We start from the raw sequence: 112152 nt of genomic DNA on the forward strand, positions 1-112152 counted from the left end.
TTGCCTTGCCAAACTTCCATTTCCCCTCCCTCATACAAAAATTCGTCGCGGCCTTGCTGCTGCTCGTCTTCGTTGCCGGCTGCAGCACCACCGCGCCGCCCGACAGCGTGCTGGCGGTGCCGGCGCCGCAGGAGAAATATGCCGCCATCGTAATCGATGCCGGCAGTGGCAAGACGCTGTTCGAGGTCAGTTCGAGGGCGCAACGCTATCCGGCGTCGCTGACCAAGATGATGACGCTCTACCTGCTGTTCGAGGCGCTGGAGTCCGGCCGTGTCTCGAAGGAAACGCAGATCCCGGTCTCCGACAATGCCGCCCGGCAGCCGCCGACCAAATTGCGCTTCAAGCGCGGCGAGAGCATCGATGTCGATTCGGCGATCCGGGCGATCGTTGTCAAGTCGGCCAATGACGTGGCGGTGGCGGTGGGCGAATATCTCGGCGGCTCGGAGAACCAGTTCGCCGCCATGATGACCTCGAAGGCGCGCCAGATCGGCATGAGCAGCACCGTCTTCCGCAATGCCTCCGGCCTGCCCGACGATGGCCAGCACACATCGGCGCGCGACATGGCGACGCTGGGGATGGCGCTGCGCGCCCGCTTCCCGCAGCAGTTCCACTATTTCTCCGAAAGCGACTTCATGTTCCGCGGCCGGCTGGTGCGCGGCCACAACGACATGCTCGGCCGGGTGCGCGGCGTCGACGGCGTCAAGACCGGCTATATCAGGGCATCCGGTTACAATATCGTCACGTCCTACAATGCCGACGGCCGGCATCTGATCGTGGTGGTGATGGGCGCCGACAGCGCTAGGCAGCGCAACGACCATGTCGAAGCGCTGATCCAGCGCAGTCTGTCGCCCGCCATGGCCGATACGAAGACGCGGCTGATGTTTGCGGGAGATCAGCCGGCCGCGTCGCCCGGCCTGCCGCCGCCTGGTTTGCCGGCGCAGGGGTCGCAGTTGCCTGGTTTACCGCCGCAATAGAACCCGTCGTTGGGTGGAGGAACTCTGAAACGCCGGCGGGACAGCACCCCCCTCTGGCCTGCCGGCCATCTCCCCCTCAAGTGGGGAGATTAGCAGCTTCGGCGTCTCGCCTCTTTTTCGTGTTTGGCGAAGCCATGGCGACATCTGATCTCCCCCCTTGAGGGGGAGATGTCCGGCAGGACAGAGGGGGGTCGTGAAGGATCGCTGCCTCATCTTAACTCTGCAGCAGGCGCGACCTCCGTCGGCAACAGCACTTCGGCGGTCTGGTTGCCGAGCAGCAGGCGAGCGAGGCCCCGGGGGGCTGCGCCGCCACAGGCAATTGCAGCAGGCATTCATCACAAGCGCTTGCACAAGCCCCCAATCTTCACCGCCACAGTGGCTATGCCGCCTCGCCTTGGCGTATCGTGGGCGCGACAGCAGGAGCCGGCATCATGAGCCCAAACCCATCCGAACAGGCCGACAATGAAAACGACAGCGGCGGCGAGTATTTCGAGGCGCCGACCGACCACGACGCCGAGCTGGTGGCCGACGAGGCGCTGGAAGCGCCCGATGTGCCGGACTCCGAACCCCATGGCCGCCTGAAGCCGAAGCGGAAACCATCGGCGATATCGGGCCGCAAATTCCGCAAGCGCGACCTGGTGCGCATCGACGACCTGCGGCCAAGCCTGGCCGACCGCATCCGCTCCGACCATCCCGACCTGCCGCGCGGCGCCCGCATCAGCCGCGAAGAGCTCGGCCGCTACCGCATGCGCTACATGGAGGAGTTGCTGCAGCAGGAGCATGGCGAATTCTCCGAGCTCGACCGCCAGGTGGTCGAATCGATCGCCAGGCAGGACACGATTTCGGAAAACTCGGAAGAGGAGTTCGAGGAGCACCGCTCGTTCGCCGACCGCGTCTCCGACAACATGGCGGCTTTCGGCGGCAGCTGGTGGTTCCTGATCTCGTTCGGCAGCGTGCTTGCGGTGTGGATCGGCATCAATTTGATCGCGGGCGTGAGCAGCGCCTTCGACCCCTACCCCTTTATCCTGCTCAACCTGCTGCTCTCCTGCATCGCCGCCATCCAGGCGCCGATCATCATGATGAGCCAGAGACGGACGGAGGCCAAGGATCGCCTGCGCTCGTTCAACGACTACCGGGTCAACCTGAAAGCCGAGCTGGAAGTGCGCCATTTGCACGAAAAGCTCGACTATCTGATCTCGCGCCAATGGACGCGGCTGGCTGAAATGCAGCAGATGCAGCTGGATGCGATGCACGAACTGACCGGCGCGAAGAAGGCGAAGCGGGCGCCGCGCAGGGTGCGCAGGCGGGTGGCGAAGGTGGAGGTGGCGGGGTGAGTCCCGGGCTGAGGCTGCAGGGCGGACGCGAAGTTGCCAAGCCGCGCGACGTGGCTTCGAAAATATCGCCACGCCAATTGCCCGTTGAAGCCCGGCGCGGCTTCCGCTAAGAAGCCGTGGCTGGCCGGCCTATCGGCTGGTTCGTTTTCAGGTTCCTTGAAGGCACCCGTAGCTCAGCTGGATAGAGCGCTGCCCTCCGAAGGCAGAGGTCACAGGTTCGAATCCTGTCGGGTGCGCCAACTTACCGATGCATTACAATAGCTCAGATAACCCTAAAGCGCGTCGCGCTGAAACGGATTCATGCGACGCGCTTTAAAGTCTTTGTTTAATGCATGTCGTTGTCCCACAACCGCGGCACTTCTGGGCGACATGCATGAGTGCCCGGGTCTAGGCACGGGCGATCAGTCGATATTCGGTGTTATTGGCGCGTCGATTACCACTTCCGCCCGTTCAGTCAGACGCTATGCTGCTGACCGTGACACCAAGGCGCGCGTTCCGTTCGTGATGAAGCAAAGTCAACACCGCTTGCATGAGCGGATGACCATTCGCGGCCACCTCGAACCCGCGTCCTTCCTGCCCTGGATCATGCGCCATGCGGCCAAGCTCGGTCTCGCGCACCACATCGCTCATGCAAGCACCGATCGCATCGAACTCGATATTGCCGGTGCGGCGGAACTGATCGACATGATGGAGATGGGATGTTCGCTTGGGCCCATTGAAGTCTGGGTCGAGACGATCGACCGCGCGCCTGTCGAGCAAAAAAACATATAGCTTTGCGTGTGGTTACCCTCCGTTTGCACTTAATTTAATCAATATTGCAATTGCGAAATAATTATGCATACGTCAGCCGCATCGAGCGGTTCGCCAACTCCTTGCGCCGGCATCTCTCTGGTCGGGAAACAGTAGTATCAGTACGGAAAGTAAGGTCATGCTGTCCGACAAGACGGACACCTGGGTGCCGGTCGCCCTTTCCCAGGATCTGCCAACAGGACAGGTAATGCCGGGGCGGACGCCCGCCGGTCCCATTGCCCTCTGGCGAAGCCAATCGGGGCGCTTGGCGGCATCGGCGGATCGCTGTCCGCATCGCGGCATGCGCCTCTCCCATGGCTTCGTGCGCGGCGAGGCGCTCTCCTGCATCTATCACGGCTGGACCTATTCGCAGGCCGGTCAGTGCCTGCGCATTCCTGCCCATCCCAGCCTCACGCCGCCGGAGACGATTCGCGTTGCGACCCGGTTGGTCGAAGAGGCGGGCGGGATCATCTGGGTCGCTGATGGAGAGCCTGACGGCAAGCCACCCCTTTTTGAGGGTTACGTCCCGCTCCGTTCATTGACGGCCCGCGCCGGATGTTCGGCACTCTCGGTCGCTGCCGGTACGAAGGCCACCGTTGAAGGATACGTCTGGCAGGCGCCCGGCGCGCCGGCAATCCGCCTGGTGCCTATCCCGCAGGAAGCCGGCGAGACGCTGATCCACGTCCTTGTTCCAGCCGATTGCGATGCGTCCGAGCGCATCGCCGCCTCGCGAGCCGCCGAGAGCCTTCGGCGCATGGCCGAAGGGATCGAGGCGAAAGGGGCTGTGCCATGATCGACGATGCGATGCGCGACGAATGGTATCCGGTCGGGCTTTTCAGCCGGCTCGACCGCTATGGGCGCGAGACCACCCTGATGGACGAGCCGATCAAGGTTGCGCTCGACGCCGATGGCGCGGCGAAAGTGACAGGCGAAAACGGGCGCGTGCTGCCGGTTTCGGTGCGCTATGGCCATATCTGGTCGTCGCTCGGCGAACCGAAGAAACCGGTCTTCCCAATTCCCGAGGCAGACCAGCCCGGGCGCCGCTTCGTCGATGTCGGCGTGGTGCGGGTGCGCTGCTCGCCGCTCCGCGCCGTCGAGAACTTCCTCGACATCGCACACTTCCCCTTCGTCCATACCGACATCCTCGGCTCGGAGCCGCATACCGAGGTCGAAAACTACAAGGTCGAGATCCGCGAGGAAGAGGACGAGGTCTGGGCGACCCAGGTGAAGTTCTACCAGCCGCAGGCGGCGAAATCCGCGAGCGGAGGTATCACGACGGAATACATGTACCGCGTGCCGGCTCCGACCTGCTCAGTCCTCTACAAGACCTGCCCGCCGCGCCCGGGCGAATGGGATGTCATTACGCTATTCGTCCAACCGCTTGCCGAGGATCTCTGCGACGTCTGGCCGTGGATGGCGCTTTTCGATGACGAGACGCCACAGACCGACCTCATCCATTTCCAGCAGACGATTTTCCTGCAGGACCGCTCGATCCTCGAAAACCAGATCCCGCGTCTTCTGCCGCTCGATCCCGGCATGGAAATCCCGACGCGCGCCGACCTGACCTCGGTCGCCTATCGCCGCTGGCTGAAGCGCCACAATTATACCTACGGCGCGCAATTGGTGGCACAGTGAAGCTTTACGACTACATCCTCTCCCCAAGTTGCTACAAGGTGCGCCTGATGGCGACGCTGTCAGGTGTGAAGCTCGAAATCCGCCCGGTCGACTTCCATCCCGGCGCCGAGCATCGTGGCCCCGAGCTTATGGCGCTTAATCCGGGAGGCTCCATCCCGATCCTTGAAGACGGCGACCTGATCCTGACCGAGTCTTCCGCCATGCTTGGCTATCTCGCCGCGAAGGCAGCACCGGCCTGGCTCGGCAGCGGCGCCCCCGAGGAGACGGCGCGCATCCAGCAATGGCTTTCCTTCTCGCACAGGCTGACCGCCAACCTCGGCGGCGCGCGCCTGCATGAGATGCTGCTGCGCCCCGGTGACATCGGTGCGCTTCAGGCCAATGGCATAGCGGCACTACGTGAGCTGGAAGCCGGCCTCTTCGAACAAAAAATGCGTGGCGACCGGTTTCTCGCTTCCGACCGGCCGACGATTGCCGACATTGCTTGCTTTCCCTATGTCGCGCTCGCGCCCGACGGCGGCGTTTCCCTCGATTCGTATCCCACGATCCGGCTCTGGTCGCGAGCGCTCCGCAGCCTCGACAATTTCATCGAGATGCCCGGTATCCACCGGCTGCACGAGTTGAAGCCCGAACCGCGACCCATGCTGGACGAGGCGTGAGGTGACCGGCTATCTCCTGAAGAATTGCGCAGCGGTCATCACCGACGAGGGCAGGGGTCCGAGCGTCCGGCGCAATGTCGATGTGCTGACGAATGGCCCGCAGATCGAGGCAATCGGGCAAGGCCTGCACAGAAGCGAGTTGCCGGCCGGTACTATCGTGCAGGACGCCGACGGCTGGTTGGTCTATCCCGGCCTCGTCAACACGCACCATCACTTCTTTCAGTGCTTTGTGCGCAACCGTGCCGAACTCGACTGGACGAAGCTGTCGGTCATCGAATGGCTCGACCGGATCTATCCGATCTTCTCCCGGCTCAACGAGGATTGTTTCTACCACGCCTCGATCACGGCGATGGCAGAGATGATAAAGCACGGTTGCACGACGGCCTTCGACCACCAGTACAATTTTCCGCGCCATGCCGGAAAACGGCTCATCGACCGGCAGTTCGAAGCGGCCGATCTTCTCGGCATGCGTTTCCATGCCGGCCGCGGCGGCAACACGCTGCCAAAATCGGAAGGCTCGACCATTCCAGACGAGATGCTGGAGACCACGGACGAATTCATTGCCGACTGCGCACGCCTCATCGACACTTATCACGACACCAGTCCCTTCAGCATGCGTCAGGTCGTGGTCGCTCCCTGCCAGCCGGTCAACTGCTACCGCGAGACCTTCGTGGAATCGGTTTCGCTGGCGCGTGATCGCGGGGTGCGGATGCACACCCATGTCGGCGAGGGCGAAAGCCCGATCATCGAGGCCCGCCATGGCATGCGTACGGTGGACTATCTCGAGGACCTCGGATTTGCCGGCCGAGACACTTTCTATGCCCATTGCTGGGAGCTGACGCATGACGAACTGCGGCTGATGGCGGCGAGCGGCACCGGTGTCTCGCATTGCCCGGAGCCGGTCTATCTGGTGGGTGCGGAGGTGACTGATATTCCCGCCATGTCCGCCTTTGGCCTGCGCGTCGGTCTCGGCTGCGACGGTGCTGCCTCGAACGACAACTCCAACCTCATGCACTGCATCCATTCCGCCTACATGCTGCAATGCCTGGCGGCCTCGACGCGCGCTCATCCCGTGCCTGCGCCGGTCGATTTCCTCGGCTATGCGACAACGGGCGGGGCCGCGCTTCTGGGCCGCAATGACATCGGCCGACTGTCGCCCGGCATGGGCGCCGACCTCTTCGCGATCGACACGCGCCGCATGGATTATGTCGGCACGCGCCACGATCCATTGAGCCTGATCGCCAAGGTCGGTATCGGCATGCCCACCGACATGACCATGATCAACGGCCGCATCGTCTGGGAGAAGGGTGCGTTTACCGGGCTGAACGAGGCCCGGCTTGCTGCGGACGCGGAAGCCGCCTTAGCCGCGGTGGAATTCTAACAACTTAAGACAGGGGAACTGACATGCTGAACTATCTGACCCGCAGAACTCTGATGAAGGGCCTTGCCGCGACAGGGCTTGCCGGCGCGCTTGGCAGCCGTCCCGCCTTTGCGGCCGACGAGCCGCTCGGTATCACGCTCGTGCTCCCGTCGCCGGTCGGCGATGTCGGCTGGGGCCATGCGCTCGCCGCCGGCCTCGAGCCGGTCAAGGCCGCATACGGCGACAAGGTGAAGATCACCGTCATCGAGAACATCGCCGAAGGGCCGGACGCCGACCGGATCATGAACAAGACCGTCGCCGACGGTAACAAGTTCCTGATCGCCGGCTCATTCGGCTACCAGAATGGTGCATTACAGATCGCCCGCCGCGATCCTGCGGTCACCGTGCTGCATGCCTCCGGCTTCCAGACCGCGCCGAATTTCTCGCCCTTCGCGGCGAAGTATTTCCAGGGCACTTACCTGCTCGGCATAGCCGCCGCAGCTCTTTCCAAGACCGGCAAGGTCGGCTCCGTCTCGGCCTTCGCCATTCCGGAGCTGATCACCTCGATCAACGCATTTACGCTCGGCGCACAGACCGTAAATCCCGATATCGAGGTATCGGTCGTCTGGGTGAACTCCTGGTTCGACCCGGCCAAGGAACAGGAAGCCGCCAAGGCGCTGATGGCACAGAACTGCGACGTGATCTTCTCGAACGCGCAGGACACACCCTCCGTGATCTCGGCCTGCGAGGAGGCTGGCGTCTACGCGTTCAACCTCAATTCGTCGATGAAGAAATATGCACCGAAGAAATATCTCGGCTGCATCGCGACAGACTGGTCGCCCTTCTTCAAGGCTTCCGTGGATGCCCATCTCGCCGGAACTTTCAAGGGCGCCAACACCTTCCTCGGCGTCGCCGAAAAGGTGGTGGAGGTCGTGGACTGGAACTCAGATATCCCAGCCGACACGATGACGAAGATCAAGGAAGTGGCGGCGAAGATCGCCGACGGCAGCTTCTCGCCCTTCACAGGTCCAATCACCAAGGCCGACGGCAGCGAAGCCGCCGCCGCCGGTGCGACGATAGCGGATCCCGAGATCGTCGCGATGGACTGGCACGTCAAGGGTGTCACCACACCACTGCCGAAGTAAGTCATGACCCCGCCCCTTCTGTCGCTCCGCGGCATCTCGAAGAGCTACGGCCAGATCCGGGCCAACCAAGCCATCGATCTGGACGTGGCGCCCCAATCGATCCATGCGATCCTCGGGGAGAATGGGGCGGGCAAATCGACGCTGATGAAGCTCATCTATGGCGTTGAACAGCCGGACGAAGGCACCGTCGTCTGGAACGGAGAGCATCTGCGCCTTGCCTCGCCGGCTGAGGCACGGCGCAGGGGCATCGGCATGGTCTTTCAGCATTTCTCGCTGTTCGAGACGCTGACTGTCGTCGAGAACATCCAGCTCGTCGTCCCCGGCGGCAAGGCGGAGCTGGCGGGGCGCATCCGCAGCCTCGGCCAGGATTTCGGCCTTGAAGTGGATCCTCTCGCCGATGTGCACGCGCTCTCGGTCGGCGAACGGCAGCGGGTGGAGATCATCCGCTGCCTGATGACGGACCCGAAGCTGCTCATTCTCGACGAGCCGACCTCGGTCTTGCCGCCGCAGGCGGTGAAGAAGCTGTTCGACACGCTCAGGCGCCTTCGCGACCGCGGCGTGTCCATCCTGTTCATCTCCCACAAACTGGAGGAAATTCGCACGATCTGTGACCAGGCGACGGTCTTGCGTGGAGGGCGCGTTATCGGCACCGTCGACCCGCGCGACTATGATGCGCACGACCTCGCCCGGATGATGATCGGCCGCGACATGCCCGAGGTGATGCCCGCGTTGGCCATGCCCGAGGGGGAGAAGCGGCTGGAAATAATCGACATGGACTACACGCCGGACGACCCCTTTGCCACGCCGCTCTCCGGCATCAGCCTCACGGTACGATCAGGCGAGATCCTTGGCATAGCCGGAATATCGGGCAATGGCCAAGGCGAGCTTGCCGCGCTCATCTCGGGCGAAGCGATGCTGCTGAAGGAACAACGCGACCGAATCTACATGATGGGCCGCGACGTAGGCACACTCGATGCGGCCGCGCGCAGGAGATTTGGCTTCGCCTTCGTGCCCGAAGACCGGCTGGGACGCGGCGCGGTCCCTGAAATGTCGCTCGTGCTCAACACCGTTCTTACCGCCCATTCTTTCGATCTCGTGAGGCGCGGCCTCATCAACAGCGCCGGAGCGACGGCTTTCACCAGCGAATGCATCCGTCGGTACGACGTCCGCGCCTCCGGCCCGGATGCCGAAGCGGGCTCGCTGTCCGGCGGCAACTTGCAGAAATTCATCGTCGGTCGCGAGATGATGCTGTCGCCAAAACTGCTTTTCGTGGCGCAGCCGACCTGGGGTGTAGACATTGGCGCTGCATCCGCCATCAGAAGGCGGCTCATCGCGTTGCGCAACCTGGGCGTGGCGATCCTCGTAATTTCCGAGGAACTCGAGGAACTTTTCGAACTCTGCGATTTCATCCAGGTGCTCCATCATGGAATGCTGAGTCCGCCTCTGGTCACGCGGGACACGCGCCCCGAAGACATCGGCAGATACATGATCGGAGCACATGCCTCGCCAGAGAAGGTTCCTGCATGAGCGTTTGGGCCGCGACGTTCCTCCCCGCGCTCGTCCGCCGGGAGCATGCCTCGCTCGTCGCGGCCATGCTGGCCCCGGCTGTCGCGCTTGGCATGGCGATCATCCTCAATCTGGGCCTTTATGTGCTGATAGGCCGAGATCCGGCGGCCGTCCTGTACGCGATGCTTCTCGAGCCGTTCCTCTCCTGGGCATCGTTTGCGGAGGTGCTGCTGAAGGCGGGGCCCCTTCTCCTCATTGCTCAGGGGCTGGCGATCGGTTTCCGCGCAAAAGTGTTCAACATCGGCGCGGAGGGCCAGTTTATCCTGGGCGCTATTTTCGCCTCGGCGATCCCCGTCTGGTTTCCGCAGGCGACCGGGCAGTGGATCTGGCCGCTGATGCTGCTTCTCGGTGCCCTCGGCGGTGCACTTTGGGCATCTATCACCGCCTTCTGGCGCGTCAGGCTCAATGCGAACGAGATCCTGGTCTCCCTGATGCTGAGCCTCGTTGCGGCGCAAGTCCTCAACTACCTGCTGCTCGGCCCATGGAAGGACCCGGCCGGCTTCAATTTCCCACAATCCGTCATGTTTCAGAACGACGCGATGGTGCCGACCCTGATCACCGGTACCCGCGTCAACGTCTCGCTGCTCATCACACTTGCGCTCTCGCTGGTGGCCTGGGTTTTCATGCAGCGAAGCTTCATGGGGTATAAGCTCAAGGTCGGCGGCCTTGCCCCGCGCGCGGCCGGTTACGCCGGCTTCAGCGAAGGGCGTGCGATTTGGCTATCGCTTCTGATCGGTGGCATGGCGGCGGGACTGGCAGGCGCGGCGGAAGTCGCGGGTCCGCTCGGCCAGCTGCAGCGCTCGATCTCGACCGGCTACGGTTATGCGGCCATCATTGTCGCCTATCTCGGCGGCTTGCATCCAGTCGGCATCATCTTTTCCGCGCTCTTCATGGCTGTCCTCTATATCGGCGGCGACAATGCGATGGTGTCGGCAAACCTGCCGATCGCCGCCGTCCGCGTCTTCCAAGGCAGCTTGCTGCTCGCCTATCTCGGCGCTGTGGCCTTCGTGCGCTACCGCATCGAGTGGCGCCGCCCCCATCACCTGAGCCAGCCATGAACGCCGTCGAGTTCATTATTTCGGGCATGCTCGCAGCGGCAACCCCCTTTCTCCTTGCCGCACTCGGCGAGTTGGTGGTCGAGCGCGCCGGTGTTCTTAACCTCGGCGTAGAGGGCCTGATGGCCCTCGGCGCGGTGCTCGCGTTCATCGTCGTCTACCACGGCGGTGGACACCTGCTGGGGTTCGTTGCCGCCGGCCTCGGTAGCGCCGTCCTGTCCCTCGTCTTTGCAGTGCTGGCACTCGGATTCCGGGCAAACCAGGTCGCGACAGGCCTTGCGATCGGCATTCTCGGCCAAGGCCTTTCGGCGCTGTTCGGCAAAAGCTACGAGAGCTTGACGGTGAAGGGGCTCCCGAAACTTGCCTTTCCCGGCCTCTCGGAAATCCCGGTAGTCGGCAGGCTGTTTGTCCAGGACATCGTCGTATGGCTTTCCCTTGCCGTGACGTTTGCGATCTGGGCGATGTTTGCCTATACGAGAGTCGGCCTTGTCGTGAGGGCAATCGGCGAGAATCCCAAGGCAGCCCATGCCATCGGCTATCCGGTCATCGCTATCCGTATCGCGGCCATAGCTTTTGGTGGCATGATGGCGGGTTTTGCCGGCGCCTATGCGGCGGCGGTGTACACGCCCCTTTGGGCGGACGGTATGATTGCCGGACGTGGCTGGATCGCGATCGCACTCGTTGTCTTTGGTACGTGGCTCGCTGGCCGCATCTTCCTGGGTGCCTGCCTCTTCGGTGCGGTTTCGCTGATGAGCCTCGCCGCCCAGGCGACCGGTCTGGACTTGCCATCGCAACTGCTTTCCAGCCTTCCCTATCTCGTTACGATCGTCGTGCTCGGTGTCATCTCGGCGGACCGCCGCTTGCTCAGGCTGAACGGTGTCGCCTCGCTTGGCGAACCCTTCGAACGTTAGCCGGGATTAAAGTGGATTTGCGAAACTCGGCGTAAGTTGAAGAGATTCGAAACGCCAGCGGACGATCGGCATCCGATCCAAAGGGCAGAAACGCCAAACGGGGCGAAGGTATGCCCGCAAGGGTAGCGCTGACGCCGTCGACTGCGAGCAGCGGAACGATGTGGCGCACAACGCGCCCGACATCGGTGGAGATCGTCGCGGGTTTCTTGGATCGTCCCCTTTTCTGCAGTACGAGCCCCATTCTCGAGGGTCCATTCTCCACCGCAGCCTAGGGAAGCGGCGTCGCAAGATGGCCTGAGGCATGCGCCCGGTAAATTCCCGCATGCGAGCACTCGTCCTGCCTGTCTAAGGTTCCGAGTCTAACCGCAAATCCTCGATTTTTTCCGCCAATTCCAACATATATATTCCGGTCGCCGCAAGAAGCCATAACAACGATTTCCAATACTACCTATTCTTGCAGAAACTAAAAACGCTACACTCGCGTAATCATATTGGTAACGGATGCTGTTCAACCTGCGTCCAGGCAACCAGCACGGGGAGCGGCGTTATGGATTTCTTTAAAAGTTTAACAAAGGTCTTGGCCGGCGGCGCGGTTTCCGTAGCTTTGTGCTTTCCGGCTGGCGCGGGCGGGCTCAGTGTGGGCATCGGCGGCAGCGGTGGGGTGGGTGTTTCGGTCGGCGGCAGTGGCGGCGGGCTTGGCGTCGGTGTCTCGGTCGGCGGGAGCAAGGGCGTCAATGCCGGAGCGACGGTCGGAGGCACCAGCGGCACCACCGCCAGTGTCGGCGCCTCGGTTGGCAGCGGCGTTACCGCCGGCGCCGGCGTATCGGTCGGCACGGGCGTCGGGGTCGGGGTCGGCGCAACCGTCGGCAGCGGTGTCGGGGTCGGCGCCGGGGTCGGGGTGGGCAGTGGAGTGACGGCCGGGGTCGGCGTCGGCATTGGCACACAGACAACGACCACCAGCCCCAGGGATCCCAACACGCCGGCGGTGCCGGCGCGACCGGCGGTGGTTGCCATCAGCGCCATGTCGGCCGGCCAGATCGCCAAGATGAAAAAACGCTGCGCCAGCGTGCTCAGCGGCAAGGGCACCTACGACCGGGACCTGAAGGAGCTCTGCCGGATATTGGCGCGGCGCTGAGTACCGCAACATCGCATCTGCCGTGGGGCGTCAGTCTCTCAGCCAGCCACTGCCGCAAGGTGGCGGGCATTCTTAGGGGGTAGCTTTGCCAAGCGGTTCAGAGTTCGCGGAAAGGCGGAACCGCTCAGGCTGTGCGCTTTCATCGGCGGCATTCCGCATGGCTTGGTCGCCGAGCCGAAGGAAGCGCGCCGCCCGGTAGCGGCCTTGCTCCGACCTCTGCCGTCCGTCCGGTCACCCGTTTGGGCCGGCTCGAAGATTCGCCTCTGGCCTTTTGTATCACCCGCTCTAGCTGCTTTGTGTTAGGCTCGTCATGTTAGCCTTGTCTTGCTGATGGAGGTTTTGATGGATCGGCGATCATTCTTGACAGCATTGTTTGGCGTTGCGGGGGCCGCGGCGCTTGCTACCGCGGTTCGGCCTCTCGAGGCCGTGGCCGGGGTTCCCAATGTCGGTAACGGCATTCTCGATGAACTCGACAAGCAGGATGCCAATTCGTTTGATGACGACGAAGGCGCTGGCGATGTCGAGCAGATCTCGCATCGGCGATGGCACCATCGTCGCCACCACAGGCGGCATGTCTGGAGACGGCACTGCCGCACGTTCTGGCGGCATGGCCGGTTGCGCCGGCGCTGCTATCGCAGGCGCTCCTTCGTCGTCTTGCGGTTCTAACCGCGGCACGTTCCCGGATTGACCCTGCCCTGAGGCGCAAACACCAAACAGACCCATCCCGATTTGCATCGGGATGGGCTGGTTCAGCTTTATCCAGCCACAGCTGCCACCGAATCCCGCTGCACCAGCGGGCATTCCAGCTTGGTGATTGGATAGCGGCCGCGGCCGGGAGGCGGCGGCACTTCGAGCTGTTCGATCGCCCATTGGCCCATCGCCATGTGCGGCAGGATCGATGTTGTCAGCGGCGGGAACAGGTGGCGGGCGATCTCCTCGTCGTCATAGCCGACGACGGAGATGTCCTGCGGGATGTGCAGGCCCGCCTCCTTCAGCGCTTCGTAGCAGCCGATGGCTGTGCGGTCGTTCTGGCAGAAGATGGCGGTCGGGCGCTCCTTGAGCGCCAAAAGCTTAACGGTCGCGGCATAGCCGGCGCTCGCCGACCAGTCGCCCTCGACCACCAGTTCGGGATCGAACGGGATGTCGGCGGTGGCGAGCGCTCTGCGGTAGCCTTTCAGCCGGTCCTGCGCGGCCTGCATCCACGGCTCGCCGGTGATGGTGGCGATGCGGCGGTGGCCGTGGCCGATCAGATGCCGGGTCGAGTTCTGGCCGCCGGCGATCTCGGACGGCACCACGGCCGGGAAGGCATAATCGGCCGTGTAGCAGTTGAGCAGGATGACCGGGATGTCGAGGCCGTAGAGGAAGTCCGGTGCCGTGATCTCGCGGGTGAAGATGGTCATGTAGACCAGCGCCGAGATGCCGCGCCTGGTGAGCGCCGCAATGGCGCGCGGCTCCATGACGGAGTCGCCCATGGTCTGCGCCACGAGCAACACATTGCCGGCGTTCCACGACGCCTGGCGCGCGCCCTCGATGGCGACAACGGCTTCCGGGCTTGTCGCCAGCTGGTCGACGGCGAAACCGATGACACTGTCAAGTCCATCGAAGGCGGGAACAGGTTTGCGCAGCGCCGAGAAGGCGGGTGCTGCGTAGCCGAGCGCACGCGCGGCGTCGATCACCCGCTCGCGCGTCTGCTGCGACAGCCGGATGCCGGGCGAATCGTTGAGCACGAAAGAGACGGTCGCCTGCGAGCACCCGGCTGCCCTGGCGATGTCGGTCATGGTGACGCGGCCGCCCTTGGCGGCTCTCGCCGGCGCCTTGCGCCGCTTCGCCGTGTCGTCGGGATCCCTCGTCTCGCTCATGGCATTGCGTCCCAATCCCCAGCCTGTCTAGTCGCAAGCCTGCCACACCGACAAGATGGTGTCGCGCCGTCGACCGATGGAAATAGTCGAAGGCGTTTATCTTTATTAGCAGCTTTGAAGTTCCCCGCCATGCCGCTGCGGGCCGCGTGAAATTCGAGGACTGCAAGGCATCTGCTTGCGCGAAGCGGTGCTGCACCTGTTCGGGAAAACTAGACCTAGGGCCACCGCCGAGTGTCCGCGCGGGACCTCTGCTAATAGTGTTTACTAATACAAAACGACGCTGTAACGTCAATCCGCCGTGTCCGGTCAGGTGGGACCCGTGCGGCGAGAAGTGCACGTGAATGGCCCGATGGCGAGCGGGGTTTGCCTCCGCAAGCGTGGTCTCGGACATGTGATATGTCAGACAAATCAGACTATTTACGAGCACGGGATGAGTCTCTAATGTCCGTGATCGCGACCGACGACGCCATTCTTCAGCGCCGGGAACCCCTGAGGAGGAGGGCGTCCAAATCGCGAGCGGCAAGTCAGTGAATGCAAGATCGGTTCAGTCCGACGACTGAGCCAAAACGGGAGGTTGAACATGAAATCCTTGATACGACATGCATCCGTGGCCACCGCAGCCCTGCTGCTTGGCCTGACCGCGACAGCCATTGCGCGCGCCGACGACAAGCCGACGCTGGCCTTCGTCGTCAACGGCGCTTCCGATTTCTGGAAGGCCGCCGAAGCCGGCGTCAAGAAGGCGCAGGCCGAATTGCCCGACTACAATCTCGAACTCAAATATCCCGAGCAGTCCTCGGTCGCCATCCAGCAGCGGCTGATGGATGATCTGGTGACCGCCGGCGTCAAGGGCATCATGGTCTCGGCCGTCGATCCCAAGACCTCGACCGACGGTCTGAACAAGATAGCGTCGGAAACGGCGCTGTTCACCACCGACTCCGATGCCCCGCAGACCAAGCGTGTTGCCTATATCGGCTCGTCCAATGTCGACGCCGGCAAGCAGGCGGCCGAGATCGCCAAGAAAGCGATGCCGGACGGCGGCAAGTGCCTCGGCTTCGTCGGCCTGCTCGGCGCCGACAATGCCAAGGAACGCATCCAGGGCATGAAGGACGGCCTCGCCGGCAGCAAGATCGAACTGGTGGACGTGCGCGGCGACGACATCGACCAGGCGCGCGCCAAGAAGAATGTCGAGGACGCGCTGGTCGCCAGCCCCGACATCACCTGCATGGTCGGCTTCTATTCCTACAACACGCCGCGCATCTATGAAGCGCTGCGCGACGCCGGCAAGCTCGGCTCGATCACCGTCGTCGGCTTCGATGACGATCCGATCACGTTGGGCGGCGTCAAGGAAGGCACCGTGGCGGCCACCGTCGTGCAGCAGCCCTTCGAATGGGCCTATCAGGGCATGAAGCTGATGGCCGCCTATCTCAAGGGCGACAAATCAGGCATTCCGGAAGGCGGCCTGATCATCATCCCGACCAAGATCATCGGTAAGGACGATGTCGACACCTATGCCGCCAATCTGAAGGCGATGTCCGGAAACTGAGACCACGAGCAGTTGCGCCGGCTCAGGGTTCGCCTTGAGCCGGCGATCGTGTTGACGGGTCGGCCAAGGCCCGTCAGTCTGTAGCCCACCGGCTGCTGGCAAGCCTGATCAAATATGGCGTGATGAATTATTCCGACCCATCTATCGTCGCAACCACCCCGTTCCTCGGCCTCGAGAACGTGCGCAAGACCTATCCGGGCGTGGTGGCGCTGGACGGCTTTTCCATGGAGGTCAGGCCGGGCGAGGTGATCGGCCTGGTCGGCGAAAACGGCGCCGGCAAATCGACCTTGATGAAGATCCTCGGCGGCGTCACCAGGCCGGACAGCGGCGCCATCACCGTCGACGGCGTTGCGCATGACGGGCTCACCGTCGAAGGCAGCCTGGGGTCGGGCATCGCCTTCGTCCACCAGGAACTCAATCTCTTCGAAAACCTCGATGTTGCCGCCAATATCTTCTTCGGCCGCGAGCCGTTGCGCGGCGGGCCGCTGAGATTGGTCGACCGCGCCAAGCTGCGCGAAATGGTGGCGCCACTGCTGAAGCGCGTCGGCGCCAATTTCTCCGCCGATACGCCGGTTGCCTCGCTGTCGCTGGCGCAGCAGCAGATGGTCGAGATCGCCAAGGCACTGTCGATCAAGGCGCGGCTGGTGATCCTCGACGAGCCGACGTCGAGCCTGCCGCTCGCCGAAACCGACAAGCTGCTCGACGTCATCAAGGCGCTGAAGGCCGATGGCATCAGCGTCATCTTCATTTCGCACCGGCTGCATGAGGTCGAGCGCGTCGCCGACCGCGTCGTGGTGCTGCGCGACGGCATGCTGGCTGGCACCTTGCCGAAGAGCGCCATCAACCACGACCAGATGGTCAAGCTGATGATCGGCCGCATGCTGAAGGAGCGCGAGAAGGCCTCCGAGGCGGCTCGGGCGCCGGGCGCCACTGCGCTCTCGGCCAAAGCCATCCGCACCCCCGCCTACCCTGCCCGGCCGGTCGACCTCGACATCAGGCGCGGTGAAATCCTCGGCCTCGCCGGCCTTGTCGGCTCCGGCCGCACCGAACTGGCGCGGGTGTTCTTCGGCATAGACAGCACGCTTGGCGGTGGGCTCGAACTCGACGGCAAGCCGCTTGTGCTGGGTTCGGCGGCCGATGCGGTCGCGCATGGCATTTTTCTGGTTCCGGAAGACCGCAAGCTGACCGGCATTTTGCTTGACCTGTCGATCGCGCAGAACATCTCGCTGCCCAACCTGCCGGCGCATGCGAAGCGTCGACTGGTGTCGGCAAGCGCCGAGACCGCCACCGCCGAGAAGCAGAAGAGCAATCTCGGCATCAAGGCGCCGTCGGTGCAGACGCGAACCGGCACGCTGTCGGGCGGCAACCAGCAGAAGGTGGTGCTGGGCAAATGGCTGGCGATGAACCCGAAGGTGATGATCCTCGATGAGCCTACGCGCGGCATCGATATCGGCGCCAAGGCCGAGATTTACGGGCTGATGCGAGCCTTGGCCGATGCCGGCGTGGCCGTGCTGATGATCTCCAGCGACATGGAAGAGGTGATCGGCGTGTCCGACCGCATCGCCGTCATGCATGAGGGCCAGATCTCGGGCATTCTCGACAAAGAACAATTCAGCCAGGAAAACGTGCTGTTGCTGGCGGTCGGCAAGCCGGCAAACTAGCGGGCTTCAGGCGATTGCCGGTCCGGCGCATTGGGGAGAAGACGATGAGCAAAAAAGATCTCGGCCTGCTGATCCTGATCCTGGTGGTCGGCGCCGTGGTGACCGCCATCAACCCGCGCTTTCTTTTGCCGATCAACCTCGCCAACACCTCGAACCTGATCGGCCTGTTCGGGATCCTCGCCATCGGCCAGGCCTTCGTCATCATTACCGGCGGCATCGAATTGTCGGTGGGATCGCTGGTGGCGCTGCTCGGCACGCTATTCATCGATTTCATCGCCGTGCGCGACATGCCATGGCCGCTGGCGCTGCCGCTGATCCTGGTGCTGGGCGGCATCATCGGACTGGCGCATGGCTGGCTGATCACAAGGCTGAAATTGCAGCCCTTCGTGGTCACGCTGTGCGGCCTTTTGATCTATCGCGGGGTCGCCCGTTTCTATACCGCCGACGGCACCGCCGGCTTCGCCTTCGGCCAGAATTTTCCCGAGCTCGAATTCCTCACCGCGGGCCGCAGCTATGGCGTGCCCAACAGCTTCATCGCACTGATCGTCATTTCGATCGTCATGTGGGTGGTGCTGCACCGCTCGGTGTTCGGACGCTACCTCTATGCCATCGGCAAGAACGAAGAGGCGGCGAAATATTCGGGAATTCGCACCGGCCGTGTCGTCATGGCCGCCTATGTCATCTGCGGCGTGCTGACGGCGCTGTCGGCGATCTATTTCGCCATGTACACGCGCTCGATCTCGCCGGCCAGCCACGGCCAGTTCTACGAGCTCTACGCCATTGCCGCCGCCGTTCTCGGCGGCTTCTCGCTGCGCGGCGGCGAAGGCTCGCTGGTCGGCGTCATCCTGGGCACCGTGCTGCTGCAGGAGTTGCAGAACCTGGTCAATCTGCTCGGCATCCCGTCCTCGCTCAACTTCGCGGTGATGGGCGGCGTGATCCTGATCGGCGTGCTGGTCGACCAGCAATGGGGCGTGTTCCGCGCAAGGCGGCTGATGCTCGATGCCAGCCGGAAGACTGTCGCGGCGGAGTAGCGCTACATCACGCCGGATATATCCGAGAAGGCCATCGCCTTGCGCAGCACCTCGGCGAAGCGTTCTCCGGCGGCTTCGCGCCGGCCGCCATTGTCGATCGAGGTGACGCCGGAGCCGGACAAAGCGACATTGGCGCCGCGGGCGAGCCGAGCCAGCACTTCGCCGCGCGATTCGCGGCCGCGCTGGGCGAGACGCTCGGCGAGGATTTCCGGCGAGGCGGTGATCTCGACGACAGCCAGATTGGCATAGCGCTCCCGCAGCACCGGGATGACTGCGCGCGAGACATTGGCGACCGCGACATGGCCATTGGCGATGGACCAGTCGACATCGGCCGGAATGCCGTAGCGCAGGCCGTGCGCCTCCCAGGAAATGGCGAAGGCGCCGTCGGCCTCGGCTTCGACAAAGGCCGCGTCGGCCAGCGTGTCGTGATCCTCGCTTGCCGCATCGCTCGGCCTGGTGATGACCCGGCGGACGAACTCCAGCCTCGTCTCGTCGGCAAACAAGGTGCGGGCATAACCGATTACCGTATCCTTGCCGGCGCCACTCGGGCCGACGACGGCGACGAAGACGCCGTTGCGGACCGGAAAGGCCTCGCTGGTCAGTTCGCGCTCGATCGACGCCGAGACCATCAGGCGACCCGCCGCCCTTGGCGCCAGACGGTGCGCACGACCGGCACATGGTCGTCGACGCGCACCCGCACGAGGTCGGCGCGGCGGCCCTGTTCGATGACGCCGCGGTCGTTGAGGCCGATGGCCTCGGCCGGGTTCTTCGACACCATCGCGACCGCCTGCGGCAAGGAGATGCCCTCGACGACGTCGCCGAGGAAGAAGGCCGACTGGATCAGGCTGAAAGGGATATAGTCGGACGACAATATGTCGAGCAGGCCGTCGCCGGCCAGCGTGCGGGCCGAGACATTGCCCGAATGCGAGGAGCCGCGCATGACGTTGGGCGCGCCCATCAGCACGCCGAGCCCGGCATCCTTCGAGGCCTTGGCGGCTTCCAGCGTGGTCGGGAATTCCGCGACGCGCACGCCTTGTTCGATCGCCTCGTCGACATGGCCTGATGTGGCGTCGTCATGGCTCGCCAGCACAATGCCCCGCTCGTTGCAGGCGGCTGATATCGCCACCCGGTTCGGTCCCGAATTCTTCGCTGATTCCGACATCCGCTTTTCGCAGAACAATTGGAAGTCGCGATCGGTCAATTTCAGCTTGCGCTGATAGTAATGGGCGTAGGTCTCGAGATTGACGAACTGACGCTGTCCCGGCGCATGGTCCATCAGCGAGGCCAGCTTGACCCGCCCGTCGCCATCGAAATTGGCGAAAGCCCGCAAGCAATCCGGCGCCGAGACCTCGCAGCGCAGGTGCAGGAAATGGTCGGCCCGCAACCGGTCTTTCGCGACGCTGTCCTCGATCGCGCCGGCGAGCTTGCGGATGTCGTCGGAGGTAATATCCGCGTCCTCGTCCATGCCGACACGCAAAGCGTCGAGCACGGTGGTGATGCCGGCGGTGGCCACCTGCGCGTCATGGGCAAGGACGGCGGCGATCGGGTTCCAGCGCACTTTCGGGCGCGGCGCATAGTGGCCTTCGAGATGGTCAGTGTGCAGCTCGACCAGGCCGGGAATGATGTAGTCGCCGCCCATGTCCTCGCCGCCCATGCTCCCGCCGGTGTGGCCGGTGCCGGCGTCGACGCCGGAGATAAAACCGTCGCGCAGCACGAGCGACCCTTCGACGATCTCGTCGGCAAGCACGATGCGGGCGTTGTGGAGAACAGTTTCGGCGGTCATTCAGGCAGTCCTTGCTTACTCGGACGAATTGCGGTCAGGCGGTTTTTCGGGCAGCGCGGCGGCCGAGCGCATGATGCGAAAGCACCATGAACGGAGCGCCCGGTTCGGTTTCGACGAACAGCGTCAGCGCATCCACCAGCACCGGCTGCTGCAGCACATCGGCGAACAGGCTGTCAATTGCCGCGCGCAGACGTTGGCTTTCCTGCGGCCCGGCCCGGCCGGACAGTGTCATGTGGAAGCGAAAGGTCTCAAACACATAGGGATAGCCCCACTGGCAGAGATTGCGGAACTCGGCCGGCTTCAGCGAATCCGGGCTGCGCCGCTCGATCTCGGCCTCGGTGAGCGGCGCGCGAAAACGGTCGAAGCTAAGCACGACATCATCGGCGAAACGGTTGAGCGGCGGCAGCGGGCCTTCCGGCACCAAAGCGAAGAAACCATCGATCTGGCTGACGACCAGGCGCGGGATGGTGACCGTCGGCGTTGCTTCGGCAAAGGCGTCCAGCGCCGCGCGCAACGAGCTTTCGGTTTCGTTGGCGGCCAACCGGAAGGGCGCTTTCAGCGTCGCATGAAAACCGTAGCGCCGCGCCGATGCGGTGTGAAAGGCGACTTCGGCCGCCGACAGCTCGCCCACCGCCTCGACCGGCCTGGTGGCGGCGCCAAAGGGGTGGCGGCCCAGCCAGTTGGCGGCGATCCGCGCCAACGGCTCGTCCTGCCTTGGGGTGAAATAGATGGCGTAGCGCATCGAAAAAAATCCTCGTCAGCCCGCTGCCATAGGTGATTTCCATGACGGATTGACGAAGCTTATGCGGGTTTTCGAAGGCAAATCGACCCAATGGATCGTTAGCCGACGATTTTTTGCTGCTGGACCAACCGCTTCCGGCGCAAGCGAAGGCCGATCAGGCCTTCGTCAGCCACTCGTGCTCGGGCGCGTTGTGGAACTTCCACGTCCGCTTCGGCCCGGCCATGACGTTGAGGTAATAGAGGTCGTAGCCGTGGCAGGCGGCGCAGGGGTGATAGCCCTTGGGCACCAGCACAACATCGCCGTCCTCGATCGCCATGGCTTCGTCCAGCTCGCGGGCGCCGGTCTTGTCGGCGTCGGTGTAGACGCGCTGGAAGGCAAAACCCTGCGGCGGGTTGAGGCGGTGGTAGTAGGTTTCCTCGAGATAGGATTCGGCAGGCAGATTGTCCTGGTCGTGCTTGTGCGGCGGGTAGCTCGATGTGTGGCCGCCGGGCGTGATGACCTCGACCACCAGCAGCGAGTCGGCGGGCTTGCCCTCGGGCAATATGTTGGTGACGTAGCGCGTGTTGGTGCCTTTGCCCCGAGTCTCCTGGCCGAGGTCGTCGGGTGCGATGACGCGAACGGGCAAGCCGCCGCCCAGGCCCGGCGCCGAGCAGACCGCGAGTTCGAGATCGGTGTCGGCGGTGACCGACCAGTCCGAACCCTCCGGGATATAGACCGACCACGGCTTGCCCTCGAAGGGCGACATGCGCTCGCCGAGCAGGCCGAGTTCCCGGCCGCCGGCCTTTGCCGTGCCCTTGCCGGTGACGAACACCAGGCAGACTTCGCGATCCTGCGTCTTGCCGGATGCGGTCTCGCCCGGCTTCAGCCGGTGCAGGTCGAAGCCGACATAGGTCCATCCGGCGCTGTTGGGCGTGACATGCGCGACGCGGCCATGGCCCTTGTCGGCTTTGACGAGCAGTTTCGACATGTTTTGTCTCCTATCGCAAGTCTTCGAGGTCGGCCTCTCAACTTCGTCATCCTAGGGCGAAGCAGGAGCGAAGCTCCGTCGCGAAGACCCTAGGATGACGAAGCGAGGGACATTCCGGCAATCACCGACGTAGGCGATACGCCAGGTGTCGAGTGTCCGACCCGCAAGCTCTTCCGAGCCGCGGCCGCTTCATTCCTTCGGTTCGGCGTCCGCCTTCGCTTCGCCGGTCTTCGGTCGATCAGGCGCAGCCTTGCTCTCCTCCACCGGCTTGTAAAGATAGAAGAACTGCCACACCGCGTAGGCAGCAAAGCCGAGCGCGATGACACCCCAGAACGGCGTGCCGGAGGCGACTTCTATTCCCGCCCAGATCACGCAGACGGCGACGACGGCAACGCGCCGCCACAGCGGCCGGAAGAACGGGTGCTCGTAATCCTTCATCGGATCGCCTCAGGCATTGGGAAAGCCTTGCGTTTCCACCGTGTAGCCGGCCGCCGTCATCACCCGCATCAGCTCCTTGTAACCCACTTGGGCCATCTTCAGCGGCGGGTTCTTCTTCGGGTCCTGCTCGGCCTCGACGACGAACCAGCCTTCATAGCCATGGTCGGCGAAGCGCTGCACGATGGCGCCGAAATCGAGCGAACCGTCGCCAGGCACCGTGAAGGCACCGAGCGCCACGGCGTCGAGAAAGGACTGCTTCGTGCGGTCGAGCCCGTCGATCACGCCCATGCGCACATCCTTCACATGGACATGGCTGATGCGCTTGTGGTGGTTGTCGATGGCGCGCAGCACATCGCCACCGGCAAAGGCGAGATGCCCTGCATCGAGCAGCAACGGAATGCCTTCGCCGGAATGGCGCATGAAGGCATCGAGCTCCGGCTCGGTCTCGACCACCGCCGCCATGTGATGGTGATAGGACAGCGGCATGCCTTGCTCTGCGCACCATTCGCCGAACTCGGTGAGGCGCCTGGCATAGGCCTTCATTTCGTCGTTCGACAATTTCGGCTTGGTGGCGAGAGGCTTGGAGCGATCACCCTGGATCGAGCGGCCGACCTCGCCATAGACGATGCAAGGCGCATTCACCGCCTTGAACAGGTCGATCATCGGCTGGATGCGATCCCTGTTCTTGCCCATATCCTCATCGACCAGCGTGCCGGAGAACCAGCCGCCGCACAGCGTCACGTCGGCCTTTTTCAGGATCGGCAGCATGATTTCGGGGTCGTTTGGGAAACGCCGGCCCATTTCCATGCCGGTGAAGCCGGCAGAGCGCGACTGGCGCAGGCACTCTTCCAGCGAGACGTCGTCGCTGAGTTCGGCAAGATCATCGTTCCACCACGCAATGGGGGACATGCCCAGTTTGGCTTTCAAGTTTTAGCTCCGGTTTCTTGTTCACCCTCCCGTTGTGGGGAGGGTCGCTGCGAAGCAGCGGGGTGGGGTGCGGCGCCAGACCCCCACCCGGACCTTCGGTCCGACCTCCCCACAAGGGGGAGGTAGGGGGCAGCGCTGACTTAGCATCAATCGCCAATAGTCTGCATCTGCCGCTTTTCGTCATAGGCCTTGCGGGCTGCGTTGACCTGCGGCCGTGCGGAGACTTCCGGCACCGCGACATCCCACCAATGGCCGCCGGCATCGGTGGAAATCAGCGGGTCGGTGTCGATGACCAGCACGGTGGTGCGGTCGTTGGTTTTCGACTTTTGCAGCGCGGTCTCCAGGCCGGTGATCGACGGCACCTTCTCGGCAATAGCGCCCATGCTGGCCGCATGCGCGGCGAAGTCGATGTCGGGCAGGATCTCGTGGCGCGCGTCCTTCAAGAGGTTGTTGAAGTTGGCGCCGCCGGTGGCCATCTGCAGCCGGTTGATGCAGCCATAACCCCTGTTGTCGAGCACCACGATGGTCAGCTTCAGGCCAAGCATCACCGACGTGGCGATTTCGGAATTCATCATGAGGTAAGAGCCGTCCCCGACCATGACGACTATCTCCTGGTCGGGCTTGGCCATCTTGGCGCCGAGCCCGCCGGCAATCTCGTAGCCCATGGTCGAGAAGCCATATTCGCCATGGTACGAGCCGGGCGCGCCTGCCTGCCAGAGCTTGTGCAACTCGCCCGGCAAACCGCCCGACGCATTCAGCAGCGTCACGCCTGAGCCCAGGGCGCGCTGCACGGCGCCGATCACCTGCGCGTCCGAAGGGAAGGCGGCGTTGGTCGACGCCGTCACCTTGCCGGCGTCAACCTGCCAGGCCTTCTTGCCGGCAGCCGAATTGTCCGTCCAAGTCGCCGGTGCTTTCCAGCTCCCCAGCGCCGCACCCAGTTCGACAAGCCCTTCGGCCGCATCGGCGACCAGCGGCAGCGCGCGGTGCTTGCCGGCGTCGAAAGGCTGGACGTTGAGCCCGATAATGGTCTTGCCGGAATTCTTGAACAGCGCCCACGAGCCGGTGGTGAAATCCTGCAGGCGCGTGCCGATGGCGAGCACGACATCGGCTTCCTCGGCCAGCCGGTTGGCGGCCGAGGTGCCGGTAACGCCGACCGCCGCCATGTTGAGCGGATGCGTGTCGGGCAGCGAGGACTTGCCGCCCTGCGTCTCGCAGACCGGAATGCCGGCGCTCTCGGCGAATTTCGCCAGTTCATCCGAAGCCTGCGAATACAGCACGCCGCCGCCGGCGATGATCAGCGGCTTCTTCGCGCCCTTCAGCGCCGCAACCGCAGCGGCAAGCTCGTTCCGGTCCGGACGCGGCCGGCGCTGGTGCCAGACGCGCTCGGCGAAAAAGCTCTCGGGATAGTCATAGGCCTCGGCCTGCACGTCCTGGCAGAGCGACAGCGTCACCGGGCCGCATTCCGCGGGATCGGTCAGCACCTGCATGGTCCGCGCCAATGCCGGGATGATCTGCTCGGGACGGGTGATGCGGTCGAAATAGCGCGACACCGGACGGAAGCAGTCATTGACCGTCGCGGTGCCGTCGGAAAAGTCCTCGGCCTGCTGCAGCACCGGATCGGGGATGCGGTTGGCGAAGACATCGCCCGGCAAAAACAGGACGGGCAACCTGTTTACGTGGGCGAGCGCCGCCGCCGTCACCATGTTGAGCGCACCGGGGCCGATCGAAGAGGTCGCGGCCATGAAGCGGCGGCGGAAATTGGCCTTGCCATAGGCGATCGCCGCATGCGCCATCGCCTGCTCATTGTGGGCGCGGAAGGTCGGCAATTCGTCGCGCAGCTGGTACAGCGCCTCGCCGATGCCGGCGACATTGCCGTGACCGAAGATCGCCCAGACACCGCCGAAGATGGGCACTCGTCTGCCGTCGATCTCGGTCATCTGCTTGCTGAGAAAGCGGGTCAGCGCCTGCGCCATCGTCAGGCGGATTGTCTTGCTCATGGTGTTTTCCTCCGCAGTCCTCTTGCCGCGCCTTTATGCTGCTTTACGGCCACGCGCGGCAAGCCACGCTTCGGTCAACTGTTCGAAGCGCGCGGCCATGTCGGCGATAGCCTCGTCATCCGTCATCTTGCCGGCCAGCCATTGTTCCGCGGCGTGGACGAAGATGGTGCGGCCGACGGCAAAGCCCTTGACGATCGGCGCCTTGGCGGTGGCGGCAAAGGCCGCTTCCAGTTCGTCCTGCGGCGCTTCGAGACCCAGCAGCACGACGCCGCGGCACCACGGATCATGCTTCAGGATCACCGCTTCGATCTTGGCCCAGGCGCCGGCCGACGCCTGCGGTTCGAGCTTCCACCAGTCCGGCTTGATGCCAAGCGCATAGAGTTCTTCCAGGGCGCGCGGGATCGTCGTGTCATCGAGCTTGCCGTGCTTGCCGGCGATGATCTCGACCAGAAGCTCCCGGCCGACCTTCCGCGCGGCTTCGAACAGCGAGCGCAGCTTCTGCTGCTGCTCTTCCTTGAGCGCTGCCGGATCGTCGGGGTGATAGAAGCACAGGCATTTGATGCAGTGGTCGACCGGCCATTCCACCAGTTGCGAGCCGATGTCCTGCGAGAACTCGAAGCGCAGCGGCCGCGAGCCCGGCAGTTCGACGGGACGGCCGAGCCAGGCAAAGGGGTGGCGGGCGAATTCGAACATCGCTTCGCGGCCATGCTTCTCGTCGATCAGCATGCCATAGCCGTCGCGGCCGGCGGCGACTTTCGCCGCGGCCTTGACCGCCAGCACCTTGAAATCGCGGATGCGCGCCGGATCGGCGCCGGTCTTTGCCGCGACGTCCTCAAGCTGCACACGGTGGTCGCAGGCGAGCGCCATCATCGAGGGGATATCGCGGCGGCGGGTCGTCGCCCAATGGATGTGGTTGATCGCCTCGTCCTTGCGCAACGCTAAGTGCTTGCTGCCGTTCTTGAGGAAGAACTGCAATTCCTCGAAGGTCGGATATTCCGGCGCGCAGAGCAGCCGCGACACGGCGAAGGCGCCGCAGGCATTGGCCCAGGTCGCCGCCGTCGCGTGGTCTTCGCCACCCAGCCAGCCGCGCAGGAAACCGGACATGAAGGCATCGCCCGCGCCCAGCACATTATAGATCTCGATCGGAAAGCCCTTGCCGACGACACCGTCTTCCAGATCGTCGCTGATCGGCCCGTCATAGACGATGCAACCCATGGCGCCGCGCTTCAAGACGATGGTCGCCGAGGACAGAGCGCGGATGGTCTTCAACGCACTCAGGCAATCGTCGGCGCCCGAGGCGATCATGATCTCTTCCTCGGTGCCGACGATGAGATCGCAATCGGGCAGCACCGTCTTCAGCTGGGCCGAGACGCGGTCGGATTTGACATAGCGCTCAAAACCTTCGGCATGGCCGGCGAGCCCCCAGAGGTTGGGGCGGTAGTCGATGTCGAACACCACCTTGCCGCCCTTGGCCTTGATGATGCGGATCGCCTTGCGCTGGGCGGCGTCGCTGTTGGGCCGGGAAAAATGCGTGCCGGTGACGACGATCGAGCGGGCCGAGGCGATGAAGGCTTCATTGATATCTTCTTCGGCGAGCGCCATGTCGGCGCAGTCGCTGCGATAAAAGATCATCGGCGAGACGCCTTCGCTCTCGACCGAAAGCAGCACCAGAGCCGTCAGCCGTTCCTTGTCGGTCTTCAGCCCGTCGACATTGACGCCTTCGCGGCTGAGCTGTTCGCGGATGAAGCGGCCCATCTGCTCGTCACCGACGCGGGTGAGCAGCGCCGAGCGCAGGCCGAGCCTGGCCGTACCGACGGAGATATTGGCCGGGCAGCCGCCGACCGATTTGGCAAAGGAGCCGATGTCCTCCAGTCGCGAGCCGATCTGCTGGCCGTAAAGGTCGACGGAAGCGCGACCGATGGTGATGACATCGAGCGTCGCCTGTTTGGCGTCCATGGCTTCGCTCATTGGAACCTCCCGTCGGTCTTGTTGTCTTGAGCAACGTAGTTGGGGGACACGCGCGAGCGGCAGCGTGGCGCCGGGAATATGAAATAATAATTCCAATCTATAGTCAATATGGAATGAGCATTCCTTCCGGGAATTCGAGCGCCCGGCGCCGGCCTAGGCTTTGCGCTTCTTGCCCGTGCTGCGCCGCTTCTCGCCGACGCCGACGGTGAGCGCCATGGCCAGCGCCATGGTGGCCGACAGCGAGCGGAAGCCGGCAAAATCGGCCTCGGCAACCTCGAACCAGACCTTGGCGAACTGCGCTAGTGGCGAAAACGAACTGTCGGTGATGGCGATGATCGGCACGCCCTGTTCGGAAATGGTGCGGGCCTCCTCGATGGTGGCCGGCGCATAGGGCGAGAAACTGATGGCAATGATGGCGTCCGCCGGGGTGGCGAAGGCGACCATCTCGGCATTGAGGCCGGCGGCGGATTCGATCAGCTGGTTGCGGATCTTCAGCTTGCCCAAGGCATAGGCAATGTAGCTCGCCACCGGGTAGGAGCGGCGCTTGGCCAGGACATAGATGGTCTCGGCCTTGGCCAGCAGCGAGATCGCGTCTTCCAGATGCGCCTCGTCCAGCGTTCGCGAAATATCGTTGAGCGAAGTGCTGGCGGCGGCGACGAAGCCGTCGAAGATGGCTCGGTGTCCAGCACCCGCATCGGCCTTGGCGCGCAGCGCCTGCAGGCGTTCGTCATAAGAGGAATTGCGCTCGCGCAGCCGCTCGCGAAACACCTGCTGCAGGCTGGTGAAGCCGTCAAAGCCTAGTTGCTGGGCAAAGCGGATCAAGGTGGACGGCTGCACGCCCGCCGAAGCGGCGATGCTGGCGGCGGTGCCGAAGGCGATGTCATCGGGATTGTCGAGCGCATAGGCGGCGATCTGGGCGATGCGCTTGGGCAAGGTTTCACGGCGATCGAGGATCGTGGCGCGCAGCGTCTCGAAGTCGCGAGGTACCCGTTCGTCCATCGTCGCCCCGTCCAAGCTCACTTAAAGCGCGTCGCGGTGAAACGGATTCGTGCGATGCGCTTTAAGTCTTTGTTTTGATGCATGCCGTTGTCCCAGAACCGCGGCACACTTCTGGGCGACATGCATTAGAGCATGATGCCGAAAAGTGTGCAGCGGTTTTCGGACGACATCATGCTCTCTTTAACTCAAGTGACGTCCTCTCTGCCCCATCATAGCGAGCCTGCGCAAGAAGGCCATAAAAAATGAGGCAGACATTCCATTCGGAGAAGAAATGGACTAATTCATCCATCGATCGCTTCAGTTATTGGGAGAAAGAAATGGTCGGCGTTGGTCTTATCGGCACGGGTTTCATGGGCAAATGCCACGCCATTGCGTGGAGCGCCGTCGGCGCCGTCTTTCCCGATGTCGCCAAGCCGAAGCTGGTCCATCTCGGCGAGGTCAACGAGGAGCTGGCCAAGCGCAAGGCCGGTGAGTTCGGCTTCGCCAAGGCGTCGGGCGACTGGCGTGCCGTCGTCAACGACCCCGAGGTCGATATCGTCTCGCTGACCACGCCCAATCAGTTCCATCCGGAGATGGCCATCGCTATTCTCGAAGCCGGCAAGCATCTGTGGTGCGAGAAGCCGATGGCGCCGAGCTTTGCCGAAGCAGCGGCGATGGCGGCCGCGGCGAAGAAGTCCGGCAAGGTCGCAGCGCTTGGCTACAACTACATACAGAGCCCGGCCATCCGCCACATCGGCGCGCTGCTCGAGGAAAAGATCATCGGCGAGGTCAACCATCTGCGCATCGAGATGGACGAGGACTTCATGGCCGACCCCGAAGCGCTGTTCTTCTGGAAGCATGAGGCCGCATCCGGCTATGGCGCGCTCGACGATTTCGCCGTGCATCCGCTGTCGCTGGTCTCGACACTGTTCGGCCGCGTCGCAAAAGTCATCTGCGACATGGCCAAGCCCTATGCCGACCGCAAGCTGGCCGGCGGCGGCCGCCGTGCGGTGGAGACCTACGACATCGCCAGCGTTTTGATGCATCTGGAAAACGGCATTGCCGGCACGCTGCTGGTCAACCGCTCGGCCTGGGGCCGCAAGGGCCGCATCGCCATACAGATTTTCGGCTCCAAGGGATCGATCCTGTTCGACCAGGAGCGGATGAACGAAATCCAGCTCTACGTCACCGCCGATCGCCCGACCGAACAGGGCTACCGCACCATATTGGTGGCGCCGCACCACAAGCCTTACGACGCCTTCCTCCCGGCGCCGGGCCATGGGCTCGGTTTCAACGACCTCAAGATCATCGAGTGCCACGAATTGCTGACGCGGCTTGCCGGCAAGCCGGCACGGGTCATCGAATTTGCCGAAGGGCTGGAGATCGAGCGCACCGTGCACGCGATGGCGAGGTCGTTCGAGGAAAAGCGCTGGGTGGATGTGCGGTAAACCCGCTCGCTTCAGCCGCCAGCGACAGCGTTCGCCTCCCAGCCACTGACCCAGACCTGGCGCAGGCGATCGCCTTCGCCTTTGAAGCGCAGCCCGGTCGCTCGGCAATCGGCGATGCGGTCGCTGCGGAAATTGCGGATCGCCTGGCGCAATTCGCACCAGGCGACGATGTTGGCGGTTTCTGAATAGTAGATCAGCGCGATTGGACGGATCAGCCGCTCGGAGGCGCGGCCGATTTCGTCGCGATAGGACAGGTCGAGCTTTTCCTCGTCGCGGATGGCGCGGCGCACAAGCGCCAGATCGATGGTGCCGATTGCCGGTGCAGCGAACCCCCAGACATGCAGTGCGTTGGCGTCGAACGCCTGGCGTAGTGGCGGCGGCACGGCGCCGGCGATCTTGGCGCTGACGCGCTTGGCCGCCTGCTTGAGTTCGCTGTCTCCCGTGCGCTCCAGCAGGGCGAGCGACAGGACGATCGCCTCCATCTCCTCGATTGAGAACATCAGCGGTGGCAGGTCGAAGCCGGGCCGCAATATATAGCCGATGCCACGCCCGCCTTCGATCGGCACGCGCATCGCCTGCAGTGCGGCGATGTCGCGATAGATCGAACGCACCGTGACTTCCAGCTGCCCGGCGATCATCGCCGCCGTCACCGGCTGCCGCGCCAGCCGCAGGATCTGGATGATCTCGAACAGGCGCGACGCCTTGCGCATTTCCTCTCCCTGATGAAACGCTACTGACACATCCCCGTCAGTTGGGGTGATTTATTGGACTGCCTATCAGCTTGAAAATCAACAAATTCCTTAACGGCACCCCAGCAGGAAGCGACAAGCAACTGACATGAGTTACGCGGAAAATCTCTGGCTGTTCTTTATCCTGCTGTCCGGCATCATCATCGTGCCCGGCATGGACATGCTGTTCGTGCTGGCCAATGCGCTCACCGGCGGCCGCGACCGGGGCCTCGCCGCCACGGGCGGCATCATGGTCGGCGGCATCGTGCACACGCTGAACGGCGCCATCGGCGTCGGCCTGCTGATGCATTTCGTACCAATCCTGTACAAGCCGCTGCTGATAGCCGGCGCCGCCTACATGGCCTTCATCGGCATCTCGCTGATGCGCAGTTCCATCACCGTCGGCCATGACGGGCCCGCCGGCAGCCGTACGGCCTGGAAGGCCTTTCGCCAGGGACTGGTGACCTGCCTGATCAACCCGAAGGCCTATCTCTTCATATTTGCCGTCTATCCGCAGTTCCTGAAGCCGGATTACGGCCCGATCTGGATGCAGGCGACGGTCATGGGCTTGCTGACGATGCTGACGCAGGCCGCCATCTATGGCGGGCTCGCCATCACCGCCGGCCGCAGCCGCAATCTGCTGGTGGCCAATCCGCGGGCGACCGCTTTTGCGGGCCGGGCGGCCGGACTGCTGCTGTTTGCGGTCTCGGTGTTTACGGCATGGGAAGGGTTGAGGGCAGCGTGATCCCGATCAAGCGATGACGCCGCGTTTCTTCGCCTCGGCGCGGCGCTTGCGGATCACTGTCCCGGTCTTTTCGTCGTCGAGGGCGGCAGCTACCCCGTCCGCGAGACCGATGACGTCATGACCGCCTCACGCCCTCGCCCAAGACGACGAGAAGCTCGTCCAATTGCTCGAACGTCTCGCCCATCGCATCCGCCGCCCCGGTACCGGCCGCGTCGAGAGCCTCCTTCGAGGGATAGAGTTCGTGCATGACCAGCAGCGTCTTGCCACCCTTTTCCTCGAAGGTCAGCGTGGTGACGGGTCCACCGTCACCACCTTCGTCATTGGTCCAGACGAGGCGTGAGTGGGGTGTCACTTCGATATACCTGCCGAAGAATTCGTGAAGGTCCGAGGCGTCGTGGCCGAACACCAGGCGGTACGTGCCTCCGGTACGAGCATCCATCTCGCAGGAACGCAGGAACATGCCCATCGACTTCGGCACCCACCACTGCTTGAACAGCTCGGGCTTGGTCCACGCCTCGAACACGATGCGCGCCGGACCGTTGACTGTTCGCGTGACGACCAGCTCGCGCTCGGACTTCCGTTCGACCGTGGTGCGGCTGTTCGTGGGCTCACTCTCGGTTCTTTGGCGCATCGGCTTTCTCCTTCCGTTTCAATTCCTCGACAACCTTGTCCAACTCGTTGAAGCGTGCGTCCCAGAGCAGGCAGTGCCGCTCGATCCAGGCCGCCTCTTCCTCCAGTCCGCGCAGGCCGAGCTTGCAGGTCCGCACGCGGCCAACCTTCTGCGTGGTGACGAGCCCCGCCTGCTCCAGGACGCCGACGTGCTTCTTCATGCCCGTGAGGGTCATGTGGAACTTTCCGGCAAGCTCGGTGATCGAAGCGTCTGCGCGTCCGAGCTGCTCCAGAACGCCACGCCGGGTGGCGTCCGAGAGCGCGGCGAACGAGGAATCCAAGTCGGTATACTGAACCATATGGTTCAGTATTTAGCAGACCGGTTGCCGGGGTGCAAGGGGAGCCGCAGCGTCCTTCCCGCGCATCGCCTCGTATCAGGCGGCGCCCGGCCGGTTCTCCATCATGGCGCGGCGGGCTGAGCGGCGCCATTCTACGGCGCCGGCGAGGCCGTGCAGCACCGTCTCTGTGGTCGCCCAGTCGATGCAGCCATCCGTGATGCTCTGGCCATAGACGAGCGGCTTGCCTGATACCACGTCCTGCCGGCCGGCGACGAGATTGCTCTCGATCATGACGCCGATGATACGCTCGTCCCCTGCTGCCACCTGGCCGGCGACATCGGCCGCCACCTTCGGCTGGTTCTCCGGCTTCTTGCTCGAGTTGGCGTGGCTGACATCGATCATCAGACGGGGGGCGACGCCGATGCGGGCAAGTTCGACCGAGGCCGCCTCGACGCTCGCCGCATCGTAATTCGGCTGAACGCCGCCGCGCAGGATGACGTGGCAGTCCTCATTGCCGGTAGTAGTCGCAATGCCGCTGCGTCCGCCCTTGGTCACCGCCATGAAATGATGCGGCTGGGCGGCGGATTTCACCGCCTCGGCGGCGATCCTGAGATTGCCGTCGGTGCCGTTCTTGAAGCCGACCGGGCAGGACAGGCCGGAAGCCAGTTCGCGGTGGATCTGGCTCTCGGTGGTGCGCGCGCCGATGGCGCCCCAGGCGACGAGGTCGGCAATGTATTGCGGCGTCGTCATGTCGAGAAATTCGGTGGCCGAGGGCAGGCCGAGATTGTTGACCGCCGACAGCACGTTGCGCGCCATCCGCAGTCCCTTGTCGATGTTGAAGCTGCCGTCGAGATCGGGGTCGTTGATAAGGCCCTTCCAGCCGACAGTCGTGCGCGGCTTTTCGAAATAGACCCGCATGACGATCTCCAACCGGTCGGACAGGGTCTCGCGCAGCGCCACTAGCCGGCTGGCATAGTCAACGGCCGCGACCGGGTCGTGGATCGAACACGGGCCAACGATGACAAGCAGCCGGTCGTCGGTGCCGTTCAAGATGGCATGGGTGGCGTTGCGTGATGCGCTCACGGTGCGCGTTGCCGTCAGCGTGCGCGGGATCTCCCGCATCACCTCGTCCGGCGTACTCAATTCTCGGATTTCCTTGACCCGAAGATCGTCTGTGGTGGTCAACACGGCTTTCTGCTCCTGTTTTTAGGAGACCTGCCGGCTGATACAAAAAAAGCCGCCAGGTCTGGCGGCTGTTCGGACTTGTTGCTGCAATCTTCAGATCGAGCGCAATCCTCCCGCCGCCAGCGAGCTCGTAAAGTACCAATAGGTGGCGGTCAGGTTGATCATGAGGCTCATATAGTCGATGCGGAGGCGCTTGTCACGTGGGGTATGCGGAGACAATTCGGGATGGGCCGAATCCTCGCGATTTCGTCATCCCTGGGCGGAGCAGGAGCGAAGCTCCGTCGCGGAGACCCTGGGATCCATTCCGTGACCTGGGCCGTGGAGTGCGGCGGAGCAGAATTCTGGACCGTAGCAGCGCTCTGAAGTCGCGGCATGGATCCTCGGGTCTGCGCTGCGTCGCCACGCTCCTTGCTCCGCCCGTGGATGACGAAGTGCCGACGGTTCGCCAATCACCAACACGTATAACGCGGAGCGGCTCATGCCGTCCATGGATCGAGGAGTTCAAGCCCTAAGCCTTCGAAATGTTTCGTATTGCGCGTTGCCAAGGTGAGCTCGTGCGCAATCGCAGTGGCTGCGATCAGGCCGTCCATCGACGATAGACCACGACCGCGGCGCTTGCCAAAACCCATCAGGTCGCCCCAGGCCAAGGCAACCGCATCGTTCACCGGCAAAACCCGCTGTTCGAAGCGCTGGGGCAGGTCCCGGGCGAGCCATTCGGCCAGCGCCTCGCGTTTGCGGCCCTCATCCACCAGAGAGACGCCGCGCCGGATCTCGGCGATCGACACTACGCTGATGAAGGAGCGGTCCTCATCAAGCTCGTCCAGCCAGCCCAGGACACGTGCGTCAGGCGCTGGCCTCGTCACCTCGGACAGGACATTCGTGTCGAGCAGCAGTCTCACCGCGGCAGGTCACGCGGTTCGTCGCGCTGACGTTCAAGGTCGAGATCGGCGCCGCGCAGCGGCGAGTCCAGCAGGAACTCGGCAAGCGTACCCTTGCGTGCGATCTTGCGCTGCCATTCCTCGGCCGAGACGACAACCACGCTTGGTTTGCCGTTCTTGGTGATCGTCTGCGGCGAGGACTGCGCGCGCTCGATGACCTCGGAGAGCCGGGCTTTTGCCCCGGCAACCGTCCAGTTGGTGCCTTTGGATGACGTTAGCATCGCATCCCTCGTGACTATCATGACTATCATGACTATCTGGGAATGGCGATGTTGCTGCAACAGGGTTTGAAGCTACTCCGGCGAGGTCCCCGCGACGTTCTGGTCATAGTCGACCAGCGAGCCGGTCATGACGCCGGATTGCGGGCTGGCCATGTAGCTGATCAGCCGCGCCAGTTGGCCGGGCTTCACCAGTTGGCCCATCGGCTGGCCGGCCTCTGCCTTTGCCAGCCAGTCGTCGGAGGCGCCGTGCCATTTCTTCTGCACGATGTCCTCGCCCTCGGTGTCCATCCAGCCCGGCAGCACGGCGTTGCAGCGGACGCGGTTGAAACGATAGGCGTTGGCGACGTTCTTGGTCAGTGTCGCCAGCGCGCCCTTGCTCGATGAATAGGGCGCCAGGAACGACTGGCCGCAATGCGCCGACATAGAGAGCACGTTGACGATCGAGCCCGGCGCCTTCTTGTCCAGCAGATGCGCCACCACGCCCTGCATCAGGAAGAAGGGACCACGCACATTGGTGTGGAAAATCTGGTCGAACACCTCTTCCGAAGTTTCGACAAGTGAACCACGCGCGGACGTGGCGGCGGCGTTGACCAGCGCGTTGATGGTGCCGAAATGCGAGATCGCGGTTGCCACCGCACGCTTGCAGTCCGCCACTTTCGAGACGTCGGCGCTGATGAAGATCGCATCGACGCCGGCCTTCTTGAAGTGGGCGGCCGCCTTGTCGCCCTTCTCCTGCGAGCGGCCGATGAGCGCCAGCGCCTTGCAGCCCTCGTCGGCCAGCGCTTCGGCGACGGCAAAGCCGATGCCTTGCGCACCGCCGGTGACGATGGCGCGCGTGTTCGAATTGCGATCGGCGGATGTGCTCATCGCTCTGCTCCTGTGCCCTGGTTCCGGTTCTTACTTGTCGAGGCGGACGGTCTTGCCCGATGTCGCCGACTTCAGCGCCGCATCGGCCAGTTTTAGCGCAACGAGGCCGTCGGCGCCGCTCGGCGATGCCTTTTTGCCCAACGTCGCGGCAGCGATGAAGGCGGCGATCTCGATGGCGTAGGCGTCGAGATAGCGGGTCATGAAGAAATCGTGCAGCGGCGGGCGGGTATAGCCCTTCTCGTTGGCGACCTCTATCGACACCGGCCGCTGGTTTTCGGCGGCGACCATGCCCTTGGAACCATGCACCTCTATGCGTTGGTCGTAGCCATAGGTGGCGCGGCGCGAATTGGAGATGACGGCCTGCTTGCCGGACGCGGTTTCGAGGATGACGCTGACAGAGTCGAAATCGCCCGCTTCGCCGATCTTCTCGTCGACCAGAACCGAGGCATGGGCGCTGACCGCGACCACCTCTTCGCCGAGCAGGAAGCGCGCCATGTCGAAATCGTGGATTGTCATGTCGCGAAAGATGCCGCCCGAGCGCTTGATGTAGTCGACGGGCGGCGCACCTGGATCGCGCGAGGTGATGGTGACCATCTCGACCTTGCCGATGGCGCCGTCGTCGATCGCCTTGCGCACGGCGGCGAAATGCGGATCGAAGCGGCGGTTGAAACCGACCATCAGCGTCGCCTTGGCCTTGTCGACCACGGCCAGGCATTTCTCGACACGCTTGACGTCGAGGTCGATCGGCTTCTCGCAGAAGATCGCCTTGCCGGCCTTGGCGAAACGCTCGATCAGATCGGCATGGGTGTCGGTCGGCGTGCAGATGACCACGGCGTCGATGTCCTTGGCCTTCTCGATCGCGTCGATGGTGCGCACTTCGGCGCCATAGGCGGTTGCCAACTCGGTCGCCGCCTTTTCAAAAGCGTCGGCAACGGCCACCAGTCTGGCCTGCGGGTTGGAGCCGACGGCGCGGGCATGGACCTTGCCGATGCGGCCGGCACCGAGGAGGGCGAAACGAACAGTCATGGGGTATTTCCTCTAGGGGGATGGGTTCGAGAGAGTTGTGTCTCCACCTTCCTTTTGAGAAAGGTGGCAAGATAATTTTTCGAGCACGCCAGAAAACAGGATGACCATCCTGTTCAGGCCGCGAGTTCCGCCTCCCCGGTCTTGGCGCCGGTGATGTAGGAGACGATGTCGTTGCCGTCGGTGTTTTCCTTGCGCAGGTTGGCGACGATGCGGCCGCGCCGGAAGACGACGATGCGATCGCACAGGTCGAACACCTGGCGCATGTTGTGGCTGATCAGGATCAGCGGCTCGCCATTGTCCTTCAGCGTGCGGATGATGTTTTCGACCTGCGCCGTCTCCTGCACGCCAAGGGCTGCCGTCGGCTCGTCCATGATGATCAGCTTGGAGGCGAAGGTCGCGGTCCGGGCGATCGCAACGCACTGGCGCTGGCCGCCCGACATGTGGCGAATGGTGTTGGACAAATTGGGGATTTTCACTGCCGTGCGGATCAGCGCCGCCTCGGTCGCCTTGCGCATGTATTTGCGGTCGAGGATCGAGAACGGGCCGAGATTGAAAAGCACCTTTTCGCGGCCGAGGAACAGGTTCGACGGCACGTCGAGATCGTCGGCCAGCGCCAGGTTCTGGAACACGGTCTCGATGCCCGCCGTGCGCGCTTCGATCGGCCCGGCAAAATTCACTTCCCTGCCGTCGAACCAGATCTGGCCGCTGGTGCGCTGCTCGACGGCGGTGATCTGGCGCACGAAGGTGGATTTGCCGGCGCCATTGTCGCCCATGATGGCGACATGCTCGCCCTTGCGCAGCTCGAAATTCGCGCCTTCCAGCGCATGGACGCCGCCATAGCGTTTGGTCAGGTTTTCGGTCTTCAGGACGATGTCTGTCGTGGAGATATCTGGCATGGTCAAGCCCTCAATGCCCGCATGCGCTGGCGCCATTGGTCGAGAACGACCGCGCCGACGATGATCACGCCCTTGACCATCTCCTGATAGTAGGCGTCGAGGCGCAGGAAGGTGAAGCCGGAAATGATGACGCCGAAGATCAGCGAGCCGATCACGGTGCCGACGATCGAGCCGCGGCCGCCCGACAAAGAGACGCCGCCGATGACCGCCATGGCGATGGCGTCGAGCTCGTACATGACGCCCATGCCGGACTGTGCTGTCAGGTTCTTGGAGGAGAGCACGACGGCGGCCAGCGCGGCGAGGATGCCGGCAATGACATAGACGAGGATCTTGTGGTTGGCGATCTTGATGCCCGACATGCGCGCGGCATCCTCGTTGGAGCCGATGGCGTAGCAGTGCTTGCCGTAGCGTGTGTAGGTCATGATCAGCTGGAACAGCACCGCCAGCGACAGGAAGATGATGACCGGCATCAGCCCCTTGCCGATACCAGCGAAACTTTCGGTCGGAAACGAGATCGGCTGACCCTTGGACCACCATTTGGCAATGCCGCGCGCGGTCACCATCATGCCGAGCGTGGCAATGAACGGCGGAATGCGCGTGTATGCAATCAAGGAGCCATTGACGAGGCCGGCGAACAGACCGCAGGCGATGGCGACCAGCACCGGCACGATGACCGGCAGGTCGGTCCAGCCCTGCGCCAGGAACATCGCCTTGGGGTTGGGATTGCCGTTGACCGTCGCCACCTGGGCAAAACTCATGGCGATCATGGCGGTGGCGCCGACGATCGAGCCCGAGGACAGGTCGATGCCGCCGCAAATGATCACCTGCGTGACGCCGATGGCGATGATGCCGACGATCGACACCTGCAGGATGATGATCTGCAGGCGGGCCTCATTGAAGATCCCGGCGACGTTGTCGCGCGTGTTGAACAGGAAGCTGTCGCCAAGAAAGATGCGGCCGATCATTTCGAAGATGACGACCAGAATGACCAGCGCCAGGAAGACGTTGAATTCGGCCGGCCATGTCCGCCTCTTCGCGTCATAGCTGACCCCGCCGACGCCATGAGATGTCTGTGACATGCCTTGTCCTCCGTGAGGCCGCATTTGCCCTTCCGCCCCTCAGGGCGGTGGGGGAAACGGGAGCGGCGCGGTTGCGCCGCTCTCTTGTTTGTTTGTCGCAATTCCGGACGGAAAACCGCTTCACACTTTTTCCTGGAATTGCTTACGCGTGGGTTGCCGGCTCAGTTCTTCTTCAGGAACTTGTCGATGTTGGCCGGCGTAACCAGCTGGAAGGGCACGTAGACCTTGTGCTCGACCTTCTCGCCCTTGGCGAGCTTCAGTGCCGCGTCGAGCGCGCCGGCGCCCTGGCCGGCCGCATCCTGGAACACGGTGGCATCGAGGTCGCCGGCCTGCATGGCGGCAAGCGCGTCCTGCGTGGCGTCGACACCGCCGACGACGACCGTCTTCATGTCGATGTTGGCGGCCTTCATCGCCTGGATGGCGCCGATGGCGCTTTCGTCATTGTTGGCTATGACGCCGTCGAACGGCTTGCCGGTCGACAGCCAGTTGGTCATCAGGTTCTGGGCTTCGTCACGGTTCCAGTTCGAAGTCTGCTTGTCGATGATCTTGATGAAGCTGCACTCCGGCGTGGCGATCACCTCTTCGATGTCCTTGGTGCGCTGCACGGCGGCCTGGTTGGAAAGCTCGCCCATGATGACATAGACATTGGCTTCCTTCTTGCCGGCCTCGGTGAACAGGCGGCAGACTTCCTTGGTCTCGAGCGTGCCGGAATCGGCCTCGTTCGACGCGACGAAGGCCTGGTTGTCCGGCAGCGTGTCGACATTGACCGGCTGGCGGTTGACATAGACCAACGGGATCTTGGCGGCTGCGGCGGCGTCCGACATCGCCTGCGTGGCCGAGGTGTCGACCGGGTTGACGATGATGGCGTCGACGCCCGAGGCGGCGAAGTTCTTGATCTGGTCGAGCTGCTTGGCGACGTCGTTCTGCGCGTCCTCGACCTGCAATTCCACGCCGCTCATGCCCTTGGCCTGCTCGATCATGCCGTTGCGCAGCACGGTGAGGAAGTTGTCGTCGAACTTGGCCATCGACACGCCGACCTTGGCGGCAAAAGCGGACGAACTCATCAGCGCCGCAAAGGCGACGCCCAAAATCAGTTTCTTCATTGTGTTTCTCCTCCACATTGGTGTCCGGCTGCACCGATCTACCCGGAATCCCCGATAGCCCGAGGAATCTCTCCCTGATGCCTTCCTGTTCCGTATGGCGTTTTGTCCAAGGGATGGAACGCCAGGCTCCCAGTTTGAAACAGATGTTCCGGAACGAAAGAACCAAAATACCAATCTGATGAAATATTTATTCCATTTTTTCGCAAGACGTCAAGAGCGATTCCTAAGTCGGAAAGCGGATTTTCGGTCGCCGCGCCGCAATTTCGCATCGAATCAAGGCCGACAGCGGCACAGGCCGAGTCTGAAGGCAGAATCTGATAGATTCTATCATCGCCGGAGAGCCCGCGCCGAACGGGTCGGCGCGGCAACGCGTTAGATATTTTCCGGCAGATAGATGTCGAAGGGCAGAAAGGTCTGGCCCGGCGAGATGGCGGCGCCGGCCTCGATGGAATGCGCCATCAGGTCGACAAGCTCGCGGCACAAGGCGGCGAGCGGCGTCGAGATCACCATAGTCAGGATGTTGTCGGCGAGTGCCGCGCGCGATTCGGCGTTGATCTCGTTGCAGACGACCACCGGCATGTTTGCGGGCTTCGCTGCGCGCAGCGCCGAGACCGCGCCTTCCATGCCGCCGCCGGCGACATAGCAGCCGGCAAGATCCGGATACCGCACCAGGAGATCGATCATCGCATCGTGGGTGACCTGGTTGGCTTCCAGATTGACCAGCGTTTCCATCACCGTGAAGTTCGGCGCATGTTCGCGGAAGAAGGAGCGAAATCCGATCTCGCGCAGTTCATGACCGTGGAAGCGATGACTGCCGACGAAAAGGGCGACCTTGCCGGGGTTCTTTGCCGCCCTGGCGATCATCCAGGCCGCGGTGCGACCGACCTTGCGATTGTCGAGGCCGACATATCCCTCACGGATGCCAGCGGCAAAGTCGGACAGCAGCGAGAAGACAGGTTGCCCCCTCGCTTTCAGCGACTCCACGACCGCCGTCAGCGTCGGATGGTCCGGACCGACAACGGCGATTGCTCTGGATTTCGCTGCCAGCTTGCGCATTTGGGCGGCGATCTCGTCGGCGGCTAGCGAGCTGGCGAAATCGATGGTGGCGACGCCGCGGAAGCGCTGCGATTGCGAGACCGCCATTTCTAGCTCCCTCGCGAAATCGCCGTAAAAAACATCATTGCCCCGCAGCAGCAGAAAGCCGAGGCGGTATTCCGGCAATTCCTGGCGCATGCGCCGCTTGATCAGCCCGGCCGCGTGGTAGCCGATGCCGGTCGCCGCCTCATAGACGCGGCGCGCGGTTTCCTCGCGCACCGGCAGCCGGTTGTTCAGCACCCTGTCGACAGTGGCGACGCTAACGCCGGAGATGCGCGCCAGATCGGTGATGGTTGGCCGTTTTGCCATGACTGTCCCGCATGAGTGCCTGCAACTGCTTACATCGTTCTGATGGAAAATGATAGAAACTATCTTTGTGATATTGAGACTATCACCGCATGGCGCTATTTTGCGCTCGGACACAAGCGCCTGTAATGGACATATCCGTCCTGACGGATGCTGTGGCCGACGGAGGCAGCCCCTATGGAAGCGACACTATCCACACCACCGTCCCGGCGCGACTACAGCCTGATGGGCCGCGATTCCAAGCTCGCCGTCGAGACCGGGCTGGCGGCGGCCGAGTGGTATCACACCGATATTCCGCGCAAGCAGATGAAGGAGCTGATGCAGCGCTCCGACGGGCCGGCGATCCGCGACACCGCGATCTGGCTGGCCGCGCTGATCCTGAGCGCCGCCGGCGGCGCCTGGTTCTGGGGCAGCTGGTGGTGCGTGCCGTTCTTCTTCGTCTATGGCGTGCTCTACGGCTCCTCCACCGACTCACGTTGGCACGAATGCGGCCATGGTACCGCCTTCCGCACCCAGTGGATGAACGACGCGGTTTACCAGATCGCCTGCTTCATGATCATGCGCAATCCGGTGACCTGGCGCTGGAGCCACACCCGCCACCACACCGACACCATCATCGTCGGCCGCGACCCGGAAATCTCCGTCATGCGGCCGCCGGACCTGTTGCGCGTCGCGCTTGCTTTCGTCGGCGTGATCGACGCCTGGAAGGCGATGTCGGACATGCTGCGCAACGCCGCCGGCAATATCAGCGCGGCGGAAAAGACTTTTATCCCCGAACAGGAGCAGCCTAAAGCCATTCGCATCGCCCGAATCTGGACGGCGATCTATGCCGTCACCATCGCGATCGCACTGTATTTCGGTTCATGGCTGCCGCTGATGCTGGTCGGGCTGCCCCGGCTCTACGGCGCCTGGCACCATGTCATGGTCGGCCTGCTGCAGCATGGCGGGCTGGCGGAAAATGTCGTCGACCACCGGCTGAACAGCCGCACCGTCTACATGAACCCGGTCAGCCGCTTCATCTACTGGAACATGAACTATCACGTCGAACACCACATGTTCCCGATGGTGCCCTATCATGCGCTGCCGAAACTGCATGCGCTGATCAAGCACGATCTGCCGGCGCCGACGCCGTCGATCCTGGCCGGCTACCGCGAGATGATCCCGGCCTTTTTGCGCCAGCTGCGCAACGAGGACTATTTCCTCAAGCGCGAACTGCCGCCGACGGCGCGGCCCTATCGCGAGGAATTCCACAACGACGCCGTCGCCGCCGCGGCGGAATGACGATCCTGTTAGACTGTTTGTTTTGACGCAATTCCGGACGGAAAACCGCTACGCACTTTTCCTGGAATTGCTTTGGGAGAGAAAAAATGAGCGACTGGGTCGAGGCCTGTGCTGCCGGCGACATCGATGAAGAGGATGTGATGCGCTTCGATCATGGCGGCCGCACCTTCGCCATCTATCGCAGCCCCGATGACGACTACTTCGCCACCGATGGCCTGTGCACGCACGAAAAGGTGCATCTGGCCGACGGGCTGGTGATGGATGACATCATCGAGTGCCCCAAGCACAATGGCCGCTTCAATTACAAGACGGGGGCGGCACGCGGCGCGCCGGTTTGCGTCAATCTCGCCACGCATCCGGTAAAGGTCGAGGCCGGCAAAGTGCTGATCCAGATCGGGTAGGACCATGCAGGCGGGAATGGTCATCATTGGCGCCGGCGAGTGCGGCGGGCGGGCAGCCCTTGCTCTGCGCGAACTGGGCTATGACGGGCCGGTGAGGCTGGTGGGTGACGAACCCCATCTGCCCTATGAGCGGCCGCCCCTGTCCAAGGACGCAATGACGAGCGACGCGCCCGAGATCAAGACGATCGCCAGCGACGAAATCCTGGCCGAGAAATCCATCCGGCATATCCATTCCGTTCAAGCGGTGGCGATCGACCGGCCGGAGCATACGGTGCGGCTGTCGGACGGTTCGGCCCTGCCCTACGACAAGCTGTTGCTGGCGACCGGCTCGACACCGCGCAAGCTGCCGATGCCGGGATTGGGGCCGCGCTGCGTCTACCTCCGCACCTTTGCCGACGCGCTGGCCATTCGCGCCCACCTCAGCCCGGCAAACCGCATCGCCATCATTGGTGGTGGCTTTATCGGCCTGGAGCTCGCCGCTTCGGCGCGCAAGCTCGGGGCCAGCGTCACGGTCATTGAGGCGCAGCCGCGCATCCTCATGCGCGGGGTGCCGGCGGAGATCGCTGAAATCATCCATCAGGCGCATGGGGCCGAAGGCGTGACCGTGCTCACCGGTCAGGGCATCGCTGATATCGCCGACGACGGCGCTGAGGTGCACATCATGCTCGCCGATGGGCAGGACATCGTCGCCGATCTCGCCGTCATCGGCATCGGCGCCGTGCCGGTGACCGGGCTTGCCGCGGAAGCGGGCCTGACCGTCGATAACGGCATCGCCGTCAATGGCGAACTCCAAACAATCGATCCCGACATCTTCGCCGCCGGCGATTGCTGCTCGTTTCCGCTCGCTGTCTATGCTGGCCGGCGGGTGCGGCTGGAAGCCTGGCGCAATGCGCAGGAACAGGGTGCGCTGGCCGCGAAGAACATGCTGGGCGCCCGCGAAGCGCATGCCGCGGTGCCATGGTTCTGGTCGGATCAGTATGGTTTGTCGCTGCAGATCGCCGGCCTTTCGGACGAGGGCCACACCGCGGTGCGTCGCGATCTCGGCGACGGTGCTTTTATTCTGTTTCATCTGGCCGAGGATGGCACGCTGGTGGCGGCGAGCGGCATCGGTACGGGCAATGCCGTGGCGCGTGACATCAGGCTGGCCGAGATGCTGATCGCCAAGCGGGCTAGGCCGGCGCCGGTGGCGTTGAGGTCGCCGGATGTGAAGCTGAGGTCGTTGCTGGCAGCGTGAAGGGCTGACTTACCCTCCCCCTTGTGGGGAGGGTCGCTGCGAAGCAGCGGGGCGGGGGTGCGGCACCGGCCCCCACCCGGACCTGCGGTCCGACCTCCCCACCAAGGGGGAGGTAGACGGCTGAGCTAAGCCCGCTAAAACAGCGCCTTCAGCTCGTCCAGCTTGTCGTTGACCAGCCAGCCGTAATAATTCTCCTCGGGCAGTTTGACCGCCTCACCCGCTGCGCGACGTCTGTCGTTTTCAACCTTCAGCGCATAGGCGCGCTGCTCGGGATTGCCGACATTGTAGAGCGTGGCGGTCAGCCCCGGATTGCCTGAGATGTCAAAGCCGGCAATGTTTTTGTAGGCGTCGATCGATTTTCTGATCGTCGCCGCCACATAGGGCAATGTCAGATCCGGATCCATGATGGTCTTGTAGACCCCATTGGGATCGCCGACATCGAGTTCGGGCAGCCCCGACACCTTGTGCACGAGATCGCTCATCTGCAGCGCGGTCAGCGGGTTGAGCTGGCCGAGGCCAAAGGTCTGGCCGGCATAATAGGGCTGGAAGAAGGTGGCGCCGAAGCGGTCGTTGGGAAAGCTGGTGCCGCCGACGGTCTTGCCGCGGAAGGAGCGGTTCCACACCTGCTCGCGGCATTCCCACAGGTCGTAGCTGTCCGACATTGTGCACTTCTTGAATTCCGGCCGCTGCACGAAATCGGTGATGTCCTCGCCGTCATAGGCGAAGGACAGCTTGCTGGAGAGGTAGGAGATCGCCTTGACGTAGTAGGTCTGCAGCCGGTCGTAGGCATCGACATTGTAGGTGTGCTCGCCGACGATGGCGCCGACGATGTGCAAGGGGTTGATGCCGTAAGCGGCAGCCGCCTTCCTGATCTTGGCGCGCAATTCGGCGTCGTTCTGCAACAGAGCGTAGACCTTGCGGTATTTGGCCTGGAAGGTGGTGTTGGTGGCCTGGGTGCGGCGGCTGGAGGCGCCCGGTATGTCAGGCTGCACGACATTGCGGTTGCCCGCCGGCACCAATGTCGCCGCGTCAGCCGCGAACAGCGTCGCCGCCAGCGTCAAGCCGAGAATGACAAGGATCAGTTTTTTCATGCGCCGCCGCCTAGAGAATTGCCGCGCAAACTAGGTAAAGCTCCCGGTCGAGTCGAGAGCGCCCTTGCAGCCGGCAAGACGAAAGGTGGCCGCATGATACCATCCGGCCACACACGATGATGTTTGCCGGAAACTGTTGCCTAAGCATCGGCCCAAAAATCGAAACCGATTTTTGGAAAGTCCGATGCGTCGATTCAATACTGTTAGAGCGACCTTTGCGCGTCCAAAGGACGCGCGGCGCTCTAATGCCGGCGCCGGATGAACCGGCGCCCTCGTTTAAAGGATGAATCGCGACAAATCTGTGTTTCGCGAGAGGTCGCCGACATGCTTTTCCACATAGGCGGCATCGATGGCGACGCTGGTGCCGTTGCGGTCGGGCGCGTCGTAGGAGATCTCGTCTAGCACGCGCTCCATCACCGTCTGCAGGCGTCTCGCTCCGATGTTTTCGACGCTAGCGTTGAGGTCGACAGCGATGCCGGCCAGCGAATCGATGGCATCGTCGGTGAAGGTGAGGTCGACGCCTTCGGTCTTCATCAGCGCGATATACTGCTTGATGAGGCTGGCCTCGGTCTCGGTTAGGATGCGAATGAAATCGTCCTTCTCCAGCGCCCGCAACTCGACACGGATCGGCAGGCGGCCCTGCAATTCCGGCAACAGGTCGGAGGGCTTCGAGACATGGAAGGCGCCCGAGGCGATGAACAGTATGTGGTCGGTCTTCAACGGTCCGTATTTGGTCGCCACCGTCGTGCCTTCGATCAGCGGCAGCAGGTCGCGCTGCACGCCTTCGCGCGAGACGCCGGCGCCCATGCCGCCTTCGCGCGAGGCGATCTTGTCGATCTCGTCGAGGAAGACGATGCCGTCATTTTCGGTCGCGTCGAGCGCCCGGCGCACCACCTCGTCCTGGTCGAGCAGCTTGTCGGACTCGTCGTTGACCAACAGCGCGTAGGATTCCTTGACCGTCGTCTTGCGCGCCTTGGTCTTCTTGCCACCCATCGCCTTCGACAGCATGTCGTTGATGTTGAGCACGCCGATATTAGCGCCCGGCATGCCGGGGATCTCGAAGCCGGGCATGCCGCCGGTGCCGGTGTCGGCAACCTCGATCTCGATCTCCTTGTCATCGAGCTCGCCGTCGCGCAGCTTCTTGCGGAAGGAATCGCGGGTCGCCGGGCTCGCCGTCTTGCCGACCAGGGCTTCCAGCACGCGCTCCTCGGCATTGAGGTGCGCGCGCGCCTTCACGTCCTCGCGCATCTTCTCGCGCACCAGGCCGATGGCGATCTCGACCAGGTCGCGGATGATCTGCTCGACATCGCGGCCGACATAGCCGACTTCGGTGAACTTGGTGGCCTCGACCTTGACGAAAGGCGCACCGGCGAGCCGCGCCAGGCGGCGCGAGATCTCGGTCTTGCCGACGCCGGTCGGGCCGATCATCAGGATGTTCTTCGGCATCACCTCTTCGCGCATCTGGCCTTCCAGCTGCTGGCGGCGCCAGCGGTTGCGCAAGGCAATGGCCACGGCGCGCTTGGCGTCCTTCTGGCCGATGATGAAGCGGTCGAGTTCCGAAACGATTTCACGGGGAGAGAAGGTGGTCATATCACTGAATTCCACTTTGCCACTGCTTGATGGACTCGAACGGATGCAGCAGCATGATCACGTTGAGCGTCAGATTGTCCCGGATGAGGTAGCCGACACCCAGTTCGAAGATGAGGGCGAGGCCGACGACCACCCATATAGGTAGCTTTCTGGCCATCACAAACCCCAGCACCATGGCCAGCGTGTCGGACACCGAATTGATGATGCTATCGCCATAGTAATCCAGCGAAATGGTGCCGGCGCGGTAGCGCTCGATGATGAACGGGCTGTTTTCCAGGAGTTCCCAGCCGCTCTCGATGACGACGGCGAAAGCCAGGCGCAGACCGATTGGCGAGCGCGGGAACAGGAACCAGGCCAAGGCGTAGAACAGGAAGCCGTGGATGATGTGCGAGAAGGTGTACCAGTCGGAAATATGCTGGGAATTCTCCGAACTGGTCACCACACCGTGCCAGAGTTTGACGTAACCGCAGGTGCAGATCGGCGTGCGGCCCATGCCGTAAAGCGCACCGGCCTGGAAGATGAGCAGAGCGAGCACGAGCAGAAGCCCCATGCGCCAGCTGTCTTCGTAGGCCGAGTAATTTTTGGCAGTGCCCGGTGTCGCCATCAACTCATTCCCCTTCTTCCACGTCGCTCTCTTTGCCATCGACAGCCATCAGCACGGCGTCGCCATATCTAGAGTGCCTGCGATCAATGACGCGGAATCCGGCCTTTTCATAGGCGCGGATGGCACGGCCATTGCCGGGATGCGGATCGATTATGACGCGCGGCGCGCCTTCCTCGAACAGTTGCTCGACGAATTGCCTGACGATCGCCGAGCCATGACCTTTGCCAACCAGGTCAGGCACGCCGATCGACAGGTCGATGCCGAGCGTGCCGAACGGCTGGTCGGCATAGGGATGGTCCTCTTCCAGATGCGGATCGTAGCTCTGCAGATAGGCGATCGGCCTGCCGTCGAGCTCGACGATCAGCGGCTCTACAGAAATAGAGTCAATGTGCTCCCGGATTTCGGCGATTTCCGTCTCCGGATCGTCCCACCATTCGGCGACATGCGGCTCGGCCAGCCAGCCGGCGATCATCGGCAGGTCTTTTTCGGTAACCGGTCGAAAATCATAGAGCACCGGCGGGTTAGCCGGCATCGAGCGTTTCGACAACGAAGTTGTTGTTGGTGTAGACGCAAATGTCGGAGGCGATCTGCATCGCCTTGCGGGCGATCTCCTCGGCATCCTTGTCGCTGTCCATCAGCGCGCGGGCAGCGGCCAGCGCATAATTGCCGCCGGAACCGATGGCCATGACGCCGAATTCGGGCTCCAGCACGTCGCCGGTGCCGGTGAGCGCCAGCGAAACCGACTTGTCGGCCACCAGCATCATTGCTTCCAGCCGGCGCAGATAACGGTCGGTGCGCCAGTCCTTGGCGAGCTCGACGCAGGCGCGCGTCAACTGGTCGGGATATTGTTCGAGCTTGGCTTCCAGCCGCTCCAGAAGGGTGAAAGCATCCGCCGTGGCGCCGGCGAAACCCGCAATGACATTGCCGCCTTTGCCGATGCGGCGCACCTTTTTGGCGTTGCCTTTCATGATGGTCTGGCCAAGGCTGACCTGGCCGTCGCCGGCGATCACCACCTTGTTGCCCTTGCGCACCGTCACGATGGTCGTGGCGTGCATGCTCAGTTCATTCGACATTTTTAGCTCCGATTCGCGCGATCCCGATAAGGCGATTGGCGCGCGGTACGAGTGATTTCGATCGGCCATATGTATGCATGGGGCGGGTGATTGCAAACGGCGTCCGCCATGGCCGGTGGCTGTCCGCATCGCAACTGGCAATCGCCGGATCATGCTGCTAGAAGGCTTTCGCTTTCAAGCAAATGACAGCTTGGAACCCCGTCTTGAGTTTCGAACCCCTCAGCCAAGGACAAGGTCATGGCGTCCCGTTCCGCCGAAGTCAGCCGCAAGACCAAGGAAACCGAGATCAGTGTCTCGGTCCATGTCGACGGCACCGGAAAATCCGACATGTCGAGCGGCGTCGGCTTCTTCGACCATATGCTGGACCAGCTGTCGCGCCACTCGCTGATCGACATGACGGTGAAGGCGAAGGGCGACCTGCACATTGACGACCACCACACGGTCGAGGACACCGGCATTGCGATCGGCCAGGCGCTGGCCAAGGCGCTGGGCGAGCGGCGCGGCATCATGCGCTACGCCTCTGTCGACCTTGCCATGGACGAGACGCTGACGCGGGCCGCGATCGACGTGTCGGGCCGTCCGTTCCTGGTCTGGAATGTCGCCTTCTCGTCGCCCAAGATCGGCACGTTCGACACCGAACTGGTGCGTGAATTCTTCCAGGCGCTGGCGCAGAATGCCGGTATCACGCTGCATGTCACCAATCATTATGGCGCCAACAATCACCATATTGCCGAGACCTGCTTCAAGGCGGTGGCGCGCGCGCTGCGTTTCGCACTGGAGCGCGACCCGCGCCAGCCGGAAGCGGTTCCCTCCACCAAGGGATCTCTGAAAGGGTAGGCTGATGGCCATCTATGTCGTGATGGAACCGCCAGGCCGCACCGAGGCGGCCGACGCAACCGTTTTGGTCCGCGACGGTTTTTCCTGGCTGGCTTTCCTGGTGGCGCCGCTGTGGCTCGCCTGGCACAGGCTGTGGATCGAGGCGGCGCTCGCCTTCCTCGCCATGGGGCTCATCTCGGTGCTCGGCCAATGGCTGGGACTGGACTGGGCCGGCTCCGCACTGTCTTTACTGGTCTCGCTCTATATCGGGCTGGAAGGCCAAGGGCTGCGGATCGCAGCGCTGCGCCGCCGCGGCTGGCATGAATGGGGCGTCGTCGAAGCCGACAATCCTGACGATGCCGACATCCGCCAGACACTGGACGCCCAGGCGCTTGCCGACGAGCCGGCGCCGCTGCCGCGCATCGTGCCGGACGCCAGCCTGGCCCGGCCGACGCAGACCGGGCTGACGCTGGGCCTGAGCCATACGCCGGGAAAAGCCTGAGATGCGGGTTGCCATCATCGATTACGGGTCGGGCAATCTGCGCTCGGCCACCAAGGCCTTCGAGCGCGCCGCGCATGAAGCCGGCATTGCCGCTGCCATTGAGCTAACCGCCGACGCCGAGCGGGTGCGCAGCGCCGACCGAATCGTTTTGCCCGGCGTCGGCGCCTATGCCGATTGCGCGGCGGGCCTGCGCGGCGTCGCCGGCATGTGGGAAGCGGTGGAAGAGGTAGCGATCGCCAAGGCGCGGCCGTTCCTCGGCATCTGCGTCGGCATGCAGCTGATGTCGCAGCGCGGCCTGGAAAAGACCGTGACCAAGGGCTTCGGCTGGATTGCCGGCGACGTCAAGGAGATCACGCCCGCCGATCCGGCACTGAAGATCCCGCAAATCGGCTGGAACACCATCGATCTGGAGCGCAAGCACCCGCTGTTTTCGGGTATTGCGACCGGGCCTAAGGGTCTGCACGCCTATTTCGTTCATTCCTACCATCTCGACGCGACAAGGCCGGACGAAGTGCTGGCCGTCGCCGATTATGGCGGCCCGGTAACGGCGGCGGTCGCGCGCGGTAACCTTGCCGGCACGCAATTCCATCCGGAAAAGAGCCAGGCGCTCGGCCTGGCACTGATCACCAACTTCCTGCGCTGGAGGCCTTGAGATGAGCAAGAAGGGCTACTGGATGGCGATGGTCGATGTGACCGATCCGGAAAACTATCCGAAATACATCGCCGCCAACAAAGCGGCGTTCGACAAATACGGCGCGAAATTCCTGACGCGAGGCGGTCAGTCGTCAAGCCCGGAAGGGCCATCCGGCAATCGCCATGTGATCGTCGAGTTCGAAAGCTACGAGGTCGCGCTGGCTTGCTTCCATTCTCCCGAATACCAGGCAGCGCTGAAATTCCGGCGCGCTTATTCGACCTCGCATTTCGCCATTGTGGAGGGGGTCTGAACGGTGATCCTGTTTCCGGCCATCGACCTCAAGGACGGCAAGTGCGTGCGGCTGAAGCACGGCGATATGGCGACCGCGACCATCTACAATGACGACCCTGCGGCCCAGGCCAAGGCCTTCGAAGAGCAAGGGTTTGAATGGCTGCATGTCGTCGACCTCAACGGCGCCTTCAAGGGCCAGAGCGTCAACAGCGCGGCGGTCGGCGCCATCCTCAAGGCGACGAAAAACCCGGTGCAGCTCGGCGGCGGCATCCGCACGCTGGCGCAGATCGAGGACTGGCTCGACCGCGGGCTGGCCCGCGTCATCCTCGGCACGGTGGCGGTGCGCGATCCCGACCTGGTCCGGGAAGCCTGCAAGGAATTTCCTGGAAAGATCGCCGTGGGCATCGACGCCAAGGACGGCAAGGTGGCGGTCGAAGGCTGGGCCGAGGCCTCCAGCCTCGGCGTCATCGAACTGGCGCGGAAATTCGAAGGCGCCGGCGTTGCCGCCATTATCTACACCGATATCGACCGCGACGGCGTTCTGACCGGCATCAACTGGGATGCCACGATCGATCTCGCCGACGCGGTGTCGATCCCGGTCATCGCCTCGGGCGGGCTGGCCTCGATCGCCGACATCGTGCGCATGACCATGCCCGACGCAAAGAAACTCGAAGGCGCCATCTCCGGCCGCGCGCTCTATGACGGGCGCATCGATCCGGCCGAGGCGCTTGCGGTGCTGCAGGGCAAGGCGATGGAGACCCGGCCGTGAAAATCTCCATCATCCTGGCCTCCTATGACAGCGGCCACTATCACGGCGGCATGGGCCGAGGCCCGGATGCACTCATCGCCGGCGGGCTTGTCGACGCGCTGACGCTCTCCGGGCATGACGTCGTCGTCACCGATATCGGCAGGGTTGGCGACGAACAGCAGCGCGAGATCGCCACCGGCTTTGCCGTGTGCGGTGCCCTCTCCGGCGAGGTCCGCATCGCCATAGACCGCGGCCGGTTTCCCATCGTGCTGGCCGGCAATTGCCTGACATCGGCCGGTGCGGTTGCCGGCGAGGATGCCGATGCGATCATCTGGGCCGACCAGCATGGCGATCTCAACACCCCGGAGACGTCCATCTTCGGCTTTCTCGATGGCATGGCGCTGGCCACGGTTCTCGGCCTGTGCTGGAAGCCGATGGCCTCGGCCATCCCCGGCTTCAGGCCGATCGATCCGGCGCGCTGCGTGCTGGTCAACGCGCGCGATCTCGATCCGGCCGAAACGGAGCTGCTGAAGACGTTGCCGGTCATCCGCACCGAATGCCCGGACTGGGCCACGGCGTGCGGCAGGCTGAAGGCGCCGGATGCGAAGCGGGTGCACCTGCATCTCGATCTCGACGTGCACGACCCCGGGGCGCTGCAGGCCAACCGTTACACCACGCCCGGCGGCCCGGAGCCGAAACAGCTGCGCCAGGCTGTCTGCGGCATGGCCGGCCTGCTGCCGATTTCCGGCATCACCATTTCCGCCTACGATCCGGCGTTCGATGCGCAGGCCGAGGTTCCGCCGCTGGTCGGCGAACTGCTCAGCGAGTTGCTGGCGACGATGGAGAAGGGCTGATGCTGAAGGCCCGAGTCATCCCTTGCCTCGACGTCAAGAACGGCCGCGTCGTCAAGGGCGTCAATTTCGTCGACCTCATCGATGCCGGTGATCCGGTCGAGGCGGCCAAAGCCTATGACGCGGCCGGCGCTGACGAGCTTTGCTTTCTCGATATCACCGCGTCGTCCGACAACCGTGAAACCATCTTCGACGTCGTCGCCCGCACCGCCGAACAATGCTTCATGCCGCTGACCGTCGGCGGCGGCGTGCGCCAGGTGGCCGATATTCGCAAACTGTTGCTGGCCGGCGCCGACAAGGTGTCGATCAACACTGCGGCGGTGAAGAACCCGGATTTCGTCGCCGAAGCCGCCGACAAGTTCGGCAACCAGTGTATTGTCGTCGCCATCGACGCCAAGAGGGTGTCGGCGCCAAATGAGGCCGACCGCTGGGAGATCTTCACCCACGGTGGCCGCGAAAAGACCGGCATCGATGCGGTCGAGTTCGCGCGAAAAATGGTCGATCGCGGCGCTGGCGAGATCCTGCTGACCTCAATGGACCGCGACGGCACCAAGGCCGGTTTCGACATTGCGCTGACCCGCGCGATAGCGGATGCGGTGCGCGCGCCGGTGATCGCGTCGGGCGGAGTCGGCACGCTCGATCATCTGGTCGAGGGCATTCGCGACGGCCATGCCGGCGCCGTGCTCGCCGCCTCGATCTTCCATTTCGGCACTTACACGATTACGGAAGCCAAGGCGCATATGGCCGAGGCCGGGCTGCCGATGCGGCTGGACTATCCGGTTCAATCCACTCCACAAAGGCTGTAGACTGCGCCATGGCTGAATTTTCGCTGTCCGATCTGGAAACGATCATTGGCGAACGCGCCCGTTCCGGCGACCCGGACTCGTGGACGGCAAAACTGTTCGCCAAAGGCATCGACAAGGCGGCGCAGAAGCTTGGTGAAGAGGCAGTCGAGACGGTGATTGCCGCCGTCAAAGGCGACAAAAATGCCCTCGTTTCCGAAAGTGCCGATCTCATATATCATTGGCTCGTCGTGCTTGGCATGGCCGGCGTTTCGCTGGGCGAGGTGCTGAAGGAGCTTGAGGGCCGTACCGGCCGTTCGGGCGTCACTGAAAAGGCATCCCGGCCGAAAGGCTGACCGCGAGAGCCGGATGATTTCGGGCCGAGGCCTTAAATCTGAATCCGTCTCTAAATTGATAGAGGGGAGCATGATGTCGCCCGAAAACCGCTTCACACTTTTCGGCCTCATGCTCTAGAGGGCAGGAAACTCGATGGACCAGCTCGCTCCGACCGAGAAATATTCCCCCTATCGTTTCTTCTCGGCCGAGCAATGGTCGAACTTCCGCGCCGACACGCCGATGACGCTGGGCGAAGACGAGATCAACCGTCTGCGCTCACTGAACGATCCGGTCGACCTGGAAGAAGTCAAGCGCATCTATCTGTCGCTCTCGCGGCTGCTTTCGGCGCATGTCGAGGCCAGCCAGTTGCTGTTTCGCCAGCGCCAGGCCTTCTTCAACGCGCTGGATGTGGTCAAGACACCGTTCATCATCGGCATTGCCGGTTCGGTTGCGGTCGGCAAATCGACCACGGCGCGCGTGCTGAAGGAGCTTCTGGCGCGCTGGCCGTCGAGCCCCAAGGTCGATCTCATCACCACCGACGGGTTCCTGCTGCCCAACAAGGTGTTGCGACGCGACAATCTGATGGAGCGCAAGGGCTTTCCCGACAGCTACGATGTCGGTGCGCTGCTGCGTTTCCTCTCGGGCATCAAGTCGGCCCAGCGCAATGTCCGCGCGCCCGTCTATTCGCATTTGACCTATGACGTCATTCCCGGCGAGTTCGTCACCATCGACCGGCCAGACATTCTGATCTTCGAAGGCATCAACGTTCTGCAACCCGGCAAATTGCCGAAGGACGGCAAGATAGTGCCGTTCCTGTCGGATTTCTTCGATTTCGCCATTTATATCGACGCCGACGAAAAGCTGATCCACCAATGGTACATCGCCCGCTTCATGCGCCTGCGCGAGACGGCCTTCCGCAATCCGGACTCCTTCTTCCACCGCTATTCGCAGCTTTCGGAAGACGCCGCGCGTGCCATTGCGGAAGGCTTGTGGGCCAACATCAACCTGAAAAACCTGCGCGAGAACATCGTGCCGACACGGGCGCGGGCCGACCTCATCCTGCGCAAGGGCGCCAATCATCTGGTCGAGGAAGTGGCGCTCAGGAAACTGTGACCGCCGCCTCCGGGCTGGTCGCGATATCGGCCGATTGCGTATCCTGCGCCGGTCGCCGGACGTAGCGCCGGTCGGCCGGGACGAGTTTGCGCGCCGCGACATAGACAATCACCGAGACAGCAGCTGCGGCATAGCCGTCGATTGCATAGTGCCACGCCAGATAAACCGAGCTGACGGCAACAAAGGCCACATAGACAAACGCTACAGCGCCGAGACGGCGATTGTACTCCCATGCAAAAAGTGCGTTGAGCATCGCCAAGCCGACATGCACGCTGGGAAAGGCCGAAATGCCTGACGCGAAACCGGTCTGCCTGGCCTCATGAAGCCTCCACAAATATTGCTGGTAGGAAACAGCGGAATTGGAGGATTCGGCGCCGCGGGCCAGGAATGCGAGCTGTTCGCCAAACCGCGCCGTGTCGCCCGTGACCATCCCGTAAAACGCCGGACCAGCCGACAGGAACAGTCCAGCCAATATGTTGCCGACGACGATCCAAACCACCATGAAGCAGATGACATAGCGCGTTCGAACCGACGCCGTCCGGGGCGATGTCGCGACGAAGAACAAGGCGCCAAAATTGAGGACAAACCAGAATACGTTGTAATTCCACTCGATGGCAGCCCGCACGAAATCGTTTTTGGCCACCAGATAGAGCCAGCGCCACGGATCGGCGCCGAAATGCAGGAACGCATCGATGTCGGCATGCAGCACGTCAAATGGAAAGCCGTCCTGCCAGACCGGCATTCCGTTCTTCACCGAGGTGAATGTGCCTTGAAAGATCATGAGCGCCATGAGGAGGCATAGACCCGAGAGCGAATATGCCAGCCGCGATGTCGAGAACACATATTTCGCCGCCAGACGGCGCCTGATGTCGGTGCGATGTATAAGCAGGCTTATGTCAACAATAATGGCGAAGGTCGGCAGCATCAGGCCGTTCAACAATATCCACCGCCCGAAATATATCGAATACGCGCTGCGGTCGGCCGCGCCTATTGCATACAGAAAAACCAGTCCGGCCAATGTGTAGACGACGATGAACAGATAAACGCCTGAATCCCGGCGAATCAGCGGGATCGCTTGTTTGATGACTGCCCACAACTGACGGAAAACCACACTGCTCTTTGTCATTGTCCCGAGCCGACGTTGCAATGCCCGGGCACTTTATAAGGAAAATCTGTAGAATCGGTTAGTGCTGTGCGAGGACGCGCTCGCTCAAGAACGTGTCGTCATTCGCCAGCCCCAATTTGCCACAGCCCCACCAGATGGCGAGCGCCGCGGCAATGCCGACAATTCCGTCCACGGCATAGTGCCACCCGAGGTGAATCGAGCCGAAGAACAACAAGACGCCAAAGGCCAGCATGGCGTGACCGAACCTGCGATCAATTGAGTACGCGACAGCCACAAACAGCGCCGCCTGCGCGTTGTGCATGCTGGGCATGGCCGAAATGCCACCGGGCAAATCGACACGGCCAGTATAGACCTCCCAAAGAAAATCCTGTGTCAAGGATGACGACAGCGGATAGATCGAGGCAACCTCGTCGAGATAGCGCATCAGATCGGCATATGGCGAGGGTGCGCCCGGCACCATTTCCGCAAAGTAACAAGGTCCTGCCGAGGAGAACAACGTTGCTATGACCAGGCCGATCAGGATCCACGAAATGACCGTCGCCCGCCAGTAGCGAAGGCGGATCCGCTCAGGCACGCGCGGACTGACAAGCAACCCCACCCAGAACAAGAACACCAGCAGCATCCACAGAGTGTACACTATGTCCAACAGGCGAGTTACCCAAGGCATGCCGACGACCGGCTGAATGATTTGCCACGCCTGATTCCCACCCAGGAGATTTGCATCCCAGTGGGAGAAAGTTTCGTCCCACTGGAAGGGGGCGACAATCGGAATCATCATTTTGTTGTAGAGGAATGCCGCCATGAAGAGAGCCAACACGACGCTAGCGCAGAAACCCCGCGCAAGGGTATTCGACATGCCTCCGAGGGAAGCGACCGCGATGCTGACTGGTGACCCATGGCGACCCTGAACGAGCGCGCAGGAACCAACCACGGCAACAAGGATAGAGCCCAGCAAAGGCAAAAAGCGCACAATTCGACCGGTATATTCAACAATATGGGGCAGGATCGAATCGCCCCTGATTGTCGCGATGAGAAAGGTCAACACGACAAATGCGAAGATCATTGCACTGCGGCGGCCCTCACGCGCGAGCCATGCGGGAAACCGGTCCACATGCGAAGGACTTTGCACGATTTCAGAGGAAGCCATAGGAACGGCCCCAATCTTTTTGAGAACATTCCTTTGTGTCGCACCTATACTTTAACAAACAGTAAGTCGAAGAATACCTCTACTGCTCCAGGGTACGGTTGACCCGCCGCAGCGTCAGATTGATCCGGCCGCCATTTTTCAGCAGCGCCGAGGTCGACGGATAGATGCGGTCGACGCCGTGGAAGCAGAGCCGGCCTTCGCCGCCGAGCACGACGACGTCGCCGCTTTTCAGGCGGAACGATTTGGTACCGCCGTCGCGTGTGGCCCCCCTGCCCGTCACTTGGCCGACCCGGAACAGGCAATCGTCGCCAAGTGACACCGAGACCACTGGGGCCGAGAAATCGGCTTCGTCGCGATCCTGGTGCAGACCCATTTTGGCGTCCTGCGTATAGAAATTGACCAGGCAGGCCTCCGGCGGATTCGGATAGGCGGCGACCTCCCGCCACAATTGCAGCAGCGCGTCCGGGATCGGCGGCCATGGCTCTCCGGTGAGTGGGTGCGTTGGCTGGTAGCGATAGCCCAGCTCCTTGTCGGTGACCCAGCCGAGCGTGCCGCAATTGGTCATGCGCACGCTCATCTCCTTGCCGGTCCGCGGCATCGCCGGCACGTACAGCGGCGCCCGCTGTACAATTGTCCTCACCTCTTCGACCAGCGCTTCCTGCGCCGCGCGGGACAGATAACCAGGCAAGTGGCGGACGCCTTTGGGCAGAACGAGCATGACTTCGCCTCCGGTTGATACTGAAACCATGCCACCGCCAATCAGAAACGGCGACCCGAAAGCCACCGTTGTCGGCCTCCCTTTCTGTGGCAATGGCGAAACCTTGCGGCTGCGGCAGGGGAGGCCGCTTTATGCGCAGTCGGCGCGGTCCTTAGTCGTTCTCTACCCGGCCGCGCAGCTTTTTGATCGTGCCGCGCCCTGCCTTGCTTTGCAGCCGCCGCTCCACCGAGCCTTTCGACGGCCTGGTCTTCTTGCGCGGCGGCGGCGGCGGTTCCGCGGCCTTGGCGACCAGCGCCGTCAGCCTTGCCCGGGCATCGGCCCGGTTCTGCTCCTGGGTGCGGAAGCGGCCGGCCTCGATGACGATGACGCCGTCCTTGGTGGCGCGCTGGCCGGCGAGCTTGATCGTGCGCGCGCGCACGCGTTCGGACAGGCCAGCTGCATTGGCGGCGTCGAAGCGCAATTGGACGGCGGTCGCCACCTTGTTGACGTTCTGGCCGCCGGGACCCGACGAGCGGATGAAATCCTCGTGCAGGTCGCCCGGATGGATTACGGCTTCGTCTGATATGATGATGTCGTCGATAGGCATGCCGCAGTCATGGCGCGGCGGACCAAAAAAGAAAAGGCCCGATCGAGACCGCGCCTTTCAAGGATGCTTCGGTGAAGATGCCTGGACTATTCCGCAGCTTCCTGCAGGCGGGGTGCTGCGCCGAGCACGACGGCATCGACATGGCTCTCGAATTTCTCGAAGTTGACGGCGAACATGCCGACCAATCGCGCTGCCTGCCGGTCATAGGCTGCCTTGTCGGCCCAGGTCGAACGCGGGTCGAGAATGGCGCTCTCGACGCCAGGCACAGCAACCGGCACCTCGAAGCCGAAATTGGCGTCAGTGCGGAAACCGGACGCCTTCAGCGAACCGTCAAGCGCTGCGGCCAGCAAGGCGCGCGTCGCCTTGATCGGCATGCGCTTGCCGGTGCCGTAGGCGCCGCCGGTCCAGCCGGTGTTGACCAGCCAGCAATCGGCGCCGTGGCGGGCGATCAGCTCGCGCAGCAGATTGCCGTATTCCTTGGGGTGGCGCGGCATGAACGGGGCGCCGAAGCAGGTCGAGAAGGTCGCTTCCGGCTCGGTAACGCCCTTCTCGGTGCCGGCCACCTTGGCGGTGTAGCCGGAGAGGAAGTGATACATCGCCTGCGCCGGGGTCAGCCGTGCGATCGGCGGCATGATGCCGAAGGCATCGGCGGTCAGCATGATGATGTTTTTCGGGTGGCTGGCCCGTCCGCTCTTCGAGGCATTGGGGATGAAATCCAGCGGATAGGCGCAGCGCGTGTTTTCGGTGAGCCGGCCGTCGTTGAAGTCCGGCACGCGGTCGGCGTCGAGCACGACATTTTCCAGCACCGTGCCGAAGCGCTGCGTGGTGGCGAAAATCTCCGGCTCGGCCTCGGCCGACAGCCGGATCGTCTTGGCGTAGCAGCCGCCTTCGAAGTTGAAGATGCCGTGCGGTCCCCAGCCGTGCTCGTCGTCGCCGATGAGCGTACGTGACGGATCGGCCGACAGCGTCGTCTTGCCCGTCCCGGAAAGCCCGAAGAAGATCGCCGCGTCGCCGGCCGCGCCCTCATTGGCCGAGCAGTGCATCGGCATGACGCCCTTTTCCGGCAGCAGATAGTTGAGCATGGTGAACACCGATTTCTTCATCTCGCCGGCATAGGAAGTGCCGCCGATGAGCACGATCTTGCGGGTGAGATCGACCGCAATCACCGTTTCGGTGCGGCTGCCGTGGCGGGCCGGATCGGCGCGGAAGGACGGCAGGTCGATGATCGTCATCTCCGGCAAGAAACCCTCGAGCTCGGCGGCCTGCGGGCGGATCAAAAGATTGCGGATGAACAGCGAGTGCCAGGCGAATTCGGTGATGACCCGCGTCGGCAGCTTCAGCTCGGCATCGGCGCCGCCGACGAGGTCCTGCACATAGAGATCGCTATTCGCGGCGTGGACAAGGAAATCGGCGAGCAGCATTTCGAACTGGCCCGCCGAAATCGCCTTGTTGTTGTCCCACCAGACATGGGGCTCGGTGGCGCCATCGCGGACGACAAACTTGTCCTTGGGCGAGCGGCCAGTGTGCTGGCCGGTCTCGGCAAGCAGCGCGCCGCCGGCGGTCAACCGGCCCTCGCCACGACGGATCGCTGCCTCATAAAGGGCGGCCGCACCAAAATTATAATGCACCGTGCCGGTGGTTTTCAGGCCGATACGATCGATCGCGCAAGCAGAATTGCGTTTGCCGACTTCCGACATCAAGGGTCCCTTCTTCTGGATTCGCCGCACTTTGCCGGCGCGTTTCCGGCGAGCCCGCGTTAGGGGCTGAGACGGTGAGAACCAGAAAACTCGAATGATATCAAATCATTAATCGATTTAAAAATTTTGAAAGTTGTTTAAATCGTTTATATGTGCAAAAAATCACGGTGGTTGCCCAAAGGATTGGCACACAGTGTTCGTCCAACCCGTGTAGAGGTTCCGATGGGGCCGCCGGCAAGCCGTCCGCGACAGCGGGTGGAGCCTGTGCCACATTTTGTACCTAATTTGTCCTGCAAAAGCCCCTTCTCTAAGACAGAAGGGACAGCTCATGAGGGAGCCGCTTGAAATGGCAACAATCGCGCTTGTCGATGACGACCGCAACATTCTGACATCGGTGTCGATCGCCCTCGAGTCCGAGGGGTATCGCGTCGAGACCTACACGGATGGTGCGTCGGCGCTGGAAGGCCTGGCGGCGCGGCCGCCGAATCTCGCCATCCTCGACATCAAGATGCCGCGCATGGACGGCATGGAGCTGTTGCGCCGGATGCGGCAGAAGTCCGACCTGCCGGTGATCTTCCTGACCTCGAAGGACGATGAGATCGATGAGCTTTTCGGCCTCAAGATGGGCGCCGACGATTTCATCCGCAAACCGTTCTCGCAGCGCCTGCTGGTCGAGCGGGTGCGCGCCGTGCTGCGCCGCGCCAGCGCCCGCGAAGCTGCGGCAAAGGCGCCCAGCCAGCAGGCCCGTTCGCTGGAACGCGGCCAGCTCGTCATGGACCAGGAACGCCATACCTGCACCTGGAAGGGCGAGCCGGTGACGCTGACGGTCACCGAATTTCTCATCCTGCACTCGTTGGCGCAGCGCCCAGGCGTGGTAAAAAGCCGTGATGCGCTGATGGATTCCGCCTATGATGAGCAGGTCTATGTCGACGACCGCACCATCGATAGCCACATCAAGCGGCTGCGCAAGAAGTTCAAAGCCGTCGATGACGACTTCGAAATGATCGAAACCCTTTACGGAGTCGGATACCGGTTCCGCGAAGCTTGAGTTGATGCATGTCGCCCAAAAGTGGTCGCGGTTTTTGGGACGACGACATGCATAAAACCAAAGACTAGGCGGGAGCTGCTATTCGATGGCAGTGGATGTACAGCGGAGCAGACGAACGAGCGCTGTCAGGCGGTCGCGGATTCTGCCCGCATTCCTGTCGAGGTTGACGGTGCCGATGCGCCGCTTCCTCGGCCACCACATCTTTTCCAGCCTGACCCGGCGCATCCTGTTCCTCAACCTGGCCGGCCTCGCCGTGCTGGTCACCGGCATCCTCTATCTCAACACCTTCCGCGACGGGCTGATCGACGCCCGCGTCGAAAGCCTGATGACGCAGGGCGAGATCATCGCCGGCGCCATTGCCGCGTCGGCAACGGTCGAGACCGATTCGATCAGCATCGATCCGGAAAAACTGCTCGAACTGCAGGCCGGTGAAAGCCTGGGGCCGGGCTCCGACCAGCTCGACAATCTGGATTTCCCGATCAACCCCGAGCGCGTCGCGCCGGTGCTGCGGCGGCTGATTTCGCCGACGCGCACCCGGGCCCGCATCTATGACCGCGACGCCAATCTGCTGCTCGATTCGCGCCATCTCTACTCGCGCGGCCAGATCCTGCGCTACGACCTGCCTCCGGTCGAGGACGAGCAGCCGGATATGCTGGAGCGCGTGCAGAAATTCGTCTTCGACTTCTTCCGCAACAAGGACCTGCCCGTCTACCATGAGCAGCCCGGCGGCAACGGTGCGGCCTTCCCGGAAGTGGTCAAGGCGCTGACCGGCAGTCCGTCGACGATCGTGCGGGTGAGCGAACAGGGCGAGCAGATCGTTTCGGTGGCGGTGCCGATCCAGCGCTTCCGCGCCGTTCTCGGCGTGCTGATGCTGTCGACGGAAGGCGGCGACATCGACAAGATCGTCGCCGCCGAGCGCAAGGCTATTTTGCGCGTGTTCGGCATCGCCGCCCTGGTCACCGCCATCCTGTCGATGCTGCTCGCATCCACCATCGCCAATCCGCTGCGCCGGCTATCGGCGGCGGCAGTGCGGGTGCGGCGCGGCGTCAAGAGCCGCGAGGAGATCCCCGACTTTTCCGACCGCCAGGACGAGATCGGCAATTTGTCGGTCGCAGTGCGCGACATGACCAATGCGCTCTATGCCCGCATCGAGGCGATCGAAAGCTTCGCCGCCGATGTCTCGCACGAGCTGAAGAACCCGCTGACCTCGCTGCGCAGCGCGGTGGAGACCTTGCCGCTTGCCAAGAACGACAATTCACGCGGCAGGCTGATGGAGATCATCCAGCACGATGTCCGGCGTCTCGACCGGCTGATCACCGACATTTCCGATGCCTCGCGCCTAGACGCCGAACTGGCGCGTGAGGATGCCGCCACGGTCGATTTGAAGAAATTCATCACCGATCTCGTCGCCGTGTCGCGCGAAGCGACGCGCAACAAAAAGGCTGTCGAGATCGAATTCAAGGCCGCCAAGCTGCCGCAAGGCGTCAAAGGCTATTTCGTCACCGGCCATGATCTGAGGATCGGCCAGGTCATCACCAATCTGATCGAGAATGCCCGCTCCTTCGTGCCGGAGGACCACGGCCATATCGCCATTTCCCTGGCACGCTCGGGCAAGGTCAACATCGTCACCGTCGACGACAACGGCCCCGGAATCCGCGCCGACGCCATCGACCGCATCTTCGAGCGCTTCTACACCGACCGCCCGGCCGGCGAGGCGTTCGGCCAGAATTCGGGGCTTGGCCTGTCGATATCCAGGCAGATCGTCGAAGCCCATGGCGGCACGCTGACCGCCGAGAACATCCCCGGCACCAAGCCCGGCGACATCAAGGGCGCGCGCTTCGTCGTTACGCTGCCGGCCGAAGGCTGATCGCGGCTGCGCATGCCCGATCCCACCGCGGAACCCGAGAACATCCATGCCACCGCAGTCCTGATTGGCGAGCGGGGCGTCCTGATCACCGGGCCGTCCGGCTCGGGCAAGACAACGCTGGCGCTGGCGCTCATCGACCATTTCAGCCGGCTCGGGCTGTTTGCGCGGCTGATCGGCGACGACCAGCTGTTTGTCGCGGCGCGTTTCGGGCGGCTGGTCTGCCATGCGCCCGCCAGCATTGCCGGCCTCGCAGAGGTGCCCGGACTTGGTCCGAAGCCGCTTTTGTTCCAATCTGTGGGAGTCATCGACCTTACGATCCAGCTGGTTGCCGCTAACGCTGTGGAGCGTTTCCAGGAAGAGTCGAGCGCGACCATTGCCGGCTGTGTGGTGCCGCGCATCGACCTCGTTCAGCGCAACGTCACTGCGGCTTTGCCGGCGGTAATGGCGCGGCTGGCGATTGCGCCTTTCGTATGATCCGCCGCCGGTTTTTTGCTGCAATGCGTCAAATTGGCCATGGCCGACGCAATTTTGGGCTTGTCAACGCGCCGCGCGTCGACAAGATAGCGCTCCCGCCGCCTGGGATGGCCGGCGAGCATAAAAAGCGCCTGTGAAGCGGCGATGACGGGAGCCACCATAGAATGATCGGACTCGTGCTTGTAACGCACGGTCAACTGGCCGCCGAGTTCCGCCATGCCGTGGAACATGTCGTGGGGCCACAAGACAATTTCGAAACCGTGGCAATCGGCGCCGATGACGATATGGAGCAGCGTCGGCGCGATATCGTCGACGCCGTCGGCCGCGTCGACACCGGGACCGGCGTCATCGTTCTGACCGATATGTTCGGCGGCACGCCTTCCAACCTCGCCATTTCGGTGATGGAATCCGGTCGCACCGAGGTCATCGCCGGCATGAACCTGCCGATGCTGATCAAGCTGTCGTCGATCCGCAAGGGCGACAACATGGCGACCGCGCTCGACGAGGCGCAGGCCGCGGGGCGCAAATACATCAACGTCGCAAGTCAGCTGCTGAGCAGCAAATGAACGCGCTGTCGCCCGGTGAGATCGTGCGCGAGTTCCCGATCGTCAACCAGCGCGGCCTGCATGCGCGCGCCTCGGCGAAGTTCGTCCAGGTCGCCAGCGGCTTCGACGCCACCGTCCATGTCGAGAAGGATGGTCTCAAGGTCGGCGGCACCTCGATCATGGGGCTGATGATGCTGGCGGCGAGCCCCGGTTATTCGATCCGCGTCACAGCCAGCGGCGCTGAAGCCGCAGCGGCGATGGACGCGCTGGAGCAGCTGGTCGCCTCGCGCTTCGGCGAAGAGTGCTGAAGCTCTTTTTTGTTTGAGCATGATCTTGTCCGAAACCGGCTTCCACTTTTCGGGATCATGCTCCGCAAACACATGCGCGCATAAAGATTTCTTTATATCCCATTGTCGTCTTGGCGGCGATCTGCTAGTCAGGCCGGCATTCCGCGCCCTTCGACGCGCCGTGTGGCGCAGGCGCATTCTGAAGACAAATCGCACCGGAGCACTGCCATGACAGGTAGCAAGGACTATGTGGTTGCCGACATCTCGCTTGCCGGCTGGGGCCGCAAGGAACTCGATATCGCCGAAACCGAAATGCCGGGCCTGATGGCCTGCCGCGAAGAATTCGGCGACAAGAAGCCGTTGAAAGGTGCGCGCATCACCGGCTCGCTGCACATGACCATCCAGACGGCGGTGCTGATCGAGACGCTGAAGGCGCTTGGCGCCGATATCCGCTGGGCCTCGTGCAACATCTTCTCGACCCAGGACCATGCGGCCGCGGCCATCGCCGAGGCCGGTATCCCGGTGTTCGCCGTCAAGGGCGAGTCGCTCGAGGAGTACTGGGACTATACCGACAGGATCTTCCAGTGGGCCGATGGCGGCCTCTCCAACATGATCCTCGATGATGGCGGCGACGCCACCATGTACATACTGATCGGCGCCCGCGCCGAAGCCGGCGAGGACGTGCTGTCCAACCCGCAGAGCGAGGAAGAGGAATACTTCTACGCCCAGGTCAAGAAGCGCCTGAAGGCCTCGCCCGGCTTCTTCACCAAGCAGAAGGAAGCCATTCGCGGCGTCACCGAAGAGACGACCACGGGTGTCAACCGGCTATACCAGCTGCAGAAGAAGGGTCTGCTGCCGTTCCCGGCGATCAACGTCAACGACTCGGTCACCAAGTCGAAGTTCGACAACAAATATGGCTGCAAGGAATCGCTGGTCGACGGCATCCGCCGCGGCACCGACACCATGATGGCCGGCAAGGTTGCGGTCGTCTGCGGCTATGGCGACGTCGGCAAGGGCTCGTCGGCTTCGCTCAAGGGCGCCGGCGCCCGCGTCAAGGTCACGGAAGTCGATCCGATCTGCGCGCTGCAGGCGGCGATGGACGGCTTTGAAGTCGTCACGCTGGAAGATGCCGCACCAACCGCCGACATCGTCATCACCACCACCGGCAACAAGGATGTCGTCACCCTCGACCACATGCGCTCGATGAAGGACATGGTGATCGTCGGCAATATCGGCCACTTCGACAATGAGATCCAGGTCGCGTCGCTGCGCAACCTGCAATGGACCAACGTCAAGCCGCAGGTCGACATGATAACCTTCCCGGACGGCAAGCGGATGATCCTGCTGTCCGAGGGGCGCCTGCTCAACCTCGGCAACGCGACCGGTCATCCGAGCTTCGTGATGTCGGCTTCGTTCACCAATCAGGTGCTGGCGCAGATCGAGCTCTACACCAAGCCCGGCCAGTACCAGAACCAGGTCTATGTGCTGCCCAAGCACCTCGACGAGAAGGTGGCGCGTCTGCATCTCGATAAGCTTGGAGCCCGCTTGACCGAACTTTCCGGCGAACAGGCCGCCTATATCGGCGTGACCCCGCAGGGTCCGTTCAAGCCGGAACACTACCGCTATTAGCCAAAGCGGCGTTTACCACTAGATATTGAAGCCGGGCGATTGACTTTTCGTCCGGCTTCTTTTTTGCGCGGATGATTCTTCACGCCGATTCCAGCACGCGCTATTGTGCTGATTCGTGGGCCGGGGACGAGGCTGGCGTACGCATCGAGAGCATGATTCGAACCGAAGGACCGCGTCAGCGAAAAGTGGGAAGCGGTTTTCGGAAAAGATCATGCTCTTTAGAAAAGAGTTAGGTCAGAAGGGCGTTTCCATCAAACGTGATCCTGATCTAGGCGGTCTTGCATTCAGGCGGCGAAGAGGACCAAGGCATGCCGGGGGAAAACCCGCCTCGCGCGGGATCGGCCGTTTCCGGCGGCCATGACGATTCCGATAGCAATGGCTCCGTCACGACAGGCGGTGGCCTGAAGAGGCGCGTCGGCGCCCGCACCGCCGGCTTTCTTGCCACCTCAGCTCTTGCCGGCCCGCTCACCTCGTTTGCCGCCCATGCCGAGCCGGCCATTGCGCAGAAGGCCGGACTGTCGGTCAGCGCGGTCGAAGTCATCCAGCTCGCCATGTTCGTCGGCGTCATGGGCGCGGCACTGGTCTCGGCCATCTTCCTGATCCGCGAAAGAGCCCGCACCTCGGCGCAGAATGTCGAACTCAGAGCCCGCATTGCCGACATCAATGCGGCGCTGCAGCGCTCCGAGGCGCTGCTCAATCTGCGTGACCAGCGCGTCATCGTCTGGGCGTCGGAGAACAAGAAGCCGGAGCTGATTGGCACGCTGCCGCTGGAAAGCGGTGCGCCGGACGACCGTGCAGCCTTCCTCGCCTTCGGCCGCTGGCTGATGCCGCGCTCGGCGGCGGCGCTCGAAAATGCCGTCGCTGGTCTGCGCGAGAAAGCGAAACCCTTTGATCTCGTGATCGAATCGCAGGCCGGGGCGCCGCTTGAAGTGCATGGCCGCAAGAGCGCCGCGCATGTGCTGGTGCGCTTCGTCTCGCTGTCGGAGACGCAGCGAAGCCAGGCCAGGCTGAAGATCGAGAACCAGCGGCTGGCCGCCGACTACGAGACGATGATCGGCCTGCTCGACGCCTTGCCGATGCCGGCCTGGCTGCGCGCCACCGACGGGCGGCTGAAATGGGTCAACCGTGCCTATGCCGGAGCGGTTGAGGCACCGAACGCCGAGACCGCGGTGCGCGAAGCCAAGGAATTCCTCGGCGCCCAGGCGCGCGAACAGATCGCCGCGCAGCACAAATCGCGCCCAATCTTCGAACAAACGCTGTCGACAGTGATCGAGGGCGACCGCCGCGTGTTCGCCGTCACCGACTTCGCCGGTGCCGACGGCTCGGCCGGCCTTGCCTGCGACACCAGCGCCACCGAAACCATTCGCGGCGAATATGAGCGCACGGTGCGCAGCCATGCCGACACGCTCGACCAGCTCAACACGGCGGTGGCGATCTTCGATGCCAACGAGAAGTTGCGCTTCTTCAACCAGGCGTTCCAGAAACTGTGGGGGCTGGACCCGGGCTTCCTGCACAGCGCGCCCGACAATGCGCTGCTGCTCGACCGGCTGCGCAGCGAAGGCAAGATCGCCGAGCAGCCGGAATGGCGGCGCTGGAAAGAAGGCCTGCTTGGTGCCTACCGCGCGGTGGAATCGCAAGAGCATTGGTGGCATCTGCCCGACGGCAAGACCATCCGCGTGGTGGCCAACCCGCAGCCGAAGGGCGGCGTGACCTGGGTGTTCGAGAACCTGACCGAGAAGATGGACCTGGAAAGCCGCTACCAGACGGCGGTGCGGGTCCAGGGCGAAACGCTCGACAATCTGGCCGAAGGCGTCGCCGTGTTCGGTCCCGATGGGCGGCTGCGCCTGTCGAACCCAGCCTTTGTCGCGCTGTGGGGACTGAGCCAGGATGTGATCAAGCCCAACGTCCATGTCTCGGCGATCCGCGATCTCAGCGACCAGCGCGCCGTCGACAGCCCGTGGGGCGGGTTCGTCGCCGCCATCACCGGTTTCGACGACGAGCGCCGCGACCGCCATGGCCAGACCGAACTGAAGAACGGCACAGTGCTCAGCTACGCCGTCATCCCGCTGCCCAACGGCCAGGTGATGATGACCTTTGTGGACGTCACCGACAGCGTCAATGTCGAGCGCGCGCTGAAGGACAAGAACGAAGCGCTGCAGAAATCCGACCAGCTGAAGAACGAGTTCGTGCAGCATGTCTCCTACGAGCTGCGCTCGCCGCTGACCAACATCATCGGCTTCACCGAGCTTCTGTCGCTGCCGGCGACCGGGCCGCTCAGCCCAAAGCAGCGCGAATATGTCGAGCATGTCGGCTCGTCATCCTCGGTGCTGCTCACCATCGTCAACGACATACTCGACCTCGCCACCGTCGACGCCGGCATCATGCAGCTCGACATTTCGGAAGTAAGCGTCGAGCGCACCATCGAGGCCGCGGCCGAACTGGTCGCCGACCGGCTGCAAGAGCATTCGATCAAGCTCCGGATCGACGCCGCTGCGGCGCCGAAGAGTTTTCACGGCGACGAGACCCGGGTTCGCCAGATCCTCTACAATCTGCTCAGCAACGCCGCCAATTACGCGCCGGAGGCGAGCACTATCACGCTTGCCTGCCGGCATTTGGAGCAAGGTGTGGAATTCTCCGTCCATGACAACGGCCCCGGCATGCCGCCGGACCTGCTCGATTCGGTGTTCCGCCGCTTCGAGCCGCGCACCAATGGCGGGCGCCGGCGCGGTGCGGGCTTAGGCCTGTCGATCGTCAAGAGCTTTGTCGAGCTGCACGGCGGCAGCGTGCGCATCGAGACCGGCAAGGACAAGGGCACCACCGTCATCTGCACCTTCCCCGATGCACCGTCGGGCATCCGCGCCGCGGCCGAGTAGCGCGCTCGATGACTGTTGTTGTGCTGGAGCGTTTTCTCGCCGACGAGGCTGCGACCGCAAGGCTCGGCGAAGACCTGGCCATGGCGCTGCGGCCGGGCGACGTGCTGGCGCTCAAGGGCGATCTCGGCGCCGGCAAGTCGACGCTGGCGCGGGCCCTGATCAGGGCGCTGGCCGATGATGCCGGCCTCGATGTGCCGAGCCCTACCTTCACCTTGGTGCAAAGCTACGACACGCGCATCCCCGTGCACCATTTCGATCTCTATCGCCTGTCCTCGGCCGGCGAGATGGACGAGCTGGGTTTCGACGAGGCGCTGCTGCAGGGCGCTGCCCTTGTCGAGTGGCCGGAACGGGCGGAGGCCGCTCTTCCGAGAACGTCGATCTGGATCGAACTCGTCCATCAGGACGAAGGACGATTGGCGAAACTATCGGGCCAAGGCGTTGCCTTCGAACGCGTGGCGCGATCGCTGGCGATGCGCGATTTCCTCAAAACGGCCGGTTGGGGCGACGCCGCGCGGCGCCATTTCGTCGGCGACGCCTCGGCGCGCTCTTACGAGATTGTTTCGCTCGCCGGCCTTGCGCCGCGCGTGCTGATGAATTCGCCAAGGCTGGTGCTGGGGCCGCCGGTGCGCGACGGCAAGCCCTATGCCGTGATCGCCCACACGGCGCAGTCGGTCACCGCTTTCGTCGCCATCGACAAGGCGCTGCTGGCGCAAGGTGTCAGTGTCCCAAAAATCCATGCCGAGGATCTCGAGCAAGGGTTTCTGCTGCTGGAGCATCTGGGCTCGGAAGGTTTTCTCGACGGCAATGGTGAGCCGGTGGCCGAGCGCTACGCGGCAGCAGCCGAATTGCTGGCCATGATGCATGGCAAGACCTGGCTGCCGCGCATGGAAGCCGTCCCAGGCGTCTTCCACGAGGTGCCGCCCTTCGATCGCGACGCCATGCTGATCGAAGCCGATCTCTTGGTCGATTGGTATGTGCCGATGGTGACCGGCAGCCCGGCAAGCGAGGCTTTACGCGCCGGCTATCACAGGGAATGGAACGCGGTTCTCGATCGGCTGGACACACAGGAATACACGCTGATGCTGCGCGACTTCCATTCGCCCAACATCATCTGGCGCGGTGACCGCAAAGGCCACGACCGCCTCGGCATCGTCGACGTCCAGGACGCGCTGATGGGTCCGGCGGCCTATGATGTTGCGTCGCTGGCCATGGATGCCCGCGTCACCGTTTCGCCCGATATCGAGCAGCGGACCGTGGACGCCTATGTCGCTGCGCGCCACGCCGCCGTCGGCTTCGATGAGGACGCCTTCCGCGCGGCCTATGCGATCATGGCGGCGCAGCGCAATTCAAAGATCCTCGGCATTTTCGTGCGGCTCGAAAAGCGCGACGGCAAGCCCTATTATCTCCGACACCTGCCGCGCATCCGCGATTATCTCAGGCGGGCGCTGGCGCACCCGGCGCTGGCTCAGCTGAAGGAGTTTTACATGGCACATGGCCTGCTGGAGGAACGGCTCCCGTGACCTTGACCACAGCGATGGTGCTGGCGGCGGGTCTTGGCAAGCGCATGCAGCCGATCACCGACACCATGCCGAAGCCGCTGGTGCGGATCGCCGGCAGGACCTTGCTCGACTGGGGGCTGGACAGTCTCGAAGCGGCCGGCGTCGAGAAAGCCATCGTCAACGTGCACTATCTGCCGGACCAGATCGTCGCCCATATAGCCCACAGGCGGGCGCCAAAGATCGTCATTTCCGACGAGCGCGACGCACTGCTGAATTCGGCGGGTGGCATCGTCAAGGCATTGCCGCTGCTGGGCAGCGACCCCTTCTACATCATCAACGCCGATACGTTCTGGATCGACAGCGGGCAGCCCAGCCTCGAGCGCCTTGCCCTTGCATGGGACGGCGCGAAAATGGATATTCTGCTGATGCTTACCGATCTCGACTCGGCCACCGGACACGGTGTCGGCACGGATTTCCTGATGGCGCCGGATGGCGGCCTGCGGCGCTCGAAAGGCGATCCGGCCGGGTTGATCTATGCCGGAGCGGCAATCGTCAATCCCGCCATCTTCAGGGATGCGCCGGCCGGGGCGCATTCGCTCAACATCTATTTCGACAAGGCAATCGCCTCTGGCCGTCTGTTCGGCATGCAGATGCGCGGAAGCTGGATCACCGTCGGCACTCCCGACGCCATTCCGCAGGCGGAAGCGGCGGTCGCCGACGCTCTCGCGAAGGTGGTATGAGCGGCGCGCGCCGCGTTCTTTCGATCCCGCCCGGAGCGCCATTCCTGCCGACTCTGGCCGAGGCCTTGCTGGCCGGACGGCTGGTGCCCGGCTTCCGGTTCGACGGCGATCCGCTGGCGCTGGCTGATGTCACCATCTATGTGCCGACACGGCGCGCGGCCCGTGCGCTGCGCGGCGCTTTTGTCGACGCGCTTTCGGGACCGGGAGGGAGCCGCCGTTCGGCGATCCTGCCGGTCATCCGCCCGCTCGGAGAGTTCGACGAGGACGAAGCCGCCTTCGACGCCGGCACGCCGACCGAGCTTGAAATGGCGCCGCCGATCGCAGCCATCGAACGCCTGCTGCTGCTGGCGTCGCTGGTGCGGGCCTGGAAGCGCACCTTGCCGGCGCATGTCCTTGATATGTTCAACGAAGAGATCGTCGTGCCGGCCTCCGCCGCCGATGCGATCTGGCTGGCGCGTGACCTCGCCCGGCTGATGGACGAGATCGAAACCGAAGGCACGGACTGGACCAGGCTTGCCGATCTGGTCACCGGCAATCTTGCCGGATGGTGGCTTGTGACGCTCGATTTCCTCCGTATCGTCACCGAGGCCTGGCCGAAATTGCTGGAGGAGCGCGACCGCTCCAACCCGGCCGCGCACCGCAATGCGCTGATCCGGCGCGAGGCGAAGCGGCTGGAACGCAACCCGCCCAAAGGCCCGGTGATCGCCGCCGGCTCGACGGGCTCTATTCCCGCCACGGCCGAACTGCTTGCCACGGTCGCCAGCCTGCCCAACGGCGCCGTGGTGCTGCCCGGGCTCGATGGGATGCTGGACGAACCGTCTTTTGCCGCGATTGGGGCGCCCGGTGCGCGGCCGGCACTGCTTGGCCACCCGCAATACGGCATGGCCAAGCTGATCGGCAAGATTGGCGTGCTGCGTGGCGATGTTGAGGAAGTGGTCTCCGCCGAGCCCGCACTGGCGCTCCGCGCGGCCCTTGTCGGCGAGGCGCTGCGGCCGGCCGAGACCACGGAATTATGGGCCGAGACCCGCATACGCTTCAACGCCGTAGACATCGCCGAGGCCTTCGCCGACGTGACGCTGGTCGAAGCCGCCAGCGAACGCGACGAGGCGGCGGCGATCGCCATCGCGCTGAAAACCGCCGTGGAACAGCCGGGACTAAGGGCAGCGCTCGTTACCGGCGACCGCGGGCTGGCGCGGCGCGTCTCGGCCGAGCTGTTGCGCTTCGGCGTGATCGCCGACGATTCCGGCGGCACGCCGCTCGCCAACACGCCTGCCGCCAGCCTGCTGCGGCTCACACTTCAAGCGGTATTCCGGCCCGGCGATCCCGTCGGCCTTTTGTCGCTGCTCAAGCATCCGCTGCTCGGGCTCGGACTTGAGCGCACCGGCGTGCGCCATGCCGCCGAGCTCATCGAACTCGTGGCGCTGCGCGGCGGCACCGGACGCCCCGACATCGCCTCTTTGCCAGCACTGTTCGAGGAGCGTCTCGCCGGGCTGCGCGGGGACAAGCGCCAGCCCTTCTGGTTTTCGCGCCTGAGCGTGCGCGGCATCGACAATGCCCGCGATATGCTGAGCCGGCTTGTGGCGGCGCTGGCGCCGCTGACTGCCTTTCGCGGTGAAGAGAACGCCGATCTCGTCGCGTTGACCAGAGCGAGCGTCGCCGCGCTGGAAAATCTCGGCCGCACGGCGGAGGGCAGCCTGGCTGAATTTTATGCCGGCGACGCCGGCGAGAAACTCGCCGAGCTGCTGCGCGGTGTGGTCGCCGCGTCTGCATCGTTCGACTTCCCGGCCGACGAATGGCCTGATGTGATGGACGCGCTGGTAGCACCGGAAACGGTCAAGCCCGGGCAAGGCACAGACCGCAACATTGCCATATGGGGCGCGCTGGAGGCACGGCTGCAGAACGTCGACACGCTGGTCATTGGCGGGCTGAATGAAGGCGTGTGGCCACGCAAGCCGGAAAGCGACCGCTTCATGTCGCGGCTGATGAAGACCGGCATCGACCTCGAGCCGCCCGAACGGCGCATCGGCCTTGCCGCCCACGACTTCCAGATGGCCATGGGGGCGAAAAAGGTGGTGCTGACGCGCTCCGCCCGCGCCAGCGACGCACCGGCGGTGCCGTCGCGCTGGTTGCAGCGCATCCTCACCTTCATCGGCAAGGATCCTGCAGCCGCACTGCGCGGACGCGGCGACGAATTGCTTGCCTGGGCGCGCGCGCTCGATGCCGGCGAGCGGCAGCATTTCGCGCCGCGACCGCAGCCGAAACCGCCGCTGAGCATGCGGCCCACCCACTTCTCGGTGACCGAGATCGAGACGTTGCGACGCGACCCCTATGCGGTCTATGCAAGGCGTATTCTGAGCCTTCTGCCGCTCGAACCGGTGATCCGCGATCCCGGCGCGGCCGAGCGCGGCACGCTGTTTCATGACATCCTGCATCTGTTCTCGACAGAGGTTGCGGACCCGCGCGCGCCGGAAGCCCTGGAGCGCCTTATCGCCGCCGGCCGGACCTGCTTTGCCGAGATCGCCCTGCCCGCCGATGTCGAGGCTGTGTGGTGGCCGCGCTTCGAAAAGCTTGCCGCCAACATCATCGAATGGGAGCGCGGCCGCGCTCCCGCCGTCGCCCGGCGGCATGCCGAGGAGCGCGCCGAAAAGACCGCTGTCGGCCGCACCGGCGTGACGCTGTCCGGCTATGCCGACCGCGTCGACCTTTTGGCCGGTGGCATGGCCGACATTCTCGACTACAAGACCGGCTCGTCCCCGTCCAAGGCGCAGGCCCACACGCTGCTGGCGCCACAGCTGGCGCTCGAAGGGGCGCTGCTCCGGCGCGGCGCCTTCAAGGGGCTTGGCGCGCGCGAGCCCTCCCAGCTCGCATTCGTGCGGCTGAAGCCGAATGGCGAAGTGTTCGAGGAATCCATCCTCGACTACAACCGCCAGCCTCGGACCGCCGAAGACCTCGCCGAGGAGGCTTGGGCGCGGTTGGAAAAGCTGCTGGTCCACTATGCCGATCCGACGACCGGCTATCTGTCGCGGGCGCTGCCTTTTCGCGAGGGCGAGAGCGATGGCGATTACGACCATCTGGCGCGCGTGCTCGAATGGTCGGCCGGCGGCGACAGCGATGACGAGGCGGGGGAGGCATGAAAAAAGCCTATCCCATCCCCAGCGAAACCGCCGCCAGCCAGGCGCGCGCCTCCGACCCGAAGAACTCGGCCTGGGTGTCCGCCAATGCCGGCTCGGGCAAGACGCATGTGCTGGCCCAGCGCGTCATCCGGCTGCTGCTCAACGGCACCGATCCGTCGAAGATCCTGTGCCTGACCTATACGCGGGCGGCCGCCGCCAACATGTCGAACCGCGTGTTCTCGACCCTGTCGGAATGGACGGCGCTCGGCGATGCCGAGCTTGCCACAAAGATTGAGGCGGTGGACGGCCGCCGACCCGACCGCGACACGATGCGGCGGGCGCGCCGGCTGTTTGCCGAAGCGCTGGAAACGCCGGGCGGGCTGAAGATCCAGACCATCCACGCCTTCTGCGAATCGGTGCTGCACCAGTTTCCGCTGGAGGCCAACATCCCGGCGCATTTCGAAATGCTCGATCCGCAGATGGAGGCCTCGCTGTTTGCTGGCGCCCGCCGGGACATGATTTCGGGCACGTCAGCCGGAGACACCGGACTGGCCGAGGCCTTTGCCACCGTGCTGGAGCGCGGCGGAGAACACGGGCTCGATGCGCTGCTCGCCGAAATCGTTCGCAAGCGCGACGGCTTACGCGGCTTCATCGATGCGGTCCGGCGCGACGGCGCCGGCTTTCGGGCCCTGTTCGACGAATTCCATTTCCGCCCCGGGCAGAACGCCGAAGACATAGCGGCATCGGTATGGCCGCTGCCGGGTTTCCTGCTGGACTTCTTTGCAGTGTTCGCCAGTGCCGCCGAGGCCGCCGACGCCCGCACCGTGCTCAACAATCTCTTGCCCTATGCCCGCTTGGCCTTTGCCGAGACGGACCCGACCCGCCGGCTGCAGATGCTCGGCAAAGCCTTTCTCAAGGCCGATGGCGACCCCTATGATCCCTCAAAGTTGTTCAAGAAGGCGCTGCTCGGCCGGCTGCCCGACCTTCCCGAGCGCTATCTGGCGGCCGCCAAGGCGATAACAGAGGTCTCCGACCGGCTGGCGCTGTTCCGGATGCTGGAAGGCACGGTCGCGGCGTTGACCATAGCCGACTGGCTGATCGTGCGGTACGAGCGCCTGAAGCGCAGCCGCGGCTTTCTCGACTTCAACGACCTCATCACCCGCACCGTCAACCTTCTGGCGCGGCCGGATGCCGGACCCTGGGTGCAGTACAAGCTCGACCAGGGTATCGACCACATCCTGCTGGACGAGGCGCAGGACACCAGCCCCGACCAATGGGAGGTGGTGAAGCGGCTGGCGGAGGAGTTCTTTGCCGGCCACGGCCAGCGCGGCACGACCAATCGCACGGTGTTCGCCGTCGGCGACGAAAAGCAGTCGATCTATTCCTTCCAGGGGGCGGCGCCCGATTCCTTTGCCGACAGCCGGCTTTTGTTTGCCGGGCGCGTGCGCGATGCGGAGGCCTCGTTCGCCGACCTAAAACTGACCTGGTCGTTCCGCTCGACCGACGACGTGCTGGCCGCGGTCGACCGTGTCTTTGCCGAGCCGGGCGTGCGGCGCGGCATCAGCCATGATCCCGACCCGCTCGACCACAAGGCGATCCGCAACGATGCGCCGGGCTATGTCGAGGTCTGGCCGTCGCTCGGCGCCGACGCGGTCGAGGAGCCCGACGACTGGACGCTGCCCGTCAACCATGCCAGCGCGCCGGCGGTGCGGGTGGCCGAACATGTCGCGGAGACGATCCAGGCCTGGCTGAAAAACCGCGAGATCATCGAGGGCAAAGGCCGCCGGCTGAAAGCCGGCGACATTCTGGTGCTGGTGCGCAAACGCGACCGCTTCGTGCATGCGCTGTCGCGCGCGCTGAAGGACCGCGACATCCCGGTCGCCGGCGCCGACCGGCTGAGCCTGCCCGGCCATATTGCGGTGAAGGATCTGATCGCGCTCGGCCATTTCCTCATCCAGCCGCAGGACGATCTGTCGCTCGCCACCGTGCTGCGCAGTCCGATCTTCGACCTGTCGGAAGAGACGCTTTTTGCGCTTGGTGCGGGAAGACCGGCCTCGCTGATAGCGTCACTGCGCCTTCATGCCGGCGAGAGCGAAGCGCTGACCAATGTCGTCGCCCGCCTCGACGGCTGGGCCAATGAGGCGGCTTTCCGGCCTGTCTTCGAATTCTATGCCGGCCTGCTGGCGCGCGACGGCCTGCGCAAGAAGATGATTGCCCGGCTCGGACCGGAGGCCGGCGACATTCTCGACGAATTCCTGAGCTTTTGCCTGGCCGAAGAACGCACCGGCTTGCCGGGGCTGGAGGCTTTCCTGGCGACGCTGGAAAACACCGGCCCGGAGATCAAGCGCGAGATGGACCAGACGCGCGACGAGGTCCGCGTCATGACCGTGCATGCCGCCAAGGGCCTGGAAGCGCCTGTTGTCTTCCTGGTCGATGGCGGTTCGGCGCCGTTCAGCGACCAGCATCTGCCGCGGCTCATGCCGTTCGACGCTTCGGGCCGCAATTTCGACGGCAAGGGCTATCTCTGGCGCTCGGCCGCCGATGTCGCCAACGGCTTCTCCAAGGCGGCCTCGGCCAGGGCGCGGGAGCTTGCCGACGACGAATACCGGCGGCTGCTCTATGTCGGCATGACGCGCGCCGAGGACCGGCTGATCGTCTGCGGCTATCACGGCAAGCGTCAGCCCAGCACCGGCACCTGGCATTCGATTGTCAGCCGCGCGCTGCTTGCCGCGCCGGAAAGCACGGAGCGCCGCCACCCCGCCAGCAGCGAGCCGGTGCACCGTTTCGTCATGACCAAGCTTCCGCCGGTGGCGCAAGCGGCAGCCGACGAGTCGCGGCTGCCGCAACAGGTGCCGCCGCTGCCGGTGGGCTTGTTCCGGCCCTTGCCGCCTTATGAGGAGCTGCCGCGCCCGCTGTCGCCTTCCGGCGCGTCGGCGCTGATCGACGAGGCCAAGGAAGCTGTTGTCGATACCCGCTCGCCGGTGCTGGACAGCGAGGCGGAGCCGGGCTTTGCGGTGATGCGCGGGCTGGCGCTGCACAAGCTGCTGCAGATGCTGCCCGGTTTTGCCGAAGACGAACGGCAAGGCGCGGCGGCGCAGTATCTCATTCGAGCCGGCGCCGACTGGCCGGAGGCCGAGCGCAACAAGGCGCTGGCTTCGGTGATGGCGATCCTCAGAGATTCGCGTTTTGCCGGGCTGTTTTCGTCCTCGTCACGCGCTGAAGTCGCGGTCATGGGCAGCCTCGAAGTCAAAGGCAGACTGCGCTCGATCTCGGGCAAGATCGACCGGCTGGCGGTGACGCCCGAGCGCGTATCGATCGTCGACTACAAGACCAACCGGCCGGCGCCTGCGAGTCTGGCCCAGGTGCCGCCGGCCTATATACTGCAGCTGGCGCTCTACCGCGCGCTGCTCAAGCCGCTTTACCCCGGCCGCGCAGTGACGGCGGCGCTGCTGTTTACCGAGGCGCCGAGGCTGATCGAACTGCCGGCGCAGGCGATGGATGACGCCCTTGCCCGACTCACGGGAGCGTGACACAAGTTCTGCTTGAAGAAGGGCTGCTCAACCACCACATTTGGTGCGAGATAAATTTCGAAAGGATTTCGCATGGCCACCGTCAAGGTCGACAAGAGCAATTTCCAGGCCGATGTGCTCAACGCCTCGCAGCCCGTCGTCGTGGATTTCTGGGCCGAATGGTGCGGCCCCTGCAAGATGATCGGTCCGTCGCTGGAAGAGATCGCCAACGAACTCGGCGACAAGATCAAGATCGCCAAGCTGAACATCGACGAGAACCCCGAGCTTGCCGCCCAGTTCGGCGTGCGCTCGATCCCGACGCTGATGATCTTCAAGGGCGGCGAAGTCGCCGACATGAAGGTCGGCGCCGCGCCGAAGACCGCGCTGTCGCACTGGATCAATGGCAGCCTCGCCTGATCTGGCTTTGTTTTGATGCATGTCGTCCTCCCAAAACCGGGACCACTTTTGGGCGACCTGCATTAGTTCCCGAGATCGAAGCCCGGCCCTCGCGCCGGGCTTTTTCTTTGGCGTCATCGCCCGGCCGCCTCTGGCCCTCGCATCGGCGCACTCCATGTCATCTGCTTGAGGCAGGACAGGGAGAAACAGAATGACCGGATCCGCCAAGGCCACCGTCTTCATCGACAATGAGCGCGTCATCGTCACCGAATACCGCTTCCAGCCCGGCGACAACACCGGCTGGCACCGGCATGGCCATGACTACGTCGTGGTGCCGCTGATGGACGGCAAGGTGAAGCTGGTGACCAAGGACGGCGAGAGTTTTGCTGAAATGAAGAAGGGCGCGCCCTACTTCCGCAAGGAAGGCGTCGAGCACGACGTCATCAGCGCCAATGACGGCGAATACGCCTTCATCGAGATCGAGCTGAAATAGGCCTCAGACTGGTGCCGCGGCCGCCGATGTCTATTTAGTTTGAGCCACGGTTTTTTTGGCCTGCCTAGGCTTGCCGGGCTTCCGTCCGGTCGCGGGCTTCAGGACCTGCCCATATCCCTCTATAGCGCCCGTATACACACGATAGAGAAACGTCTCTCGGCTTACGAAATACGCGACACTGGGCTGGCCGGATGCATCATTGGGGCGCGTCGGTCTGTGGGCCACTCGAACAATTGGGTGCGGTGGCTCGATGGCTCCCGGTAACATCACATGATCGCCGACCCGCGGAGCATATTCAAATATCAGCTCCTCCGGCGGGTCGTTGTCGACGGTAACAAGACACTTCACAACCATTCGAGCTTGCCTCCATGCTTCGCCAAGCATATCGGGGCTTCTGCCCGAGGGGCAACCGCCCGATAGATTCCCCGGGCCAAAATACTACCAGTCGGCGATGCGATCCCCGCCGGTGAATTGCGCGCTTTTTGCGGTGTATTCGAACAGCTCGATCTTCACGCCGTTGGGGTCGCGGATCCAGGCCTGAAACGTATCGTCGCAGGCGTGCTTCTTGGCCGTGACGTCGACGCCCTTCGATTTGATGTGGGCGATCGCGGCGTCGATGTTTTCCACCTCAAGGCAGAAATGGTTGATCTGGTTCTGCTCGCTGTAGGTGGTGCCGTCCTTCTGAAACACCTCGACATGGCTGCGGCCGCCGCAATTGAGGTAGAAGCCGAAGACCTTGCCGTTGCGCAGGAAGTTGAACTGGGCGTCGAGGCCGAGCACATCGCGGTAGAAGCTGCCCGTCGCTTCCAGATCATGCGCAAAGATGCAGACATGGGCGAGCTGCTTGACCTTGATCATCACGGGCTCCTTGCGGTGATTGTCCACTCAGGTCGGCGGTGTACCGTTTTCGGCCAGCACCGCGCCGGCGAGATACAAGGAACCGCCGATCAGGATGCGCGGCGCCGGGCCGTCCCAGGTGTCGCGCAGCAGCATCAACGCGCTGGCAACGGAACTGACGGGCTCGGCGGTGAGACCAGCTTCGGTCGCGCGGACCGCCAGTTCGTCATTCGGCACGCCGGCATCGCTCATGCTCACCGGCACGGTGTAGACGTGGCTGACCAGACCCTTGAAGGCGTGGAAATAGCCGCTCTGGTCCTTGGTGTTGATCATGCCGGAGATCAGGAACAGCGGCCGCGGGTTCTTCTCCTCCTGCTCGGCCAGGGCTTCGGCAATGACCATGCCGGCGCCCGGATTGTGACCGCCGTCGAGCCAGATGTCGGCGCCTTTGGGCGCCAGATCGGCCAGCCCGCCCTGCGGCAGCTTCTGCATGCGGCCCGGCCAGGCGACTTTGGCCATCGCCTTTTCGGTGGCGCGGTGGCTGATCTCGAAGCCGGCGGCCTTGACCGCGGCTATCGCCGCCGCCGCATTGGCAAACTGGTGGCGCCCGGGCAGGCGCGGCGGCGGCAGGTCCATCAGCCCGGCCTCGTCCTGATAGACCATGCGGCCGTTTTCCTCGAAGGCGAGGAAATCCTGGCCGTAGACGAAGGTCGGGCAATCCAGCCGCTCGGCGGTCTCGATCAGCACCTGCAGCGCCGTCTCGCTTTCCTGCGCGCCGATGACCACCGGGCAGCCGCGCTTCATGATGCCGGCCTTTTCGGCGGCGATCAGCTCGACCCGGTCGCCGAGATAGGCTTCGTGGTCCATCGACACCGGCATGATGACAGACACGGCCGGCCGGGCGACGACATTGGTGGCGTCGAAGCGGCCGCCAAGGCCGACCTCGATGATGGCGGCGGCGGCCGGATGCTCGGAAAACAGCACGAAGGTGACGGCGGTGAGGATTTCGAAGACGGTGATCTTCTGGCCGGCATTGGCTTCGGCAACGCGGGCGATGGCCTCGGCGAAAGTCTCGTCGTCGACCAGCCTGCCGCCGCCATCGGCCGCCAGCCGGTAGCGCTCGGCCCAGTTTACCAGATGTGGCGAGGTGTGGACATGGACAAGGTGGCCGGCGGCTTCGAGCAGCGCCCGCGAAAAGGCGGCGCACGATCCCTTGCCGTTGGTGCCGGCGATGTGGATGACCGGCGGCAGCCGATCCTGCGGATTGCCGAGGCGTTCGAGCAGCCGGGTGATGCGATCGAGTGAAAGGTCGAAACCTTTCGGGTGCAGCGCCATCAGGGCTTCGATTTCACGGTCTGCGGCAAGTGTGGTCATGACGACAGGCCTTCAGCGTAGCGACGCGGCGCAGACCCCAGAACCCATTCCGTGACCCTCACCGAAAGACGCAGCGGCTCAGAAGGCCATGCCTCTCTGTCCCTGCGTCCCATCAATACGTCCACTCAAGCGCCTCTACATTTTCACAGTTACTACAGCCGTGGCGCAGCTCGCAGGTCACGGCATGGATCCCAGGGTCTGCGCGACGGAGCTGCGCTCCTGCTCCGCCCTAGGATGACGAAGGCGCGCGCCGTGCGCAATTGTGCATGGCGGCATATTGTGTCGCGTCAGGCCTGCGGGCGGGCTTCCGTGGGGATGACCGACGGCGGCAGGATTTCCGGCTCCAGCAGCTTTTGCTCCTGCGGCAGTTTGAGCAGGATTTTCAACAGCCGCGCGATCGTCTCGCGCAGTTCCAGCCGCGACACCACCATATCGACCATGCCGTGCTCCATAAGATATTCGGAGCGCTGGAAGCCGTCCGGCAGTTTTTCCCGGATGGTCTGCTCGATGACGCGCGGGCCGGCAAAGCCGATCAGCGCGCCGGGCTCGGCGATGTGGACATCGCCCAGCATGGCGTAGGAGGCGGTAACGCCGCCGGTGGTCGGGTTGGTCAAGACGACGATGTAGGGCAGGCCGGCTTCCTTCAGCCGGTCGACGCCGATCGTGGTGCGCGGCAACTGCATCAGGGACAGGATGCCTTCCTGCATGCGCGCGCCACCGGAGGCGGCAAACAGGATGAGCGGCCGCTTGCGCTGCAGGGCGACTTCGAAACCGTGCACGATGGCGTCGCCCGCGGCCATGCCCAGCGAGCCGCCCATGAAGGCGAAATCCTGCACCGTCACCACAACCGGCAGGCCTTCGACGGTGCCCAGCGCGTTGACGATGGCGTCTTCCAGGCCGGTCTTGGCCTTGGCGTCCTTCAGCCGGTCGGTATAGCGCTTCTCGTCGCGAAACTTGAGCGGGTCCTGCATGACCTTGGGGTTCTCAAGCTGCTCGTACTTGCCGTCGTCGAGGAAGAATTTCAGCCGCTCCTTGGCCGAAATCTTCATGTGATGGCCCGAGGACGGGATGACGAACTGGTTGGATTCCAGATCCTTGTGGAACACCATCTCGCCGGTCTCGGGATCCTTGATCCACAGATTCTCGGGCATGTCGGTGCGCCGGCCGAGCATCGAATTGATCCTCGGGCGAACGTAGTTGGTGATCCAGTTCATCGCTTCGGTTCCTGTCCTGACGAAGAGTCAGGTAAAAAGGTAGGAGAACTATTCGGCAGCAGCAAGGCGGGCCGAACGCACGCCTTGCGCCAGGCCGCTGACCAAAGTGGCAACGGCTTCGGCCGGGTCGGCAGTCTTTTCGCCCTTCGGCCCCAGCACATTGGCGACCGCATTGACGATCGCGGTACCAACGACGACGCCGTCGGCCGAAGCGCCGATGATGCGCGCCTGCTCGGCGGTCTTGACGCCGAAGCCGACGCAGACCGGCAGGTCGGTATGGCCCTTGATGCGCCTGACCGCCTCCGCAACCTTGCCGGTGTCGGCCAGGGCCGAGCCGGTGATGCCGGTCATCGAGACGTAATAGACAAAGCCCGACGTGTTCTGCAGCACCTTGGGCAGACGCTTGTCGTCGGTGGTCGGCGTCGCCAGGCGGATGAAGTTGATGCCGGCCTTCAGCGCCGGAATGCAGAGCTCCTCGTCCATCTCCGGCGGCAGGTCGACGACGATCAGCCCGTCAATGCCGCTGGCGATCGCGTCCTTGAGGAAGCGATCGACGCCGTAGATGTAGATCGGGTTGTAATAGCCCATCAGCACGATCGGTGTGTCATTGTCGCCGGCGCGGAAATCGGCCGCCGTCTTCAGCGTCTTGACCAGGGTCTGGCCACCTTTCAGCGCCCGCAGGCCAGCGGCCTGGATCGCCGGTCCATCGGCCATCGGATCGGAAAACGGCATGCCCATTTCAATGATGTCGGCGCCGGCCTTGGGCAGCGCCTTCATGATCGACAAAGCGGTGTCATAGTCGGGGTCGCCGCTCATGAAATAGGTGACGAGCGCCGGGCGGCCCTCGGCTTTCAGTTTTGCCATGCGGCGGTCGATGCGGGTCACCATGATCAGATCTCCATGCCCAGCATCGAGGCCACTGTGTGCACATCCTTGTCGCCGCGTCCCGACAGGTTGACGATGACGATCTGGTCCTTGTCCATATCAGGCACGATCTTCACCGCATGCGCGATGGCGTGGGCGGATTCCAGCGCCGGGATGATGCCTTCGACGCGCGTCGTCAGCTTGAAGGCTTCCAGCGCCTCGTCGTCGAGGATCGGCACATATTCGACGCGGCCGGAATCGCGCAGCCAGGAATGTTCGGGGCCGACGCCGGGATAGTCGAGGCCGGCTGAGATCGAATGGCCGTCGAGGATCTGGCCGTCGGCGTTCTGCAAGAGATAGGTGCGGTTGCCGTGCAGCACGCCGGGCGCGCCGGCATTCATCGAGGCGCAATGCTCGATGCCGTCAAGGCCGCGGCCGCCGGCTTCGATGCCGATGATGCGGACTTCTTTGTCATCCAGGAACGGATGGAACAGGCCGATGGCGTTCGAGCCGCCGCCGACAGCCGCGATGATGGTGTCGGGTAGCCGGCCTTCCTGTTCGAGGATCTGGGCGCGCGCCTCGATGCCGATCACCGACTGGAAGTCGCGCACCAGCTCCGGATAGGGATGCGGGCCGGCGGCAGTGCCGATCAGGTAATAAGTGTCCTCGACATTGGTGACCCAGTCGCGCAACGCTTCGTTCATGGCGTCCTTCAGCGTGCCGTGACCGGCGGTCACCGGCCGCACTTCGGCGCCGAGCAGCTTCATGCGGAAGACGTTGGGGCTTTGGCGGGCGACATCGGTGGCGCCCATATAAACGACGCAGGGAAAGCCGAAGCGCGCCGCGACCGTGGCCGCGGCAACGCCGTGCTGACCAGCGCCCGTCTCGGCGATGATGCGCTTCTTGCCCATGCGCTTGGCGAGCAGGATCTGGCCGAGGCAGTTGTTGATCTTGTGCGAACCGGTGTGGTTCAAATCCTCGCGCTTGAAGTAGACTTTGGCGCCGCCCCCGAGGCCCTTCGCCGAGGAAACCTCACGAAGGTGTTTTGTGAGCCCTTCGGCGAAATACAGCTTTGATGGCCGACCGGCATAATGGGTCGACAGGTCGGTCAGTTCGGCCTTGAAGTCCGGATCGTTCTTGACCTCGTTCCAGTGCCGTTCGAGGTCGAGGATCAGCGGCATCAGCGTCTCGGCCACGAAGCGGCCCCCGAAGATGCCGAACATGCCCTGTTCGTCGGGTCCCGTGCGGAAGGAATTGGGTGTCGCCGGCTTGTTCATCGCCGATCTCCTGGTCTTGGTTCTGAGCATGTCTTATCGGAAAACCGGTTCCCACTTCTCCGGAACATGCTCGGGTTCGAAAGAAGTGCCTCAGGCAGCGCGGTCGTCGCGCGCGGCCCTGACGGCCCGGAAGAACTGCTCGATCAGCGCCGGATCCTTGACGCCCGGGCCGCTTTCCACCCCCGACGAAATGTCTATCGCGGGCGGATTGGCTGATATCAGGGCGTCGCCGATATTGGCGGCGTTGAGCCCACCGGAAAGCATGTAATCGAGCCCGGCGTCAAGGCCGGCCAGGATGCGCCAGTCAAAGGCGACGCCATTGCCGCCCGGAAGTTGCGAGCCCTTTGGTGGCTTGGCATCGAACATGAAGCGATCGGCAACGCCGATGAACGGCTTTAGCCGCTCGAGATCGGCTACCTCACTGACGGAGAACACCTTCATGACAGGCAGGCCGTAGCGAGCTTTCACCTCGGCCACCCGCTCGGGCGTCTCCGTGCCGTGCAACTGCAGCATGTCGGGGCGCATCTTTGCGACGATCTCATCCAGGAACGCGTCATCGGCATCGACCGTCACGGCGACCGCCCTGGCCTTGCCGATTGCCGCCTCGCGCAGGCGGCCGGCTGCCGCAGGCTCGACATAGCGCGGGCTTTTAGCAAAGAAGATGAAGCCGACATGGCTGGCGCCGCCGGCCAGGGCCGCGGCCATTGCCTCATCGGTCTTCAATCCACAGATCTTGATATCGAGCGCCATGGCGCGGGGCTTGGCACGAAACCGGCCAAGAGTCGAGAAAAAGCATGCTGTTTGCCGGCAACGCCAAAGGCGCTACCTATTGATGGGAGAAGGAAGGCGGAGCAGACGAATGGCCGACCAGAGCATAGCCGAACTCAGGCAGAAGATCGCGCAAGCGCGCGACGTCATCGCCCATCTGATGCAAAAGGCCGCCTTCGACGGGGCGGAAGCGCACCGGGTCCTGGATTATTTCGGCAGCGATGCGTTCGAGCAGAATTTCCTGCCATGGCCGCGCCATGGCGACGAAGGGCTGCGGCCTGAAGAGCTTAATGCGGCCAATGATGATTGAGCGCGGCGCTGGCGCAGGCTAATCGAACACAATCGCCTGCAATGCCCCACCATTCCGCTTCAGCCAGTCCTTGCAGCGGTCGGTGTCGGGGCAGAGCTGCTCGCACAGTTTCCAGAATTTCGGGCCGTGGTTCATCTCCTTGAGATGCGCCACCTCATGCGCGACCAAGTAGTTTATCACCGGCGTCGGCGCCATCATGATGCGCCATGAGAAGGACAAATTGCCGTCGGAAGTGCAGGAGCCCCAGCGGCTCGACGTGTCCTTGAAGCGGATCGCCTTGGCGCGCTTGCCGATGGCCTCGGTATGCTTGACCACCAGCTTCTCGATGTCCTTCTTGGCCTCACGCTTGAGGAAATCGGCGATGCGGCGCGGCAAATGTATCCGCTCGCCATGGACGATCAGCAGCGGACCGCGCTCGTCGCGCGACACGGTGACGGTGCCGCGTTTCGACGGTTCGTGGACGATGCGATGCGCGACGCCGCGTATCGGGATCTTGATGCCGGGGCGCACTTGCGGCCGTGTCGGCACCTTGGCCAGACGCTGCTCCAGCCAGTCCTGGTGGCGGTGAAGGAATTTCTCCACCTCGCCGCGGCGCAAGCCCGGCGGCACGGTGATGCGCAGCCCCTGGCCGCCCGAATCGATGCGCAGCGTCAGCCGCCGTGCGCGGGCGCTCTCGACGATCCTGAGCGGCAGTGTGCGGCCGGCAACGACGTGCTCTCGCTCTTCGACAGGCGAGGGTTTTGGTTTGGTCAGGTTGCGGAAAAAGCCGAAGGACATGGCTGAACGATACGCGATTCGAGGAAAACGACCAGAACAAAAAAGAAACGGCGCCGCTCGCGCGACGCCGTCCATCATGCCAAGGCCTGTCTTAGAGCGCCGCGCGTCTCTGACGCGCAAAGGACGCTGTAGCACTCTAATTCGGCGCATGAACCTTTCCGAAAATCGGTTTCGATTTTCGGGGTCATGCGCGCAGCCTCAGTCGTCAAGCAGGTTCGGGCCCTTGCGCTTGGGCGTCGCGGGCTTGGCCGTTTCGGCCGAGCCTGTCTTTGCAGGCGCTGTCGACTTGTTGCGGTTGGCCATGAAGCGGTCGAACTCGTCCTGGTCCTTGGCGCGGCGCAATTCGCGGGCGTACTCATCGAACTCGCTCAGCATCTCATCGAGCTTGCGACGCTCTTCGGCGAGGCGTTCGAGTTCCTTCTCGCGCCAGTCGTCGAAAGCGACATTGCCGGTGCGGGCCGAACCGTGGCCCCAGCGCGCGGCCTTGTCGGAACCGCGACGGCAGCCGGCGAAGATGCCGTCGGTGGCCCGGTTGACGTCGCGCTTGAAGCCGTCAAGCCGGTCGCCCCAGATGATGTAGGCGAGCATGGCGAAGCCAAGCGGCCAGAACACCATGAAGCCGATCACCATCAGCGCGATGGTCGCCGGCGTCCAGGCCGGGCGGATCAATGCGGATGTGTTCATTTTCTCCCATTCCTTCGGTTGGAGACAGCCAAGAGCGGCTGCGTGGATTCGAAATGGGATGAGAAAAACGGCGATTCAAGACAACGTCCGCCAAAACCGGACAAGGTCCTGAATTGATTATCGCTTTTTGACCGCTTCGAGGAAAAGCACGACCAGGCCGGCGACCAAGCCCCAGAAGGCGGCGCCAACGCCGAACAAAGTCAGCCCCGACGCGGTGACAACGAAGGTGACAGTAGCCGCCATGCGCTGGTCCTCGTCCTTGAGCGCGATCGCCAGCGCGTTGGCCAGCGACCCCATCAACGCCAGGCCGGCCACCAGCACGATCAGGCTTTGCGGCAGCACTGCGAAGATCGCCACCAGCGAGGCGCCGAAAACCGCGAAGATCAGATAGGCAAGTGCATAGAAGGGTCCGGTCTTCCAGCGCTCGGCCGGGTCGGGATGGACGTCCGGCCCGGTGCAGATCGCCGCAGAGATCGCGGCCAGATTGGTGGTCGAGCCGCCAAACGGCGCCGACAGCAGCGAGAACAGGCCGGTGACGCCGATCAGCGGGCCGGGTTCGGGGTGATAGCCGGCGGCGCGCAAGACGGCGAGACCCGACAGGTTCTGCGACGCCATGGTGACGAGGTAGAGCGGCAGCGCCAGGCCGATGACAGCTGCGGCGCTGAAATGCGGGGCAATCAGCGTCAGCGTCGACAGTTCCGGCGCCGGCAGTCCGCCGACGCGGCCTGTCAGGAAGGCGGCGATGCCGCCGCCGATCAGCACCGCCAGCACCGACAGCGCCGGGTTGAACAGGCGAATGACGAAGAAGGCCGCGATCAGCGGCAGGATCAACCAGGGGTCGACCGGAATGGTCTTGACGGCATTGAGCGCGAAGGTGACGACGATGCCGGCCAGCATGCCGGACGCGACCGACGTCGGTATCCTTGATATAAGCTGGGTCAGCGGCTTGAACAGGCCGGTGGCGATCAACATTAGGCCGGTGACGATGAAGGCGCCGACCGCATCGGCCATGGTAAAGCCGCTCGATGCCGCCATCAGCGCCAGGCCTGGTGTCGACCAGGCGGTGATGATGGGCATTTTCGTGCGCCAGGACAGCCACAGGCATTCGATCGCCATCGCCACGCACACTGCTGTCACCCAGCTCGCGGTCTCGGCCTGGGTGGCGCCAACCGCCTTGGCGGCGGCAATGACGACGGCGAGCGTGCCGCCGAAGCCGACGATTGCCGCGACAAAGGCGGATATCGGGATGGAAATGCGCATTCTTGCCTACCCCGCCCGCTGAACCATGTCGCCCACCGCCCTCAGCAGCATGTCGAGATCCTGCGGCCGCGACAGGCGGTGGTCGCCGTCGGGAATGAGCGACAAGGTGACGTCGTCGGCTGGCAGCAGCGAGACCAGCTTCAGCGCATGGCTTGCCGGCACGTCGGCGTCGGCCAGACCCTGCAGGATGTGGACGGGGCAATGGGTATCGATCGGCCCGGTCATGACCCGGTTCGCCCTGCCGTCCTCGATCAGCGCGCTTGTGTAGATGTAAGGCTCGGCGGAATAGTCCGAAGGTTCTTCGAAAAAGCCTTTCTCCCGGAGGTCGCGCCTCTGTTCCTCCGTCAGAGCCGGCTCGACCAGCTCGGCGGTGAAATCCGGCGCCGGCGCGAGCAGCACCAGGCCAACCACATTGCTGTCGCCCGCCTTGCGCATTTCCTGCACCATGCGCAGCGCGATCCAGGCGCCCATCGACGAGCCGACCAGGATTTGCTTGCCCTCGGTGAAACGCCGGAAGGCGGCGAGGCTCTCGCTAAGCCATTTCGAGATGGTGCCGTCGGCAAAGGCGCCGCCGGATTCGCCATGGCCGGAATAGTCGTGGCGCAGATATGCGCGGCCTTCCCTGGCCGCCCAATCCGACAACGTTTGCGCCTTCGTGCCCAGCATGTCGGATTTGTAGCCGCCGAGCCAGACGACGCCGGGCGTTGCGCCCGAGGAATGGCGAACCGCGATATCAATGCCGTCGACATCCAGTAGGGTTGGGGTGGTCGCGGTCATGGCTGTGGATCAATCCTGGTTCTGGGGGCCTGATTGTGGGAGCCTGATTTTACTCGCCGGTCTTTTGACACAGGCACAGGCGAGGCGGAAAGTGCTCGCGACATCCTTTGTTTGGTGCAGGCCTGCGATCAGGGTGATTTTCTGTCAGCGCTGTGCTATTGACTCCGCCCGCGCGCTCACCACATTGGCGCGTCCTGAACATTCTAGATTGAAACCCTGAACGAAACGGCCAAGGAGACCACGACCATTCGCAGACCTTTCAAAGCAGCGGCGCCCACCAAAGATGGCCCGCGCTCCAACCGTGATATCCGGGTTCCCCGGGTCCAGCTGATCGACGCCGATGGCCAGAACCGCGGCGATATTTCCATCAACGACGCATTGCTGCTCGCCGAAGAGGCAGGGCTCGATCTGGTCGAGATCTCGCCCAATGCGGTGCCGCCTGTCGTCAAAATTCTCGATCTCGGCAAATTGAAATACGCCAACCAGAAGAAGGCGGCCGAGGCGCGCAAGAACCAGAAGGTCATCGAGATCAAGGAGATCAAGATGCGCCCGAACATCGACAGCCATGACTACGAAACCAAGATGAAGGCCGTGCGGCGCTTTTTCGAGGAAGGCGACAAGGTCAAGCTGACGCTGCGCTTCCGCGGCCGCGAGATGGCGCATATGGAACTCGGCATGCAGCTCCTGAACAAGGTGCGCGAGGAGACGGCTACCATCGCCAAGGTCGAAGCCGAGCCGAAGCTGGAAGGCCGCCAGATGATGATGGTGCTGGCGCCGCGCTAGATCAGTTCGGGCGTTGCGCTCTAAATCCGCCTGAATCCTGTCTCATGGCGTCCCGGCGATCGGCGGGACGCCGATTCTCCTGTCCAGACGCCGCGATCGCCGGCAAAGCTTCTCGACGATCGGATTCCCGACATGGCCAATGAAATCAACCCTGCGCCCATCAAGGAGCTGGGCGGCTACCAGCACATGCGCCGCATGGTCCTTGCGGTGCTGGTGGTGGTGCTGTTTGCGGCACTGCTGTTCGGCCAGTCGACCTTCCCGCCCGATACCCCGGTGCATGAAACGATCGAGATGGTCGGCGTGCTGCTGATCTTCCTTGGCGTCGTAGGCCGCTTGTGGTCGACACTCTATATCGGCGGGCGCAAATCCTCCGAAGTGGTCACCGGCGGACCCTATTCGATCACCCGCAATCCGCTCTACGTGTTCTCGACCGTTGCCGCCGCCGGCGTCGGGGCGCAGATCGGCTCGTTCTCCGGCATCGTCCTGTTTGCGCTTTTGTGCGCCGGCGCCTTCCACATCGTCATCCTGCGCGAGGAACGGTATCTCAAGGAGGTTCTCGGCGCGCCCTACACAGCCTATCTGGCGCGGGTGCCGCGTTTCTTCCCCAAGCTGTCGCTCTACCAGGAAGGCGACACCGGCAGCTTCAAGCCGCGCCTCTTGCTGACCACCTTGCTCGACGGGCTGGTGTTTCTGGTGGCGTTGCCGGTGTTCGAGACCATCGATGGCGCCCAGCAATCGGGTATACTCCCGGTGCTGTTCAGGCTCCCCTAGGTAGGCTGATATTCAGGTGAGGCCGACCTGCAAACGGCCGATCCCTGCGCTTCCGGTGTTCACGTACTTAAGTACGCTCCGCTCCGGTTCTCGGCATCAGCCGTTTTCGGCTCGGCCTGACCTGAATCTCGACCCACCTATCGGAGCCCAGGCTTGCACCGTGAATTAAGACAGAGCGTCGCAGCCGCTCGGGTGTTGCGCGCCAGCCCGCTTTGAAGTATAGGACCGCCGTTCCAAGAAAACCGCCCGGCAGGGCATGCCGTGGCGGTTTCATTTGCTTTTCGGGCTTTTGGTCCGCCCGAAGCGAACAAGAAGCGCGATTGTGCGCCACCAATACGGAGTAGCAAAATGCCCAAGATGAAGACCAAATCGGCCGCCAAGAAGCGGTTCAAGATCACAGGTACGGGTAAAGTCCTGTCGGCTGCGGCCGGCAAGCGTCACGGCATGATCAAGCGTTCCAACAAGTTCATTCGAAATGCCCGCGGCACGATGGTTCTGGCTGAACCGGATGGCAAGAAGGTCATCAAGAATTTTCTGCCGAACGGCCTCTGAGCATTCGGTTTCAGGAACAGCGTTTAAGGAGATCATGACATGGCACGCGTAAAAAGAGGCGTCACCTCGCACGCCAAGCACAAGAAGGTCCTGAAAGCCGCGAAAGGCTTCTACGGCCGCCGCAAGAACACCATTCGCATCGCCAAGCAGGCGGTCGAAAAGTCGATGCAGTATGCGTATCGCGACCGCAAGAACCGCAAGCGCTCGTTCCGCGCGCTGTGGATCCAGCGCATCAACGCCGCGACGCACGAGCATGGCCTGACCTATGGCCGCTTCATCGACGGCCTCAACAAGTCCGGTATCGAGATCGATCGCAAGATCCTGTCCGACATGGCCATCCATGAACCGCAGGCGTTCGCCGCACTCGTGGCCAAGGCCAAGGTCGCGCTCGAATATCTGAAGAACACCACCCCGAATGCTTTTGAAAGCGCTGTCGCCTAAGACCAGCGCTTCCCAGCATTCGCAATTCTGATTGGGGAACCCGCGCTGGCACGGCTGGCGCGGGTTTTTCTTATGGCTGAACTTTCAACTTGAAAGTGACTTTCACCTCAAAGTTGACTCCCAACACAGCGAGTTTGACCGTGAACGACATAGCTACCGGCTTGGATACTCTCGAAAACTCCCTGATGGCCGACGTCGCGTCGGCCGCCGATGAGGCTGCTATCGAAGCCGTGCGCGTCGCGGCTCTCGGCAAAAAGGGGTCGATCTCGGAATTGCTGAAGACACTGGGCGCGATGAGCGCCGAGGAGCGCCAGGTCAAGGGCCCCGCGATCAACGGCCTGAAGAACCGCGTCACCGAAGCGCTGACGACACGCAAGGTCGAGCTGAAGGATGTGGCGGTCACGGCGCGCCTTGCCGCCGAGACGGTCGACGTGACGCTGCCGGTGCGGCAATCGCCGGCCGAGCGCGGCCGCATCCATCCGATCAGCCAGGTCATCGACGAGATCGCGGCGATCTTCGGCGATCTCGGCTTTGCCATCGCAGAAGGTCCCGATGTCGAGAGCGACTATTACAATTTCACCGCGCTGAATTTCCCCGAAGGGCATCCGGCGCGCGAGATGCACGATACCTTCTTTTTCCAGCCGGACGAAAAGGGCGAGCGCAAGCTGTTGCGCACGCACACCTCGCCGGTACAGATCCGCACCATGGAGAAGCAGAAGCCGCCGATCCGCATCGTCATTCCCGGCAAGACCTACCGGCAGGATTCCGACGCTACCCACTCGCCGATGTTCCATCAGGTCGAGGGGCTGGTGATCGACAAATCGGCCAATGTCGCCAACATGAAGTGGGTGCTGGAAGAATTCTGCAAGGCTTTCTTCGAGGTGCCGCAGGTCAAGATGCGCTTCCGGCCGTCCTTTTTCCCGTTCACCGAGCCCAGCCTCGAGGTCGACATCCAGTGCGACCGCTCGCGGCCCGGCGAAGTGCGATTCGGCGAAGGCTCCGACTGGATGGAGATCCTCGGCTGCGGCATGGTCCACCCCAATGTGCTGCGCGCCGGCGGGCTCGATCCCGACGAATATCAGGGCTTTGCCTGGGGCATGGGCATCGACCGCATCGCCATGCTGAAATACGGCATGCCGGACCTGCGCGCCTTCTTCGACGCCGATGTGCGCTGGCTGTCGCATTACGGTTTCAGGCCGCTCGACATGCCGACGCTGTTCGGAGGTCTTTCCGCATGACGGCGCCGCACACGGGTGGCTGCCGCTGCGGCGCGGTACGGTTCGAGGCATCAGTCGAACCGCACCATATCAGCTATTGCCATTGCGGCGATTGCCGGCGCGCCAGCGGCGCGCCGGTGTCGGCCTTTGTCGGCTTCCTGACCGAGCAGGTGGCTTTCACCGGCAAGGCGCTGAAGATGTACGAGAACGGGCCGGTGACGCGCTCGTTCTGCGGCATTTGCGGCTCGCCTATCGCCTATGTCGACGAGCGGCTGGAAGACCACATCTATTTCATGCTGGGCGCCATGGACATGCCGGCCTATTTCCGGCCGACGCACCATGCCTATGTGCGCGAGCAGCTGCCCTTCGTGCATATGCCCGACGACTTGCCGCGCCATTTGAAGACAAGCGTACCCAGACCCGATGGACAAGGTCCGGGCGGGTACAGACAAAACGGAACATAGTGATGAAACTCACCCTTTCCTGGCTCAAGGATCATCTCGACACCGACGCCACGCTCGACGAGATCGTCGAGAGGCTGACCTCGATCGGCCTCGAAGTCGAGCATGTCGACGACAAGGCCGGCCTGAAGCCGTTCGTCATCGCCAAGGTGCTGACGGCGGTGCAGCATCCCGACGCCGACCGGCTGCGGGTGCTGACCGTCGACACCGGCAATGGCGCAGCCCCTGTCCAGGTGGTGTGCGGTGCGCCGAATGCCCGCGCCGGCTTGATCGGCGCCTTCGCCGCGCCCGGCGCCTATGTGCCCGGTATCGACGTGACGCTGACCGTCGGCAAGATCCGGGGCGTCGAGAGCCATGGCATGATGTGTTCCGAGCGCGAGCTGGAGCTGTCGGATGAGCACAATGGCATTATCGACCTGCCGGCCGATGCGCCTGTCGGCACCAGCTTCGCGGCTTACGCGCATCTCGACGATCCGGTGATCGAGATCAATCTGACGCCGAACCGGCCGGATGCGACCAGCATTTACGGCGTCGCCCGGGACCTGGCGGCAAGCGGGCTTGGCCGGCTCAAGACCGCGCCGGTCGAAGCGGTCCTTGGCAAAGGTGAAACGCCGGTCAAGGTGACCATCGAGGCGCCGGAGCTCTGCCCCGGTTTCGCGCTGCGCCTGGTGAAAGGCGTGAAGAACGGGCCGTCGCCGAAATGGCTGCAGCAAAGGCTGATCGCCATCGGCTTGCGCCCGATCAGCGCGCTGGTCGACATCACCAACTACGTCACCTTCGACCGTGGCCGGCCGCTGCATGTGTTCGATGCCAAGAAGGTCGCCGGCAATCTCGTCGTGCGCCGCGCACGCGACGGCGAGAAGGTGCTGGCGCTTGACGGGCGCGAATACACGCTGACGCCGCAGATCTGCGTGATCGCCGACGACAATGGCGTCGAATCGATCGCCGGTGTCATGGGCGGCGAGCATTCCGGCTGCGACGAGAACACCACGGACGTGCTGATCGAATCCGCTCTTTGGGATCCGATCACCACGGCCCGCACCGGCCGTACGCTCGGCATCATCACCGATGCCCGTTACCGTTTCGAGCGTGGCGTCGACCCGGAATTCATTGTGCCCGGCGTCGAGCTGGCGACAAAGCTGGTGCTGGAGTTCTGCGGCGGAGAGCCGACCGAGACGGAGGTGGTCGGCTATGCCGGCTACAAGCCGAAGATCGTTTCCTTCCCGATCTCGGAAGTGAAGCGGCTGACCGGCATCGAGGTGCCGAAGGCGGAAAGCCTCGACATCCTGACCCGCCTCGGCTTCAAGCCGTCAGGCTCGGGCGACGTCGTCGATGTCGCTGTGCCGTCCTGGCGTCCTGACGTCGACGGCAAGGCCGACCTGGTCGAGGAAGTGATGCGCATCCACGGCGTCGACAACATCGCGCCGCAGCCGCTCGGCGCGCATGACGCGGTCAACTCCAAGATACTGACGACGCTGCAGGTTCGCACCCGCACTGCCAAGCGCTCGCTCGCCGTGCGGGGCATGCTGGAGGTTCTCACCTGGTCGTTCATCCCGGCCAAACACGCCGAACTGTTCGGCGGCGGCCAGACGGCGCTGAAGCTCGCTAATCCGATTGCAGCCGACATGTCCGATATGCGGCCCTCGTTGTTGCCCGGCCTGATCGTCGCCGCGCAGCGCAATGCCGACAAGGGCATCGGCGATGTCGCGCTGTTCGAGGTCTCCGGTACCTATGAGGGCGACGGCCCCGACCAGCAGCGGCGCGTTGCCGCCGGTGTGCGCCGCGGCACCGCCAAGCTCGACGGTTCCGGCCGCAGTTGGGCCGGCAATTCCGGTCCGGTCGGCGTGTTCGACGCCAAAGCCGACGCGATTGCAGCGCTGGAAGCCTGCGGCGCGCCGGTCGACAGGCTGCAGATCGAGCCAGGCGGTCCGGCCTGGTATCATCCCGGCCGCTCCGGCACGATCAAGCTCGGCCCGAAGACAGTGCTCGGCACCTTCGGCGAGTTCCACCCGAAGACGCTGGAGGGGTTGGACGTTTCCGGACCGATCTGCGGTTTCGAGGTCTATATCGACGCCGTGCCCGAGCCGAAGGCCAAGCCGACGAAAACCAAGCCAAAGCTGGAGCTGTCCGCCTTCCAGGCGGTGAAGCGCGACTTTGCTTTCGTCGTCGACAAGACGGTGGAGGCCGGCGCGCTGGTGCGCGCGGCGCTCGCCGCCGACAAGAAGCTGGTCACCGGCGTTTCGGTGTTCGATGTGTTCGAGGGGGCATCTCTCGGGACCGCCAAGAAGTCGATTGCCATCGAAGTATCTATCCAGCCGGTTGAAAAGACGCTCACCGACGAGGATTTCGAGGCGCTGGCCAAGCGCATCGTCGACAATGTCGGCAAGCAAACGGGCGGCATGCTGAGAACGTAGAGCGGCTAACGCCGCCCTACGTATTTCGACTTCACGCAATTCTTAGGGAAAGCGCGTCTTAGGGAAAGCGCGGCGCGCTTTCCCAGTAAAACCGCTACACACTTTTCCTGGAATTGCTTCTGAGGATTGCCGGCAGTTGCGAATCGCTCTCCAAAGGGCGATGGACCATCTGCGCTATTCCGGTCTGCCGTTCGAAGCCCAGCGCGAAGCGTTTCTCGCCATGGTGTTGGCGGATGCGCTCGTCAGCGACGCGCTGGAGCGGGCCCGCACGCTGGCGTTGCCGGACTGGCTGGTGGTGTCCGGCGCGCTCTACAACAGCGTCTGGAACCACCTGACCGGCAAGGCGCCGGGCTACGGCATCAAGGATGTCGATCTCTTCTACTTCGATGACAGCGACCTGTCCTACGAGGCCGAGGACGCGGTCATCCGTCGAGCCGCGCAGCATTTCGAGGGGCTGGCTCTGCCGGCCGAGGTGCGCAACCAGGCACGGGTGCATCTGTGGTATCCGCAGAAATTCGGCCAGCCCTGCCCGCGCTATACGAGTTCCAGCGAGTCGGTGAGCTATTTTGCTTCGAAGACGCATGCGGTCGGGGTGCGATACGATGCCGATGGGCAGCTTGAGGTCGTGGCGCCGTTCGGGCTGGATGACCTCTTCGCGTTTCGCATCACGCCCAACCGGCTGATGGATAACAGGCGCACGCATGAGGCCAAGGGGGCGAGGGCGAAGGCGTGCTGGCCGGAGATTACGGTGGTGCCGTGGTGAGACTTACCCTCCCCGTTGTGGGGAGGGTCGGCTCGCTGTCGCAGCGAGGCGGAGACAGAGAGACGGGGTGGGGGTGCGCCTCACGAGGACCCCCCCCCCCCCCCCCCGCGGCGGCGGGCCCCCCCCACCCCACGGGGGGGGGGGGGGGGGGGCCGGGCCGCGGCCGCCGGCGCCCGCCCCGGGGGGGGGGGGGGGCCCCGCGCCTCACGAGGACCCCCACCCCGATCCGCTTCGCGGATCGACCCTCCCCACAAGGGGGAGGGTAAAGGCACTCACCCATTCACCAGCGCCAACAGCTCCTCCGTATAGCGCTTGCCAACCACCTTGTCCGGCGACAGCGCATCGCCGATCGCCGCGACCTCAGCCGCGCTCAGCTCGATCCCGACCGCCGCCGTGTTCTGCTCGAGATGGCGTATCTTTCTTGCGCCGGGGATCGGCACGATGAAGTCGCCCTGGTGCAGCACCCAGGCCAGCGCCAGCTGGGCCGAGGTGACGCCTTTTTCCACCGCCAGCTTTTCCAGCGTCGCAACGACCTTGGCATTAGCGGCCATGGCGTCGGCCTGGAAACGCGGCAAGGTCCGGCGCCAGTCGTCGTCGCTGAGGGCCTCGGGCTTGGCGATGGTGCCGGTGAGCAGGCCGCGACCGAGCGGGCTGTAGGGGACGAAGCCGATGCCGAGTTCGCGGCAGACATCGAACACTTCGTCTTCGGGGTCGCGGCTCCAGAGCGAATATTCACTCTGCACGGCAGCGATCGGATGCACGGCGTGCGCCCGGCGGATGGTGGTGGCACTGACCTCCGACAGGCCCAGCGCCCGCACCTTGCCGTCGCGCACCAGTTCCGCCATGGCGCCGACCGTGTCCTCTATCGGCACGCCGGGATCGACGCGGTGCTGGTAGTAGAGGTCGATGACATCGGTATCGAGCCGTTTCAGCGAGGCTTCCGCCACTGCCTTGACGTGCTCCGGGCGGCTATCGACGCCAACCATACGTTCGAGGCCTGAGCCTTCCTCGGAAATCTTGAAGCCGAATTTGGTGGCGATCGTCACCCTGTCGCGCACCGGCTTCAACGCCTTGCCGAGAAGGATCTCGTTCTCAAAGGGACCATAGACTTCGGCGGTGTCGAAAAACGTCACGCCGATCTCGACAGCGCGGCGCAGCGTGGCGATTGCGTCCGCCTCGGCCTGACCGCCATAGGCGAAGCTCATGCCCATGCAGCCGAGGCCGACGGGGAAGACTTCGAGTTCAGTACCAAGTTTGCGGGTTTTCATGGCGCGTCTCCTTGTTGCGATGAAAGAGAGATAGCGCTTGGCTTTACGTTCGATAATTGGCTGTCATTCGCACGGGCTGTTCTATAAAATAGAGCAATGAACCGAGCGCATCTTTCTCAACTCGCTGTACTGGCAACAGTCGCCCAATGCGGCAGTTTTCGTGGCGCGGCGCGCGAACTGGCCATAGCGCCCTCGGCAGTGAGCCATGCCGTGTCCAGCCTGGAGGCGCGGCTCGGCGTGCGGCTTTTGGCGCGCAGCACCCGCAGCGTAGCGCCAACGGAAGAGGGCGCGCAGTTGCTCGAACGGCTGCGGCCGGCGCTGTCCGAGATCGATCTGGCGCTGGAAACGGCGATCGAGGCGCGCGACCGGCCGGCCGGGAACCTGCGGCTGACCGTGCCGCGCACCGCGGCCCACCTGGCATTGACGCCCAGGCTCGGCGGCTTTGCCGCGGCCTATCCTGACATCGTGCTGGAAATCGTCATCGAGGATCGCTTCACCGACGTCGTCGAAGGCGGCTTCGATGCCGGCGTGCGGCTCGGTGAGAGCCTGCAGCGCGACATGATCGCGGTGCGCATCGGACCGGACCTTCGCGGCGCCGTGGTCGGCGCGCCATGCTATTTCGCGACCATGCCAAGACCCCGCCATCCGCGCGATCTTGCCGACCACCGCTGCATCCGCTTCCGTTTTTCCAGCGGCATTCTTTACCGCTGGGAATTCGAGAAGGATGGCGAAGAGATCGAGATCGCGGCGCAAGGGCCGCTGATCCTCGACGAAGACCATCTGATCGCCCAGGCGGCGGTCGACGGCGCTGGGCTCGCCTTCGTCTTCGACGATTATGTGCGCGCGCCGCTCGCCGACGGTCGCTTGATCCGCGTGCTGGAAGACTGGTGTCCGCCCTTCGACGGTTTCTTCGTCTACTACCCCAGCCGCCGCCAGATGCGCCCGGCGCTGCGGGCGTTTGTGGATTTCTTCAAGGTCGGTGCTTAGCCACCTCCCCCTTGTGGGAGGGTCGATCCGCGTAGCGGATCGGGGTGGGATCTTCGTAGGGCGCTACCCCCCACCCCGTCGCTTCGCGCCGACCCTCCCCACAAGGGGGAGGGTGGAAGAAAGCCCAGCTGCCATTCGTTCACCAACCATGCCGGCATTCATCACCAACAACTCAACCCGCTACGGCTGGGCGGCGATCGTCCTCCACTGGCTGATCGGCATCCTGTTCATCGGCCAGTTCATGCTCGGCTTCATCATGGTGCGGTTGACCAGCCAGCGCACCGCCTTCGAGCTGATCCAGCTGCACAAATCCTTCGGCTTCCTGCTGCTCGGCCTCCTCATCCTGCGCATTGCCTGGCGGCTCGGCAATGCGGCCCCGGCCTTGCCGGCCTCGGTCGGAGGGCTGGAGCGTCGGACGGCGCCGCTGGCGCATCTGGCACTTTATGGCTTCCAGCTCGCGGTGCCGCTGTCCGGCTGGGCACTGGTTTCGGTGTCGATGCTGGAGATCCCCAGCATGCCGTTCAACCTTTTCGTGATGCCGAACCTGCCGCTCGGCGTGTCCGATGCGGCGGAAAACTTCTGGGCGGTAGCACACTGGTATCTCGCCTATGCCGGCATTGCCTTGGTCGCGCTGCATGCGCTGGCGGCGCTGCGGCATCATTTCTGGCTGCGCGACAGCGTGCTCACGCGCATGATCACGCCTTCGTCAGATCAGGACATGGAATAGGGCGCGCCGCGCATTCGTTCATTGGGGTGAGGGCGCAACACTTCGCTTGCCCCAGAAGGACAAAACCCATGTATGCGCGCATCTTCGGATTGGCGGCTGTTGCCGCTTGCCTTGCCATGCCTGTCTCCGCCGCTGTGGACCTCGGCGACGCCGCCGGCAGCTACACGGTCAACCCGGCCAGCTCCAGCATTCGCTTCTCCATCGGCAAGGTCGGTGGCGGCGGCCTCGACGGCGCCTTTGGCCGCTTCAAGGGCTCTATCCGCATCGACAACAGCGATGTCGGCCGTTCCGCGGTCAACTTCACCATCTATCCCGAAAGCGTCGGCACCGGCCAGGGCCGCATCGACGCCTTCCTGCGCTCCGATGCGGTGTTCGACGTGGCCAACAGCCCCGAAATCCAGTTCCGCTCGACCAGCGTAACCCGAACCAGCGACACCACGGCGCTGGTCAGCGGCCGGCTGACGGCGCGCGGCAAGACGTTTGCGGAAAAGTTCACTGCCGAGCTCGGCGGGCTGAAGGGTGGCGTCATTAAATTCCACGTCACCGGCAAGGTGCTGCGCTCCCGCTACGGCATGGATGTCGGCACGCCGATCTATTCGAATATTGTCGATTTCGACATGACGCTGACGGGCAAGCGAGGCTAGCAGGACCAGCGATCCGCATTGGCTTTTCCCGCAATTTCGGGCAAACCTCTTCGCCTGTAAATCGATAGGAGAAGCCTGATGTTCCGATGGGGTGTTTTGTCGACGGCCAAGATCGGCCGCGAGCAATTGTTGCCGGCAATCGTCGAGGCCGAGAATGGCGTTTTGTCCGCGATCGCCAGCCGCGACCTGTCGAAGGCCGAGGCCCTGGGCGAGCGGTTCGGCGCCAGGCATGCCTTTGGTTCGTATGAGGAGCTGCTCGCTTCGAAAGACGTCGACGGCGTCTACATCCCGCTGCCGACCTCGCAGCATGTCGAATGGACGGCCAAGGCCATCGAAGCGGGAAAACATGTGCTGGTGGAGAAGCCGCTGGCGCTCGACGCCAAGGACATCGCGCCGCTGATCAAGCTGCGCGACAGCAAGAAGGTGCTGGTCTGCGAGGCCTTCATGGTCATCTACCACCCGCAATGGATCAAGGTGCGCGATCTCATCGCCGATGGCGCCATCGGCCGGCTGCGCCATGTGCAGGGCGCCTTCTCCTATTACAATGTCGATCCCACCAACATGCGCAACCAGCTCGATCTCGGCGGCGGCGCGCTGCCTGATATCGGCGTCTATCCGACGGTGTCGACGCGGTTTTCGAGCGGCAAGGAGCCGCTGCGCGTGCAGGCGACGATCGAGCGCGACAAGAAATTCGGCACCGACATCTATTCCTCGATCCGCGCCGATTTCGGCGATTTCGAACTGTCCTTCTATCTGTCGACGCAGATGGCGGCGCGGCAGGTGATGGTGTTCCACGGCGAGAAGGGTTTCATCGAGGTGTTCTCGCCGTTCAATGCCGGGCTCTACGACCATCACCGCATCGAATTGCACAACCAGAACCACACCGAGGCGCAGGTGTTCCGCTTTCCCGGCACGCAACAGTACCGGCGCGAGGTCGAGACGTTTGCCAGGGCGGCACAGGGCGGCAAGGAGCGTATCTTCACGCTGGAGGAGTCCGTACTCAACCAGAAGGTCATCGACGCCATCTTCCGCGCCGGTGCCAAGGAAGGCTGGGAGGCCGTCTGATACACCAATCTTAGCCGGTAATTTCATGGGAGAAGGGCATTGTGCATGCGGACGCTCCTTTCCTATTGGACTGACGATCTCACGCGCCTCTGAGCGTCAGGTGCAAGGTCTCGGCGAAGCGATCGGGATAGGGCGCAAAGCCCATATGGTCGCCGGGGAAGGCGGCGCGCTTGCTGCCGAGCCTGTCGGCCAGCGCCTTGCCCATGCCGTCGATCGGCTGGCCGATGGACTCTTCGCCGATGCCGACCACGACCGGGCGGCCGCGCAGCGCCTCGATATCAGGACGGTAGAGCGACAGCGGCATGACGCCATGCGCCAGCCAGTATTCGAAATTGCCGCTGACCCTGGCAAAGGTCTCGGCCTCCTCGGGCGACGGTTCGAACGAAGGCGGTCCGTCCTGCGGCCCGGCTTCATCCTGACCCGGCCCTTCCGACAGGCTGTTCTCGCTGAAGAATTTCTGCATCGCCGCCTCGACACCCTGGCTGCGATAGGTGTCGTGCAGGTCGCGCATGCCGGCCAGTGACGGCGACGGGTCGTGGAGCAGCATCATGCTGGGCGGCTCATGCGCCACCAGTGCACGAACCCGGCCGGGATGGCGGGCGGCGAGGTTGAGCCCGATCTGGGCGCCGCCGCTGGTGCCGAACACATAGGCCGGTCCGGCGGCAAGCGCCTCGATCAATCGCGCGGCATCGTCGCCATGGACATCGAGGTCCTGCTCTTGCGGCTCTCCGTCGAAGGTGCTGCGCGAATTGCCGCGCGGATCATAGGCGACCACCGTGTAGCAGTCGGCGAGGTGGCCCGCGACATCGGCGAAGACGCCGGCGTCCTGCGGTCCGCCGGGGATTATCAACAGTACGGGGCCGGAACCGCGCATCTCATAATAGAGGCTGGCGCCCGGTACTTTCAGCGTCGACGTTTGGGGGGTCATGTCCATCTCTCCTGTTGTTCTCATGTCAAAGTTCGGCTTTGCGCCGGGTCCGATCATTTGCTGGTCACAACCATGCGGTTGCCCTCGCTGTCGCGGAATTCGGCGACCGTGCGGCCCGGCTGCCAAGGCGCTTCCTGCGGCTCGGTGATGATTTCGACGCCGCGCGCCTTCAGGCCCGCGACCGTTGCCTCGACATCGCCATCAACGAGCACCAGCACGGGCTCAGTGCCCGGCGTGTCATCGGGGCGTTTGACGAAATGCAAATTGGTGACGGCGCCGGGAAATGTCAGCTCGATCCAGCGCCAGCCGCTGTCGCCCATCAGCTGGTCCTCCGCCACCTGGCAAGCAAGATGTCCGGTGTAGAAGGCCTTGGCGCGGTCCTGGTCGAACACCGGCAATTCGGCAAACTGGATGTGCATGATGGGTCTCTCCTGCTCCTGGACGGCTGCCGCGCAGCCGTCGACGGGAAAGACGATCCGGACGATCGAAAAGATTCGCCGGGCGACGAATCTTTTCGAGGCCGCGAAACGTCTTCTCTGTGCAGAGTTGAAAAACAGGAGACGACAATGGGCTGCAATCTCATCCGCTACGGCGTGAAGGACGAAAGCATCGCCGAGAACCGTATGCTGGTTGCACAGGTGTTCGACGCACTCGACGACACGAAGCCGCAATCTGTGCGCTACCTCGTCCTGGAACTGGAGAATGGCGAGTTCATCCATCTTGTCAGCCAGGATGGCGACGGCCTGACCGGGCTCACAGCCTTCAAGGCCTTCAGCGCCGATCATGCCGGACGCCGCTCGACGCCGCTTGCCAGATCGCCGGCAAAGATCGTCGGCAATTATCGTATGCTGGCCGGCGAGGTCGTGCCGGCTTGAATGCAAAGACCGGCATTTAGGGAACGGACAGGATGAACACAGCAAAACTCGACCGCGTTGCCCTGGAGGCGATGCTCGGCTCCTTGCGACCGAAGCTGCACCGCTACTGCGCCCGCATGGCCGGCTCGGTGATCGATGGCGAGGACATCGTCCAGGAGACACTGATCAAGGCACTGCAGGCCATCGACGGCGACGCCGCCGTCGAGCGTCCGGAGCAATGGCTGTTCCGCATAGCCCACAATGCCGCGCAGGATCATCTGCGCCGGCGCCAGCGGGAGCAGGCGCGCATGAGCGAGACCGACATGACGACGATCGAAGACCCCTCCGCAAGCGCCGATGCGAGGCTCGCCACCGCCGCCAGCCTGCGAAGCTTCATGCAGCTGGCAACAGTGCAGCGCAGCGCCGTGATCCTTGTCGACGTGCTTGGCCTCAGCCTGCACGAAACCTGCGAAGTGTCCGGCGCGACCCTGGCCGCGACCAAGGCAGCGCTGCATCGCGGGCGGTCGCAGCTGCGCCTGCTGGCGTCACAGGACGAGCAGGCGCCTGCCCCAAAACTCGACACCGGTGACGAGCGGCGCCTGCGCCGCTATGTCGACCTGTTCAACGCGCGCGACTTCGACGCCGTGCGCGCGTTGATCGCCGAGGACATCCAGCTTGAAGTCGTCAATCGCACCCGCATGCGCGGCAAGGCGCAGGTTTCCAACTATTTCGGCAATTACGACCGTGTCCAGGATTGGGCGCTGTCGCTCGGCTTCGTCGACGGCAGGCCGGCCATCCTGATCCGCAGCCCGCAAGCGGGAGATGACGCCGTGCGCGGCTTCATGCTGGTCGACTGGCAGGATGGAAAGGTCAGCCATATCCGCGATTTCCGCTACGCGCCCTATTGCCTTGCCGATGCGGACATCCGCTTCATCGACGAGTAAGCATCGGCCAGAGAGCGCGGGCTTCGCGCCTCAGGCGAAGCTTTGCAAATTGGCGTCCTGCAGCTTGGAGCCGGCGAGCAAGGCCTCGAGCACCTGCTTCTTGAGCGACAGGCACTGCGAGCGGGCAAGCTTTGCGATGGCCGAGACTTCGGCCAGCTCGCAGGCAAGCACCAACTCCTTCTGCTGGCCGATGATCGCTTGCGTGAAGTCGCGCGATTTGAAGCCGAGATGGAGGACACGCTCCGACTGGTCGAGCGTTTGGTCGAGCAGGCGAACCAGGCGCAGATTGCCGGAGAGTTCAGCCAGGGCCAGGCGAAAGGCGCGGTCGGCTGCCAGAAAGGCGACATGGCTGCGCAGCGTCTCCGGCTTCAGCACCTTCTGCGCCGCCAGCCTGATGTCGTCGAGCCCGCGTTCGGTGAGGTTTGCCGCGGCCACCCGGAACACTTCCGGTTCGATCAGGCTGCGGAGGTCGAAGATCTCGTTGACGTCGCGCAGGCTAAGCGGTGCAATGACATAACCGCGGCGCGGCTCGCTCTTGATCAGCCCTTCCTGCGTGAGGCGGGCCAAAGCCGAGCGGATCGTCGCCTTCCTGATCTGGTAGCGGTCGCCGATCTGCTTTTCGGTCAGGCTTTCGCCGGGTTGCAGGACGCAGGCGACGATGTCGCTCTTCAGCTGCTCATAAGCTTCCTCGCTGCGCAATATGTCGGCGGTCGACGGCGCCTTGACGGCGGACGGTGACACTGATTTCGGAAGAGCCATATCTGCCTGCCCGTTTGGTCTGCCCGCGTGGTCTGACCGCGTAGTCTGCTTGCCCGTTTCGACCATCCGGTTGACGGGTCTGCCGGCATTCGCTAGCCTGAGCATCTCAGTTGTATTGGCTGAGCTTCCCAATGGAGATGACGAGAAATGTCTCTTGCCGCCAACTCGCCTCTCTACGCCGTAACCGCCGATATCGTCAACGCAGCCAAAGGTGCTCATGCCTTCGAACGGGTCAAGGCGGTGCTGCGCGAACACACCGATCGCTTCCATGCATCAGGCGTGCTCGCGCATGAGGAAGACGACGATGAGGTGCTGCTGCATGCCAGCCCTGACTTGACCATCTACCACATCACGCTGTCGCCCGGCCTGCAGTACCCGCCGCACAACCATCTGATGGATGCGCTGATCGGCATCTACAAGGGCAGCGAGACCAACTTCATCTATCCCGTCGACGGCAGCGAGATCGATGCGCCGGAACGCCACGACATCGCGGCGCCCGCGGTGGTGCACATGACCCCTGATACCGTGCACGCGGTGGCCAACACCGGCATCGCCCGCTCAGGCGCGCTGCATGTCTATCTCGGCAATCTGACCGAGACCCACCGCCACATGTGGAGCCCGGGCAGCACCCACGCCGAGCCGTTTGACAATGAGCGGTATCTGGCTGGAGCGAGGCCTATTGGGCCCTGATCCGGGAAAGGCGGAAGAAAAGTGAGCGTGCTGCGCGGCGGCGTGAATGAGCATTCAGCGTCGCTGCGCCCAGATAACGGTCGCCGCGTACTCTCCCGTTTCAAGAACATCGCAGCGCGTTTATAGCGCAGTCAGGCTGACGACTGGGGTAATAAATGAAGAAGCCCGGAATAGGCGGCGTCCAGTTCTCCAGCACTCGGATGAGGCGGTGCTCGGCAACGTGTTCCGCGACCTGCTCTTCATATGCGAGCCCAAGACCGGCTAGCGGATCGCAGGAAATCGCAGATTCGGCGGAAATGGCGCGCCCGAAGAGATTCGAACTCCTGACCCCCAGATTCGTAGTCTGGTGCTCTATCCAGCTGAGCTACGGGCGCGCAACAGGCCATGCTTTACATAGCCCCGCTAACCGATCCTGACGACCGGCCGCGACAAGACGTGTTCCCTAGCGACTGAATTTCCGAAAAGCAAGCCAATCCGGCAAAAGTTTTGTCGCAGCTGCTTTCGACGGTGCCGATCAAAGGGGTGCTGAGATTCAGCTCAGTCCGGCTTCGGCTGAATATCAATACAGCTCAGGCAGGGCGGCGCAGGCCGTTGCGGGCCTGGTCGAGGCGGACCGGCTGGTCGGGGATGGTGACGGCGAAGGTGGTGCGGCCGCCGATCGATTCGACCAGTTCCACCGTGCCGCCATGGGCGCGGATCAGCTCGTGCGCGATGGCCAGGCCAAGGCCGGTGCCGCCGCTGCGGGCCGAGCCTCGAAACGCCGCGAACAGGTTTTCTCGCGCCTTCGCCGGCAGGCCGGGACCGGTGTCGGTGACAATGATGCGGCTTACGCTGCCTATGCGCTCGGCCGATACGGCGAGCCGGCGCACCAGCGCGCTCTCGGCGTCGGCCGCCATCGCCTGCACCGCGTTTCGGCACAGATTGGTGAGCACGCGAAACAGCTGGTCGGAATCGGCATCGACCTCGAAGGCGAGCTCGACGGCATTGACGAATTCGATGCCGTCCTCGATGTCGAGCAGGCCGTGGACGTCGTCGACCAGCTGGCGCAGCCGCAAGCGGCGGCGTGAGGGCGCCGGCTCCTGTGTGCGGCCATAGTGGAGCACACCTTCGGAATAGGAGACGGCTCGGTCGAGCGCGCGCAACAGCTTTGGCGCGAAGGCCTGCACCGTCGGGTCCTTGACCAGGCGCAAGCGGTCCGACATCAGCTGCGCCGAGGCCAGGATGTTGCGCATGTCGTGGTTGATCTTGGAGACGGCGAGGCCAAGATCGGCAAGGTGCTTCTGCTCCGACAGCATCTTTTGCAGCCGTTCCTGCATCTGCGACAGTTCGCGCTCGGCAACGCCGATCTCGTCGGCGCGGGCGGCCGGGTGGATGATGCGCCCTGGATCGTCGGGCGCCTCGGAGAAGGACAGCATCGAGCGCGTCATGGTGCGGATCGGGCCGATCATGATCAGGTCAATCGCGGCATAGACCAGCATTGCGGTGAACAACGAGATCAGCAGCGAGACGAAGGCGACGTTGCGCGAATAGCGCAGCATGGCGTTGCGCAGGGAATAGTCGGGCATGATCAGCTCGAATTCCTTGTCGCTGTCGCCGACCGGGCCGAACACCCTGAGCATGCGCTTGCCGCCGAAGAACAGCGTATCCAGCGCCCCGGTCATGCCCTTGATCATGCCGACATTGGCGATGTCGATATGCTCGTCGACCTGCGGCGGCATCTCGGCCACCACCAGCAGGCGCGACACGCCGCCGTCGCGCACCGCGATCGCCTTGGCGCCGATTGCCATCAGCACGTCGTTCTGGGCGGCGCGGGAGAGCGAATTGGGCTCGCCCTGCACCAGCACGATCGACACCGCGGCAGCGGTGCTTAGCCGCTCCTTCAGCCAGGCCAGGCGGTAGCTGGCGATCCAGGGCAGGAAAATGAGGACTTCGGCCAGGAGCACGAAGACAATGGTGAGCAAGAGCAGCTTGGTCGACAGGCCGCGCGCCAAGGGCACTGAACGATTGGGCACCGAACGGCTCGCAACCGGGCGAACGGTCGCCGGGCTGGCATCGGCTGTCGCCGGGCCGCTCCCTTCATCCGCTGATGCAACTTCGCTCATTAAGGCCTGTCTTCACAAACGCTTGATCGGTTGAGATTAGGTGATTGCGGCTTTTTTGCCAATTTCATCCTTCGTTGGACGATGGTGCCAGCAATAAAAGACCGCCTCGAACTGGGTGTTCGCGCTGCGACGAACTGACGTTCGCGATGCGACGAACTCATAGTTCGCGCTGCGACGAACTGGCGTTCGCGCTGGATTGACTCCCAAAACCCTTCTTTCTATAAGCCGCTCACGCTCGGGCCATTCGTCCCGGCGCGGTTTCGATCGCGCCAATGCCGGCCCGGCAAAGCTCCTGTTACACTGTGACAGAATCAAGAAGGGCCGCACCCCGCGGTATTAAAACAAATGAAGCGTACCTACCAACCGTCCAAACTCGTCCGCAAACGCCGGCACGGTTTCCGTGCTCGCATGGCCACCAAGGGTGGTCGCGGCGTCGTCGCAGCTCGCCGCAACCGCGGCCGCAAGCGGCTCAGCGCCTGAACGGAAGACGAGATCGTTGCCCGCAACCGGCAAGCCAGTGGGACCAAACCCCAAGCGGCTTCTGAAACGTGCGGAATTCCTGGCCGTCCGCCGCGGTGAAAAGCGGCGCGGGCGGCTTTTTCTCGTTGAAGTTCTCGACCGCAAAGACGGTCTGCCGCCGCGCGTCGGCTTCACCGTCACCAAGAAGGTCGGCAATGCGGTTGTCCGCAACCGCGTCAGGCGGCGGCTGAAAGAAGCCGTGCGCACCCATGCCGCAAGTGACATGGCGCCCGGCAATGACTATGTCATCGTCGGGCGTGAAGACGTGCTCACCATTCCGTTCGGCCAGTTGAAGGCCGAACTCTCCCGCCGTCTCAGCGGAACACGATAGGCCAAGGGCTTTCGATGGAAAACAACCGGAACTTCTACATCACCATCGTCTTGTCGGTGCTGATCCTCGGGCTGTGGCAATATTTCTATGTGCTGCCGCGCAGCGAACAGCAGCGCGAGGCGGCCCGCATCGAAGAGCAGCGGGCGGCGGAGCAGAAGAAGGCGGCCGAGGCCGCCAACCCCGGCGGCACGCCGGCGCCCGCAGCGCCCGGCGCCATTCCAAACGCGCCCGGCACCTATGTCACGACGCCGGAAGGCCGCGCGCAGGAAGTGGCCAAGACGGCCCGCGTCAACATCGACACGCCGAGCCTGTCGGGCTCGATCAACCTCACCGGCGCCCGCCTCGACGACCTAAAGCTCAAGCACTATACCGAGACGGTCGACAAGACATCGCCGCAGATCCAGCTGCTCAATCCGCAGGCGCTGCCCACCGGCTATTATGCCGAGATCGGCTTTGTCGGCAGCGACACGACCGGCACGGTGCCGGGCCCGGAAACGGTCTGGAGCGTCGACGGCAATGCGACGCTGACGCCGGCGACGCCAGTGACGCTGACCTTCACCAACGACAAGGGCCTGACCTTCAAGCGCACGATCTCCGTCGACGGCGACTACATGTTCACCGTTTCCGATGCGGTGCAGAATTCAGGCTCGACCCCCGTCACGCTGTCCAATTACGGCCGCGTCATCCGTTTCGACAAGCCGGCCGTCGCCAGCTCCTATGTGCTGCATGAAGGCCTGATCGGCGTCACGGGAACCGAAGGCCTGCAGGAGCACAAATACGCCGACATCGAGAAGAACAAGCTCTATACGCCGAGCAAATCGACCGATGGCTGGCTTGGCATCACCGACAAATATTGGGCGGTCACCCTGGTGCCGACCGAGAAGCAGCCCTTCCAGCCGCACTATGCCTATTACGACAATGGCCGCCCGCGCTACCAGTCGGACTTCCTCACCGACCCGATCACCATTGCCGCCGGGCAGTCGGCGACGGTCGAGACCGAGATCTTCGCCGGCGCCAAGGAAGTCAACAAGATCAACGCCTACGCCCAGGATCGCCAGATCAGGCTGTTCGACCGGCTGATCGATTGGGGGTGGTTCATCTGGATCACCAAGCCGATGTTCTACCTGATCGACACGCTGTACAAATTCTTCGGCAATTTCGGTCTGGCCATCCTTGCCACCACCGTCGTCGTCAAAACCCTCTTCTTCCCGCTCGCCAACAAATCCTATGCGTCGATGGCGAACATGAAGAAGGTGCAGCCCAAGATGCTCGAGATCCGCGAGAAATACGCGGACGACAAGATGAAGCAGCAACAGGCGATGATGGAGCTGTACAAGACCGAGAAGATCAATCCGCTCGCCGGCTGCTGGCCGGTGGCACTGCAGATCCCGGTGTTCTTCTCGCTCTACAAGGTGCTCTACATCACCATCGAGATGCGGCACGCGCCGTTCTTCGGCTGGATCCAGGATTTGGCCGCGCCCGATCCGACCTCGGTCTTCAACCTGTTCGGCCTGCTGCCCTTCGCGCCACCGGCATTCCTGCCGCATATGGGCGCCTGGGCGGTGGTCATGGGCATCACCATGTTCCTGCAGATGCGCATGAACCCGACGCCGCCGGATCCGACGCAAGCGCAGATCTTCACCTGGATGCCGGTGATCTTCACCTTCATGATGGGCAGCTTCCCGGCCGGCCTCGTCATCTACTGGGCCTGGAACAACACGCTGTCGATCCTGCAGCAGGGCGTGATCATGAAGCGCCAGGGCGCCAAGATCGAATTGTGGGACAATCTGACGGCATTGTTCCGAAAGAAACCCTCGCCGGCTGAATAGAAGGCGCTATTCCGGCAATCAAAGCCCCGGCTCGTCCGGGGTTTTTGTGGACGAGGCGCGCATCACGTTCCCGTGAGGCGCGAAACTTGCGGCGTGCAACCGGCGTGGCTGCTGCTTGTACCGCCAAGGCCGATCAACACCGATCAGCCCTAATCCGAAGACCGCTGTTTTTGATCCGTGACCCCGTCATGTCCATCGCGGGGATGCGGCTCGTGGGATGGGCATTCGCCTTTAAGTATCTGTTATTATTATTGTTTTTACTCTGCATCGAAACTTTCCCGCAATCGCCGCGTAACTCTTCCCGACAATCGAATCAACAATTGTCGCACCAGAAGGGTTCTCCAATGGCAAAGTCCATCCTCAAGGCATTATGCTTTTCCGCCGGCCTGGCTCTATCGGGCCTCGCAGCGACGACGGCCTATACGCTCGCCAATCCCGCCGTTGGCGGCGCTGCGATGCTGACCTCCAAGAACATCGTCGAGAACGCCCTCAACTCGCCGATCCACAAGACGCTGGTTGCCGCCGTCAAGGCCGCCGGCCTGGTCGACACGCTGGAAAGCGCGGGACCCTTCACGGTGTTTGCGCCGACCGATTCCGCCTTCAAGAAACTGCCGGCCGGCACCGTCGCCACGCTGGTGAAGCCCGAAAACAAGGACAAGCTGACCAAGATCCTGACCGCCCATGTCGTGGCCGGAAAGATCTCGGCCAAGGAGATGATGACCAAGGCCAAGGCGATGGGCGGCAAGTATGAGATGAAGACCGTTAGCGGCGACACGCTGATCGCCGAGGTCAAGGGCGGCTCGCTCTACATCGTCGACGAGTCCGGCGGCGCCGCCAAGGTGACGGTCGCCGACGTCAACCAGTCGAACGGCGTCATCCACGTCGTCAACAAGGTGCTGTTGCCGAAGTAACGGCTTTACGCAACAGGGAATGACGGCGGGCTGCGACGGGCTTTCTCGGTCTGCCTTCCCCACCTCACGAGGAGGTGCCATTCTTTTGAAGCCGTCTTCGACACCACCGGGGTCCTGCTTGTCCTTCGCAGGGCCCCGTTCTTTTGGGTTTCAGGGCGCCTTAGCCGACGGCGGCGGTCGACCTGATCGTGATCTGCCGCGGCACGAACTGAACATCGAAGCCCAGCAGGGCTCGCTCATCGGGCGATTGGTGCTATAGGGCGGATCACGCCATCTAGAATGGCGGCTTTAATTTGCGCCACTCTCGACGGATCTCGCCATGGACGGACCCAACCCAGACATCAAACACCCGATCCCGATGCACACCCGCGTCGGCTTCCTCAAGCCCCTGGTCACCGCGCCGAGTATCGAGATCGGCGAGTTCACCTACTATGACGATCCTGACGGACCGGACAAATTCGCCGAGCGATGCGTGCTGCATCATTATCCCTTCATCGGCGACAAGCTGATCATCGGCAAGTTCTGCGCCATCGCCGAGGGCGCGCGCTTCATCATGAACGGCGCCAACCATGCCATGTCCGGCTTTTCCACCTATCCGTTCAACATTTTCGGCCATGGCTGGGAGCAAGGCTTCGACCCGAAGACGTGGTCGCAGGAACTGCGCGGCGATACGGTGGTCGGCAATGATGTATGGATCGGCATGGATGCGGTGATCATGCCCGGCGTGTCGGTCGGCAATGGCGCCATCGTGGCGGCGAAATCGGTGGTGACGCATGATGTGCCGGCCTATGCGATCGTCGCCGGCAATGCGGCAAAGGTGGTGAAGATGCGTTTCGACGACAGGACGGTCAGGCGGCTGCTTTCCGTGGCGTGGTGGAACTGGCCGGTGGACAAGATCGGCCGCAACCTCAACGCCATTCGGGGCGCCGATATTTCCAGGCTGGAGGCAGCGATTTGAACGCGCTGGGCAACACCGTCATCGGCACCGACCTGTTCACCAAGGGGTGGATCTTCATCCGCGGCGTGCCGGCGATGAAGTTCCTGCCGCCGGAGGGGCCGCCTGAGATCGCCTTTGCCGGCCGCTCCAATGTCGGCAAGTCGTCGCTGATCAATGCGCTCGTCGGCCATAACGGGCTGGCGCGCACCTCCAACACGCCGGGCCGCACGCAGGAGCTCAACTATTTCGTGCCGGGCGGGTTTTCCGGCGAAGGCACCGACCTGCCGCCAATGGCGCTGGTCGACATGCCGGGCTACGGCTATGCCAGCGCGCCGAAGGAAAAGGTGGACGACTGGACCAAGCTGGTCTTCGACTATCTCAAGGGCCGCGTGACGCTGAAGCGGGTCTATGTGCTAATCGATTCCCGGCATGGCATCAAATCCAAGGACGACGAGGTGCTGTCGCTGCTCGACAAGGCGGCGGTGTCCTACCAGATCGTGCTGACCAAGACCGACAAGATCAAGGCCGCCGGCGTGCCGCGGCTGGTCGAAGAGACATTACTGAAGATCAAGAAGCGACCGGCGGCGTTTCCGTTCGTGCTCGCCACGTCGTCGGAAAAGGGCGAGGGTCTGGACGAACTGCGCGCGGCGATCGTGCTGGCGGCCAATGGCGGTTAAAAGCAACTCCGGGAAAAGTGTGAAGCGGTTTTCCGTCCGGAGTTGCGAAAAAAGACCTTTGGCTAACTAGGCCTTTGCCTTGGACTTCGCCTCGAGCGCGATCATCTGATGGCTTTCTTCCTCGGCAAGCTTTTCGGTGCCGTAGGACTTCAGGAACAGGCTGACGCCCGACCGCACGATGTGGTCGATTTCATCCTGGCTCGGCGCCTTGGTGCGGTAGGCGAAGATGCACTGGCGAAACAGGCCGGCGAGGCACAGTTCGGTGAATTGATAGGCGGCAAGATCGACATCATCGATCTTGAGC

General features: G+C 63.5%; 113 protein-coding genes, 2 tRNA genes and 1 pseudogene (1 of these 116 only partly in view). 65 read left to right on the forward strand and 51 right to left on the reverse strand.

Going from position 1 to position 112152, the window contains the following annotated elements; all coding sequences use genetic code 11:
* The first annotated feature begins 5 nt into the window (after nt 1-5).
* The 13 genes from NKJ88_RS03590 to NKJ88_RS03650 all read left to right on the forward strand — a co-directional run bounded on the left by NKJ88_RS03590 (nt 6) and on the right by NKJ88_RS03650 (nt 12560).
* On the forward strand, nt 6-974 hold the full coding sequence (locus tag NKJ88_RS03590) for a D-alanyl-D-alanine carboxypeptidase family protein (RefSeq protein ID WP_023823959.1): 969 nt from the start codon (nt 6-8) through the stop codon (nt 972-974).
* Nucleotides 975-1405: 431 nt separating this feature from the next.
* Nucleotides 1406-2308: a DUF1003 domain-containing protein gene (locus NKJ88_RS03595; RefSeq protein ID WP_023752512.1), complete on the forward strand. Its 903-nt coding sequence runs from the start codon at nt 1406-1408 to the stop codon at nt 2306-2308.
* 162 nt (nt 2309-2470) lie between these two features.
* Nucleotides 2471-2547: transfer RNA gene (locus NKJ88_RS03600), tRNA-Arg, on the forward strand.
* 298 nt (nt 2548-2845) lie between these two features.
* Entirely contained in the window at nt 2846-3079 is a 234-nt protein-coding gene (locus NKJ88_RS03605; RefSeq protein WP_023727819.1) for an acylphosphatase, read from the forward strand.
* Between the two features lie 157 nt (nt 3080-3236).
* Nucleotides 3237-3890, forward strand: a complete 654-nt coding sequence (locus NKJ88_RS03610) for a Rieske 2Fe-2S domain-containing protein (protein ID WP_023689147.1) — start codon at nt 3237-3239, stop codon at nt 3888-3890.
* Complete coding sequence (locus NKJ88_RS03615) at nt 3887-4732, forward strand: aromatic ring-hydroxylating oxygenase subunit alpha (RefSeq protein ID WP_023689146.1); 846 nt, start codon at nt 3887-3889, stop codon at nt 4730-4732. Before NKJ88_RS03610 ends, NKJ88_RS03615 begins: the two co-directional genes overlap by 4 nt.
* Nucleotides 4729-5388, forward strand: coding sequence for a glutathione S-transferase family protein (locus NKJ88_RS03620; protein WP_023689145.1), 660 nt, complete (start codon nt 4729-4731; stop codon nt 5386-5388). The genes NKJ88_RS03615 and NKJ88_RS03620 overlap by 4 nt, the downstream gene beginning before the upstream one ends.
* A gap of 1 nt (nt 5389) precedes the next feature.
* Nucleotides 5390-6769 (forward strand): amidohydrolase, encoded by a 1380-nt coding sequence (locus tag NKJ88_RS03625; protein WP_352443575.1) that lies wholly within the window; start codon nt 5390-5392, stop codon nt 6767-6769.
* Nucleotides 6770-6795: 26 nt separating this feature from the next.
* Entirely contained in the window at nt 6796-7893 is a 1098-nt protein-coding gene (locus NKJ88_RS03630) for a BMP family ABC transporter substrate-binding protein (RefSeq protein WP_196814159.1), read from the forward strand.
* A 3-nt stretch (nt 7894-7896) separates the two neighbouring features.
* Complete coding sequence (locus NKJ88_RS03635) at nt 7897-9420, forward strand: ABC transporter ATP-binding protein (protein ID WP_352443576.1); 1524 nt, start codon at nt 7897-7899, stop codon at nt 9418-9420.
* Nucleotides 9417-10517, forward strand: a complete 1101-nt coding sequence (locus tag NKJ88_RS03640; RefSeq protein ID WP_023695008.1) for an ABC transporter permease — start codon at nt 9417-9419, stop codon at nt 10515-10517. Before NKJ88_RS03635 ends, NKJ88_RS03640 begins: the two co-directional genes overlap by 4 nt.
* Nucleotides 10514-11425, forward strand: a complete 912-nt coding sequence (locus NKJ88_RS03645; protein ID WP_023700481.1) for an ABC transporter permease — start codon at nt 10514-10516, stop codon at nt 11423-11425. Before NKJ88_RS03640 ends, NKJ88_RS03645 begins: the two co-directional genes overlap by 4 nt.
* Before the next feature lie 547 nt (nt 11426-11972).
* On the forward strand, nt 11973-12560 hold the full coding sequence (locus NKJ88_RS03650; protein WP_023748289.1) for a hypothetical protein: 588 nt from the start codon (nt 11973-11975) through the stop codon (nt 12558-12560).
* 354 nt (nt 12561-12914) lie between these two features.
* On the opposite strand, the gene NKJ88_RS03655 is transcribed toward NKJ88_RS03650, so the two are convergent.
* Nucleotides 12915-13097 (reverse strand): hypothetical protein, encoded by a 183-nt coding sequence (locus NKJ88_RS03655; protein WP_196815106.1) that lies wholly within the window; start codon nt 13095-13097, stop codon nt 12915-12917.
* Between the two features lie 218 nt (nt 13098-13315).
* Nucleotides 13316-14419 carry a LacI family DNA-binding transcriptional regulator gene (locus tag NKJ88_RS03660; protein WP_023832680.1) on the reverse strand — a complete coding sequence of 368 codons (1104 nt, stop codon included), beginning with the start codon at nt 14417-14419 and terminating at the stop codon, nt 13316-13318.
* 580 nt (nt 14420-14999) lie between these two features.
* Between NKJ88_RS03660 and NKJ88_RS03665 the strand changes: the two genes are divergently transcribed.
* From NKJ88_RS03665 to NKJ88_RS03675, 3 genes are all read left to right on the forward strand, one after another.
* Entirely contained in the window at nt 15000-15962 is a 963-nt protein-coding gene (locus NKJ88_RS03665) for a sugar-binding protein (RefSeq protein ID WP_023672352.1), read from the forward strand.
* A gap of 122 nt (nt 15963-16084) precedes the next feature.
* Nucleotides 16085-17623 carry a sugar ABC transporter ATP-binding protein gene (locus NKJ88_RS03670; protein ID WP_023672351.1) on the forward strand — a complete coding sequence of 513 codons (1539 nt, stop codon included), beginning with the start codon at nt 16085-16087 and terminating at the stop codon, nt 17621-17623.
* Between the two features lie 44 nt (nt 17624-17667).
* Complete coding sequence (locus NKJ88_RS03675) at nt 17668-18654, forward strand: ABC transporter permease (protein ID WP_023672350.1); 987 nt, start codon at nt 17668-17670, stop codon at nt 18652-18654.
* 2 nt (nt 18655-18656) lie between these two features.
* Here the strand turns inward: NKJ88_RS03675 and phnN are convergent, their stop codons facing one another.
* The 9 genes from phnN to NKJ88_RS03720 all read right to left on the reverse strand — a co-directional run bounded on the left by phnN (nt 18657) and on the right by NKJ88_RS03720 (nt 28475).
* Entirely contained in the window at nt 18657-19286 is a 630-nt protein-coding gene (phnN, locus tag NKJ88_RS03680) for a phosphonate metabolism protein/1,5-bisphosphokinase (PRPP-forming) PhnN (protein WP_023728869.1), read from the reverse strand.
* Complete coding sequence (locus NKJ88_RS03685; protein WP_023728868.1) at nt 19283-20437, reverse strand: alpha-D-ribose 1-methylphosphonate 5-triphosphate diphosphatase; 1155 nt, start codon at nt 20435-20437, stop codon at nt 19283-19285. Before NKJ88_RS03685 ends, phnN begins: the two co-directional genes overlap by 4 nt.
* A 34-nt stretch (nt 20438-20471) precedes the next feature.
* Nucleotides 20472-21179 carry a DUF1045 domain-containing protein gene (locus NKJ88_RS03690; protein WP_352443577.1) on the reverse strand — a complete coding sequence of 236 codons (708 nt, stop codon included), beginning with the start codon at nt 21177-21179 and terminating at the stop codon, nt 20472-20474.
* Between the two features lie 154 nt (nt 21180-21333).
* A complete protein-coding gene (gene iolB / locus NKJ88_RS03695) occupies nt 21334-22146 on the reverse strand; it encodes a 5-deoxy-glucuronate isomerase (protein ID WP_352443578.1) in 813 nt (270 codons plus the stop codon).
* A 189-nt stretch (nt 22147-22335) separates the two neighbouring features.
* Nucleotides 22336-22584 carry a hypothetical protein gene (locus tag NKJ88_RS03700; RefSeq protein WP_023823972.1) on the reverse strand — a complete coding sequence of 83 codons (249 nt, stop codon included), beginning with the start codon at nt 22582-22584 and terminating at the stop codon, nt 22336-22338.
* Nucleotides 22585-22593: 9 nt separating this feature from the next.
* A complete protein-coding gene (gene iolE, locus NKJ88_RS03705) occupies nt 22594-23511 on the reverse strand; it encodes a myo-inosose-2 dehydratase (protein WP_023823973.1) in 918 nt (305 codons plus the stop codon).
* Between the two features lie 146 nt (nt 23512-23657).
* Nucleotides 23658-25508, reverse strand: coding sequence for a 3D-(3,5/4)-trihydroxycyclohexane-1,2-dione acylhydrolase (decyclizing) (iolD, locus tag NKJ88_RS03710; protein ID WP_352443579.1), 1851 nt, complete (start codon nt 25506-25508; stop codon nt 23658-23660).
* A gap of 33 nt (nt 25509-25541) precedes the next feature.
* Nucleotides 25542-27476, reverse strand: coding sequence for a bifunctional 5-dehydro-2-deoxygluconokinase/5-dehydro-2-deoxyphosphogluconate aldolase (locus NKJ88_RS03715; protein ID WP_023823975.1), 1935 nt, complete (start codon nt 27474-27476; stop codon nt 25542-25544).
* Nucleotides 27477-27629: 153 nt separating this feature from the next.
* Nucleotides 27630-28475 carry a MurR/RpiR family transcriptional regulator gene (locus tag NKJ88_RS03720; protein WP_352443580.1) on the reverse strand — a complete coding sequence of 282 codons (846 nt, stop codon included), beginning with the start codon at nt 28473-28475 and terminating at the stop codon, nt 27630-27632.
* A gap of 317 nt (nt 28476-28792) precedes the next feature.
* Between NKJ88_RS03720 and NKJ88_RS03725 the strand changes: the two genes are divergently transcribed.
* Nucleotides 28793-29902: a Gfo/Idh/MocA family protein gene (locus tag NKJ88_RS03725; RefSeq protein ID WP_023814498.1), complete on the forward strand. Its 1110-nt coding sequence runs from the start codon at nt 28793-28795 to the stop codon at nt 29900-29902.
* A gap of 11 nt (nt 29903-29913) precedes the next feature.
* Here the strand turns inward: NKJ88_RS03725 and NKJ88_RS03730 are convergent, their stop codons facing one another.
* Entirely contained in the window at nt 29914-30612 is a 699-nt protein-coding gene (locus NKJ88_RS03730) for a helix-turn-helix transcriptional regulator (protein WP_352443581.1), read from the reverse strand.
* 127 nt (nt 30613-30739) lie between these two features.
* Between NKJ88_RS03730 and NKJ88_RS03735 the strand changes: the two genes are divergently transcribed.
* Nucleotides 30740-31375: a LysE family translocator gene (locus NKJ88_RS03735; protein ID WP_023672340.1), complete on the forward strand. Its 636-nt coding sequence runs from the start codon at nt 30740-30742 to the stop codon at nt 31373-31375.
* A gap of 115 nt (nt 31376-31490) precedes the next feature.
* Here NKJ88_RS03735 and NKJ88_RS03740 read toward each other — a convergent pair whose 3' ends face one another.
* From NKJ88_RS03740 to NKJ88_RS03790, 11 genes are all read right to left on the reverse strand, one after another.
* Nucleotides 31491-32006 (reverse strand): SRPBCC domain-containing protein, encoded by a 516-nt coding sequence (locus NKJ88_RS03740; RefSeq protein ID WP_023702091.1) that lies wholly within the window; start codon nt 32004-32006, stop codon nt 31491-31493.
* Nucleotides 31984-32343, reverse strand: coding sequence for an ArsR/SmtB family transcription factor (locus NKJ88_RS03745; RefSeq protein ID WP_352443582.1), 360 nt, complete (start codon nt 32341-32343; stop codon nt 31984-31986). Before NKJ88_RS03745 ends, NKJ88_RS03740 begins: the two co-directional genes overlap by 23 nt.
* Before the next feature lie 75 nt (nt 32344-32418).
* Entirely contained in the window at nt 32419-33510 is a 1092-nt protein-coding gene (locus tag NKJ88_RS03750; protein ID WP_023695981.1) for a 3-deoxy-7-phosphoheptulonate synthase, read from the reverse strand.
* Between the two features lie 473 nt (nt 33511-33983).
* A complete protein-coding gene (locus NKJ88_RS03755) occupies nt 33984-34406 on the reverse strand; it encodes a type II toxin-antitoxin system VapC family toxin (protein ID WP_352443583.1) in 423 nt (140 codons plus the stop codon).
* Nucleotides 34403-34666 carry a type II toxin-antitoxin system Phd/YefM family antitoxin gene (locus NKJ88_RS03760; RefSeq protein ID WP_023702090.1) on the reverse strand — a complete coding sequence of 88 codons (264 nt, stop codon included), beginning with the start codon at nt 34664-34666 and terminating at the stop codon, nt 34403-34405. Before NKJ88_RS03760 ends, NKJ88_RS03755 begins: the two co-directional genes overlap by 4 nt.
* 72 nt (nt 34667-34738) lie before the next feature.
* Complete coding sequence (locus NKJ88_RS03765) at nt 34739-35533, reverse strand: SDR family oxidoreductase (protein WP_352443584.1); 795 nt, start codon at nt 35531-35533, stop codon at nt 34739-34741.
* A gap of 30 nt (nt 35534-35563) precedes the next feature.
* On the reverse strand, nt 35564-36559 hold the full coding sequence (gene iolG, locus NKJ88_RS03770) for an inositol 2-dehydrogenase (protein ID WP_352443585.1): 996 nt from the start codon (nt 36557-36559) through the stop codon (nt 35564-35566).
* Between the two features lie 113 nt (nt 36560-36672).
* Nucleotides 36673-37455 (reverse strand): ATP-binding cassette domain-containing protein, encoded by a 783-nt coding sequence (locus tag NKJ88_RS03775; RefSeq protein ID WP_027049093.1) that lies wholly within the window; start codon nt 37453-37455, stop codon nt 36673-36675.
* Nucleotides 37456-37457: 2 nt separating this feature from the next.
* Complete coding sequence (locus NKJ88_RS03780; RefSeq protein ID WP_352443586.1) at nt 37458-38534, reverse strand: ABC transporter permease; 1077 nt, start codon at nt 38532-38534, stop codon at nt 37458-37460.
* Between the two features lie 161 nt (nt 38535-38695).
* On the reverse strand, nt 38696-39637 hold the full coding sequence (locus NKJ88_RS03785; protein WP_023684065.1) for a sugar ABC transporter substrate-binding protein: 942 nt from the start codon (nt 39635-39637) through the stop codon (nt 38696-38698).
* 372 nt (nt 39638-40009) lie between these two features.
* Complete coding sequence (locus tag NKJ88_RS03790) at nt 40010-41041, reverse strand: LacI family DNA-binding transcriptional regulator (RefSeq protein ID WP_352443587.1); 1032 nt, start codon at nt 41039-41041, stop codon at nt 40010-40012.
* Nucleotides 41042-41215: 174 nt separating this feature from the next.
* Between NKJ88_RS03790 and NKJ88_RS03795 the strand changes: the two genes are divergently transcribed.
* From NKJ88_RS03795 to NKJ88_RS03805, 3 genes are all read left to right on the forward strand, one after another.
* Nucleotides 41216-42319, forward strand: coding sequence for a fatty acid desaturase family protein (locus NKJ88_RS03795; protein ID WP_023828814.1), 1104 nt, complete (start codon nt 41216-41218; stop codon nt 42317-42319).
* A gap of 86 nt (nt 42320-42405) precedes the next feature.
* Complete coding sequence (locus tag NKJ88_RS03800; protein ID WP_023732724.1) at nt 42406-42720, forward strand: MocE family 2Fe-2S type ferredoxin; 315 nt, start codon at nt 42406-42408, stop codon at nt 42718-42720.
* Between the two features lie 16 nt (nt 42721-42736).
* Entirely contained in the window at nt 42737-43954 is a 1218-nt protein-coding gene (locus NKJ88_RS03805) for an NAD(P)/FAD-dependent oxidoreductase (protein WP_352443588.1), read from the forward strand.
* Nucleotides 43955-44088: 134 nt separating this feature from the next.
* Here NKJ88_RS03805 and NKJ88_RS03810 read toward each other — a convergent pair whose 3' ends face one another.
* The 5 genes from NKJ88_RS03810 to hslV form a co-directional block, all read right to left on the reverse strand.
* Entirely contained in the window at nt 44089-45045 is a 957-nt protein-coding gene (locus NKJ88_RS03810) for a DUF1402 family protein (protein ID WP_352443589.1), read from the reverse strand.
* Nucleotides 45046-45321: 276 nt separating this feature from the next.
* A complete protein-coding gene (gene hslU, locus NKJ88_RS03815; RefSeq protein ID WP_023672325.1) occupies nt 45322-46635 on the reverse strand; it encodes an ATP-dependent protease ATPase subunit HslU in 1314 nt (437 codons plus the stop codon).
* Nucleotide 46636: 1 nt separating this feature from the next.
* Nucleotides 46637-47239, reverse strand: coding sequence for a DUF2585 domain-containing protein (locus NKJ88_RS03820; protein WP_352443590.1), 603 nt, complete (start codon nt 47237-47239; stop codon nt 46637-46639).
* Nucleotides 47240-47243: 4 nt separating this feature from the next.
* On the reverse strand, nt 47244-47771 hold the full coding sequence (locus NKJ88_RS03825; RefSeq protein ID WP_023727852.1) for a GNAT family N-acetyltransferase: 528 nt from the start codon (nt 47769-47771) through the stop codon (nt 47244-47246).
* Nucleotides 47761-48312 carry an ATP-dependent protease subunit HslV gene (hslV, locus tag NKJ88_RS03830; RefSeq protein WP_023672322.1) on the reverse strand — a complete coding sequence of 184 codons (552 nt, stop codon included), beginning with the start codon at nt 48310-48312 and terminating at the stop codon, nt 47761-47763. Before hslV ends, NKJ88_RS03825 begins: the two co-directional genes overlap by 11 nt.
* 237 nt (nt 48313-48549) lie before the next feature.
* On the opposite strand from hslV, the gene hisB reads away from it, so the two are divergent.
* The 9 genes from hisB to coaA all read left to right on the forward strand — a co-directional run bounded on the left by hisB (nt 48550) and on the right by coaA (nt 54385).
* Nucleotides 48550-49149: an imidazoleglycerol-phosphate dehydratase HisB gene (gene hisB / locus NKJ88_RS03835; RefSeq protein WP_023727853.1), complete on the forward strand. Its 600-nt coding sequence runs from the start codon at nt 48550-48552 to the stop codon at nt 49147-49149.
* A 4-nt stretch (nt 49150-49153) separates the two neighbouring features.
* Nucleotides 49154-49630 carry a DUF2628 domain-containing protein gene (locus NKJ88_RS03840; RefSeq protein WP_352443591.1) on the forward strand — a complete coding sequence of 159 codons (477 nt, stop codon included), beginning with the start codon at nt 49154-49156 and terminating at the stop codon, nt 49628-49630.
* Nucleotide 49631: 1 nt separating this feature from the next.
* A complete protein-coding gene (gene hisH, locus NKJ88_RS03845) occupies nt 49632-50282 on the forward strand; it encodes an imidazole glycerol phosphate synthase subunit HisH (protein ID WP_023672319.1) in 651 nt (216 codons plus the stop codon).
* Between the two features lies 1 nt (nt 50283).
* Nucleotides 50284-50574 carry a DUF1330 domain-containing protein gene (locus tag NKJ88_RS03850; RefSeq protein WP_023672318.1) on the forward strand — a complete coding sequence of 97 codons (291 nt, stop codon included), beginning with the start codon at nt 50284-50286 and terminating at the stop codon, nt 50572-50574.
* 3 nt (nt 50575-50577) lie between these two features.
* The gene (hisA, locus tag NKJ88_RS03855; RefSeq protein WP_023823985.1) at nt 50578-51324 is read left to right on the forward strand and encodes a 1-(5-phosphoribosyl)-5-[(5-phosphoribosylamino)methylideneamino]imidazole-4-carboxamide isomerase; all 747 of its coding nucleotides are present in this window, start codon (nt 50578-50580) and stop codon (nt 51322-51324) included.
* Nucleotides 51321-52157 (forward strand): arginase family protein, encoded by an 837-nt coding sequence (locus NKJ88_RS03860; RefSeq protein ID WP_023672316.1) that lies wholly within the window; start codon nt 51321-51323, stop codon nt 52155-52157. Before hisA ends, NKJ88_RS03860 begins: the two co-directional genes overlap by 4 nt.
* On the forward strand, nt 52154-52960 hold the full coding sequence (hisF, locus tag NKJ88_RS03865; RefSeq protein WP_023823986.1) for an imidazole glycerol phosphate synthase subunit HisF: 807 nt from the start codon (nt 52154-52156) through the stop codon (nt 52958-52960). Before NKJ88_RS03860 ends, hisF begins: the two co-directional genes overlap by 4 nt.
* Nucleotides 52961-52968: 8 nt before the next feature.
* The gene (locus NKJ88_RS03870; RefSeq protein ID WP_023672314.1) at nt 52969-53292 is read left to right on the forward strand and encodes a phosphoribosyl-ATP diphosphatase; all 324 of its coding nucleotides are present in this window, start codon (nt 52969-52971) and stop codon (nt 53290-53292) included.
* A 133-nt stretch (nt 53293-53425) separates the two neighbouring features.
* Complete coding sequence (gene coaA, locus NKJ88_RS03875; protein ID WP_023672313.1) at nt 53426-54385, forward strand: type I pantothenate kinase; 960 nt, start codon at nt 53426-53428, stop codon at nt 54383-54385.
* Here coaA and NKJ88_RS03880 read toward each other — a convergent pair.
* From NKJ88_RS03880 to NKJ88_RS03900, 5 genes are all read right to left on the reverse strand, one after another.
* On the reverse strand, nt 54372-55511 hold the full coding sequence (locus NKJ88_RS03880; RefSeq protein WP_023694619.1) for a phosphatase PAP2 family protein: 1140 nt from the start codon (nt 55509-55511) through the stop codon (nt 54372-54374). The genes coaA and NKJ88_RS03880 overlap by 14 nt on opposite strands.
* Before the next feature lie 58 nt (nt 55512-55569).
* The gene (locus NKJ88_RS03885; protein WP_081730953.1) at nt 55570-56658 is read right to left on the reverse strand and encodes a phosphatase PAP2 family protein; all 1089 of its coding nucleotides are present in this window, start codon (nt 56656-56658) and stop codon (nt 55570-55572) included.
* Nucleotides 56659-56737: 79 nt separating this feature from the next.
* Entirely contained in the window at nt 56738-57376 is a 639-nt protein-coding gene (locus NKJ88_RS03890; protein WP_023823988.1) for an alpha-ketoglutarate-dependent dioxygenase AlkB family protein, read from the reverse strand.
* Nucleotides 57377-57527: 151 nt separating this feature from the next.
* Nucleotides 57528-57962: an alternative ribosome rescue aminoacyl-tRNA hydrolase ArfB gene (arfB, locus tag NKJ88_RS03895; protein WP_023672309.1), complete on the reverse strand. Its 435-nt coding sequence runs from the start codon at nt 57960-57962 to the stop codon at nt 57528-57530.
* A gap of 86 nt (nt 57963-58048) precedes the next feature.
* Nucleotides 58049-59659, reverse strand: a complete 1611-nt coding sequence (locus NKJ88_RS03900) for a phosphoenolpyruvate carboxykinase (RefSeq protein WP_023823989.1) — start codon at nt 59657-59659, stop codon at nt 58049-58051.
* 346 nt (nt 59660-60005) lie between these two features.
* On the opposite strand from NKJ88_RS03900, the gene NKJ88_RS03905 reads away from it, so the two are divergent.
* The 13 genes from NKJ88_RS03905 (at nt 60006) to NKJ88_RS03965 (ending at nt 78132) form a co-directional block, all read left to right on the forward strand.
* Nucleotides 60006-60707, forward strand: coding sequence for a response regulator transcription factor (locus NKJ88_RS03905; RefSeq protein WP_010912942.1), 702 nt, complete (start codon nt 60006-60008; stop codon nt 60705-60707).
* An 85-nt stretch (nt 60708-60792) separates the two neighbouring features.
* Nucleotides 60793-62574 (forward strand): sensor histidine kinase, encoded by a 1782-nt coding sequence (locus NKJ88_RS03910; protein WP_023672307.1) that lies wholly within the window; start codon nt 60793-60795, stop codon nt 62572-62574.
* A gap of 12 nt (nt 62575-62586) precedes the next feature.
* Nucleotides 62587-63048 carry an HPr kinase/phosphorylase gene (locus NKJ88_RS03915; RefSeq protein WP_023687429.1) on the forward strand — a complete coding sequence of 154 codons (462 nt, stop codon included), beginning with the start codon at nt 62587-62589 and terminating at the stop codon, nt 63046-63048.
* Nucleotides 63049-63212: 164 nt separating this feature from the next.
* Nucleotides 63213-63614, forward strand: a complete 402-nt coding sequence (locus NKJ88_RS03920; RefSeq protein ID WP_023672304.1) for a PTS sugar transporter subunit IIA — start codon at nt 63213-63215, stop codon at nt 63612-63614.
* Nucleotides 63611-63901, forward strand: coding sequence for an HPr family phosphocarrier protein (locus tag NKJ88_RS03925; protein WP_023672303.1), 291 nt, complete (start codon nt 63611-63613; stop codon nt 63899-63901). Before NKJ88_RS03920 ends, NKJ88_RS03925 begins: the two co-directional genes overlap by 4 nt.
* A gap of 207 nt (nt 63902-64108) precedes the next feature.
* Nucleotides 64109-65509: an adenosylhomocysteinase gene (ahcY, locus tag NKJ88_RS03930; RefSeq protein WP_023681401.1), complete on the forward strand. Its 1401-nt coding sequence runs from the start codon at nt 64109-64111 to the stop codon at nt 65507-65509.
* Nucleotides 65510-65817: 308 nt separating this feature from the next.
* A complete protein-coding gene (locus NKJ88_RS03935; protein WP_023672300.1) occupies nt 65818-68382 on the forward strand; it encodes a sensor histidine kinase in 2565 nt (854 codons plus the stop codon).
* A gap of 8 nt (nt 68383-68390) precedes the next feature.
* Nucleotides 68391-69902, forward strand: coding sequence for a tRNA (adenosine(37)-N6)-threonylcarbamoyltransferase complex ATPase subunit type 1 TsaE (gene tsaE, locus NKJ88_RS03940; protein ID WP_023828823.1), 1512 nt, complete (start codon nt 68391-68393; stop codon nt 69900-69902).
* A gap of 14 nt (nt 69903-69916) precedes the next feature.
* Nucleotides 69917-70621 (forward strand): nucleotidyltransferase family protein, encoded by a 705-nt coding sequence (locus tag NKJ88_RS03945; protein ID WP_031195822.1) that lies wholly within the window; start codon nt 69917-69919, stop codon nt 70619-70621.
* Nucleotides 70618-73755 (forward strand): double-strand break repair protein AddB, encoded by a 3138-nt coding sequence (gene addB, locus NKJ88_RS03950; protein WP_352443592.1) that lies wholly within the window; start codon nt 70618-70620, stop codon nt 73753-73755. Before NKJ88_RS03945 ends, addB begins: the two co-directional genes overlap by 4 nt.
* Complete coding sequence (gene addA / locus NKJ88_RS03955; protein WP_352443593.1) at nt 73752-77264, forward strand: double-strand break repair helicase AddA; 3513 nt, start codon at nt 73752-73754, stop codon at nt 77262-77264. The genes addB and addA overlap by 4 nt, the downstream gene beginning before the upstream one ends.
* Before the next feature lie 72 nt (nt 77265-77336).
* Nucleotides 77337-77660: a thioredoxin gene (trxA, locus tag NKJ88_RS03960; RefSeq protein ID WP_023672297.1), complete on the forward strand. Its 324-nt coding sequence runs from the start codon at nt 77337-77339 to the stop codon at nt 77658-77660.
* A 190-nt stretch (nt 77661-77850) separates the two neighbouring features.
* Entirely contained in the window at nt 77851-78132 is a 282-nt protein-coding gene (locus NKJ88_RS03965; protein WP_023681396.1) for a cupin domain-containing protein, read from the forward strand.
* 438 nt (nt 78133-78570) lie between these two features.
* Here the strand turns inward: NKJ88_RS03965 and NKJ88_RS03970 are convergent, their stop codons facing one another.
* The 6 genes from NKJ88_RS03970 to NKJ88_RS03995 form a co-directional block, all read right to left on the reverse strand.
* Entirely contained in the window at nt 78571-78990 is a 420-nt protein-coding gene (locus NKJ88_RS03970; protein WP_352443594.1) for a VOC family protein, read from the reverse strand.
* Between the two features lie 27 nt (nt 78991-79017).
* Complete coding sequence (locus tag NKJ88_RS03975) at nt 79018-80343, reverse strand: bifunctional folylpolyglutamate synthase/dihydrofolate synthase (protein WP_352443595.1); 1326 nt, start codon at nt 80341-80343, stop codon at nt 79018-79020.
* Nucleotides 80344-80630: 287 nt separating this feature from the next.
* On the reverse strand, nt 80631-81557 hold the full coding sequence (accD, locus tag NKJ88_RS03980) for an acetyl-CoA carboxylase, carboxyltransferase subunit beta (RefSeq protein ID WP_352443596.1): 927 nt from the start codon (nt 81555-81557) through the stop codon (nt 80631-80633).
* Nucleotides 81558-81605: 48 nt separating this feature from the next.
* The gene (gene trpA, locus NKJ88_RS03985) at nt 81606-82445 is read right to left on the reverse strand and encodes a tryptophan synthase subunit alpha (protein WP_352443597.1); all 840 of its coding nucleotides are present in this window, start codon (nt 82443-82445) and stop codon (nt 81606-81608) included.
* Nucleotides 82446-82447: 2 nt separating this feature from the next.
* Nucleotides 82448-83698 (reverse strand): tryptophan synthase subunit beta, encoded by a 1251-nt coding sequence (trpB, locus tag NKJ88_RS03990; protein ID WP_023681393.1) that lies wholly within the window; start codon nt 83696-83698, stop codon nt 82448-82450.
* 90 nt (nt 83699-83788) lie between these two features.
* Nucleotides 83789-84448, reverse strand: a complete 660-nt coding sequence (locus NKJ88_RS03995; RefSeq protein ID WP_023681392.1) for a phosphoribosylanthranilate isomerase — start codon at nt 84446-84448, stop codon at nt 83789-83791.
* A gap of 109 nt (nt 84449-84557) precedes the next feature.
* Between NKJ88_RS03995 and NKJ88_RS04000 the strand changes: the two genes are divergently transcribed.
* The gene (locus NKJ88_RS04000; RefSeq protein ID WP_023672288.1) at nt 84558-84776 is read left to right on the forward strand and encodes a hypothetical protein; all 219 of its coding nucleotides are present in this window, start codon (nt 84558-84560) and stop codon (nt 84774-84776) included.
* Nucleotides 84777-84794: 18 nt separating this feature from the next.
* Here NKJ88_RS04000 and NKJ88_RS04005 read toward each other — a convergent pair whose 3' ends face one another.
* From NKJ88_RS04005 to NKJ88_RS04020, 4 genes are all read right to left on the reverse strand, one after another.
* Nucleotides 84795-85553 carry a M48 family metallopeptidase gene (locus NKJ88_RS04005; RefSeq protein ID WP_023702070.1) on the reverse strand — a complete coding sequence of 253 codons (759 nt, stop codon included), beginning with the start codon at nt 85551-85553 and terminating at the stop codon, nt 84795-84797.
* 198 nt (nt 85554-85751) lie between these two features.
* Nucleotides 85752-86237 (reverse strand): DUF2852 domain-containing protein, encoded by a 486-nt coding sequence (locus NKJ88_RS04010; protein WP_023672286.1) that lies wholly within the window; start codon nt 86235-86237, stop codon nt 85752-85754.
* 117 nt (nt 86238-86354) lie between these two features.
* Complete coding sequence (locus NKJ88_RS04015) at nt 86355-87497, reverse strand: benzoate/H(+) symporter BenE family transporter (protein WP_023672285.1); 1143 nt, start codon at nt 87495-87497, stop codon at nt 86355-86357.
* 6 nt (nt 87498-87503) lie between these two features.
* Nucleotides 87504-88274, reverse strand: a complete 771-nt coding sequence (locus NKJ88_RS04020; protein WP_352443598.1) for an alpha/beta hydrolase — start codon at nt 88272-88274, stop codon at nt 87504-87506.
* A gap of 246 nt (nt 88275-88520) precedes the next feature.
* Between NKJ88_RS04020 and infC the strand changes: the two genes are divergently transcribed.
* From infC to NKJ88_RS04060, 8 genes are all read left to right on the forward strand, one after another.
* On the forward strand, nt 88521-89057 hold the full coding sequence (infC, locus tag NKJ88_RS04025; RefSeq protein ID WP_023744911.1) for a translation initiation factor IF-3: 537 nt from the start codon (nt 88521-88523) through the stop codon (nt 89055-89057).
* Nucleotides 89058-89189: 132 nt separating this feature from the next.
* The gene (locus tag NKJ88_RS04030; protein ID WP_023755491.1) at nt 89190-89828 is read left to right on the forward strand and encodes a methyltransferase family protein; all 639 of its coding nucleotides are present in this window, start codon (nt 89190-89192) and stop codon (nt 89826-89828) included.
* A 348-nt stretch (nt 89829-90176) separates the two neighbouring features.
* Nucleotides 90177-90380: a 50S ribosomal protein L35 gene (rpmI, locus tag NKJ88_RS04035; RefSeq protein ID WP_006201248.1), complete on the forward strand. Its 204-nt coding sequence runs from the start codon at nt 90177-90179 to the stop codon at nt 90378-90380.
* A 39-nt stretch (nt 90381-90419) separates the two neighbouring features.
* The gene (gene rplT / locus NKJ88_RS04040; protein ID WP_023672281.1) at nt 90420-90821 is read left to right on the forward strand and encodes a 50S ribosomal protein L20; all 402 of its coding nucleotides are present in this window, start codon (nt 90420-90422) and stop codon (nt 90819-90821) included.
* Nucleotides 90822-91006: 185 nt separating this feature from the next.
* A complete protein-coding gene (pheS, locus tag NKJ88_RS04045; RefSeq protein WP_032885996.1) occupies nt 91007-92059 on the forward strand; it encodes a phenylalanine--tRNA ligase subunit alpha in 1053 nt (350 codons plus the stop codon).
* Entirely contained in the window at nt 92056-92502 is a 447-nt protein-coding gene (locus NKJ88_RS04050) for a GFA family protein (protein ID WP_023696009.1), read from the forward strand. The genes pheS and NKJ88_RS04050 overlap by 4 nt, the downstream gene beginning before the upstream one ends.
* A 2-nt stretch (nt 92503-92504) precedes the next feature.
* On the forward strand, nt 92505-94913 hold the full coding sequence (gene pheT / locus NKJ88_RS04055) for a phenylalanine--tRNA ligase subunit beta (protein WP_023823994.1): 2409 nt from the start codon (nt 92505-92507) through the stop codon (nt 94911-94913).
* 160 nt (nt 94914-95073) lie between these two features.
* Entirely contained in the window at nt 95074-95676 is a 603-nt protein-coding gene (locus NKJ88_RS04060) for a nucleotidyltransferase family protein (protein WP_023672277.1), read from the forward strand.
* Nucleotides 95677-95948: 272 nt separating this feature from the next.
* Here the strand turns inward: NKJ88_RS04060 and NKJ88_RS04065 are convergent, their stop codons facing one another.
* Nucleotides 95949-96944 carry an aldo/keto reductase gene (locus NKJ88_RS04065; protein WP_023703777.1) on the reverse strand — a complete coding sequence of 332 codons (996 nt, stop codon included), beginning with the start codon at nt 96942-96944 and terminating at the stop codon, nt 95949-95951.
* A 96-nt stretch (nt 96945-97040) separates the two neighbouring features.
* On the opposite strand from NKJ88_RS04065, the gene NKJ88_RS04070 reads away from it, so the two are divergent.
* The 4 genes from NKJ88_RS04070 (at nt 97041) to NKJ88_RS04085 (ending at nt 100367) form a co-directional block, all read left to right on the forward strand.
* On the forward strand, nt 97041-97931 hold the full coding sequence (locus tag NKJ88_RS04070) for a LysR family transcriptional regulator (protein WP_023752338.1): 891 nt from the start codon (nt 97041-97043) through the stop codon (nt 97929-97931).
* 148 nt (nt 97932-98079) lie between these two features.
* Nucleotides 98080-98658 (forward strand): cytochrome b, encoded by a 579-nt coding sequence (locus tag NKJ88_RS04075; protein WP_023687445.1) that lies wholly within the window; start codon nt 98080-98082, stop codon nt 98656-98658.
* A 68-nt stretch (nt 98659-98726) separates the two neighbouring features.
* Nucleotides 98727-99302, forward strand: coding sequence for a YceI family protein (locus tag NKJ88_RS04080; protein ID WP_023672273.1), 576 nt, complete (start codon nt 98727-98729; stop codon nt 99300-99302).
* A gap of 78 nt (nt 99303-99380) precedes the next feature.
* Nucleotides 99381-100367, forward strand: coding sequence for a Gfo/Idh/MocA family protein (locus tag NKJ88_RS04085; protein ID WP_023819907.1), 987 nt, complete (start codon nt 99381-99383; stop codon nt 100365-100367).
* Nucleotides 100368-100446: 79 nt separating this feature from the next.
* Here the strand turns inward: NKJ88_RS04085 and NKJ88_RS04090 are convergent, their stop codons facing one another.
* Complete coding sequence (locus tag NKJ88_RS04090) at nt 100447-101295, reverse strand: alpha/beta hydrolase (RefSeq protein ID WP_352443599.1); 849 nt, start codon at nt 101293-101295, stop codon at nt 100447-100449.
* Between the two features lie 53 nt (nt 101296-101348).
* Complete coding sequence (locus NKJ88_RS04095) at nt 101349-101714, reverse strand: VOC family protein (protein WP_352443600.1); 366 nt, start codon at nt 101712-101714, stop codon at nt 101349-101351.
* A gap of 147 nt (nt 101715-101861) precedes the next feature.
* Between NKJ88_RS04095 and NKJ88_RS04100 the strand changes: the two genes are divergently transcribed.
* Nucleotides 101862-102170, forward strand: a complete 309-nt coding sequence (locus tag NKJ88_RS04100; protein ID WP_352443601.1) for a hypothetical protein — start codon at nt 101862-101864, stop codon at nt 102168-102170.
* A 32-nt stretch (nt 102171-102202) separates the two neighbouring features.
* Nucleotides 102203-103093 (forward strand): sigma-70 family RNA polymerase sigma factor, encoded by an 891-nt coding sequence (locus NKJ88_RS04105; protein WP_023819910.1) that lies wholly within the window; start codon nt 102203-102205, stop codon nt 103091-103093.
* A 30-nt stretch (nt 103094-103123) separates the two neighbouring features.
* Here NKJ88_RS04105 and NKJ88_RS04110 read toward each other — a convergent pair whose 3' ends face one another.
* Nucleotides 103124-103852 (reverse strand): GntR family transcriptional regulator, encoded by a 729-nt coding sequence (locus tag NKJ88_RS04110; protein WP_023672267.1) that lies wholly within the window; start codon nt 103850-103852, stop codon nt 103124-103126.
* A gap of 147 nt (nt 103853-103999) precedes the next feature.
* Here NKJ88_RS04110 and NKJ88_RS04115 point away from each other — a divergent pair, with 147 nt between their 5' ends.
* Complete coding sequence (locus NKJ88_RS04115) at nt 104000-104542, forward strand: autotransporter (RefSeq protein WP_023823999.1); 543 nt, start codon at nt 104000-104002, stop codon at nt 104540-104542.
* 100 nt (nt 104543-104642) lie between these two features.
* Here NKJ88_RS04115 and NKJ88_RS04120 read toward each other — a convergent pair.
* From NKJ88_RS04120 to NKJ88_RS04130, 3 genes and pseudogenes are all read right to left on the reverse strand, one after another.
* Nucleotides 104643-104807: pseudogene (locus NKJ88_RS04120) on the reverse strand (LysR family transcriptional regulator); the annotation flags it as partial.
* A gap of 32 nt (nt 104808-104839) precedes the next feature.
* Nucleotides 104840-104916: transfer RNA gene (locus tag NKJ88_RS04125), tRNA-Arg, on the reverse strand.
* 195 nt (nt 104917-105111) lie between these two features.
* Nucleotides 105112-106644 carry an ATP-binding protein gene (locus NKJ88_RS04130; protein ID WP_023672265.1) on the reverse strand — a complete coding sequence of 511 codons (1533 nt, stop codon included), beginning with the start codon at nt 106642-106644 and terminating at the stop codon, nt 105112-105114.
* Nucleotides 106645-106989: 345 nt separating this feature from the next.
* Here NKJ88_RS04130 and rpmH point away from each other — a divergent pair, with 345 nt between their 5' ends.
* The 6 genes from rpmH (at nt 106990) to yihA (ending at nt 111848) form a co-directional block, all read left to right on the forward strand.
* Entirely contained in the window at nt 106990-107124 is a 135-nt protein-coding gene (gene rpmH, locus NKJ88_RS04135; protein WP_008833937.1) for a 50S ribosomal protein L34, read from the forward strand.
* A 16-nt stretch (nt 107125-107140) separates the two neighbouring features.
* Nucleotides 107141-107494: a ribonuclease P protein component gene (rnpA, locus tag NKJ88_RS04140; RefSeq protein ID WP_023736958.1), complete on the forward strand. Its 354-nt coding sequence runs from the start codon at nt 107141-107143 to the stop codon at nt 107492-107494.
* A 14-nt stretch (nt 107495-107508) separates the two neighbouring features.
* On the forward strand, nt 107509-109323 hold the full coding sequence (gene yidC / locus NKJ88_RS04145; RefSeq protein ID WP_023728099.1) for a membrane protein insertase YidC: 1815 nt from the start codon (nt 107509-107511) through the stop codon (nt 109321-109323).
* Between the two features lie 344 nt (nt 109324-109667).
* Nucleotides 109668-110234, forward strand: a complete 567-nt coding sequence (locus tag NKJ88_RS04150; protein WP_023696020.1) for a fasciclin domain-containing protein — start codon at nt 109668-109670, stop codon at nt 110232-110234.
* 319 nt (nt 110235-110553) lie between these two features.
* Nucleotides 110554-111192: a CatB-related O-acetyltransferase gene (locus tag NKJ88_RS04155; protein ID WP_023824001.1), complete on the forward strand. Its 639-nt coding sequence runs from the start codon at nt 110554-110556 to the stop codon at nt 111190-111192.
* Entirely contained in the window at nt 111189-111848 is a 660-nt protein-coding gene (gene yihA / locus NKJ88_RS04160) for a ribosome biogenesis GTP-binding protein YihA/YsxC (protein WP_023824002.1), read from the forward strand. The genes NKJ88_RS04155 and yihA overlap by 4 nt, the downstream gene beginning before the upstream one ends.
* 66 nt (nt 111849-111914) lie before the next feature.
* Here yihA and NKJ88_RS04165 read toward each other — a convergent pair whose 3' ends face one another.
* Nucleotides 111915-112152, reverse strand: partial view of a TetR/AcrR family transcriptional regulator gene (locus tag NKJ88_RS04165; protein ID WP_023681357.1) — the 3' end only. 506 nt of this gene lie beyond the right edge of the window; only the last 238 of its 744 coding nucleotides appear in the window; its start codon lies off the right edge, out of view; the stop codon is at nt 111915-111917.

Source organism: Mesorhizobium sp. M0016, from assembly GCF_040324035.1.
Lineage (GTDB): Bacteria > Pseudomonadota > Alphaproteobacteria > Rhizobiales > Rhizobiaceae > Mesorhizobium.

What these genes read in the sequence shown, in the direction of transcription:
- NKJ88_RS04030 (WP_023755491.1), top strand. Translation starts at nt 89,190, where the DNA reads ATGGCCAATGAAATCAACCCTGCGCCCATCAAGGAGCTGGGCGGCTAC.
- trxA (WP_023672297.1), top strand. Translation starts at nt 77,337, where the DNA reads ATGGCCACCGTCAAGGTCGACAAGAGCAATTTCCAGGCCGATGTGCTC.
- trpA (WP_352443597.1), bottom strand. Translation starts at nt 82,445, where the DNA reads ATGGTGACCCGCATCGACCGCCGCATGGCAAAACTGAAAGCCGAGGGC.
- pheT (WP_023823994.1), top strand. Translation starts at nt 92,505, where the DNA reads ATGAAACTCACCCTTTCCTGGCTCAAGGATCATCTCGACACCGACGCC.
- NKJ88_RS03675 (WP_023672350.1), top strand. Translation starts at nt 17,668, where the DNA reads ATGAGCAAAAAAGATCTCGGCCTGCTGATCCTGATCCTGGTGGTCGGC.
- NKJ88_RS03650 (WP_023748289.1), top strand. Translation starts at nt 11,973, where the DNA reads ATGGATTTCTTTAAAAGTTTAACAAAGGTCTTGGCCGGCGGCGCGGTT.
- NKJ88_RS03820 (WP_352443590.1), bottom strand. Translation starts at nt 47,239, where the DNA reads ATGGCGACACCGGGCACTGCCAAAAATTACTCGGCCTACGAAGACAGC.
- NKJ88_RS04100 (WP_352443601.1), top strand. Translation starts at nt 101,862, where the DNA reads ATGGGCTGCAATCTCATCCGCTACGGCGTGAAGGACGAAAGCATCGCC.
- NKJ88_RS03880 (WP_023694619.1), bottom strand. Translation starts at nt 55,511, where the DNA reads ATGACAAAGAGCAGTGTGGTTTTCCGTCAGTTGTGGGCAGTCATCAAA.
- NKJ88_RS04155 (WP_023824001.1), top strand. Translation starts at nt 110,554, where the DNA reads ATGGACGGACCCAACCCAGACATCAAACACCCGATCCCGATGCACACC.
- addA (WP_352443593.1), top strand. Translation starts at nt 73,752, where the DNA reads ATGAAAAAAGCCTATCCCATCCCCAGCGAAACCGCCGCCAGCCAGGCG.
- NKJ88_RS03890 (WP_023823988.1), bottom strand. Translation starts at nt 57,376, where the DNA reads ATGCTCGTTCTGCCCAAAGGCGTCCGCCACTTGCCTGGTTATCTGTCC.
- NKJ88_RS04060 (WP_023672277.1), top strand. Translation starts at nt 95,074, where the DNA reads ATGGACCATCTGCGCTATTCCGGTCTGCCGTTCGAAGCCCAGCGCGAA.
- pheS (WP_032885996.1), top strand. Translation starts at nt 91,007, where the DNA reads ATGGCCGACGTCGCGTCGGCCGCCGATGAGGCTGCTATCGAAGCCGTG.
- NKJ88_RS03825 (WP_023727852.1), bottom strand. Translation starts at nt 47,771, where the DNA reads ATGCCGGCTAACCCGCCGGTGCTCTATGATTTTCGACCGGTTACCGAA.
- NKJ88_RS03870 (WP_023672314.1), top strand. Translation starts at nt 52,969, where the DNA reads ATGGCTGAATTTTCGCTGTCCGATCTGGAAACGATCATTGGCGAACGC.
- NKJ88_RS03805 (WP_352443588.1), top strand. Translation starts at nt 42,737, where the DNA reads ATGGTCATCATTGGCGCCGGCGAGTGCGGCGGGCGGGCAGCCCTTGCT.
- rpmH (WP_008833937.1), top strand. Translation starts at nt 106,990, where the DNA reads ATGAAGCGTACCTACCAACCGTCCAAACTCGTCCGCAAACGCCGGCAC.
- ahcY (WP_023681401.1), top strand. Translation starts at nt 64,109, where the DNA reads ATGACAGGTAGCAAGGACTATGTGGTTGCCGACATCTCGCTTGCCGGC.
- NKJ88_RS03785 (WP_023684065.1), bottom strand. Translation starts at nt 39,637, where the DNA reads ATGAAGAAACTGATTTTGGGCGTCGCCTTTGCGGCGCTGATGAGTTCG.
- NKJ88_RS03720 (WP_352443580.1), bottom strand. Translation starts at nt 28,475, where the DNA reads ATGGACGAACGGGTACCTCGCGACTTCGAGACGCTGCGCGCCACGATC.
- NKJ88_RS03965 (WP_023681396.1), top strand. Translation starts at nt 77,851, where the DNA reads ATGACCGGATCCGCCAAGGCCACCGTCTTCATCGACAATGAGCGCGTC.
- hisH (WP_023672319.1), top strand. Translation starts at nt 49,632, where the DNA reads ATGCGGGTTGCCATCATCGATTACGGGTCGGGCAATCTGCGCTCGGCC.
- NKJ88_RS03790 (WP_352443587.1), bottom strand. Translation starts at nt 41,041, where the DNA reads ATGGCAAAACGGCCAACCATCACCGATCTGGCGCGCATCTCCGGCGTT.
- NKJ88_RS03915 (WP_023687429.1), top strand. Translation starts at nt 62,587, where the DNA reads ATGCCCGATCCCACCGCGGAACCCGAGAACATCCATGCCACCGCAGTC.
- NKJ88_RS03665 (WP_023672352.1), top strand. Translation starts at nt 15,000, where the DNA reads ATGAAATCCTTGATACGACATGCATCCGTGGCCACCGCAGCCCTGCTG.
- yidC (WP_023728099.1), top strand. Translation starts at nt 107,509, where the DNA reads ATGGAAAACAACCGGAACTTCTACATCACCATCGTCTTGTCGGTGCTG.
- rpmI (WP_006201248.1), top strand. Translation starts at nt 90,177, where the DNA reads ATGCCCAAGATGAAGACCAAATCGGCCGCCAAGAAGCGGTTCAAGATC.
- NKJ88_RS03725 (WP_023814498.1), top strand. Translation starts at nt 28,793, where the DNA reads ATGGTCGGCGTTGGTCTTATCGGCACGGGTTTCATGGGCAAATGCCAC.
- trpB (WP_023681393.1), bottom strand. Translation starts at nt 83,698, where the DNA reads ATGAACAAGCCGGCGACACCCAATTCCTTCCGCACGGGACCCGACGAA.
- NKJ88_RS03635 (WP_352443576.1), top strand. Translation starts at nt 7,897, where the DNA reads ATGACCCCGCCCCTTCTGTCGCTCCGCGGCATCTCGAAGAGCTACGGC.
- NKJ88_RS03810 (WP_352443589.1), bottom strand. Translation starts at nt 45,045, where the DNA reads ATGAAAAAACTGATCCTTGTCATTCTCGGCTTGACGCTGGCGGCGACG.
- NKJ88_RS03885 (WP_081730953.1), bottom strand. Translation starts at nt 56,658, where the DNA reads ATGGCTTCCTCTGAAATCGTGCAAAGTCCTTCGCATGTGGACCGGTTT.
- NKJ88_RS03945 (WP_031195822.1), top strand. Translation starts at nt 69,917, where the DNA reads ATGGTGCTGGCGGCGGGTCTTGGCAAGCGCATGCAGCCGATCACCGAC.
- NKJ88_RS04150 (WP_023696020.1), top strand. Translation starts at nt 109,668, where the DNA reads ATGGCAAAGTCCATCCTCAAGGCATTATGCTTTTCCGCCGGCCTGGCT.
- iolG (WP_352443585.1), bottom strand. Translation starts at nt 36,559, where the DNA reads ATGACTGTTCGTTTCGCCCTCCTCGGTGCCGGCCGCATCGGCAAGGTC.
- NKJ88_RS04090 (WP_352443599.1), bottom strand. Translation starts at nt 101,295, where the DNA reads ATGACCCCCCAAACGTCGACGCTGAAAGTACCGGGCGCCAGCCTCTAT.
- NKJ88_RS03780 (WP_352443586.1), bottom strand. Translation starts at nt 38,534, where the DNA reads ATGTCACAGACATCTCATGGCGTCGGCGGGGTCAGCTATGACGCGAAG.
- NKJ88_RS03670 (WP_023672351.1), top strand. Translation starts at nt 16,085, where the DNA reads ATGAATTATTCCGACCCATCTATCGTCGCAACCACCCCGTTCCTCGGC.
- NKJ88_RS04105 (WP_023819910.1), top strand. Translation starts at nt 102,203, where the DNA reads ATGAACACAGCAAAACTCGACCGCGTTGCCCTGGAGGCGATGCTCGGC.
- NKJ88_RS03740 (WP_023702091.1), bottom strand. Translation starts at nt 32,006, where the DNA reads ATGCGCCAAAGAACCGAGAGTGAGCCCACGAACAGCCGCACCACGGTC.
- accD (WP_352443596.1), bottom strand. Translation starts at nt 81,557, where the DNA reads ATGAACTGGATCACCAACTACGTTCGCCCGAGGATCAATTCGATGCTC.
- NKJ88_RS03730 (WP_352443581.1), bottom strand. Translation starts at nt 30,612, where the DNA reads ATGCGCAAGGCGTCGCGCCTGTTCGAGATCATCCAGATCCTGCGGCTG.
- NKJ88_RS03765 (WP_352443584.1), bottom strand. Translation starts at nt 35,533, where the DNA reads ATGAGCACATCCGCCGATCGCAATTCGAACACGCGCGCCATCGTCACC.
- NKJ88_RS04005 (WP_023702070.1), bottom strand. Translation starts at nt 85,553, where the DNA reads ATGTCCTTCGGCTTTTTCCGCAACCTGACCAAACCAAAACCCTCGCCT.
- NKJ88_RS03975 (WP_352443595.1), bottom strand. Translation starts at nt 80,343, where the DNA reads ATGACCACACTTGCCGCAGACCGTGAAATCGAAGCCCTGATGGCGCTG.
- NKJ88_RS04015 (WP_023672285.1), bottom strand. Translation starts at nt 87,497, where the DNA reads ATGCGCATTTCCATCCCGATATCCGCCTTTGTCGCGGCAATCGTCGGC.
- NKJ88_RS03795 (WP_023828814.1), top strand. Translation starts at nt 41,216, where the DNA reads ATGGAAGCGACACTATCCACACCACCGTCCCGGCGCGACTACAGCCTG.
- tsaE (WP_023828823.1), top strand. Translation starts at nt 68,391, where the DNA reads ATGACTGTTGTTGTGCTGGAGCGTTTTCTCGCCGACGAGGCTGCGACC.
- NKJ88_RS03595 (WP_023752512.1), top strand. Translation starts at nt 1,406, where the DNA reads ATGAGCCCAAACCCATCCGAACAGGCCGACAATGAAAACGACAGCGGC.
- NKJ88_RS03605 (WP_023727819.1), top strand. Translation starts at nt 2,846, where the DNA reads ATGACCATTCGCGGCCACCTCGAACCCGCGTCCTTCCTGCCCTGGATC.
- NKJ88_RS04085 (WP_023819907.1), top strand. Translation starts at nt 99,381, where the DNA reads ATGTTCCGATGGGGTGTTTTGTCGACGGCCAAGATCGGCCGCGAGCAA.
- NKJ88_RS04050 (WP_023696009.1), top strand. Translation starts at nt 92,056, where the DNA reads ATGACGGCGCCGCACACGGGTGGCTGCCGCTGCGGCGCGGTACGGTTC.
- NKJ88_RS04095 (WP_352443600.1), bottom strand. Translation starts at nt 101,714, where the DNA reads ATGCACATCCAGTTTGCCGAATTGCCGGTGTTCGACCAGGACCGCGCC.
- NKJ88_RS03645 (WP_023700481.1), top strand. Translation starts at nt 10,514, where the DNA reads ATGAACGCCGTCGAGTTCATTATTTCGGGCATGCTCGCAGCGGCAACC.
- NKJ88_RS03760 (WP_023702090.1), bottom strand. Translation starts at nt 34,666, where the DNA reads ATGCTAACGTCATCCAAAGGCACCAACTGGACGGTTGCCGGGGCAAAA.
- hslU (WP_023672325.1), bottom strand. Translation starts at nt 46,635, where the DNA reads ATGACCACCTTCTCTCCCCGTGAAATCGTTTCGGAACTCGACCGCTTC.
- NKJ88_RS03850 (WP_023672318.1), top strand. Translation starts at nt 50,284, where the DNA reads ATGAGCAAGAAGGGCTACTGGATGGCGATGGTCGATGTGACCGATCCG.
- addB (WP_352443592.1), top strand. Translation starts at nt 70,618, where the DNA reads ATGAGCGGCGCGCGCCGCGTTCTTTCGATCCCGCCCGGAGCGCCATTC.
- hslV (WP_023672322.1), bottom strand. Translation starts at nt 48,312, where the DNA reads ATGTCGAATGAACTGAGCATGCACGCCACGACCATCGTGACGGTGCGC.
- NKJ88_RS04075 (WP_023687445.1), top strand. Translation starts at nt 98,080, where the DNA reads ATGCCGGCATTCATCACCAACAACTCAACCCGCTACGGCTGGGCGGCG.
- NKJ88_RS03610 (WP_023689147.1), top strand. Translation starts at nt 3,237, where the DNA reads ATGCTGTCCGACAAGACGGACACCTGGGTGCCGGTCGCCCTTTCCCAG.
- NKJ88_RS03640 (WP_023695008.1), top strand. Translation starts at nt 9,417, where the DNA reads ATGAGCGTTTGGGCCGCGACGTTCCTCCCCGCGCTCGTCCGCCGGGAG.
- NKJ88_RS03920 (WP_023672304.1), top strand. Translation starts at nt 63,213, where the DNA reads ATGATCGGACTCGTGCTTGTAACGCACGGTCAACTGGCCGCCGAGTTC.
- NKJ88_RS04110 (WP_023672267.1), bottom strand. Translation starts at nt 103,852, where the DNA reads ATGGCTCTTCCGAAATCAGTGTCACCGTCCGCCGTCAAGGCGCCGTCG.
- NKJ88_RS04010 (WP_023672286.1), bottom strand. Translation starts at nt 86,237, where the DNA reads ATGAACACATCCGCATTGATCCGCCCGGCCTGGACGCCGGCGACCATC.
- iolB (WP_352443578.1), bottom strand. Translation starts at nt 22,146, where the DNA reads ATGTCGAAACTGCTCGTCAAAGCCGACAAGGGCCATGGCCGCGTCGCG.
- iolD (WP_352443579.1), bottom strand. Translation starts at nt 25,508, where the DNA reads ATGAGCAAGACAATCCGCCTGACGATGGCGCAGGCGCTGACCCGCTTT.
- NKJ88_RS04070 (WP_023752338.1), top strand. Translation starts at nt 97,041, where the DNA reads ATGAACCGAGCGCATCTTTCTCAACTCGCTGTACTGGCAACAGTCGCC.
- NKJ88_RS03660 (WP_023832680.1), bottom strand. Translation starts at nt 14,419, where the DNA reads ATGAGCGAGACGAGGGATCCCGACGACACGGCGAAGCGGCGCAAGGCG.
- NKJ88_RS03995 (WP_023681392.1), bottom strand. Translation starts at nt 84,448, where the DNA reads ATGGCGCTCGATATCAAGATCTGTGGATTGAAGACCGATGAGGCAATG.
- NKJ88_RS03615 (WP_023689146.1), top strand. Translation starts at nt 3,887, where the DNA reads ATGATCGACGATGCGATGCGCGACGAATGGTATCCGGTCGGGCTTTTC.
- NKJ88_RS03775 (WP_027049093.1), bottom strand. Translation starts at nt 37,455, where the DNA reads ATGCCAGATATCTCCACGACAGACATCGTCCTGAAGACCGAAAACCTG.
- coaA (WP_023672313.1), top strand. Translation starts at nt 53,426, where the DNA reads ATGGACCAGCTCGCTCCGACCGAGAAATATTCCCCCTATCGTTTCTTC.
- NKJ88_RS03735 (WP_023672340.1), top strand. Translation starts at nt 30,740, where the DNA reads ATGAGTTACGCGGAAAATCTCTGGCTGTTCTTTATCCTGCTGTCCGGC.
- NKJ88_RS03900 (WP_023823989.1), bottom strand. Translation starts at nt 59,659, where the DNA reads ATGTCGGAAGTCGGCAAACGCAATTCTGCTTGCGCGATCGATCGTATC.
- NKJ88_RS03700 (WP_023823972.1), bottom strand. Translation starts at nt 22,584, where the DNA reads ATGAAGGATTACGAGCACCCGTTCTTCCGGCCGCTGTGGCGGCGCGTT.
- NKJ88_RS04080 (WP_023672273.1), top strand. Translation starts at nt 98,727, where the DNA reads ATGTATGCGCGCATCTTCGGATTGGCGGCTGTTGCCGCTTGCCTTGCC.
- NKJ88_RS03685 (WP_023728868.1), bottom strand. Translation starts at nt 20,437, where the DNA reads ATGACCGCCGAAACTGTTCTCCACAACGCCCGCATCGTGCTTGCCGAC.
- NKJ88_RS03745 (WP_352443582.1), bottom strand. Translation starts at nt 32,343, where the DNA reads ATGGTTCAGTATACCGACTTGGATTCCTCGTTCGCCGCGCTCTCGGAC.
- NKJ88_RS03655 (WP_196815106.1), bottom strand. Translation starts at nt 13,097, where the DNA reads ATGCGAGATCTGCTCGACATCGCCAGCGCCTTCGTCGTCATCAAACGA.
- NKJ88_RS04000 (WP_023672288.1), top strand. Translation starts at nt 84,558, where the DNA reads ATGGCCGACCAGAGCATAGCCGAACTCAGGCAGAAGATCGCGCAAGCG.
- NKJ88_RS04130 (WP_023672265.1), bottom strand. Translation starts at nt 106,644, where the DNA reads ATGAGCGAAGTTGCATCAGCGGATGAAGGGAGCGGCCCGGCGACAGCC.
- NKJ88_RS03925 (WP_023672303.1), top strand. Translation starts at nt 63,611, where the DNA reads ATGAACGCGCTGTCGCCCGGTGAGATCGTGCGCGAGTTCCCGATCGTC.
- NKJ88_RS04065 (WP_023703777.1), bottom strand. Translation starts at nt 96,944, where the DNA reads ATGAAAACCCGCAAACTTGGTACTGAACTCGAAGTCTTCCCCGTCGGC.
- NKJ88_RS03905 (WP_010912942.1), top strand. Translation starts at nt 60,006, where the DNA reads ATGGCAACAATCGCGCTTGTCGATGACGACCGCAACATTCTGACATCG.
- NKJ88_RS03970 (WP_352443594.1), bottom strand. Translation starts at nt 78,990, where the DNA reads ATGATCAAGGTCAAGCAGCTCGCCCATGTCTGCATCTTTGCGCATGAT.
- NKJ88_RS04020 (WP_352443598.1), bottom strand. Translation starts at nt 88,274, where the DNA reads ATGACCGCGACCACCCCAACCCTACTGGATGTCGACGGCATTGATATC.
- NKJ88_RS04115 (WP_023823999.1), top strand. Translation starts at nt 104,000, where the DNA reads ATGTCTCTTGCCGCCAACTCGCCTCTCTACGCCGTAACCGCCGATATC.
- hisB (WP_023727853.1), top strand. Translation starts at nt 48,550, where the DNA reads ATGGCGTCCCGTTCCGCCGAAGTCAGCCGCAAGACCAAGGAAACCGAG.
- NKJ88_RS03690 (WP_352443577.1), bottom strand. Translation starts at nt 21,179, where the DNA reads ATGCGCTACGCCATCTATTTCACCCCAAGGCAGGACGAGCCGTTGGCG.
- NKJ88_RS03800 (WP_023732724.1), top strand. Translation starts at nt 42,406, where the DNA reads ATGAGCGACTGGGTCGAGGCCTGTGCTGCCGGCGACATCGATGAAGAG.
- NKJ88_RS03910 (WP_023672307.1), top strand. Translation starts at nt 60,793, where the DNA reads ATGGCAGTGGATGTACAGCGGAGCAGACGAACGAGCGCTGTCAGGCGG.
- NKJ88_RS03715 (WP_023823975.1), bottom strand. Translation starts at nt 27,476, where the DNA reads ATGAGCGAAGCCATGGACGCCAAACAGGCGACGCTCGATGTCATCACC.
- NKJ88_RS03935 (WP_023672300.1), top strand. Translation starts at nt 65,818, where the DNA reads ATGCCGGGGGAAAACCCGCCTCGCGCGGGATCGGCCGTTTCCGGCGGC.
- arfB (WP_023672309.1), bottom strand. Translation starts at nt 57,962, where the DNA reads ATGCCTATCGACGACATCATCATATCAGACGAAGCCGTAATCCATCCG.
- rplT (WP_023672281.1), top strand. Translation starts at nt 90,420, where the DNA reads ATGGCACGCGTAAAAAGAGGCGTCACCTCGCACGCCAAGCACAAGAAG.
- NKJ88_RS03840 (WP_352443591.1), top strand. Translation starts at nt 49,154, where the DNA reads ATGGCCATCTATGTCGTGATGGAACCGCCAGGCCGCACCGAGGCGGCC.